This window comes from Leeia oryzae DSM 17879 (assembly GCF_000376945.1).
GTDB classification, from domain to species: domain Bacteria; phylum Pseudomonadota; class Gammaproteobacteria; order Burkholderiales; family Leeiaceae; genus Leeia; species Leeia oryzae.
Map to the genome: position 1 here is coordinate 1 of NZ_AQXU01000018.1, position 115343 is coordinate 115343.

Genomic DNA, 115343 nt, shown 5'->3' on the forward strand with positions numbered 1-115343 from the left:
ATCTGGTACGCCGATTCCGGTAGCAGGAAGCCGAACATGTCCTGCAGGTCTTCCAGCGTCGAGACGGTATGAAAGGTATAAATCCGCTGAAAGCCGCCATCGTCGCGCGGGATGTCGGCAATGATGGTCAGTTCGCCAAACCCTTGCAGGCGGGTTTCCATGGCTTTCAGGTCAAAGGTGTCGATCAGCTCAGGCGTCAGGCTGATGGCCATCTGGAAACGGTGTTCCGTCACCGCCGGGTCGTTGTGACGGGGGGCGGTGCGAGCCGGTGCAACGGGGACCGCGGCATGGCTGCCAGCCAGGGCATGCAGCCGGTCGCAAATCAGCCGCGCCGGTTCTTCATCGGCCAGCCGGCCGCTCTGGTGGGCATCGAGCAGGTCTTTGAGGATATCGCCCGCCTGCAGGAATACGTCCACCATCTCGCTGGTCAAGCCCAGCTCATGTTTGCGAATGCGGTCGAGCAGGTTTTCCAGAATGTGCGTGACTTCGGTCAGGTCGGTAAAGCCGAAGGTACCCGCCCCGCCCTTGATCGAGTGCGCAGCACGGAAAATCGCGTTCAGCGATTCGGCGTCCGGCTGCTGGATGTCGATCTTCAGCAGCAACGCTTCCATTTCCGCCAGATGTTCCGCCGCCTCCTCAAAGAAGACCTGGTGGAACTGGGACATATCAATACTCATCGCCTACTCCGTCACCCATCCATATCACCGCCAGGCACTAGCGGGCGTTGTCTGTCACCAGCGCCAAGTGCCTGACCAGTTGCCGTTTGCTATTTGTCTCTTGTCTCTGAAACCGGTATCAGCCCAAGACTTTTTTCACGACTTCCAGCAGTTTTTGCGGGTCAAACGGTTTCACCAGCCAGCCGGTGGCACCGGCAGCCCGTCCCTGCTGTTTCATGGCATCACCCGCTTCGGTGGTCAGCATCAGGATAGGGGTAGAGCGGTATTGCGGCAGGGCGCGCAGGGCTTTAATGAGCGTCAGGCCATCCATGCCCGGCATGTTCTGGTCGGTCAGGATCAGGTCAATGCTGCTGCTCTTGGCCGTACTAAGACCTGCATTGCCGTCTGCCGCTTCCAGCACGGCATAGCCGGCAGACTTCAGGGTAAATGCCACCATTTGACGAATAGAAGCAGAGTCGTCAACGGTGAGAATGGTTTTGGCCATGTGTTACTTCCTCCAGAAAAAGCGCCGGATTAAAACAGCTCGATGTCACCAGTATCCATGGTGTGCTGTGTGACCGGGTTAAATTCGACATCTGCGTGCAGTGCCGCAATACGGGTATTGATTTCTTCAATCAGGACAGGCAGCTTCTGCTGCAGGAATTCGGGGTTACTCAGCTGGGCCGGGTCTTTTTCCAGCATCTGCTGCAGACGGGAGATATCGGCACACACATCGTGCATGCGCTCCATCCGCCGTGTGGTATGGCCAATACACTGGCTGACCAGATCCTGGAACTGCAGCGCAGACACCGCCTGGTTGGTATTGGTTTCGACCACCGCAGCAATGCCCGCCAGCTCGTTCAAGGTGTGTGCCATTTCGTCATTGAGCGTGCGAATCGCTGACATGGTCCGTTCAACACGGGATTTGGACTGCAAGGCAAAGTTCATGTCTTGTGCCGCCAGTTCCGCAATGCGGCTTTCCGCGTCCATGACGGATTTGTGCACCAGATCAATATTGTTACGAATCTGCTGGCTGAATTCGTTGGTTCTGAGCGACAGGTTGCGTACCTCGTCGGCCACCACGGCAAAACCGCGGCCCGCTTCGCCCGCCCGTGCGGCCTCAATGGCGGCGTTCAGGGCCAGCAGGTTGGTTTGCTTGGAAATGGCTTCAATATCCCCCAGGAACCCGAGCACCTTGGCGACCTGATGGGCAACATCATCCATTTTTTCCACCAGCGCCATGCCGATGGTACTGTTGCGGACCGTGCTGTCCACAAAAGTCGCCAGCGTACTGGAGGTATCCGAGGCAAAATCTTCAAAGGTGATGGACTCGCCCGAGTCAGACATGGTCGCACCATGCGTCAGTCGGTAGGCCAGCTCTTGCTGGTACTTGGCCTGGTCTGTAATGCTGGTAAAGCTTTTGATCAAGCCGTCAGCTGCGCCATTCAGGATGGAGAGTACCCGCTGTAGTTCCGAGCGGGACAAATCAAACTGGTGCATGAATTCATGATCGGCCTGGCGCAAATGCTGGAACACCTGCTGTCCGCCCGAATCAGGCACGGGCCTGTCTGCCTTTGGCGATGCCTTGTCACGCAGCATCAGCACGACAGCCCCCCACAGCACCAGCATCACGACCGACTGGATGGCAACATCGATTAACGGCATCAGACCGGACACTACGAAGCCAGCCTCAACCAGCAGAACCACTATCAAGAGCACGAACGCACGGAAAATGGTTTTGTTATTGGCCACAGCAGCCCCTTTTGCTATTTCTGATTGCATCACGCCTCTTCATGCCATCTGGAGGCTTGTTAAATTGTTATGGACATACACATTGCCAAATAAATGACTACAGTGTCAATTAATATATCCAAACATGGGTAAATACAGTCGCCAAGGCAATAAATGAATGGAAAAACAGCATGACTGGATTGACAATTTCATTACCTGAAGAATGCCCCTGACATGACGACCCACCAAACTGCGTCAGTCATCACAAAAACGGCGAAGCGACCCAGGCTTGCACAGCTTTCTTGATAGACAATGGCAGGGAGATCGTCAAGTTTTATATGCCAATTAAATCTGTTTTCACTGCCAAGGCGCATCTCTGAAATGGCCTTTAGCAAAGCCGATAATTATCCCTCTGCGGGCAATGAAAAGTCTTGTGCTAAATCAGTTTCCAGCAAGTTCAAATTACAATTTGCAAAAAGTAACCGAAAGCAGTTCTCTCATCCGTCACCAACATAGCGACAATGCATCAGCCAGGTCACACGCAGGGAGCCGACAGGCTTAGCCCGGGCAGGCATTTGGGCTATACTGCACGGATTATTTCCCTGATCTGCCCACATGCCGACGATTGCCCTGTTGCCCGACCACCTGATCAACCAGATTGCTGCTGGCGAGGTGGTAGAACGCCCCGCCTCCGCACTGAAAGAAATCCTGGAAAACAGTCTGGATGCCGGTGCCACTGAGATCAACATCCAGCTGGAAGAAGGCGGCATTGCGCTGATTCGGGTCAGCGACAATGGCTGTGGCATCGACAAAAACCAATTGCCGCTGGCGCTGGCCCGGCATGCCACCAGCAAGATCACCTCGCTGCACGACCTGGAACAGGTCGGTACGCTAGGCTTCCGTGGCGAAGGGCTGGCCAGTATCGCCGCCGTCTCCCGGCTAACCCTGATCAGCCGCTTTGAAGGTGCCGACCATGCCTGGCAGGTCGAGGTGCAGGAAGGCGAGATTTCTGCGCCAGAGCCCGCCGCCCTGCACAAGGGAACAGTCATCGAGGTGCGGGACGTGTATTACAACACCCCGGCACGGCGCAAGTTCCTGAAAACCGCCACCACCGAGTTTGGCCACTGCGATGAAACCTGCAAACGCTTGGCGCTGGCCTGGCCGGACGTGGCATTCTCGCTCACCCACAACGGCCGCGTCTGCTGGAAGTTCCCGGCCCAGCGCCGTCAGGCCCGCATTGCCGCGATTCTGGGTGAGTCGTTCATGGAAGAAGGCTTACCGGTGGAGGCCGCCAACGGCCAGCTGGGCCTCTTTGGCATGATCGGCAGCCCGACCCAGTCCCGTACCAGCCGGGACGCCCAGTATTTCTTTGTCAACGGCCGCTTTGTCCGCGACAAGCTGGTCAGCCATGCACTGCGGGAGGCGTACCGGGACGTGCTGCACCATGAGCGGCATCCGGTCTACGCGCTGTTCTTCAACCTGCCGCCGGATCTGGTGGATGTGAACGTCCACCCGCAGAAGAGCGAGGTCAAGTTCCGGGACAGCGGCGCCGTCTACCGGCTGCTGAAAGGTGCCATCCAGCAGGTACTGGCGGGCACCATGGCCGGCAGTCAGTCCGCAGTGACAACCGCCATGCCGCCAGACAACAGTGCGTTTGCGACGGGTAATACGCCAACATACGCCGCTGATAACAGCAGCTACCAGCCTCCTGCGACCGGCACCCCCCAGCCGGCGTGGCCGCGCTTCCAGCAAACCAGCATGCCGCTGGCCGTGGGGGAACATACTCCGGCGTATTTCGAGCAATTGCGGCCGGCATCGGACTTGCCGTACCAGAGTGGTACCTCGCCGATATCTTCATTCGCCACACTAACCGGCAACGGCTTCCAGCAACCCTTGCCGGTAACGGACGACAGCCAGTCTCCGCCACTGGGGTTTGCCGTGGCGCAGATTCATGGGGTGTACGTGCTCTCCCAAAACCAGCACGGGCTGGTGGTGGTCGACATGCATGCCGCCCATGAACGTATCCTGTACGAAAAACTGAAACAGGCACTGGACCAGCACAGCATTGTCAGCCAGCCGCTGCTGATTCCGGCCAGTTTTCACGCCACCAGCCTGGAAATGGCAACCGCCCAGCAACAGGAAGACGCACTGCGTGACCTGGGGTTTGAAGTGGCCCCCGTGTCACCCACACACCTGGCCTTGCGTGCCGTGCCCATCGCCTTGCAAAAGGCCGACCCGGTAGCGCTGGTGCGTGACATCCTGAAAGACCTGGCAGAAGTTGGCAGCAGCAATGTACTGGTGGCGCGCCGCAATGAAATTCTGGCCACCATGGCCTGCCACGGTGCCGTGCGCGCCAACCGCCACCTGACCCTGCCGGAAATGAACGCCCTGCTGCGCGAAATGGAGATTACCGAGCGTTCTGACCAGTGCAATCATGGCCGGCCTACCTGGTTCCAGCTCAGCATGAATGACCTGGACAAACTCTTCATGCGGGGCCAGTAAACATGCCGGCCACCGTACAACCCAAAGCCATCCTGCTGGCCGGCCCGACGGCCAGCGGCAAGACCGCCAGCACCCTGCACCTGTGCCGGACCCTGCCGGTCGAAATCATCAGTGTGGATTCGGCACTGGTGTACCGGGACATGAACATCGGCACTGCCAAGCCGGACGCCGGGTTTCTGGCCGAAGCACCGCATTTTCTGCTGGACATCATCGACCCGACCGACAGCTATTCGGCCGCCCAGTTCCGTACCGATGCGCTGCAATTGATGGATGACATCACCCGCCGCGGGCACATCCCGTTACTGGTGGGTGGCACCATGCTGTACTACAAGGCCTTGCTGGAAGGTTTGTCCGACCTGCCGGAAGCCGACCCGGAGATTCGCGCCACCCTGGAAGCCGAAGCGGCACAGATCGGCTGGCCGGCCATGCATCAGAAACTGGCGACGCTAGACCCGGTGACGGCAGCGCGACTGGAACCCGGTGATAGCCAGCGCGTGCAGCGGGCGCTGGAAATCTGCCTAGTCAGCGGCGAACCCATGTCGGCACTGCTGGCCCGGCAAACCAGCGAGCCGCTGGCCTACCAGACGCTGAACCTGGCCTTGGTTCCGTCTGACCGCGCCGTCCTGCACCAGCGCATCGCCGAGCGCTTTGACCAGATGCTGGCGATGGGCTTCATTGACGAGGTCCGCGCCCTGCTAAACAAATACCCGACACTGACGCCTGAACTCCCCAGCATGCGCTGCGTGGGCTACCGGCAAGCGCTGGCTTATCTGGCGGGGGAGGATGACCTGCCCGCCTTCCGCGAAAAAGGCATCGCCGCAACCCGGCAACTGGCCAAACGCCAGCTCACCTGGTTGCGCGGCATGACGGGCTGGGAGACGGTAGACAGCTTGCAGCCCGGGTTGCCGGAAGCCATTGGCGACAGGGTGCGCCAGTGGATCAAACAGAAAGACTAGCCACGGAGCCGGTGGGATTTGGCGGTACGATCCCACAAGCAACCGGTTTCATGTTCACCCATGAACCAGATGCGCGTGAAGGGATGGGAATATTGATCGAACAAGGGGCGGATGGTCGGAATGATGATCTCGTCCGGGGTGCTGATATGACCGTCGGTGTAGATCAGCAGCTCGATATGCCTGGCCGGCGTGCTATAGCCCCGCTTGAGTTTCTTGCGGACAATTTCTTCTGACGGGTCATGAATGTCAACATCGCCGCGGGTCACATCCGCCCCGACGGCATGACGCTCGGCAATCTGGTGGTCGGTCAGGCTCACCAGCTCAAACGCGATCGGCCCATCCGTGGCGTGCACACACAGCAAGTCGGGCTCCGGCGGCTGGCGGCTACTCACCTCCAGCCACGCAGGGGCCATCCCCAGGCGCTGACTGAACCTGGCAAAGGTCAGTTGTTCATTGAGCTGTTTTTTCTCCACACTATTCACATCGACCTCACTCCGTCGCCCGTACCGACGTTACCGCTGCAAACATAGCGGTAACGATCACATACTTTGCGTCCGAGTGCAACGCCGGCAACACAGTCTGGCTAGTTGCGGGTCAATTGATGGCCTGCGTCTGCCGGCAAACGGCGACTGACAAGCATGGATGCGGCAGAGCAGAGGCCAATCACCAGAAAGGCCGGCAAAAAGTCATTCTGCGCCAGTTGATGATGCCCGCGCACATACATGGACGCATGCAGCGCCATACCCGCCACGGTCACCCCCATCCCCAGCGATAACTGCTGGACCACACTGGCAAAGCTGGTTGCCCGACCGGCATCATGGTCTTCAATATCGGCATACACCATGGTGTTAAGGCTGGTGAACTGCAAAGACGGAAAAAAGCCGCCCAGCGCCACCACCAGCACCAGCCAGATCAATGGGGTTTGCGCGCTAAAGAAGCCATAGGCCGCCACGCCCAGTCCGGCCAACAGCGCGTTCCAGATCAGCACGCGCCGGAACCCGAAGCGCTTGAGAATGCGCGTCCCCAGCCCTTTCATGAAAATCGCCGTAAAGGCCGACACACAGGTAATCAGTCCGGAAACAAAGGGGCTGAATTTCAGCCCTTCCTGCAACATCAGCGGCAGCAGAAACGGCACTGCCCCCAGCGCGATCCGGAACAGCGAGCCGCCCAGCACGCTGACGCTAAACGTCGGAATACGCAAGAAGCGGAAATCAATCAGCGGCTTGGGATGCACCCTAGCGTGCTGCCAGTAACCCAGCAACGCGATCACTCCCACCAGCAACAGAAGGCCTGCCTTCCAGAAGGCGACCAGGCCGCTGCCCATCAGCGCCATGCCCAGCATGAACGCCGAACCACCGACGGCAGACAGCAGGAAGCCTTTGACGTCCAGCGGGTCTGAGGTGGGCAGGCGGGTATTGTCGATAAAACGGTGCGCCAGATACAAACCCACCAGGCTTATCGGAATGTTGACCAGAAAAATCCAGCGCCAATGGAAGTAGGTAGTGATAAACCCGCCCAGCGGCGGCCCGATCACCGGCCCCATCAGCGCCGGAATGGTAAGGTAGCTGATGGCACGAATCAGATCAGATTTGTCCACCGCCCGGAAAATGATGATGCGCCCGACCGGCACCATCATGGCCCCGCCGATACCCTGCAGAAAGCGCGCCGCCACAAACGCCGGCAGGCTGGACGACGCGGCACACAACAGCGACCCAATCATGAAAATCACGATGGCGCTGCTGAACACGGTACGCGAACCAAAACGGTCTGCCACCCAGCCGCAAACGGGGATAAACACACCCAGTCCGACCACGTATGCCGTCAACGCCAGTTTCAGCGAGATCGGATCCTCCCCCAAATCACGCGCCAGCGAGGGCAGCGAGGTCGCGATGACCGTCGCATCCATGTGCTCCATAAACAGCGCACAGGCCACAATCAGCGGGAGAATGACAACACGGGACATGGATACAACCGTTATCAAGACTTAAGCGTGGATACCATCAGAAGCGGGCGAAGCATGCGACATCGACAGCGGACAAACCGGCATTCCCGACGGGCGGGAATGCCTTCATGCCAGAAATCAGGCTTTTCGTGCACCCAGATGCCCGCGCAGCAACGCGGCCGAGTCCCGAATCATCTGCTCAGTGGTTGCCCAATCCACACAGGCATCCGTCACCGAGCAACCGTATTTCAGCTGACTCAGGTCTTCCGGAATCGACTGGTTGCCGGCTTCGATATTGCTTTCGATCATCAGGCCGACAATCGACTGGTTGCCATCACGGATCTGGTTGATGCAATCGGTCATCACCAGCGGTTGCAGTTCGTATTTCTTGTACGAGTTGCCATGCGAGCAATCCACCACGATGTTTTGCGGTAGCTTGGCTTTTTTCAGCGCGCCTTCGGCAATCGCCACGCTCACGGAATCATAGTTAGGACGGCCGCCACCGCCACGCAGCACCACGTGGCCGTAGGCATTACCGCGGGTCCGGATGATGGCCGAGCGGCCCTGGCCGTTAATACCCAGGAAGCTGTGCGGGTTGCTGGCCGAGACAATCGCGTTCAAAGCGACATCCAGCGAGCCATCGGTGCCGTTCTTGAACCCGACCGGGGTCGACAGGCCGGACGACATCTCGCGGTGCGTCTGAGACTCTGACGTACGTGCACCAATCGCCGTCCAGGCGATCAGGTCGCCCAGATATTGCGGGGAAATCGGGTCCAGCGCTTCGGTCGCTGCCGGCAAACCGATCTCGTTCACGTCCAGCAGGAAGCGGCGTGCTTTTTCCATGCCCTGTTCAATATGGAAAGAATCGTCCATGTACGGGTCGTTGATATACCCTTTCCAGCCAGTGGTGGTACGCGGCTTCTCGAAATACACCCGCATCACCAGCACCATCACGTCGCTGACTTCCTCTGCCAGCACTTTCAGGCGGCGGGCATAATCCAGGCCGGCCACCGGATCATGGATGGAGCATGGACCCAGCACCACAAACAGGCGCGGGTCTTGACGATCCAGGATGTTTTTCAGGGTAGCGCGGCCGGCTTCGACGGTCGCGGCGGCCAGATCGGACAGCGGGGCACGGGCTTTGATCTCGTCCGGGGACGGCATGTCATCCAGACTGATCACGTTCAGGTTTTCCAGATTGGCGTGGGTCATTTCGTGGCTCTTCTTAGAACAGAGATAGGGTAATGTCGTGTGACATCATACCTTGATTTTGCTGCATTGCGACAGCTGCAGCGGCTGCCAACCGGCACAAACAGCAAGGGGCCGTCATGCGACAGCCCCCGGCGTTTCAGACAGGATGGAGTCCAGTTGGCTGGCGGGCGGATTAACCGCTGTTTCTCAAGCCGGCCGACACCCCGTTAATGGTTTGAAGAATCGCGGTCTTGATGGCAGGGTCTTCGTCCCCGCCACGCAGGCGTTTGAGCAACTCCACCTGGATATGCGACAAGGCGTCCAGATACGGCAGGCGGGTGTTCAGACTACGTGCCAGTGTCGGGTTGCCGGACAGCAGCGCCTCGTTACCGGTAATCTGCAAGATGGCGTCCACGGTGCGCTGCAACTCAGAAACGATGGTACCGAACACCGACCCGGACAAGGTCTTGTCTTCGACCAGCTCGGCGTAACGGGCGGCGATGGTCAGGTTGGTTTTGGCCAGCACCTGCTCCATGTTCGACAGCACGGTCTTGAAGAACGGCCATTCCGCATACATGCGGGATAACAGCTCCCAGCCAGCATCGCCATGCGTCTCTACAAACCGGGCCACTGCGGTACCAAAGCCGTACCAGCCCGGAATCATCAGACGGGATTGTGACCAGCTGAATACCCAGGGAATGGCGCGCAAAGAGCTGATGCCCTTGAAGCCGCCACGCGCCACCGGACGGCTACCGATGTTCAGCGCGGCAATCTCGCTGATCGGGGTAGCCTGGGCAAAATAGGTCTCGAAACCGGCTGTTTCATACACCAGACCGCGGTAAGCGCGGAACGACGCATTGGACAGCTCGCTCATGGCGGTCAGCCAGGCCGGGTCGGTCAGGTCAGTCGGCGGATGGATCAGACTGGCTTCCAGTGTCGCGGCCACCAGGGTTTCCAGGTTACGGTAACCGATCTCGGCGTTGGCGTACTTGGAGGCAATCACCTCGCCCTGTTCGGTAATGCGGATCTGACCACGCACGGTACCGGCCGGCTGCGCCAGAATCGCTTCATAGCTTGGGCCACCACCGCGACCTACCGAGCCGCCACGACCATGGAACAGGCGCAGCTTGACGTTAGCCGCGTCGCAAACCTTCACCAGGGCCACTTCGGCCTGATACAGCTCCCAGTTGGAGGTCAGATAACCGCCATCCTTGTTACTGTCCGAATAGCCCAGCATGATTTCCTGGGTGCCGCGCTTGGCATCGATCAGCGAACGGTAGAACGGCAGCTCGAACAGCGACTGCATGATGCTGGCGCTGCGCTGCAGGTCATCAATGGTTTCAAACAGCGGCACCACCATCAGGTCGGCCTTGACCTGCGGCGCCAGGCGCAACATGCCGCACTCTTTCTGGATCAGGGCCACTTCCAGCACATCCGACGCGCTATTGGCGTTGGAAATGATGGCATGCACGATGGCATCCTTGCCAAACGCCTGACGAATGTCGCGGATGGCATCAAAAATGGCCAGTTCCTTGGCGGTTTCTTCGCTGTAGCTGAAATACGGTGAACGCAACGGCCTTGGCGAAGTCAGCTCGCGCAACAGCACGCGGATGCGCGCCTGCTCGTCCAGTGCCGGATAATGCTCCAGCCCGGCTGATGCCAGTAGTTCAGTCACGATGCGTTCGTGTACACCGGAATGCTGACGCACATCGATGGTTGCCAGATGGAAACCGAATACCTGCACGGCACGGCGCAGACGGGCAATGGTGCCGTCGTTCAGCCAGCCACTGTTGTGTGAATCCAGCGATGCGCTGACAAGGGCCAGGTCAGCCAGAAACGCTGCAGGTGTATCGTAAGGCTCGGCGCCTTCAAACTGGGTCACCACACCGTCCAGCCCCAGGGCACTGGCCTTGGCAGCCAGTTTCTGGCGAATGGCCATGAACGCCAGCCGGTAAGGCTCGTCCTTGCGGCTTTCCGGTTGCACCACCGAGCTGGCCGCCAGGGCAGCCAGCGCAGGCGATACATTCACCTCGCGGGTCGACAGCATCAGGCGGGATTCCAGCCGTGCCAGCAGTTCGAAATAATGCTTGAAGGCGACTTCGGCCTGGGTCTTGAAGGCGTAGCGCAGGACTTCGGCGTTCACAAACGGGTTGCCGTCGCGGTCACCACCAATCCAGCTGCCCATGCGGAAGAACGCAGGTAGCTCAACACTGGCGCCCAGCTGTTCGGACAGCGCATCTTCCAGATGCATGTACAGGGCCGGCAACTGTTGCAGGAAGGTATAGTCGTAGTAGGCCAGCCCGTTACGGATTTCGTCAAACACGGTCAGCTTGAAGCTGCGGATTTCGGACGACTGCCACAGGGTCAGCACCAGACGGCGCAGGGCTTCGGTATTGGCTTCTTTTTCTTCCGGCACCAGCCACGGGTTGCTGCGCACCGTCAGCAAGCGGGCAATTTCACGCTCGCAGTCCAGAATGCTCTTGCGCTGCACTTCGGTCGGGTGTGCGGTCAGTACCGGGCTCAGCCAGCCGTTCTGCAACAGTTCGATCACGGAACCCGGCTTGATGTCGTTCTCTACCAGGCGCTGCAACACATGCTGCAGGCTGCCCAGTTGTGGCGCTGAACCTTCGATGCGGTGAATGCGGCGACGGCGGTTGTGGTGCAGGTCTTCTGCAATATTCGCCAGATGCGAGAAATAGCCAAAGGCACGCACCAGCGCTACGGTATTGCTGTGCGACAGCTGCGACAGCTCGGCCTCCAGCGCGGCGCGTTCTGCCGGCTGTGCCTCTGCCAAGGCATGGGCGGTATCCCGGATGCGGGTAATGGTCGCGCCGGTTTCTTCGCCTTCCACACAGGCCAGTACCTCTTGCAGCAAGCGGTCCAGCAACGCAATGTCTTCTTGCAATGGCGCGTCTTTGTCACGCCGTAATACTAATGCACCTTCTTCCACGAACTTTCCCCTGTACGTACTAAGCGACATTCGATACATATCATCCGGATACGCATCGCTGAGACATCTCTTGTTCGGCCTGGTCAACGGGCCGATGGATGCTGATTTTTTTGCATTGATGTTGTTAGGGCCTGTTCACACTATTTTCTCGAGATGCGTTGCAGAACAAAAAGGTCATACGCAAGGCGCGAAACGCCGTCGGGGTAGGCCCCCGGCAAGGCTTCGCAACGCGGCGCATGACCTTTTTGGCCGCAACCCGAAGGGAACCGGGTGAAAACAACGTCACTCGTTGTTGCGCTCCTCGCCCAGACGTCCAGTCTGGGCGTCGTCACGCGTCTAGATTGACGTTGTTTTCACCCGGTTCGCACTCGAGAAAATAGTGTGAACAGGCCCTCGTTATCTGTCCGGTTGTTGCGGGCAGCTTTCTGCAGGGCACATCAAAGTCTATCAAAGACCCGGCCGGTTTGCCCATGCGCAATTACACGGGGAAAGCCGACACGGATTCACTTGTCCTTACAATAGTCTTACTACTGTTTTTTGTTTATTTTTTAAGTAGTAATACTACTTTTCCTATCTTGCACGATTTGCTACCGCGCTGCAAAACATTTTTATGCATGGGTGGCATTCATGCAAATCCACGCAATGCTGATACGGATCAGGAAAACACCATCTCGCTCGCCCTGCAATCGCCCAACCCCATGCTACAATTCTTTCTGTAAACAGGGGCTGCCAGCACTCGCCAAGACTGCACCGGCACCCCGAACGGAAAACTGGCAAGGAACTCTATGTCTACCCCTAAACGTCTGGTCATTGCAACCCGAGAAAGTCCACTGGCCTTGTGGCAAGCCGAGCATGTCCGCGATCTGCTCAAGGCAGCCTACCCGTCACTTGAAGTCACCCTGCTGGGCATGACCACACAGGGCGACCGCATACTGGACGTCACGCTGTCCAAAATCGGCGGCAAGGGCCTGTTCGTCAAGGAGCTGGAAGCCGCCATGATGGCCGGACGTGCCGATATCGCCGTGCATTCGATGAAAGACGTGCCGATGCACCTGCCGGAAGGATTCACGCTGGCCGCCATTCTGGAGCGCGAAGACCCGCGCGATGCTTTTGTATCGAACCAGTACAACAGCCTGGACGAACTACCTGCCGGCAGCGTGGTGGGGACTTCCAGCCTGCGCCGTGAAAGCCAGTTGCGCGCCAAATATCCGCACCTGAACATTCAGCCGCTGCGCGGCAATCTGGGCACCCGCTTGCGCAAGCTGGACGAAGGCCAGTATGCCGCGATTATTCTGGCAGTGGCCGGCCTCAAGCGCCTGAACCTGCCGGAACGCATCAAAGGCATCCTGAGCCCGGAACAAAGCCTGCCAGCCGTCGGCCAGGGCGCCGTCGGCATTGAATGCCGAGACGACCAGCCAGAACTGATCGAGCTGATCGCCAGCCTTGGGCATCGCGAGACCACCATCCGTGTAACCGCAGAGCGGGCCATGAGCCGCACACTGGGCGGCAGCTGCCAGGTCCCGCTGGGTGGCTTTGCCGAACTGGAAGGCAATGCGCTACGGATGCGCGGCTTTGTGGCCGAGCCCGATGGCAGCCGAATCCTGACGGCCGAGCAGTTTGTTACGCTTAGCGACGACGCAGTGGCAGAAGCCAACCAGCTGGGGGGATCCGTGGCCGAGGCGCTGGTCAAGCAGGGCGCCGACAAGATCATGGCATCGCTGGCCTGACCCGGACGCACCCACCCACTCAAAAGGATCTCTCCATGCCACTTCCCTTGTCCGGAAAACGCATCTTGATCACCCGGCCGGTAGACCAGGCCGAAGAACAGATGCAGCTCGTCAGGGAACTGGGTGGAGAACCGCTATTGCTGCCGCTGCTGGACATCCAGCCACCAGACAATACCCAGGCACTGTCGTCTGCTGCAGTGGCCCTGGCCAACCACGCCTTTGCCGTGTTTGTCAGCCCGAATGCCGTACAGTTTGCGGTGCCGACCCTGCTGGCGCAGGCCCCATGGCCGGCTACCACCACTGCCGTTGCCGTGGGTAAAACCACCGCCCAGGCACTTCGGGCGGCTGGCATTCACCAGATCATTTGCCCCGCCACGCGCTTTGATTCCGAAGGCGTGCTGGCACTGCCCGAGTTGCAGCAGGTGTCCGGCAAGCGCATTTATATCTTCCGAGGCCAGGATGGCCGCCCGACGCTAGGCGATACCCTCTCCGCCCGGGGAGCCGACGTTACCTACATTACCTGTTACAAACGTACACCACCGTTTGATCTGGCCGCCAGGCTGGCCAGCCTGATGGCGGTCAACCCGCCCGACGCCATTCTGGTCACCAGCAGCGAGGCGGCACGGTACCTGATGACTGCCGGTGGAGATACGCTGAAGAAGCAGCTACAATCCGTCCCCGTCGCTACCGGCCAGCCCAGAATCGCCGACACGCTGAACGAATTGGGGGCATTTGTCGTGGTTTCTGCCGCAACAGACGACAAGTCCCTACTCCTGACGCTTGCGGACGTGTTAAAGTCTCCACCATCCATTCGCCATATTACCGAAACAGCCATGTCTGACTATCAAAGCCAACCGCCAACCACCCCGCCCGCCCAGACATCCTCCCGCCTGGGGGACAGACTGGTGGACAAACTCAACCCGACCCTGATTGTGGCCCTGGTGGCGCTGGGCGTGATTGCATGGCAATGGGCCGACAACCGCAAACAGCTGACCCAAGCCCAACTGGAAGTCGGCAAGAAACTGGCCCAGACCGAAGCCTTCCTGCGCGAAAGCCGCATCGAACTCGACAAGCTGGACCGCGACCGCCAGAACGAACGCGTCCGCCTGGCCGTGGTGGAATCCCGTCTGGCAGAGGCCCAAAGCCAGCAGAACACCCTAAACACGCTGTATCAGGATTTGTCCCAGCACCGGGACAACCTGCTACTGGCCGAAATCGAGCAACTGTTGATGGCCGCCAGCCAGCAGATCCAGATTGCCAGCAACCCGCGTGCCGCCCTGGTGGCACTGGAAGGCGCGCAATCCCGCCTGACCGGTTTTGACAGCCTGCGTTTCATCCCCTTGCGCCAAGCACTGACCAAGGATATCGAAGCGCTCAAGGCCTTGCCGGACATTGACAGCGAAGGCATGACGCTCAAACTGGACAACCTGCTGGCCAACGTCGACAGCCTGCCGTTCGTGATTGATGCCAAACCGCAAACCAAGCCGGTCGCCACGCCGGATGTACCGGCCGGCGAAAGCCCATGGTATAAAAACATGGGCGGTGAAATCTGGAGCGAACTGAAACAGCTGATCCGCATCCGTCGCATCGACAAGCCGGACGCCCCGCTGCTGCCGGCCGAGCAGACGTACTTCATCCGCGAGAACATCAAGCTGCGCCTGATTGCCGCCCGCACCGCCCTGCTGCAGCGGGATCAGAACAGTTTCCGTACCGATCTGGGTGCGGCACGCCTGATCATGTCCAATTACTTTGACCGCCAGGCAGGTGAAGTCACCAACGCCATTCAGACCCTCAACCGTCTGAGCGCCACCGACATCCACGTGACGCTGCCCGACCTGGCCCAGAGTCTGACAGCGCTCTCTAACCTGAAAGCCGCCCAGAACGACGTTGCCACCACGCCGGTTGCAGGAGGCAAGGCGCAATGAGAGCTTTATTCTGGACCCTCGCCCTGTTTGCACTGGCGGTTGCGCTGACCCTGGTCACCAAGGTCAACACCGGCTATGCCATCCTGATCATCCCGCCATACCGGATAGACGTCAGCTTTAATGCGCTGGTGTTCTTTACCGTGCTGGCGTTTGTAGTGGTGTACTTTATCGTACGTGCCATCGCCACCACCATTGCCCTGCCCCACAAGGTACGGGCGTTTCACGAACGCCGCAAGAAGGCAGAATCGCTGCAGCACATGCAAGACGCCCTGGTCGCCTTTTTTGAAGGACGCTACGCCCGGGCAGAACGTATTGCCGCCAAAGCACTGGATCTGGAAATCGACGCCAAACCACGTGCCATCAGCGCACTGGTTGCTGCGGCTTCTTCCGATGCCATCAAGAACATCGACAAGCGGGACGCTTACCTGGCTCGCAGCGAACTGGCGCTGGAAGACACCCAGCTGGCCCGCCTGATGACCACCGCCAACATGCAGATCAAGGAACACAAGTTCGAAGACGCACTGGACACGCTGGCCAACGCACAGAGCATTGCCCCCAAGCTGACGACAGCCCTGCGTCTGGAGTTGACTGCGCGTCAGCAACTGGGCCAGCACGCCCTGATTCCGCCCCTGATCGAGCAACTGGAAAAAAGCGAAGCCATCAACCCGGCACAGGCCATCCGCATGCGTCGGCACGCACTGGCCCAGCAACTGCAGGACGAAATCCGCGACGCCAGCCAGTTCAAGCGTTTCTGGCACAAACTGGACGACAGCCTGCAGAAAGATCCGAAACTGGTGCTGGCCGCCAGCAAAAAGCTCAACAGCTGGCAGCAATATGACCAGGCTGGCGAACTGATTGCCGATGCACTGAAAAACCAGTGGGAACCAGGCTTGGCACTGGCCTTTGCCCAGCCGGCCGAAGGCTTGTCCGGCAAGGAACTGCTGGCCCGCATCCAGCAAGCGGAAGACTGGCTCAAGCAGCACCCGAACGACGCCAGCCTGCTACTGACGCTGGGCCGCCTGTGCAAACAGCAACAGCTCTGGGGCAAATCCCGCAGCTATCTGGAAGCCAGCCTGGCCGTGGCCAGCTCGGCCGTGACCCATATCGAACTGGCTCGCCTGCTGACCCAGCTGGAAGAACACGACGCCGCACGCCTGCATTTTGAAGCCGCCGCCAGCGAAGTCGAAGATGCCCTGGCCGAGGACGAAGGCTAGACCATCCGTTTGAGATACCCGACACGGGGAGGTGTCTTGTCAGATGGCACGAAACTGCCGACAAGCAACACCCCTCCTGTCAGACAAACGAAACATCACCAGTAACTGGGTAGTACTACAAGGGCCATATGGAACACGTTCTGATTATCCACGCGGTAAAAGACTACCCGGCCTGGAAAGCCATTTTCGACCAGGCGGCCGGCATCCGCAAAGCGGCAGGCGAAATCAGTTATCAGGTACTGCGTGACGAGCACGATGCCAACAAGATCGTGCATTTTTCCCGCTGGCAATCTCTGACCCAGGCCAGAAATTTCTTTGAATCCCCCGAACTGGTAGCGATTCGCCAGCAAGCCGGCGTCGAAGCACCCGAATTCATCTACCTGCAACAACTGGCCGCAGGCACCTTGTAAACCCATCAAAACAGAACATCCGTTCTACTAGAAATACGGGTACAATACGCACATTCCACCTTTTACACCGTTGGTAAACGATGCGTACCGAATATCTGACCGGCCTGAACCCCGAACAACTTGCAGCCGTCACCCTGCCGCACGCCTCTGCCCTGATTCTGGCAGGTGCCGGAAGCGGCAAGACACGCGTACTGACCACGCGCATTGCCTGGCTGATCGATAACGGCCATGTCAGCCCGTTTGGGATCATGGGGGTCACGTTTACCAACAAAGCCGCCAAGGAAATGCTCACGAGGCTGTCGGCCATGCTGCCCATCAATGTGCGCGGCATGTGGATCGGTACGTTTCACGGGTTGTGTAACCGCCTGCTGCGTGCCCATCATCGCGAGTGCGGCCTGCCGCAGACCTTCCAGATTCTGGACATGCAAGACCAGCTCTCCTTGCTGAAACGGGTAATGCGTGCGCTCAATATTGATGAAGAGCGTACCCCGCCAAAACAGGTACAGCATTTCATCAATGGCAAGAAAGAAGCCGGGCTGCGGGCTCACGAGTGCGACAGCTTTGACCCGGCCAGCCGGCGGATGGTGGAAATCTATGCCGAGTACGATGCCCAGTGCAACCGGGAAGGCGTGGTCGATTTTGCCGAATTGCTGCTGCGTGCCTATGAACTGCTATCCCGCAATGCGGTGCTGCGGGAACACTACCAGCACCGCTTCCAGCACATCCTGGTGGACGAGTTCCAGGATACCAACCGCTTGCAATACCAGTGGCTGAAACTGCTGGCCGGCAGCGGCAGTGCCATGTTTGCCGTCGGGGATGACGACCAGTCTATCTATGCCTTCCGTGGTGCCAACGTAGGCAACATGCGCGACTTCGAGCGCGAATTCAAGATCGAGCATTTTATCCGTCTGGAACAAAATTACCGTTCGTTCGGCAATATTCTGGACGCCGCCAACGCCTTGATCGAAAACAACGATGGCCGGCTGGGCAAAAACCTGTGGACCGCAGCCGGGCCGGGTGAACCGATCCGCGCTTTCGAGGCGCTGACCGATGCCGAAGAAGCACAATTCATTGTCGAAGAAGTGCGGCAATTGCATCGCGAAGGCCACGCGCTGAACAACATGGCCATTCTGTACCGTTCCAACGCGCAATCCCGCCTGCTGGAACACCAGCTGTTTGCCGCCAACGTACCTTACCGCGTGTATGGCGGCTTGCGCTTCTTTGAACGGCAAGAGATCAAGCACGCACTGGCCTACCTGCGGCTGACCGCCAACCGGGACGATGACGGGGCCTGGTTGCGGGTGGTGAACTTTCCGGCGCGCGGCATTGGCGCACGGACACTGGAAACCGTGCAAGTGGCCTCGCGCGAGGGCGGGCTGTCGCTTTGGAACGCCTGCTGCAGCCGTCCCCCCAGCGGAGCGGCGGGTGCCAAGATTGCCGTGTTTGTGAACCTGATTGAAGCACTATCGAACGAGATAGCGGCACTACCGCTGCCGGAAAAAATCGACGTCCTGCTGGATCGTTCCGGCCTGCGCGACTACTACCGTGCCGAGAAAGACAGCGAAGACCGGCTGGAAAACCTGGAGGAACTGATCAACGCAGCGCAGAACTTCCAGCACGAAGTCCCTGAAGGCAGCGTAGAAGACTTTCTGGCCCATGCCTCACTGGAAGCCGGCGAACATCAGGCCGAAGTCGCGGCCGATGCCCTGCAGCTGATGACGGTACACGCCGCCAAAGGGCTAGAATTTGACGCGGTGTTTGTCTGTGGACTGGAAGAAGGATTGTTCCCGCACGAAAACAGCATCATGGCGGAAGATGGCGTGGGTGAAGAACGCCGTCTGATGTATGTGGCCATTACCCGGGCCCGCCAGCGCCTGTACCTGACGCTGGCTTCGCAACGGCAACTGTTCGGCCAGACCCGTTATAACCTGCCCAGCCGCTTCATGCGGGAAATACCCGAAGCCCTGGTGCAATGGATCAATCGCAAGGCACCCACACTGAATCACAGCCAGCCATCGGCCGGTTACGGTAGCAGCAATGGTACGAGCAACCGAGATCTGCAAGGTTTCCGGGTCGGCCAGAGTGTGCAGCACCAGAAATTCGGCCCCGGCGTCATCATTGCGGCCGAAGGCAGCGGAGAAGATGCCCGGGTGCAGGTCAATTTTGCCAGCGCCGGCGTCAAGTGGCTGATGCTGACCTACGCCAGACTGGAAGCCCGCTAATCCATCCACACCGGGCAGGCGCCAAGTCTGCCCGTGTGCTTGTCTTGATCATGGATCAGTGCCTGATGGCATCCGGGTCCAGTACATCGGTCGGCAGGGCGCCCTGTTCGGCCATTTCCCGGATGATGCTGATGGTGTCCATGTCGTTCTGCTGATAGGCGTTACGCACGTAGCTGGCCAGATTCACCCCGTTGCTGGTGGCGGTTTCTGACAGGCTGGTGGTGTAAATAAACCGGACAAACAGCTGTTCCGGCTCGGGCATTTCAATCTGCATGATCAATGAGCCGCCATCATGCTGGTCATTGGCTGCCGTCTGGTATTCGATCCGCACCATGGGTTCGAACAGGATGCGGTCACGCACCACCAGTTGCCCGAAGTGCAGCTCGCGCTCCAGCCAGTTTTCTCCCCGGTCCAGCAGGTTGACCTGATCAATTTGCGGCTGGAACAGCTGCGGAGATTCCGCCCGCAATACCAGCCCCTGCCAGAGTTGCGCCAGCGTCAGCGGCGTAAGCAAAGGGTTCATGAAGTCGTTGATTTCTATCAGGTGCTCAAACCGCATGTAAAGATGTCTTCCCAAAAATGTCTGTGTAATGTTTACAACAAAAAGCTGACCATTTGATCAATTATTTTGATGCAGCGCAATATTCCTGTAATATGAAGGCGTTACATTAGTAACCAAGCATGCCGTCATCCGGATGGCATGGGCCGGAACGGAGCGTTTTAGCTGCTGTGCAATCCGTGGCCGGTGGTTGTCATGTCTAGTGGCAAGGGTTGCAACCGCCCACGTACAGCGTCCCCCATGGCAAAACGCATGAACTGCCATTTGCATTGGGGTGAGTATCGCTCACAAAGCGATACAACGCCAGAAGTTGAAAGGAGCAAATCATGGCTTGGGCTTTGTTTATTTTCAGAAAATAAGTCTCACCTGTCGTCAAACCCGCAAGTTCAAATTGCGGGTTTTTGCTTTTCTGGGCCCCAGCAGTCCGTCTGACCGAACGTTACCCCTCCCCTGCCCGTGAATCCACCGGGCCGGCATGCTAAAATAAATACATGAATACTGTTACCCGCTTTTGCCTGATCCGCCACGGTGAAACCGACTGGAACGTCGCCCGACGCCTGCAGGGACACACCGATATTCCGCTTAACGAGCACGGGCTGAAACAGGCCGAGCTGGTCGCCAGGCATCTGCCGGAGCATCCCTTCTCGGCCCTGTACGTCAGTGACCTGACCCGTACCCGCCAGACGGCGGCTCCTTTGGCCAGACGTACCGGCCTGTTACCGATGGCCACCCCGGCATTACGAGAACGTCATTACGGCGTGCTGCAAGGGTTAAACCCGGAAGAAATGGCACGTGACTACCCGCAGGAAACCCGGCAATATCATCAGCGGGATACCGGATTCACCGGTGGCACCGGGGAATCCTTGCAAGCCCTGCACGACCGCATCACCCGCCTGATGCAGAAAATCGCCAACCAGCACCGCGGGGAGTTTGTCCTGATCGTCACCCACGGGGGCGTGCTGGACATTGTGCATCGCTGGATATCCGAACAACCGCTGCATGCGCCAAGAACCTTCCCGATCCCGAATGCGGCGCTGAACTGGCTGAGCCATAGCCCGGCCCGGGGCTGGCAGATCGACAGCTGGGCTGAGCAGCTGCATCTGGATACGGCACTGGACGAACTATGAGCACGCACAGCCCGCTGGACAACCAGCCACCGCTACCACCCGAGCCACCCGCAGAGGGCGAATGCTGCGACAGCGGTTGTGACAATTGTGTGTTGGACCTCTACGCAGAAGCCCTGCGCACCTATCAGCGCGAACTGGCTTTATGGCAATCTTTGCAAGCCCCGACGGAAACGGACGACACCCCATGACCCCGACACCCCGCATGAACTGGAACAGCCTGCTGTCCAGCACCCGCTTCCGGCTGATGGATGGCAAGGTCAGCGCCACCGTCTCGCCAGCCACGGCAGAAGGGGCGGCTGGGCTACGGTCCGACTTCCATATCGACCATGACCGGGTTGTGTTTTCCAGTGCCTTCCGGCGACTGGGGCGCAAAACCCAGGTTCATCCGCTGGCCACCCATGACCATACCCACAACCGCTTGACCCACAGCGTAGAAGTCGCTTCCGTAGGCCGCTCGCTGGGTAACCGCGTCGGCGCGGCGATGAGCGAACACGGCTTGCTGCCTGAGGGGTTCACCCCGTTTGATATCGGGGCGATTGTGCAAGTCGCCTGCCTGGCGCACGACATCGGCAACCCGCCGTTTGGCCACACCGGTGAGGATGCCCTGCGCGTCTGGTTCCGGGACCCGACCAACGCCCGGTTTCTGCAAGGACTATCCCCCACCGAAACCCTGGACGTGCAGACCTATGAAGGCAATGCGCATGGCTTTCGCATGGTGGCGGCGCTGGAGATGTACGAACGCGACGGCGGCATGCGCCTGACGGCCGCAGCACTGGGCGCCCTGATGAAATACCCGTGGACGGTAGATGTCTCGCCCAAGCCAGGCAAGTTCAACCTGTACCAGTCCGAACTGCCGTACTTCCGCGCGGTGGCCGAATCCCTCGGCCTGCCGGAATTGTCCCCCAACCGCTGGGCCCGCCACCCGCTCTCGTACCTGATGGAAGCCGCAGACGATGTCTGCTACGCGATTCTGGATCTCGAGGACGCGGTGGAAATCGGCATTCTGGATGTGCAGGAATTCGAACGCCTACTCTCCCCGCTGGCCGGGCTGGATGACCGCGTCTGGCGTACTACAGACCCGCGCCAGAAATGTGCCCTGTTGCGCGGCACGGTGGTAGGCAAATGCGTGACCGCTCTGGCTGACAAGTTCATGGCGCACCATGAATCGCTGCTGGAAGGACGGTTCCAGGGTAAAGACCTGCTGGCCGTGTGTCCGGAAGAAATCAACCGACCGCTGCTGGACGCCAAAGACCTGGCCAGCCGCAAGGTGTACCGGCACCGTAGCAAGGTGGTGACGGAAGTCGCCGCCTACCCCTGCATGGCCACCATCCTGAATGTACTGATCCCCGGCGTGCACACGCTGGTCACGCAAGGCGAAGCGGCCATGTCGACCCGCGAGAAAATCCAGCTGTCGCTGCTGGACCGTCACCTGCCGGTGGAAGACGGGTTGTATGCCTGCTATATGACGGTACTGGATTTTGTCGGCAGCATGACCGACAACGCGGCGGCCAATCTGGCCCGGGAAGTGTCCGGCGTGGGTATCTTGTAATTTAGACCCCGCCGGTAGTTTGTATCGAGACTGCTTGCCGCTACACCGGCAGGCATTGCCAATTCGGTCAAAGACTGCGGGCATGACCGACTGGCGACCATGCCCGCCTCCCGCCTTACAAGACGATCTGTGACCCCAGCTCGACCACCCGGTTTGGTGGCAGGCCAAAATAGCTGGCTGCACTGCCGGCATTCTTGAACATGGTCATGAACATCTTGGCACGCCAGCCGCTCCAGCCCATCCCCACCTGCTTGACCAGTGTTTCCCGCCCGAGGAAGAATGAGGTATCCATCTCATCCAGTTCCAGACCATGTTTGGTCGTTTCCTGCAGGGTATCCGGCAACAGGGGTTGATCCATAAAGCCAAAGTGCACTGTTACTTGCCAGAAATGGTCGTTCAGCTGTTTCACACTCACCCGATCCTGCATCGGCACATACGGGTTATCCAGCGTATCCACGGTCAGAATCACCACCCGCTCGTGAATACTCTTGTAGTGTTTCAGGCTATGCAGCAGCGCATGCGGGGTACGGTCCGGGTTGCTGGTCAGGAACACCGCGGTACCGGGTACGGTCGGTGCGGCGCCGCCAATGCTTTCGACAAACACATCCAGCGGCATGGTGTCGTTTTCACGATGGTAGTTCAGCAAGGCCCGACCCTTGAACCAGGTGGTCATCATGATGAACAGCAAGGTCGCCAGCGCCAGCGGGAACCAGCCGCCCAGGAACAGTTTGGTCAGGTTGGCACTGAAATACGCCAGGTCGACCAGCAAAAAACTGCCCGCCACCAGAATGGCCAGCCAACGAGGCCATCCCCACAGCTTGCGCACGACAATCGCGGCGAGAATGGTCGTAATCGCCATGGTACCGGTTACGGCAATGCCGTAGGCGGCTGCCAGACTGGAAGAAGACCCGAAACCGATCACCAGCACGGCAACCGCCACCAGCAATGACCAGTTGATCCCTGCCACATATACCTGGCCTTTTTCATGGTGCGAGGTATGCTGAATGTTCATGCGAGGCAAATAACCGAGCTGGATGGCCTGCTGGGTAACCGAGTACGCCCCGGAAATCACTGCCTGGGAAGCAATCACGGTGGCCAGGGTAGCCAACACCACCATCGGGATCAACGCCCAGTCAGGAGCCATCAGGTAGAACGGGTTACGAATGGCAGCGGGTGTCTGCATCAGTAACGCACCCTGGCCAAAGTAATTCAGGACCAGCCCCGGGAGTACGATGCCGAACCAGCCGATCTGCACCGGCTTGCGTCCGAAGTGCCCCATGTCGGCATATAACGCTTCACCGCCCGTCAGCGCCAGCACGGCGGCAGCCAGAGAAAAGAACCCCAACAGCGGCTGTTTGACGAAAAACATCGCCGCATGCATCGGGTTCAGGGCCGAAAGCACGGCAGGCGTGGCGAGGATATGCTGGATACCCAACCCACCCAGCACCACAAACCAGATAACGATGACAGGTCCGAACAGGGTTCCCACCTTGGCGGTACCGTATTTCTGCATGACAAACAGCCCCAGCAGAATGGTCAAGGCAATCGGTATTACATACGTCTGCAACCCTGGGGCGGCGATCTCCAGTCCTTCGACTGCAGACAACACTGAAATGGCTGGCGTCAGTACGCTATCCCCATAGAACAGGGCCGCGCCGAAAAGCCCTAGAAACATCAGAGGGCCGGTGATGCGCGCCTCCGGCAGGGCATGCCGCACCTGGGCCATCAGCGCCATGATGCCGCCTTCGCCGTGGTTGTCTGCCCGCATGATGAACAGTACATATTTCAGGCTGACCACAATCATCAGTGACCAGAAAATCAGCGACAGCATACCCAATATATTGTCAGGCGTAATGGGTACCGGATGATGCCCGCCATCAAAGATCTCCTTCATGGTATACAGCGGACTAGTACCAATATCCCCGTAAACCACGCCCAGTGCAGCCAGCGTTAAGGTCGCGGTCCGGCCTTGATTGTGTGACATGAGAAACTCCACTACGGTAAACGTATCAACAACATCAATAACAACGCAGGCAACCCGGTTTAGTTGCCCGTTTCAAAACGGTATCCAACGCCGGTTTCGGTCAGGAAATGCTGTGGTCGCGCAGGGTCGACTTCCAGCTTCTGCCGCAAACGGCTGACATAAATCCGCAGGTAATGCCCGCTCTCGGTATGGTTGGGTCCCCATACGCTTTGCATCAGGCTGCGATGGGTGAGCACCTTGCCCGCATTGCCGATCATGGCCAGCAATAGACGGTATTCAATCGGCGTCAGATGCACTTCTTCGGCGTTGCGCATCACCTTGCGGTGTGCCAAATCCACGCACACTTCACCAAACTCCAGTAGCGGCGGCTCGTCTTGCAGCTGGGTACGCCGGCGCAACAGGGCACGCACACGTGCCAGCAACTCGCCCACCCCGAAAGGCTTGGTCAGGTAGTCATCCCCGCCGGCGTCCAGTGCTTCAATCTTGTCGGATTCATCCACCCGCGCAGATAAAATCAGCACCGGCTGCTGAGACCAGCTGCGAAAATCCCGGATCAGGCTCACGCCATCCAGGTCCGGTAAACCCAGGTCCACAATCAGCAAGTCCGGCTTGCGCGTCCCAGCCTCGATCAGGCCACGGGCTGCGGTATCGGCCTCGTGTACCTTGTAGCCCTCGCCTTCCAGCGCGCTGCGTACAAAGCGGCGGATTTGCGCGTCATCTTCAATCAATACAATGTGCTGGTGTTCCATGCTGTCTCGCGGCTTATTCCGATTCGATGTCGGGTGGCGTGCCGAGCGGCAAATGACATATCACCCGGCTACCCACCACCTTGCCGGTGGCATCTTGCCTGTTTTCAGCCACAATACGGCCTTCGTGCGCATCGACAATGGCCTTGGCAATCGCCAGGCCCAACCCGACCCCCGGGGTGGCGGACTCGATTTGCCCACGCACAAACATGTCAAACACGCTGTCCAGCATGTCCGGCGGGAACCCGATTCCTTCGTCCTCTACCGAGATAAACGCACCAGCGGCATCCACGCCGACCGATACCGTGATCACACTCCCGGCTGGGGCGTATTTGGCGCTGTTTTCCAGCAGGTTGCCGATCACGCGCTCCATCAGGACGGCATCAAAGGCTACCAGCGGCATATCGGGGTCGATCCGGATACGGACCTCGTGGGCAGACAATACGCCGGACAACAGATGCAAGGCGCCGCCAATGGCCTCTTCCAGCAATTGCCAGTCTTTGTTCAACCGCACCTTGCCGGCATGCAGACGTGCCATTTCCAGCAGATTGGTCACCAGATGACTAATGGCATGCGCCTGGGTCTGCAAGGCCAGCATCAGGTTCTGCTGGTCATCGTTGGCCCCTTCTTTGTGCAGCACCAGCGTATCGGCCAGCCCGACCAGCGAGGTCAGCGGGGTACGCAAATCATGTGATAGCGCAGACAACACCGAACTGCGCAGCCGTTCCGACATCATGTCCAGCTGGGTCTGGCGCGCCAGAGACTCGAAGTGCAAGCGCTCCAGCGCAATCGCCGTCAGCGAGGCAATGGTCTGCAGCAGTGACCGGTGCACATTCAGCCAGCTGGGGTGCTGCTTGTTGGCTGCCACTACCATGGCACCGGTACACCCCTGCTGCGCACACAGCGGCAGGATCATGGCAGTCCCCGCGGCCGAATGCAGCCCGCCGGTTTCCACCACCGCCCCGTGCTGAATGGTGGCCTGCAGGATCGAGGCATCCACGCCATCACGGATGTCGCTCTTGTCCAGTAGCGGCAAATGGAACAGCACCCGTAATCCGATTTCCTCGGCAAAACCGCGCACCACCTTCATGACCTCATCGGTGGTGGTGACCCCGGCCAGTGCTTCGGCCAGCACGTACAAACGGCGCGACTGCACCGCCCCTTCGGCATTCAGCCCCACCTGGCGCTTCAGGTTGGCAGTGAGCCCGGCAATCAGTCCGCCAGTCACCATCATCACCCCAAAGGTGATCAGGTACTGGGCATCCGATACGGCAAAGGAAAAATGTGGGGGGACAAAGAAGAAGTCGAACATGCCCACAGAGAGCATCACGGTCAGGTAGACCGACAGCCGATTCAGGGTGCAGGCCACCAGTACCACCGTCAGCAAATACAGCATCACCGTATTGGCCTGATCCACCCAGGGGTGAAGCAGTGCGCCAATCAGGGTCGTCAGTGCAATGGCCAGCAGCGCCCACAGCGGGTCTGGTAATTGTCTGAAACGGGAGAAAAATCGGTTAAACGTGTCCATGTGCTAACGATAGCGTCTTTAAGGCAAAAAAGATGCTTAGATTCAGACGCATCATATAAATAAAGTGTAAATATGCGGCGTGCAAAATATCTTTATATAAAGTATCTTTATGTTAAGATAAAACACATTATTGCTTGCAAAGAATCCCATGTCCGACACTCGCCACCCCATACTGGATACCCTGATCACGGCCATCGGCCCCTGCATCTGGGGGACCACCTATATCGTGACCACACAGCTGCTCCCGGCAAACCACCCGCTCACGGCAGCAGCCGTCAGGGCGTTGCCGATGGGGTTGCTGATGCTGATCACCCTCAAGTCGCAACCACCACGCGCCATGTGGGGCAAACTGCTGCTACTGGGGATGCTCAACATCGGTATTTTCCAGGCCTTGTTGTTCATTTCGGCCTACCGCTTGCCGGGCGGAGTCGCCGCCACGCTGGGGGCCATCCAGCCGCTGGTGGTCGGTGTACTGTCCTGGCTGGTCCTGCACCAGCAACCCACCCGGCGCAGCTGGCTGGCGGCCATTGCTGGCCTGAGCGGTGTCGCCCTGATGGTACTGACCCCGTCTGCCCGGCTCGACAGCATCGGCATCATCGCCGCCCTGGTGGGGGCAGCCTGCACGGCAACCGGTACCATTTTTACCCGTAAATGGTGCGGCAACCTGGATTTACGTACCATCACCGCCTGGCAACTCTCCATGGGCGGGCTGTTCCTGCTGCCGCTGGCCTGTGTCTTTGAACCCCCTGTTGCCAATCTCACGTGGCACCACCTGGCCGGCTTTGCCTATCTGGCCATTGCCGGCTCCGGCATTGCCTATACCCTGTGGTTTCGCGGCATCCAGAAGTTATCGGTCACTTCTGTCACCATGCTCAGCCTGTTAAGTCCGGTCGTCGCCACCCTGATCGGCTTTCTGGTACTGGACCAGCAGATGAGCCACTTGCAGCTGATCGGTGCCTTGCTGGTACTGGGCAGCGTATATGCAGGGCAAATTCCGCGGAAACCGCTAAAATGACGGCACACATCCCGACCCAGACCTTTGGCCAGACATCATGACTCTTGATACCTCATTGACCGATCGTGCCAGCCATGCAGCGGCGCAGTGGCGCAAGGAAAGGCCCGACCTCGATCCTTTTCCGATGGAGCTGCTGGGCCGCCTGCAGGCACTGACGCTTCTCATCACCCAGCAGCACCTGAGCCCGCTGTTTGCCCGGTTTGGCTTGCAGCCCGGCGAATTTGACGTTCTTGCCACCTTGCGACGCGCCGGCGCCCCTTACAGGCTGACCCCGACCGAGCTCTACGAAACCGCCATGATCAGTTCAGGCGGCATGACCAACCGCATCGACCGTCTGGAAACCGCGGGTCTGGTGACCCGGGAGAAACACCCTACCGACCGGCGCGGGACACTGGTCGGCATCACCGATGCCGGACTCGCATTGATCAATGAACTCGTAGAACTGCATTTGCGCAATGAAGAACAGATTCTGGCCGGTCTGACACCGGCCGAGCAGGTCACCCTGAACCAGTTGCTGCTGAAATGGATGCATACCCTGCAGCATCGCCAGCCCACCCCGTAAGGTTGATACCATGACAGACCCCATCCCGCACACCACCGGACAACTCATCGACCTGCTCGACCAGGCCAGGGTCCGCTATCAGCGCTTTTTTCACCCGCCGGTGTTTACCTGCGAAGAGGCGCGCGCCCTGTGCCCGGATTTACCGGGGGCAGAGACCAAAAACCTGTTTCTGAGAGACGGCAAAGGCAAACGGCACTTTCTGGTCACCATACCGGATCATGCCAGTGTGAACCTGAAACAACTGGGAGAACTGCTGGGGGTCAAAGGACTGACCTTTGCATCACCGGAACGGCTGATGCGGTATCTGGGGATTACGCCAGGCGCCGTGTCATTGCTGGCCCTGGTCAACGATGTCGACTGCGGTGTTGAGGTCATTCTGGATACCGCCCTGGCCGATGCGGTCAGCATCCTGAGTCACCCGCTGGTGAATACAGAAACCCTGTCCGTCGACACCCGTGACCTGTTGTGCTTCCTCAGTGACACCACCCGCCATGCTGTGCAGATCATGACGCTGACGGCGCAGCCCCAGCCGGATGCGTTGCTAGCCGACTGACAACCTCAAACACCTGACACCGTGCCTGCACAAAATCCGGTGAGGCCAGCAGCGCCTCATCGGTGCCCCGATAACCGAGCATCGGAAACACCACACTTGCTTCAGTCATCAGGCGTGCATTCATGACCGCCAGTGTCTCGCGTAGCGCCGCATCTGCATGCTGCGCCCGCGGGGACGCATTTAGCACCAGCACCGGCTTGTTGACCATTACCTCGCTACTCACCGCCCAGTCGAGCGCATTCTTGATGACGCCGGTAACCCCGTGCGCATACTCGGGGCTGGCAATCAGCACGATATCGGCCCTTTGCAAAGCCGTCATCCAGTGCACCACGGCAGCAGGCGGCGGAAACTCTACATCCGGGTTAAACAACGGCAGCTCGCCCAGCTGCGCGTAAAGAGACATGCCCATTCCGTCAGGCATTTGACCGGCCAGCAACTGTAACAAACGGCGATTGACCGACGCTGCACGCAAGCTGCCCGGCACACCCAGAATACGCAAGGAACATGACATAAGAAAATCACACAGGGGTCAATGATGTAGCTGGCTTGCCGCTATCGGGCAAGCCATCAGATTCAGGTCAGCGGCCGGCTGTGCCACTGGCCCTTGAGAAAATTGCTGGCAGCAACATCAAAGCCGGCCAGTTGGTCTTCCGGCAAACGCAGCGTGACCAGCACCTGCTCGGCATACGCCACCGAGAGCACCTCGGCCTGGAATTGCTGACACAGGCGACGAAACCCGGCTTCACTGGCAAACGGCACCTGCCCGGACAACACCACAAACGTCACTACCGGGACCAGCTCCGCCAGTTTCAAGGCATCGCTGACTACCTGGCCATAGGCACGGGTCAGGCCGCCAGCCCCCAGTTTGACGCCGCCCCAGTAACGGACAACCACGCCCAGCACATTGGATAACTGCTTGTGGGTCAGTACGTTGTAGATGGGTTTGGCGGCAGTGCCTGCCGGTTCGCCATCGTCATCCATGCCGGAGTCCTGCGTGGTGATCAGCGCCCAGCACACATGACCCGCATCCGGGTGCTGCAACCGCAAATTCTGCACAATCTGCCTGGCTTCTTGCCGGTCAGCCGCCGGCCCGACCCAGGCAATAAAGCGGCTTTTCTTGATTTCAATGCCGGCGGTTACCGGGCTTGCCAGCTGGAACATGCAGCTCAGATCAGATCGTCGTCATGACCCAGCAGGCCCGTCAGGCGATTCCCCAGCTGATGACGCAAGCGTTTGCGTGCCAGCAGTTTCTGCTGGGCTTCAGTCGGCAGGTCCGTAATGCGGAGCACATTCTTGGTGATCAGGGTGTCTATCAAGTCTTCCAGCACCCGCACCAGCTCGTTATCCAGGCCGGAGAACAGTGAAGCATCTTCTTCTTGCCCCAGAAAGCGGGCTATTTCCGGGCTGTGCTGTGGCAAAAATTCGCTGACACCCTCTTCTGCTGCCTGATAGATGGCAACAATGTCGCCGACGTCATTCCGCTTTACATATGGCATAAAGTCTTACCCTTGTTTACCAGGCCACCAGACCAACGCAGGCGTGCCGTTCATATGACAACAGTCTGGCGGAAGCACCGCCGTTTGCCAAGCCCTACAGCCGCCGGCCATGACAAAAAGCTTCCCATCAGACACATTTGATGCTAGAAAAAGACATTATCAGCCAGAGTCTACCATCATGACGAACCCCGTTCATAAAAGCGATGCAGAATGGCGCAGTCAGCTCACCGACGAGCAATACCGGGTGACACGCCAGGCCGGGACAGAACGTCCATTCTCCGGTGAGTATGAACAGCACTGGGAGAAAGGCCGCTACCATTGCGTCTGCTGCGGCAATCTGCTGTTTCACTCCAGCACCAAGTTCGATGCCGGTTGCGGCTGGCCCAGCTTCTGGCAAGAAGCCATTCCAGAGAACATCAAACGCCTGCGCGACAACAGCCACGGCATGAGCCGGGTCGAAATCCGCTGTGCCCGCTGCGATGCCCATCTGGGGCATGTATTTGAAGATGGTCCGCCGCCCACTGGCGAACGCCACTGTCTGAACTCGGTGGCGCTTCGCTTTGAACCTGATACCATCAGCTAGCCCTCGACGGATTCCGCTGTTTTGACAGTAACAGGTACCAGACAGCGTCATCTGTGATTAGACTTTGGTCTGGTGCAGCATTTCTACTTACGTTTTTGTTGCTTAGGGGTCTCTATGCGTCTTCCGTACCTGCAGCCTGTGTTGGGTTTCACCCTGCTGAATCTGGCACTCATCAGTTCCTTGCAAGCCCAGACCACCATCCGTTTTGGTACCGAAGCCGGTTACCCGCCGTACAATTTCACCACCAAAGATGGCAAGATCGGCGGGTTTGAAGTCGACCTGACCAACGCCATCTGCAAGCAGATCAATGCCACCTGCGTCTATATCAAGAACGACTGGGATTCTGCGTTTGATCAGCTGGACAAGAAAAAATACGATGTCCTGATGGACTCGGTCACCATCAACGATACCCGCAAACAAAAATGGCTGTTCTCTGACCCTTACCTCAAGGTACCGGCCTCCTTTGTCGCCAAGCGCAAAAAATTTCCCTATACCTACATCAGCGCCATGGAACTGAAAGGCATGAAGCTGGGGGTACAAAAAGGCGCCACCTTTGAACGTTATGCACAAAACCTGCTGAAAAACAGCAAGGAAACCACGCTGGTCGGTTTTGACGATACCACCACCATGTACAAGGCACTCAAGGCCGGAGAACTGGATATTGTGCTGGATGACATGGCTACCAGCGAAGAATCGTTCCTGAAAGAAAACCGCAGCAACGGCTATGAATTTGTCGGCTCACCCAGCCGGGACAAGGTCCTGGTCGGCGAAGGAGTGGGCTATGTGATGCGCAAATCCGACACCCAGATCCAGAGCATGCTCAACAAGGGGCTGCAAGCCGTCAAAAAAGACGGCACCTTCCAGCTGATTGCGCAGAAATACTTCATTTTCAATGTCGCCCCATAACCTGCGCATGCGCTACAGCTAAGATCTTCAACGCAATAAAAAAAAGCCCGCGCAATCCATTGCACGGGCTTTCATCAAGACATGAAAATACGACGTCACGCGGTGCCGCATCCGGCCTAGGCCGGGGGGAAAGATGCTACAACTCAGCGGTGACGTCGTGGAATGAACTTTAGCTGGGTTTCTTCAAAAAGCCCAATTCTGATTCATCATCAAACCATGCAAAAAATGCATAGTTTTATTTTGGACTGACTTTTAGCGTCAGACCCGGCACCACTTCGCGTGCTTGCTGACCGGCGTAACGGGCATCAGCTTCTTCGGCCAATCCATTAAGCGCCACCTCAAACACCCGTCCCCCTGGCTGATGACGTTGCACCAGGCTCGCGGCAAACCCGGCCTCATCCAGCTTACGCACCAGGCTATCGGCCATCGGCCGGTGCTTGTAAGCAGCCAGAATCGCGCGCCATTTGCCACCAATCGAAGCCAGCCCGTGGCCGGCACTCACTTCTGTCTGCGGCGCCCATTTATTCATGACCTCGTCTTCGGTCTCAAAACCAGGCATGGCCGTCCCATCTCGCTTGGCCACAAAGTATTGCAGCGGCTTGTCCATATCCAGATGCTGGTCCGCGTGCGCCACACTGATTTTTCCCTCCAGCAGGCACACCAGATCTTTCTGCTCGTCGGACTTGCCCCACAGGTCCGTACCGCGAATCCCCGCCGTAACGGACGAAATCTTGATATCAATCGCCCGAGGCACCGACTTCTGGGAAGAGCCGGTGGTAAAACGGAAAGCCCCCTTGATGACATCCAGCGCAGATGCAAACACCCCCTTGTTGTCTTCCGGGGCAATCAGGCTGGTCACGCGAAACGTCGCCAAGGCCCCCAGCTTGATGATGCTACCTTCCGACAAGGCCAACTCCACCCGTGCCCCCTGCCCGGTCTGTAACGTATCACCAACTTTGAGCGACATATTGGGCGCCAGCGCCTGACGCACGCCATTGGCGTGCACCACCCATGCCGGCATCTGCAGCCGGTTGACCACAATCTCTGCTGCCTGGGCACAGGTCACCCCCAAGACACACATGATCCCTGCCAGTTTTTGCCAGTTCATTTCACAACCCCTTCGTGATGGCCCGATGTATTTCCATAGGTTTAATGATATACACTTTCCGCCATAAATCAGCTGCTTTTCGGTGCACGGAACTTGCGACCAGCCACTCTGCTGCCTGACGCGCTTGCCTGGCGCCATCGGCGCAAACCCGAACCGGCCATCCGCCATGCAACATTCCTGAAGTACGTCTATAGATACGCCCCTGCGCAACGGGTATAATCGCCCTTTTGCTATACGACCCAAGATCAAGGATTTTTGCATCATGCAAGACCAGTATCGTCCATCCGAAGTGGAAGCCGCCGCCCAACAGCACTGGGCCGCACAAAATGCTTATCGCGTGACAGAAGACAAGAACAAGCCCAAATACTACGCTTGCTCCATGCTGCCTTACCCATCCGGCAAACTGCACATGGGTCATGTCCGCAACTACACCATTAACGACATGCTGGCTCGCCACCTGCGGATGAAGGGCTACAACGTCCTGATGCCAATGGGTTGGGATGCGTTTGGCCTGCCGGCGGAAAACGCCGCCATCGCCTACAAGAAATCTCCGGCCGAATGGACCTACGCCAACATCGCGGACATGAAAGCGCAGATGCAGCCGCTGGGTCTGGCATTTGACTGGTCGCGTGAAGTGGCCACCTGTGATCCTTCTTACTACAAATGGAACCAGTGGCTGTTCCTGAAAATGCTGGAAAAAGGCGTCGCCTACAAGAAAACCCAGGTGGTGAACTGGGACCCGGTCGACCAGACCGTACTGGCCAACGAACAGGTCATCGACGGCCGCGGCTGGCGCTCCGGTGCAATTGTTGAAAAACGCGAGATCCCGGGTTACTACTTCGGCATCACCCAATACGCAGAAGAACTGCTGTCCAGCATCGAGCAGCTGGATGGCTGGCCAGACCAGGTGCGCACCATGCAGCGCAACTGGATCGGCAAGAGCGAAGGCGTACGCTTCGCCTTTGGCCACGACATCCGTGACGCACAAGGCTCCCTGATCCAGGACGGCAAGCTGTACGTGTTCACCACGCGTGCCGATACCATCATGGGCGTGACCTTCTGCGCTGTGGCCGCCGAGCACCCGCTGGCAACCCGCGCCGCCGAACTGAATCCGTCACTTGGCGCTTTCATCGATGAATGCAAGCACGGCGGCACCACAGAAGCCGAGCTGGCCACCCAAGACAAGAAAGGCCAGCCAACCGGCCTCTTCGTGACCCACCCGCTGACTGGCGAGCAAGTCGAAGTCTGGATTGGCAATTATGTGCTGATGACCTACGGCGACGGCGCCGTGATGGGCGTACCTGCACACGACGAGCGCGATTTCGCTTTTGCCAAGAAATATAACCTGCCGATCAAACAGGTTGTACAGGTTGAAGGCGAAACCTTCAGCACCGACGCCTGGGCAGACTGGTATGGCGACAAGCAGCGTTGTGTGACAGTCAATTCCGGCAAATACGACGGTCTAGGTTACAAAGCCGCCGTTGATGCTATCGCGGCCGACCTGATCGGCAAAGACATTGGAGAGAAGAAAACCACCTGGCGCCTGCGCGACTGGGGTATCTCCCGCCAGCGCTACTGGGGCACCCCGATCCCAATCATCCATTGCCCGCATTGTGGCGATGTCCCTGTCCCGTATGAAGACCTGCCGGTGGTCTTGCCGACAGACTGCATTCCGGACGGTTCCGGCAACCCGCTAAAACACCGCGAAGACTTCCTGAACGTGCCGTGTCCAAAATGCAGTGCCCCTGCACAGCGTGAGACCGACACCATGGACACCTTTGTGGATTCCAGCTGGTACTTCATGCGCTATACCTGCCCGGATGCAAGCAGCATGGTCGACGAGCGCAATGATTACTGGATGGCCATGGACCAGTACATTGGCGGCATCGAACACGCCGTCTTGCACTTGCTGTATGCCCGCTTCTGGACCAAGGTCATGCGCGATATGGGACTGGTCAAGATTGATGAACCGTTCACCCGCCTGTTCACGCAAGGCATGCTGCTGAACGAAAGCTTCTACCGCGAAGAAGCAGACGGCAAGAAACGCTGGTTCTACCCGAACGAAGTCGAGGTACAGTTCGACGAAAAAGGCCGTCCGCTGTCTGCCACCGCCAAGGAAGACGGTCAGCCTGTGGTCATGGGCGGCATCGAGAAGATGTCCAAATCCAAAAACAACGTGGTCGAACCCAAAGACATCATCTCCCGCTTTGGTGCAGATACCGCACGTCTGTTTACCATGTTTGCCGGGCCTCCCGAGCAGAGCGCTGCATGGTCCAACAGTGGTGTCGAGGGTGCTTCGCGCTACCTGAAACGCCTGTGGACATTTGCCCACAAGCACGTGGACGATGTCCGCAGCGCTGGCAGCCTGACCGAGCTGGCAGACGATGCCAAAGCGGTGCGTCGCGAGATTCACCTGACGCTCAAACAGATCAACGACGATTACACCCGCCTGCAATACAACACGGTCGTATCGGGCGCCATGAAATTGCTGAACGCACTGGAAGGCTTCAAAGGTCATTCCCCTGCAGTATTGCGCGAAGGTCTGGGCATTCTGCTGCGAACACTGTACCCGGTCAGCCCGCACATCACCGATGTACTATGGCGCGAACTGGGCTTTGACAAGCAGATCGGCGAACTCTTGGATGCCCCATGGCCAGAGCCACTGGCAGACGCACTGGAACAAGCCAATATTGATCTGGTCGTACAGGTCAACGGCAAATTGCGTGGTCAGATCAGCGTCCCGAAAGCGGCAGACAAAGCTGCTATCGAAGCCGCTGCGCTTGCTGACCCGACCATCCAGAAATATCTGGACGGGCAGCCTGCCAAGAAAGTCGTGGTGGTACCCGGTCGTCTGGTCAACATTGTTGTTTAACCTTAGCTAACAGGAACCTTATGCCAATCCGCCGTCATCTTGCCAGCCTGCTCATTACCAGCGCCCTGCTTACCGGGTGTGGTTTCCACCTGCGTGGCCTGCAAGATGTGGCGGAGTTGCCGTTCCAGAACCTGTATGTCAAACCTACCGGTGATTTTGAACTGGATCAGGGCATTCGCCGGGTACTGGAATCCCGCTCCGGCGTTACCCTGAGTACCGATGCCAAAACAGCCCCTTACCAGTTAAGCGGCATTACCGAACAGCATGGCAAAACCCTGCGTTCCATCGACATTAACGGCAAGGCCAAAGAATACCTGCTGAATTACGCCTTCAGTTATCAGGTACAAGATGCCAGCGGCCAAGTCATTCAGGACAATACCCTGACACTCTCCCGTACCATGAGTTACAGCGACAATGCCTTGCTGGCGAAAGAACAGGAAGAGGCACAACTGTACAAAGACATGCGTCAGGATGCCATCTTCCAGATGCTGCGCCAACTGGGCAAATTGCCTGTTGTGCCGCAAGCCCGGTAATCCGTTGCCGTGTTGATCCGTCCGGAACAGCTGTTACAGCACCTGCGCGGACCGCTTGCCGGTCTGTATATCCTGCATGGCGACGAGCCACTGCTGTTGCTGGAGGCGCAGGATGCTATCCGCCAAGCCGCTCGCAACCAGGGCTTCCAGATCCGCGAAACCTACACCGCAGAAACCCACTTTCAGTGGCAGACACTGCAGTTTGCCAACGATGCCATGTCGCTGTTTGCCGACAAAAAGCTGATCGAGCTAAACATCCCCAGTGGCAAGCCTGGTGCGCAAGGCGGAGAAGCCTTGCAGCAGCTCAGCAAAAACCTCAGCAGCGACAATCTGATCCTGATCAGCCTGCCCGTCCGTTTGGATAAAACCGCACAGGGCAGCAAATGGTTTCAGGCGCTGGCCGATGCCGGCGTTGTGGTGCATGTCACCCCGATTGAACGCCATCAATTGCCCGCCTGGCTGAAAGAGCGGCTGGCAAAGCAGGGGCAGTTTGTCGATGATGCCACTGTCGCTTTTCTGGCGGACCGTGTCGAAGGCAACCTGCTCGCCGCGCATCAAGAACTGCAGAAGCTGGCCCTGCTGCACCCTCAAGGCGAACTGAGCCCGGAGCAGGTCCGAGACGCCGTTCTGAACGTGGCCCGCTACGATGTCTTCCAGTTATCCGAAGCGGTACTGGGCGGCGATGCCGCACGCTTCATGCGCATGTTAGATGGCCTGAAAGCCGAAGGCGAAGCCCCCACGCTGGTGGCATGGACGCTCACTGAAGAAGCTCATATCCTCTACCGCGTCTATCAAGGCCAAAAACAGAACCAACCCCTGAACCAGCTATACCGTGACAATCGCGTCTGGGGCAACAAACAGGGCCTGGTCAGTCAGGCGCTGCGCCGGCTGTCACTCCCCACCCTTCGTGAGGCCGTTACCCTGACCAGTCAGGTAGACCGCGCCTGCAAAGGCATGAGCGACCAGGACCCATGGCACCTGCTCAGCAGGTTAGGCTTGCTCTTGTGCGGCGTCAATATTCCTTCGGCCAACCTGCCAGTCTAAACCACGCAAGCTATCCGCATATTGTTGTTTATGCATCTTTTATGCCATGGTAATATACATCATTCTTTACGATAGGAATGATCATGAAAAAATACCTTGTCCTGCTGCTCGCCGCACTTTCCCTGAATGCATTTGCCGACTGTGATCACGTCCGCAATGACTTTGACGACCTCTATTGCCTGAACAAGGTATACATCCAGACCGATAAAGACCTGAACGAAAGCTACGGCAAACTGGCCAAACTGCTGGATGCCGATGGTAAAAGCAAATTGAAAAGCGGTCAGCTGGCCTGGATCAAAGACCGTAATGACCAGTGCAGCTACAAAAACGAACGCGGCTTTTTTGTGAACCTGGACTGCGCCACCAACACCACCCGCGAGCGGTTACAGTTCCTGCAAGAACGAACCCGCGAATGCCAGAGCGCAGGGTGCATGAAAAGCAAACTCTGATCCTGCCGTCCACAAAAAACCTCAGGCCAGCAATGCTGGCCTGAGGTTTTTTGTGGAAAGCCACACCGTTAATGCTGACCCAACTCTTTGGCAAACAACGCCTCCAGCGTCAGCGCCTGCTGCACATCCACAAGCTTGCCACCCGCATTACGAATCTGCTCCAGCGATGCCCACACGGCATCTGCCGGTACTGTCCAGCGCATCCGTCCACCCGTCTCCTCCAGAATACCTTCTTCCAGCTTCGTGCCAAAATAGCGGATATGCACTTCCGTCGAACGCTTGGCGATATCTGACGGCGTCTGCACCATCGCCAAACGGCCATTCAGGATCAGGCCAAACCGGTCCGCCACCCGCTCCACATCAAACAGCACATGCGAAGAGAAAAATAGCGTCCCGCCCTGCGCCTTGTAATCGGCCAGCAAATCCACCACCAGCTTCCGCCCCAGCGGGTCCAGTCCGGACAACGGTTCATCCAGCACCAACAGCTTAGGCTGCACCGCCAGCGCCTGTGCCAGCGCAGTCCGTTGCGCCATGCCCTTGGAAAACTTGTATACCGGTTTGTGGGCAGCTTCAGCTAGTCCCATACGATCTAGCCATTGCATGATGTACTGTTTGGGTTGATCGACCTTTACACCATGAAACGACAGCATGCCAGACAGGCTCTCATAAGGTGTCAAGCGATCATAAATGGTCGGGGTTTCAGACACATAGGCAACCTGCTGGCGCGCTGTTACCTTTTTCGGATCGCGCCCAAACAGTTTTGCTTGACCCGCACTCGGCGTCAATAACCCCATCATGACCTTGATGGTTGTGCTTTTACCAGCGCCATTGGGGCCGACAAAACCGAACACTTCCCCTCGAGGTATCTGTAAATTGACATCATGCAAGATTCGCCGCTTTTTAAATCCCAACCTGACATCTTTACAGATACCAGATAGTTCAATAGCCAATTGCTCCACAATCACCCTTCACTTCATGCCTGTATTTACTTGACCGGCCTGGCATTACCCTGATTATCCACCATCAATGCGGCACCCAAGGGGTCTTTAGGTTCTTCTGTTAACAAGCCCGCCTCAATCATGTCCTGCCATGAACTTGGCAAACGATGCATCTGCATCCTAAACATTGCCACTTTCTTGTTCAGTGACAAAAGCAACTCATGTCGTGCCTTCTGCTTCTGCAAAAACTGCTTGAATGCAGGTTCTCTGGCCTGAGCAATCAGTAGATCCAAAGCTTGCCCAGACAAACCAGGTGTCGGGGTTCTGGCATACCATTTAGCAGCAATTACCTGCAAAGCTACCTTGAACTGTGGTGCAGCCAGTGCAGCACGCTCCACCATCTGGGCTCCATGGTAATAATCCCCAAAAAAATATTGCAGGTTAAATCCCTCAAAAAAGAACGGGTATGGATCATGCGGGCGAGCCTCACCTGCCCGGTGCAAAATTAGATTCGCTTCCTTAACTTTGCCAAACCAAGGTAAAGTAGCTGCAGCCACATAATAATTATCTTCATGTGCAGGTAATAGCACGGAAACCTGCTGCTGTAAGTTGGCTAGATTCTGCTGCATGCCTTCGTCAAGCTGCTGCAAAGAAGCAACAAGCACCCGAAAAAATAACAGATTCCCAGCGAGATGCTTGTCACCCCCTGCAAGCACGATGCTGATAGGAGCAGGCAAAACTACCTCAGGCTGGCTAAGGGATGGCTTATAACCTGATGCAGACCAAGATTGCCGGCTAACCCCATACAAGTACAACCCTAATGCAGCCAGCATTGCAATCACAAACATCACCCTGGATTTTAGATTTTCGCTCATTGCCCCTTATCCACCAATTCTTTCAAAGCAACGGCAACTCTTTGCAAGACATCACGCCATGGCTCCCAAGCCCCCTGTTGTCGGAACATCCGCATGGTTGGGTAATAGATACTGGTATCGCCTTCCGTCAACCAGCGAAAATCCGTATGTACAGCGTAGTTCAGCATCCAAACAGGCTTGCCCAGGGCTCCTGTCAAATGCGCCAGCCCGGTATCCGGTGTAATCACCAGATCGAGATTCATAATCATCGCTGCGGTTTCCAGCAAATTGTCACACAAGCCTCCTCCATTAATCAGAGGAATTTCGGGTACCTCATAAGCCTGGTCTGATGGTGTATCTTTTTGCAAGGAAATCAGGTGTACACCGTCAATTGATGCCAAAGGCAACCAGTCACGTAAGCGGGTAGAACGGAAATGATCATTGAACAAACCGGCGTTTCCAGCCCAGACCACCCCCACCTTTAATCCAGGCAGCTCCTCTAAAACTTTTCGGTACTGTTCAGACAAGTCTTTTGGAACAGTCAGGTAGGCTCCATCTGTCCAGACAATCCCATTTCGCCTCGACTCCCAGTCTGCATAAACACCCATGATGGGCTGAACCGTTTTGAAATTTTGCTGGGCTTCATCAAACAGTGACGCGTCAGATTCTCTCAAACAAATTGGCAGCTGTTGCACAGCAAGTAACGGAAAAATGTCTTTGCCCACGAAAACATGACAATTGGCAGGCAATACGCCTGCTGTGACCAAACGCCACGCCTGGATAAGATCACCTAGTCCTTGATCCTGAAATACAAGAATATCTTCTCCAGAAACATTATCCATATCTCCACGCGGAGGGATAAATGATTGCATGTACTGACGATATAATCTCCAACCCTTGGTATAGTATCCATACTTCAGCAAGGTCCAGCCAAGCGTCCAGCCCAGTTCACGCTCCTCTTCCGAGATACCACCTGCATCGAGTGCCTTTTCAATTTCAGCAATACCATCATCAAAAGGCATTCCAAGTTGCATTCGTGCTTTACACCAAGCCGTTAACTGCTCATGAGTATTTTCAGGCACTTCTTGAACAAGAGTTTCCTCTATTAAAACCTGCTGATAACGGAGTGCCTCATGGGTCTTACCAATTTCACCCATGGCTTTACATATATTCAAACGGTTAATGTAACCAGCCCCCAGCTGGTCCGCCTTTTGACCCGCCATAAGTGACAACATTGGCGCTCCAGCCTTTAGGGAAAGGCGAGCCAATAACTCCCATGCGATTCTGATATCAGGACGATATCTCACGGTTCTCTCAAGGGCATTAATCGCTTCGTCTATTTTAGCCCGGTTCTCATAATCGTATGCCAAGTAATAACCAGCACGCGCATCTCGCTGTAAAATACTCTTTAAGCGCGTCCAAATATCCCAGTCTTTGGCTTGACGCCAGTTTCTTATGCCATACAATCCGCGTGCAAGAATAACCTCACAATCTTCTGGAAAGGTATTTAGTGCAGCACGAGTGATGTTTTCCCATGGCCATGAAGGATTCTTGCCATCCCGAAAACGGAGCAGTAGCGCATAATAAAACTCATAAGGTGCTCCATCTGACTGGACCCTTTCTACGAGGTGATGTGCAGAAGGTTCATCCATCAAGGCCATCAGTGCTCTTGACACAACATCATTTTTTAATGCTAGCGTCGGAAGCATAAGTTGCCTAAAGTCATCTTCCTGCCATCGAGAAAATCCTATCCAGAAGAGCCACTCAGGCCACGTTTCCAGATGGAGGGGGATCGTTTCACGATAGTCACATGTCAAGGCAGTTGAGGCCAAGAAGCGACACCATGGCACAAATGCATCATCTAATTGTAACGGCTGATTAAGTCGCCAAGTAGCAAGCCTAGGCAGGACCTCAGACTCAACAAATGCACTCCATGGCTGCTTTGCAGGTCTTCGCAACAGCAGCATAGAGTCATACCAGCCCGTTTTTTCACCCTCAACTCCCCATCGCCAATCCAGACCTTCCTGAGATAACATAGTCCACACAGGTGTTCCAATTGCACCAGCCAAGTGAGCAACAGACGTATCTACTGTGATAATTAAGTCCAGTTGGCTAATTGCTGCTGCAGTGTCTGCGAAAGACTCAAATTCCTGCCCAATATTTTCCAAGCAAGTCCAGCCTTGGTATAAAGTCGGCAAAGAGACTTTGTATTGACAGACATACCAGTCAATATCGGGAACCTCAAGTAGTTTGGAGATGCTTCTCCAGTCAGTTGATCGCAACCAATCCAGTCCATGTATCGGATTCCCCTCCCATATAAGACCTACTCTTGGACGTTTTTTAACCCCCAACCTTTTGCCCCATTTAGTCTGCAATACTTCAGGGATCTCAATATAAGGTGCTCCTGATACTGGGCCATCAGTCGACAAATACGCAGGTAAATCCATCATTCGAACCTGGGCATCAATGGTTGTCAAATCAATCTCAGGAGTATCAGCATCTTGAGCAGCAGTACTCCCCTCTGCAAATAAGGAAAGTTGCTGGGGGGGGAGGTTAAATACAAGCTTCATTCCTGCTGACTGAAGCTCTGAAACATAGCGGACACACATAATGACATCGCCGGCCCCTTGCTCACCATGCACCAGGAGAGTTTTGCCTGAGGTGCAAACACCGTCCCAAATAGGTAGTGGGTGTATCGCATTCACTCTGGCAATTGCGCCTAAGTCATCATTCCGTTTCTTGTAGAGGGGCCAACCTTTTTTAAATTGCCCCACCATCAAATAGACAATGCCTGTTCCCATTTTCTGAGGTGCCGCCAGAAGGTCTGGATCAGGATATTGCTCATAAAAGGAGATAATTTCCTGCCAGTTACCTTCCATGAATGCAATAACACTGCGGCTCAAAAACCATTGTGCCTGTCCATCAGGGTGCTCTGGCATAGGAATATTTATTAACTCTTCGGGCAAGAACTCCCCAAAACCCAAAGTTTGCAAGGCCAGTTGCTGTCCAATTCTCTTTGTCAGATTATCAGGCTCTCGCCAGAACCAGCGCTCGTACTGGACCAGCCCTGATAACAACTGACGATCTTCAACAAGTATTTTGCAATAATTTTCTCTCCATAACTGGTTTGCTGGTTCAAGTTCTAGCGCATGCTTTATCGCTGCTAATGCACCCGTCTTATCAGACATTGACACTAGGCATACGGACAGCATATACCACAGCTGCCCTGCTAACGGCTGTACTTGCAGCACTTGCTCAAAAAATGCCGCCGCCTCTGGATATCGCTGTAACCCAGCTAGCAAAATGGCTAGATTCTGCATGGCAGGTATAGACTGAGGGTTGAGTACAAGCACTTGCCGAAATGAAGTCTCGGCCAGATCAGTATTTCCGATTTGCTGGGCAGACACACCCAAATAAAACCAGATTTCTGCCGTTCTTTCTGACACTGGAATTCTATCCAGTAGCATCAAGGCACTATGAAAATCTTGTGTTTGCAAATACTGCTGAACTTGATTCAACATACCGATAACCTAATTTTTAGGAGCCATAGCGGGCTCAATATCACACTCAGTCAAACTCGCGTCGTTGAAACAACCACACAGCTCCGATGATCAACAATGCGCTATAACCGGTGGCCATTAAAATGCTTGGGAAAATAGCCATCTTCTCCCATGGCTGCGCATATAAAGCTGCATCGCGCCAGTCTAGCAGGGACAAATCCGGTACTAGCCAGCGAATAAAATCCAATGCGGGTAATAGACGCACTTTTACCTTGGCCGATGCATCTGGATCATGCATCAGATAATTTAATGCCGCATGTAAACTGCGACTCGCTACCGCAAATCCAAGGGTCAGAATAGCGGAGAGATAAGGTGTTTTTGCCAATGTCGTAAAGAAAATCATTGCTGACAAAATCACCACAAGCTCGATCCATACCCCACCCAAGACCGCCGGGATCTTCAACCACTCGGGTTGTGATAGACCGGCAAACACAGGCATCATATAGTGCGCTTCCAAAAACACTCCTAAACCAGACGCAACTACAAAAACCAATAGCAAGCTTGAGATCGCCAGAAAACGTCCAACAAGATAACTATGACGTTTCACGGGCAGGGCGATGACCCCTAAAATAACACGACGCTCAATGTCCACCACTATTAATTGCTGAGCCAATATTAGCAATAACAAAAGACCACCGATGCGCAAACAGCTTAGCGCCACATCCAGTGCCACAACATCGGCCTGACGAGGTGAAAAACTATGGGCCAATCCCATAGCTGACAAAACAAAAAAGACCAGCATGCCAGTGAGAGCAAGTAGCCTAGTACGGTAAGCAATTAAGATGGCTTGGATTAAAAACGTTATGCTATCTATCATCGATTTATCACAATCATTAACATGATCGGGCCTATAGAAAAACAAAACCTCGCTAACACATTAACGAGGTTTTGTTTAAAATCTTGCAATCACAACCATGCAACTACTCACACTCTATGATACAAACAAATTAACATCCGTTCGCAACATCTGACGTCATAACATCCCCTGACGACCAAGTACCTTGGGACACGATTGAATGACCATTAGTTACACCGCCATACTTTGCACCACCTTTGTTTGAAGCAGCGCAAACAGCAACCTGATGCAAGTTTTCTGAATAGTCCATCACTACATTTGGTGAGCAGCGCATTGTAAATGCTTGCGTAATATATAATGCAGAATCAGTCACGCTCACGCTTTGAGATGTGGTTAATCCGGTACATAGCGGAGTTGCCGTAACAGTTGAAGCGCTACTCAACAGCAAGAACGAGGCACCTCCGACAAACAAAGAAGATGTTACAATTTTCTGTTTCATCACAGTCGCTTTTTTACGGTGCAAATACTAGAAGCTTCATTGGCACGGACATGACGCCGTGCCAACTACTTAAACACTACTTAAAATAACCACTCAGCAGCCTGTTACACTTGTTGTAACACTGCCAGCAGATAAAGTGGCGAAGCTACCAGCAGAGGCCACAGAACCGCCACCAGTTGATCCACCATAAGTAGTATTGCCTTTCAGGGAGCCCGCACAAACACCAATCTGTGTACTATTTTCTGTATATTTCAGAACCACATTCGCAGAGCAGTTCATATTGAACCCTTGAGTAATGAACGCTCCAGTTGATACACCAATAACTGTCGCAGCACTATTGCCATTACAGACATCAGTAGCCTGCGCACTGCCAGCAGCCAGACTCAATACCGCAGCACCGGCCAGCAGACCCAGTTTCATTGTTTTTTGCTTATCCATGCTTTTAATCTCCAGATTCATTAACGTAATAGGGCACTAACTAAACTGATTCCAGAAAATCAGGAGTTAGAATTTGCAGTTGCGTTGGTCAGGAAGTTGCGAGCATCAGATTGGGCTGCTTTATTCTCGCCTTTTTTGGTGTACTCAGTAAACTGAGGAATCGCAATTGCAGCCAAAATACCAATAATAGCAACCACGATCATCAGTTCGATCAGCGTGAAACCTTTTTGCAGTTTTTTCATGTTAAGACCCCTTGGGAAATATACTTCACTTAAACGTGCCGTCGGCATCAACATGATATAAGCAAGTAGCATGCCAATCAAGGAATAATGCCAATGTGGCTACTGTTAGCGATCAGACACAGGCCAGCCGTATGAAACACCAAGCAAGGCCCAATATAGCACCATGTTAAAGCCCCGCATTCCGTCATCAGGTAAATTCCGGAAAAGTAACATTAATAGCATCAGCACCTGAAAGAGCGCCACACTTTTGGTCAGTAACAATTGTGATTTTGTATGCTCAACTACCTGCTTAGCAACCAGAACCAGCCAACCGGCAAACGCAATCACTCCCAATATACCTGACTGCAAATAACGGTTCATGAATACATTGTGGCCATGCGAGACAAAAATCGGTAGTAAATCATCCGGCTTGAAACGACCGTACATGCGAGCAGGCACATCCCAACCCATACCTACCCCCACCCAAGGCGACTTGGCGCCTTGCTCCAGCCAAAAAGACCAAATTCTGTAGCGCTCTGTCTTGAAAAACACCTGCCACCAACTCCCTGTATGGTCAATCGCTGCATAGTTGGTCCAGTTGGCGGGTTTATAGATGGATGCATATTTATAGAGCAACAAAGAGCCAATCAACACCCCCCACCACAGCAAGCGACGTGCAGGCTTGATTTGCTGCTGATGGCAGAACCACAACATTACCGCAATCTGTAGCGGAATCACCAGCCAGATGATCCGGATTTGCAGGGCAAGAATCAGGGAACAGAAAAACAGGAAAATCCATAGTGGCACATTATCCCCGGTAGCCTTTCCCAGCATTCCCATCAGGCAGGCCGGCATCAAAATGGCCGCTAATGTAGAAAACATCACCGGGTCCAGCACCTCTGCCAGATTATCTGTGTGCCGCATCGCCAAATAGAACACAGCACCGCCAAAGCAGGCAAACAGCAGGTAGACAGATTTTTTGTCGAGTCCACCTGCGCGTACCATGGCGGCGCTAAACCACATGAATGCACCAGGCATCACGGCATCCAGCGCCCAGGTTTTCCAGGATATTTTTGGGAACACTGCCCACTGATTGGTAAATGCCAACACAGCACAATAGATCAGCCAACCAGCCAGCACTGACCTGGGGACGGCATCCAGGCCTTTTACCCTGATGACGAAGTACAGCATGAGCAGGGATGCAGTCAGATACTCCAGCGTATCTACCAACTGCCATTCCCCATCAAAAATGATCCAGAAAAAAGGATCGATATAGGAGAAGAAGTTCCAGAGTGTACTGACCAGCAGTACGCCGAAGGCGCCCAACAGGATGGCCTGGATGGATTCAGTTTTCATGGCGTATCCAAAAAGAAAAAGGGGCGCGAAGCCCCTTATCTTATCTGCTGTGGCATATTTATGCCATCGGTTTTATCCCAGCAGGGTTTGCAGCTCGCCGTTCTGGAACATTTCTTTCATGATGTCTGAGCCGCCAACAAACTCGCCGTTAACGTACAGTTGCGGAATGGTCGGCCAGCTGGCGTATTCCTTGATGCCCTGGCGAATGTCTGCATCTTCCAGTACATTCACGGCCACAAAGTCGTTTACGCCACAGGCTTTCAGGATTTGAACCGCCATGGATGAAAAACCGCATTGCGGGAAGGTTGGTGTACCTTTCATGTACAGCACAACCTTGTTGCCGGTAACGGTTTGATGGATTTGATCTTGCACGCTCATGATGGCTCCGTATGCATTCGATGAAAACATGCTCTTTTTCAAGCGCATATTAGTTGACTAATTTAGTCGAGATTCTATTCGGGGTGACGCTGAGCGTCAACTTTTACTGCAAATTGTCAGTTCTGTATGCCAATGAAATGACAAATCCCGGCTTTTCAAGGCAATCTTTCAGATTGGATACCGGATTATCTCGCATAGTTCCACACGGCCGACATAAGCAAGATCAAGAAAAACGCGTCTTGCTCCACCTGCCGCGACGGACACATGGCTATGGCCATTGCCAGTATCGGCGCCAGGCGCCCAGCACCATGTTGGGATACTCAGGCTTGCCAAGGCTGCCGTTATAACGACCCAGCGCCCGGTATAAATCGCCTCTTTCAATGTCCAGATAATGCCTGAGGATGGTGCAGCCAAAGCGCAGGCTGGTCGCCTCGTCAAACAGATTGTGCTTGTCGTTACCAATCTGGGTGACCCAGAACGGCATCACCTGCATCAAGCCCTTGGCACCGACAGGGGAAATCGCGTATTTTTTGAAACCGCTCTCTACCTGAATCAACCCCAGCACCATTTGCGGGTCCAGACCGGCACGCGTGGCTTCATATTGAACCATGGTCAGCAAGCGCCGCCGCATGAACTCGTCCGGAATGCGTTTTTCCAGCCGACGCATCATTTCGGTGATCCAGGCATTTGCTTCTGCCTGGGTCGGGAAAATCAGCCGCGGGTCTCTTGCATCATTGATAGCCTGCTGCATGGCCGTCTGCACTGATGGCGCCAGCAGCTCTTTCTCTTGCTTGCCGGCCCATGCAGTCCCGGCCAGCAGGCAGACCAGCAAACCAGCTGCAACCACTGCCGACTTACCGAGTCCGGAAGTGACGCAAAGCGTCACACCCGGCCTGACACCAAACCTTTGCATGCTTATTTGGCGATCAACGCGGCAACCTGTGACACCGCATCTGCCACCGCCAGCTCTTGCATCTCGCCGGTTGCACGGGCAACAAATTCCACCACGCCTTTTTCCAGCCCCTTGCCACCGATGGTGACACGATAAGGAATGCCGATCAGTTCCATGTCGGCAAATTTCACGCCTGGACGTTCTTCACGGTCATCGAGGAACACGTCAATGCCGGCCGCCAACAGGTCGGCATAGAGTCGCTCGGCAGTTTCTGCAACTTGCGGGTTACGATCTGCGCCCACGGGCACAATGGCTAATGCAAACGGTGCCATGGCAGGCGGGAAGACAATCCCTTTATCGTCGTAGTTTTGTTCGATACACGCCGCCACCACACGAGAAATACCAATCCCGTAACAACCCATTTCCATCGGGATCGACTGGCCTTCGGCATCCAGATAGGTACACTGCAGTGCTTCCGAATACTTGGTACGTAACTGGAAGATATGCCCGACTTCGATACCACGACAAATCTCCAGCACACCCTTGCCATCCGGCGACGCATCCCCTTCTACCACATTGCGGATGTCTGCCACGATCGGCTCAGGGAAATCGCGGCCGATATTGGCACCCGTGTAATGCTGATCGTCCTCATTGGAGCCGATCACAAAATCCGCCATGCGATCAACGGTGCGATCCATGATCACGATGCCAGGGAAGTTGACGGGACCCAGTGAGCCAGGGGCAGCGCCAAAGGCAGCCACAATCGACTCGGGCGTCGAGAAGGTCAGTGGCGCTTTCACTTGCGGCAATTTTTCGGCCTTGATTTCGTTCAGCGAATGATCGCCACGCACCATCAGCAAGACGGGTTTGCCGTCTTCGCCATCCACCACCACCGCCTTGACGGTTTTCTCGACTGGTATCTTCAGGAATTCTGCCAGCTGAGCGATGGTCTTGACGCCTGGCGTATGTACTTTGGTCATGGTTTCAGCTGCGGCAGGGCGTGCATGCGCTGGGGCAACGGCTTCTGCCAGTTCGATATTGGCTGCGTAATCTGACGTCGGGCACCAGACAATCGCATCTTCGCCAGAATCTGCCAGCACCTGGAACTCATGCGACCCGGTACCGCCGATCGAGCCGGTATCTGCAGCCACCGGACGGAATTTCAGGCCCAGACGGTTAAATACGTTGCAGTAGGCGTTGTAATAGTCCCAGTAGGTTTTTTCCAGGCTGGCAAAGTCCGTATGAAATGAGTAACCATCCTTCATCACAAACTCACGCGCACGCATCACGCCGAACCGTGGACGAATCTCGTCACGGAATTTGGTCTGGATCTGGTACAGATTAACCGGCAATTGGCGATAACTCTTGATGTCGCGACGCACGACGTCGGTCACCACTTCTTCGTGTGTCGGGCCAATCACGAAATCACGATCGTGACGGTCTTTCAGACGCAGCAATTCTTTACCGTAAAACTCCCAGCGTCCGGACTCTTGCCACAGCTCGGCCGGCTGCACGGCAGGCATCAGGATTTCCAGTGCCTTGGCCGTTTTGGCCATTTCATCCCGCACCACGGCTTCGACCTTGCGCAGTACCTTCAGGCCCAGCGGCATCCAGGTATACAAGCCGCTGCCCAGGCGCTTGATCAGACCGGCACGAAGCATCAGGCGATGGGAAATCAGTTCGGCCTCGGCAGGGGCTTCTTTCAATGTAGTAAGCAGGTATTGGCTGGCGCGCATGGGTAAACTCTTCGTCAGTAAAAACAGTAACTTGCTATTTTACGAGCTGGCAGCATTTTTGTCAGCGAAACAGTCGTCGAGGGCCTGAAATTCTTTTCCACGAGGCAATCGGGCGCCTGTGGTTACCTTGGCGGCAGAACTTTACAACAAACCGGCATGACATTGTCGTTATCAAGAATAATTCACATCTGATTCATGGATTTGCAATCATTTTTTCTGTAGGATTATATGGTTTTGCACCATTTTAAAAGGTTGACCAATGCTGTATCCCGAACTGTTTGCCTCCCTGGAAAAAGCCCGCTGGCACATGGAATCCGATATTCCATGGGCAGATTTTGAGGCGGACAAGCTTACTGACGAGCAGGCATTGACCATTAAAATGAATGCGATCACCGAATGGTCTGCACTGCCGGCAACCGAAATGTTCCTGCGCGACTACCGGGATGACAGTGATTTCTCGGCCTTTATGTCCATCTGGTTCTATGAAGAACAAAAACACGCGCTGGTCCTGATGGAATATCTGCGCCGTTTCCGCCCTGATCTTTGCCCGACAGAAGAAGAACTGCACAAGGTACGCTTTGAATTTGATCCAGCCCCCAAGCTGGAAACCCTGATGCTGCACTTCTGTGGCGAGGTACGCCTGACCCAATGGTATCGCCGCGCCAGCGAATGGCACACCGAACCGGTGATCAAGTTCATCTATGAGACCATCAGTCGTGATGAAGCACGCCATGGCGGCGCGTATCTGAAATACATGAAGAAAGCCATCGAGCATGATGGCAATGAAGCCCGTCGCGCCTTTACCAAAATCGGCGTTCTGATGGCATCCAGCGCACGCTCTGGCAAGCCGCTGCACCCGACCAACCTGCACGTGAACGAGCAGCTGTTCCCGAACGACACGGTGCAGAGCCGCCTGCCAGACCCTGACTGGCTGGAACACTGGCTGGACAACCAGATCGTATTCGACAAGGAATGCGAAGCCCGCGTGATTGGCGGCATTTTGCGCAACCTGTCCAGCCTGTTTGACCAGAACTTTGAAACCGTGCAACAGCTGAACCTGTATCGCAAGTCTTTGGCCAACGCCAGTTAAGCAGCCTTCCGTCATGACTTATGCAAGCCCTGCCTTTGAGCAGAAAATCATCGCGCCGGAAGCACTGGAAGCCGCAGTCCAACGACTGGCACGCCCACTCGTGTTTACCAACGGTTGCTTTGACATTTTGCACCGCGGTCATGTGACCTATCTGGCACAAGCTCGCGCACTCGGCGCCAGTCTGGTGGTGGCCCTCAACAGCGATGCCTCGGTCAAGCGTCTTGGCAAAGGGGAAGATCGACCGATCAATCCGCTTGCCAATCGCCTGGCTGTCATGGCCTCACTGGAAAGCGTATCGCTGGTGACCTGGTTTGACGAAGACACGCCGATCGAGCGGATATTGCAGGTGAAGCCGGACATGCTGGTCAAAGGGGGCGACTGGACGCCGGATAATATCGTCGGTGCGCCCGAGGTTCGTGGCTGGGGTGGTACGGTTCATAGCATTCCGTTTTTGTTTGACACCTCCACGACCGCGACACTCGCAAAAATCCGGCAACTGGGGTAGCGCCACCCAGCCTGGGTAGTCCACCATACAAAAAGCGCAACATGATCAGGTATCGTGTTGCGCTTTTTTATATCGGCAAATGGGTTAGTTCGTATTATGGCTGTGCCGGCGCAGGTGTACCGGCTTTGGGCAGATACAGCGGGCCTTTTGCACCACAGGCGCTGAGGCAAAGTAAAATTGTGATAATTAGCAGCAATTGACGCAACATGATCTTGACTTTGCAGGATGGGTAGACAATAGTCATTCATCTTAGCATAGCAAGTTGCAATCACCGAAGGTTTGCGCACAAACCTTGGACTGGCTTGGCCTTGCGCCCGAAACAACGTTGACTTTACGCATAGAGAGCCCTATCTTGGAAGAATCTGCATTTCTGACCATCACCGACCGGATTTTCAACCAGTTGATCATGCAGCTGGATGATGCAGATGCGGATCTGGAATGCCTTCTTTCAGGCAATGTACTCGAGATCGAATGCGACGATGGCAGCAAGATCATTGTGAACCGGCACACGCCGAACCAGGAACTTTGGATTGCAGCCAAAAGCGGAGGGTTTCACTTTCGGCTGGCAAACGAGCAATGGGTAGACACCCGGAGCGGAGAAAATTTTTATGCGGCATTGTCACGGGTCCTGAGCGAACAGACCGGCATGCCTTGCAGCGTACATGCCTGAGTTGAGTCATGCGCCCATGAAGTCAGTCACACTGGAATGCGCTGGATAAGTCATGTTTTCTTTTTTCAAAAAAAAGACCGATACAGCTGAGCCCAAAATCGCCGAGGCCCAAGTTCATGTTGCCCGGCCCGCCGGCTATACACCGCCCCCGGAACCTGTACTGGAAGAGGTCATCACCGAATCCGAACTGGTCGCCGATACGGCCATGTCCTTATCCGAATCCATTGCACCAGCAGACGTCTCTGCCCTGGAAGAAGCTGCCATCCTGTTTGCCAATGAGCAGGATGACGCGGCAGCTGCCCTGCTGGAATCTCAGTTACAGCAAGACCCGCAATCCGATATCGAATTATGGTTAATGCTGTTTGAGCTGTACCAGCTGCATCAAAACAAAGCCGCTTTTGAAGAGCTGGCTTTGCGGTTTGTCGTCCGGTTTGAACGCACGGGCCCGACATGGCGCTCCAACCACAAGAAAGTCAAGGCCGCACCTGATGTCGAAGGACAGCTGGCCTTGCCACCGCAGCTGGACCTTGCCCACACCACCATTGCCATACGCCAGCTCGAACAGTACCTGCAAAAATTTAGCAAGGTAGAGGTTGGCTGTGCCGCAGTCGCCACCCTGGAAGCTGACGGTGCCAATCTGCTCTGCAAAGCGCTTCGGGATTTCCGCCTGCAGCACAAGCACCTGACCTTCAAGCAGGCAGAAAATCTGGACCAGCTCTTGGCAAGCCATATTGAAACCGGCCGGGCCAATGCAGATGACGCACCATTCTGGTTATTGCGGCTGGAATTTCTGCAGTGGCTAAACGATGAAACCTGCTTTGACAATGCAGCCGTCGATTATGCGGTGACGTTCGAGGTTTCGCCGCCTTCGTGGGAGCCGCCCAAGCCCGCTGCAGCCAAAACGCCAGCCGCCCTCCCGGCGGTGACACCGGCATCGGTCGTCACCGATGAAGACTTCTTCCCGCTCGAAGGCGCCTATACGGGTGCCCGTACAGACGAACTGGACCAGCTGCTTGCCTATGCAGAAGACAAAAGCAAGATCACGATCGCCTGCCTGAAGCTCGACCGGATGGATTTTGTGGCGGGCGGGCACTTGCTGAATCTGCTCATCCAGTTGCAGCAGCGAGGCAAAGAGGTGCATCTGCGCCACGTATCGCACCTGGTTGGCGGCCTGTTCCGCGTACTGGATATCCAGGCTTTCTGCAAAGTGCACTACCGCAAGTAAACAGACACGCCTGCCTCCCACGCTGGCAGCATCGAATTACCATTGACCTCTTGAGTTCTTGAAAACTGCCCGCATCTAGCTTGGTATCACTACCGGGAAAGCACATATGCAGCAATTTGACGGCACAACGATCCTTTCTGTCCGCCGCGGCAAGCAGGTCGCCTTGGGTGGCGACGGCCAGGTCACCCTGGGCAACATCGTTATCAAATCTACCGCACGTAAAATCCGCCGCCTGTACCATGATGAAATTCTGGCTGGTTTTGCTGGCGGTACCGCAGATGCCTTTACCTTGTTCGAGCGTTTTGAAGGCAAACTGGAAAAGCATCAGGGCCATTTGCTGCGCGCAGCCGTAGAACTGGCCAAAGACTGGCGTACCGACCGCATGCTACGCCGCCTGGAAGCCATGCTGGCGGTTGCCAACCGGGACCATACCCTGATCATCACCGGTAATGGCGACGTGCTGGAACCGGAACAAGGCATTGCCGCCATTGGTTCTGGCGGCGCATTTGCCCAGTCCGCCGCCCGTGCCCTGTGGGAAAACACCGAGCTGAGCCCGGCCGAGATTGTCAAAAAGTCACTGACCATTGCCGGTGACATCTGCATTTACACCAATCAGAACCACCTGATCGAAACCCTGGATTAACGGCAAGGTACTTTGCCATTGCCACGACCACTGACTGAATACGGAATATGCCCATGAGCATGACCCCCCAAGAAATTGTCCACGAACTGGATAAACACATCATCGGCCAGAATGCCGCCAAGAAAGCCGTGGCGATTGCCCTGAGAAACCGCTGGCGCAGGCAGCAGGTAGCGGACCCGTTGCGCCAGGAAATCACCCCAAAGAATATCCTGATGATCGGCCCGACCGGGGTGGGTAAAACAGAAATCGCCCGTCGCCTGGCCAAACTGGCCGATGCGCCGTTCATCAAGATCGAAGCCACCAAGTTTACGGAAGTGGGCTATGTCGGTCGTGACGTGGACAGTATCATCCGCGATCTGGCAGAAATGGCCATCAAGCAGACACGCGAACAGGAAGCGCACAAACAGCGTCATCATGCCGAAGACCGGGCTGAAGACCGGATTCTGGATGCCTTGTTGCCACCACGGCAAGTCGGCTTTGGCCTGGAAGAAGACAAACCGGAAGATAGCACCACCCGGCAGAAATTCCGCAAAATGTTCCGTGAAGGCGCTCTGGACGACAAAGAGATCGAGATCGAGCTGGAAGCGCCGAAAATGACCGCGGAGATTTTTGCCCCACCCGGCATGGAAGACCTGACCAGCCAGATTCAGGGCATGTTCCAGAGCATGGGTACCGGCAAAAAGAAAAGCCAGAAGCTGTCCGTCAAGGAGGCTTTCAAGCTGCTGATTGACGAAGAAGCCGCCAAACTGGTCAACGATGACGAGGTCAAGGCCAAGGCTCTGAAGAACGTCGAGCAGAACGGGATTGTGTTTCTGGACGAGATCGACAAGATTACCAGTCGCTCGGACGGACAGAACAGTGGCGAGGTCTCTCGTCAGGGGGTACAGCGCGACCTGCTGCCGCTGGTGGAAGGCACGACCATTTCCACCAAATACGGCATGATCAAGACCGACCATATCCTGTTCATTGCCAGCGGCGCGTTCCATCTGGCCAAACCGTCAGACCTGATCCCCGAATTGCAGGGGCGGTTCCCGATTCGTGTGGAGCTGGAGTCCTTGTCGGTCAAAGACTTTGAAAGCATCCTGACCAGCACCGATGCTTGCCTGACCAAACAATACCAGGCCCTGCTGGCCACGGAAGGCGTCACACTGGACTTCACACCGGACGCCATCCATCGCCTGGCCGAAATTGCCTGGTCGGTGAACGAAAAGACCGAGAATATTGGCGCACGCCGTTTGCATACCGTGCTGGAACGGTTGCTGGAAGAAATCAGTTTCCAGTGCGCCAATGAGACCAATAAAGTGATCACCCTGGATGCGGCCGCTGTAGATGCGCAACTGGGCGAACTGGCCGAGAACGAAGACCTCGCCAGATACGTGTTATAAACCGTGATCTGCTGACCGTATCGGGCCCGCCAAGTGCGGGCCCGATACATTTGCAGACGCATAACCATACCCTGCACAGGGTTAATAATGCATCTCATTCAGCATTGGCTGAAGAAAATGCCATCACAAGGAGTGATACATGATTGCCATTGGACAAACCCTGCCTGCAGGTCAAGTAACGGAATATGTCGAGGTTGAAGGTAACGGTTGCAGCATCGGGCCGAACACGTTTGAGGTTGCGGACCTGGTCAAGGACAAGACCATTGTGATTTTTGGTCTGCCGGGTGCGTTTACGCCAACTTGCTCGGCCAAGCATTTGCCGGGTTATGTGGCCCAGATTGATGCATTCCGTGCCAAGGGTGTGGATGAAGTCTGGTGCTTTGCCGCCAATGATGCCTTCGTGATGCATGCCTGGGGTGTTCAGCAAGGGGCCAGTGGCAAAGTGCGCATGATCGCCGATGGCAGCGCTACCTACACCAAGGCACTGGGTCTGGAACTGGATCTGGTAGCACGTGGCATGGGCATGCGTTGCCAGCGCTTTGCCATGGTTGTGAAAAACGGCGTCGTGACAGCGCTGAATGTGGAAGCTGCTGGCAAATTCGAAGTCAGTAGCGCAGAAGCTGTGTTGGCCGCACTGTAAGCTGCCGGCTTGGTAGCGCATCACAACAAAAAACCCGCCGAAGCGGGTTTTTTGTTGTCTCTTATTGTCTTTACATGCCGGTTCAGGCATCCAGCTTCTGCTTGAGCAAGGCGTTGACCTGTGCCGGGTTGGCTTTGCCTTTGGAGGCTTTCATGCACTGACCGACAAGCGCATTAAAGGCCTTTTCCTTGCCGGCCTTGTATTCCGCTACCATGGCAGCATTATTGGCCAGCACGTCTTCAATCACCGCCTCGATGGCACCCGTATCCGTGATCTGCTTCAGCCCCTTGGCATCAATAATGGCATCCGCCTCACCTTCGCCCGCCCACATCGCCGCAAATACATCTTTGGCAATCTTGCTGGAAATGGTGTTATCACTGATGCGCTTGAGCAGGCCGGCCAGTTGCTGCGGTGTGACCGGGCTGGCGTCGATACTCTTTTCTTCACGGTTCAGCTGAGCCATCACCTCGCCCAGTACCCAGTTGGCCACCAGCTTGCCTTCGCCGCCCAGTGTCTTGACCGCGGTTTCAAAGAAGGATGCCACAGCCTTGTTGCCGGATAACTGGCTGGCGTCTGCCAACGGCAAGGCATAGTCTGCCATGAAGCGGGTTTTCAGCGCCTGCGGCAATTCTGGCAATCCCGCCTGAACGCGTTCGATCCAGGCCTCGCTCACTTGCAGCGGCAACAGGTCCGGGTCCGGGAAATACCGGTAATCGTGTGCGTCTTCCTTGCTGCGCATGGAGCGGGTTTCGTCCCGATCCGGGTCGTACAGACGGGTTTCCTGCACCACCTTACCCCCATCCTCGATCAGTTCGATCTGGCGGCGGACTTCAAAATCAATGGCTTTTTCCAGAAACTTGAACGAGTTGACGTTTTTGACTTCGCAACGCGTCCCCAGTTTGGTTTCGCCTTTCGGGCGCACAGACACGTTGGCATCCATGCGGAAACTGCCTTCCTGCATATTGCCGTCACACATGTCGAGCCAAGTCACCAGCGAATGCAATGCCTTGCCATAGGCCGATGCTTCTGCACTGGAGCGCATAACCGGCTCGGACACAATCTCCAGCAATGGCGTGCCAGCACGGTTCAAGTCGATACCAGACATGCCATGGAAGTCTTCATGCAGCGACTTGCCGGCATCCTCTTCCAGATGGGCACGGGTCAGTTCAACAACCTTTTCCTGATCACCAACCTGAATGGCTAGCGTCCCGCCTTCCACAATCGGCAGTTCAAACTGGCTGATCTGGTAACCTTTGGGCAGATCCGGATAGAAGTAGTTTTTGCGGGCAAAGATGGAGGTGCGATTCACCTTGGCCCCAATGGCCAGACCAAAGCGGATGGCTTTTTCGACCGCCTCACGGTTCAGTACCGGCAGCACGCCCGGCAAGGCAATATCAAACGCATTGGCCTGCGCGTTGGGCGCGGCGCCAAACGCCGTTGAACTACCGCTGAAAATCTTGGATTTGGTATTGAGCTGCACGTGGACTTCAAGCCCGATCACAACTTCCCATTGCATGGTAAAACCCTTCTCATACCGGATGCCTGCGGGCATCCATCAATTCATCTCATTGCTGCCATCACGCCCGGTCCCTTGCATATCCTTGACCCGGTAGTGGTAGCCATACACTTTTTCAAATCCGGACTTGTGATACAAGCCGATTGCTGCCGCATTTTTGTCGAACACCTGCAACCAGGCCCGCTGACAACCCTGCCGCACGCCATATTGCATCAGTGCCTGCACGATCTGCTCACCCAGCCCCTGACGGCGATGCTCCGGATGCGTCACGATATCGCACAATCCGAGCCAGTTGCCTTGCACGATACCCAGCCCCAGCGCAACCACCTGATCTTGCCGGGTGATCATGGCGCCGATATGCGGTGGCATGGCTTGCAGCAACCGGGCGAAAGGCCCGTAATGTGCCTCAGGCATGCCAGATAGCACCCTGTAAGCACGCTGCCAGATATCATCCGCAGTCATCAACCGGACACCTCCCGGCAGAGCAGACCCCAGATCTGTCAGCGCTGCCGTCATGACCCAGCTCGGGTCCAGCAGACGATAGCCCCGGCGCATAAGCACTTGCGTGAATCCCGGAGGCACGTCATCGGTCAGTTTCAGCTGTGCCGGTAGGGCAATCGCGGCGTACTGGTGTTCAACCCAGTCCAGTAACGGCGCCACCGGCAAGCCGGTGTATTGCGTAACCCATGTCGAATTGGCGCGCTTGGTATAGCCCCCGTTGCTGCGCCATACCCAGCCCGACTTGTTCACCTGCTGCGCGGCAGGCCAGGCCTGCAAGGCCAGCTGTTCCAGTTCATCCTGCAAACTGGTCACACCGGCCCCCTGTTACAGTACTGGCGCTTGCTGATGCCAGTTGGTGACTTGCTGGTACTGGTGGGCCAGACCCAGCATTTTGGCTTCGCTAAAATAATTGCCAACCACTTGCAAACCGATCGGACGTCCCGTACGAGTGAAGCCAGCCGGTACGCTCATGGCGGGCAAGCCGGCCAGGTTGGGCGACAAGGTATACACGTCTTCCAGATACATCTGCAGCGGGTCGCTGGCACGGCTACCCAGGTCAAACGCGGCCGTTGGTGCGGCGGGCCCCATGATCACGTCACAGACCTCGAATGCACGCTGAAAGTCTTCTGCAATCAGGCGGCGGACTTTCTGTGCTTTCAGGTAGTAGGCATCATAGTAACCGTGTGACAGCACATACGCTCCAGTCAGAATCCGGCGTTTGACTTCTTCGCCAAACCCTTCGCTGCGGCTCTTCTCGTACATGTCGTTCAGGTCGGTATATTCTGCAGCACGATGCCCGTAACGTACGCCATCAAAGCGGCTCAGGTTACTGGAGGCTTCCGCTGGTGCCAGAATGTAATAGGTCGGGATCGCCATGCGGGTACGTGGCAGTGAGACATCCACGACTGTTGCGCCCAGCTTTTTGTATTCCTCGACCGCGGCCAGCACAGCAGCGGCCACTTCGCCATCCAGCCCCTCGGCGAAATATTCTTTCGGCAGGCCGATGCGCAACCCGGCCAGTGGCGTGTCCAGCTCGCGGGTATAGTCTTCCGGCGCACGCTCCAGACTGGTGGAGTCCAGCTCGTCAAAACCGGCCATCACGTTCAGTAGCAAGGCACAGTCTTCGGCCGTCTGGGCCATCGGGCCACCCTGATCAAAACTGGAGGCATAAGCCACCATGCCGTAGCGTGACACGATGCCATAGGTTGGCTTGATACCGGTAATGCCGCAGAAACTGGCCGGCTGACGAATGGAACCACCCGTATCCGTGCCGGTTGCGGCCGGCACCATGCGTGCAGCCACTGCGGCGGCAGAGCCACCCGATGAACCACCCGGCACAGCCAGGCGATCCCATGGATTTTTCACCACCCCATAGGCGCTGTTCTCGTTAGACGAGCCCATGGCGAACTCGTCGCAATTGAGCTTGCCCAGGTTGACGAGGCCGGCCGTCTTGCATCGGGCCACCACGGTAGCATCGTAAGGCGATACAAAGTTGCTGAGGATTTTGGAACCACAGGTCGAGCGCCAGCCTTCGGCCACAAAGATGTCTTTGTGCGCCAGCGGAACGCCTGTGAGCAATCCGGCCTGCCCCTGGGCACGACGCGCATCTGCCGCACGTGCCTCGTTCAGTGACTTGTCTGCATCAATGGTAATAAATGCGTTCAAATCCGGATTCAGGGCGTTAATGCGAGTAAGATAGTCTTGTGCCAGTTCTTCACTACTGGCCGCTTTGCTGGCAAGTGCTTCCGCCAGCTGTTTTAGAGTTGCGTTTTGCATATCACTGCTCAAACCGGTTGGGAGTTATTCAATGACCTTGGGCACCAGATACAGGCCTTTTTCAACCTGAGGTGCAACGGCTTGCAATGCATCACGACGATCCGTCTCGGTGACTTTGTCTTCCCGCAGGCGTAGCGCAATGTCCTGAGCGTGCGACATTGGCAAAACGCCTTCCGTATCAATCGCTTGCAGTTCGTCCACCAGTGCAAACAGTCCGCTGAAATGGCTTTGCAGCTGGGTTGCTTCTTCTGGCGTCACACGCAACCGTGCCAGCCGCGCGATTTTTTGAATTTCATCTAGTGTTAATGACATAAAAATGTCCGCTTATCATGCTTAATTTGGGAACCTGAATAGGGTATCATACTCTATTTGCTGTGCACTGCCGAAACGAAGGCGTGGTTTTGTTGTGAAAAATCACTCCGCGCCGCAGTGCCGAACCGTATTTTACAAGACAGCGATGACTTGCTGTCCCTGTTTTTTTAAAGAATATTTAGCGGAATTACAAGGACTTATCCATGTTTGGTGCACTATCCAACTATTTTTCGAATGATCTGGCCATTGACCTTGGTACCGCTAACACCCTGATCTGGGTAACGGGCAAAGGAATTGTACTGGATGAGCCATCCGTTGTTGCCATCCAGCAGGAAGGCGGTTCAGGCGGGAAGAAAACCATTCTGGCCGTTGGTCTGGAAGCCAAAAAAATGCTGGGCCGGACGCCTGGCAGCATTCGCGCCATTCGCCCGATGAAAGATGGCGTGATCGCCGACTTTACCGTTACCGAACAGATGCTGAAACAGTTCATCAAGAAAGTGAATCCGTCACGCCTGTTTTCCCGCAGCCCGCGCATCGTGATCTGTGTACCTTGCGGCTCGACACAGGTAGAACGCCGTGCGATCAAGGAATCTGCCCTGAATGCTGGCGCCTCCAAAGTGGAACTGATCGAAGAACCGATGGCTGCCGCGATTGGTGCCGGCCTGCCGGTTGAAGAGCCTACCGGCTCCATGGTGGTGGATATTGGCGGTGGCACGACCGAAGTGGGCGTGATCTCCCTGGGCGGTATCGTGTACTCCAGTAGCGTCCGTGTGGGTGGTGACAAGTTTGACGAAGCCATCATCAATTACATCCGCCGCAACTACGGCATGCTGATCGGTGAAACCACTGCGGAAGAAATCAAGAAGCGCATCGGCTCTGCCTTCCCGGGTGCCGAAGTGCGCGAGATGGAAGTCAAGGGTCGCAATCTGGCGGAAGGGATTCCACGCTCTTTCACCATTACCTCGAACGAAATTCTGGAAGCACTGACCGAGCCGCTGAACCAGATCGTATCCGCCGTGAAGTCTGCGCTGGAACAAACCCCGCCAGAGCTGGGCGCCGACATTGCCGAAAAAGGCATGGTCTTGACCGGTGGCGGTGCGCTGCTACGTGAACTGGACCGCCTGCTGATCGAAGAAACCGGTCTGCCGGTTATCGTGGCAGAAGACCCGCTGACCTGTGTGGCGCGCGGATCAGGTCGGGCCCTGGAAAAACTGGATAAAGTCGTTTCCGGCAGCATCTTCACGAACGACTGAGACATGCAAAAAGATTGACTGGCCGGGCGTTAAAACGCCCTGAACAAGCCAGTCTCAAGGGCGAGCCTGCGGGTTCGCCCTGTGTGTTTCAGTGTTTGCCAATTCATACTACCCGTTGCGCTGGACCGTGGATAAAGAAACCCAACCCGCCTTTTTTGGTCGTCGCCAAAGCCCGCTCAGCAAATTGCTGTGGTTCGGTGCGACCTCGCTGATCCTGTTGTTTACGGATAGCCGGTTCCGCTATCTGGAAACCATCCGTGACAATGTCTCCGTTGCACTGTACCCGCTGCAGCAGGCTGCCATGCTGCCCGGCAAATGGATGGGCTCTACCCAGGAGTTTCTGACCGAACAGGCAACCCTGAAGCAGGAGAACCAGCAACTGCGGCTGGACCGCCTGCGAGTCACCGCCCGACTGCAGGAGGCTGATGAACTGGCCGCCGAAAATACCGCCTTGCGCAAAATGCTGACGCTGTCACTCAGCTATCCGGAACGCGGTCAGGTCAGCGAAATGCTCTACGCCGGCCGGGACCCGTTTACCCGCAAGATCATCATCGACAAGGGCAAGTCCAACAATCTGACGGAAGGCTCGCCCGTACTGGATGCAGCCGGGCTGGTTGGCCAGGTGACACGGGTGCATCAGCTGATGGCAGAAGTCACGCTGATTACCGACAAAGGGTTTCCGGTGCCGGTGGAAATCACCCGCACCCACCAACGGACCGTCGTGTACGGCACCGGCCAGGACGGCTGGCTGGAAGTACGCTATCTGGCCCTGAATTCGGACATCAAACCCGGGGATACACTGGCCACGTCTGGCATTGACGGCACGTATCCTGCCGGGTTGATCGTAGCCCGTGTGGAACGGGTGGAACGTGCCGGCGGCCAGCCATTTGCCAGAATCTGGTGCAAGCCTATTGGTGGCGTGGATCGCAGCCGCCACTATCTGGTATTGGGCAAACCGGCCGAACTGCCTGAGTACCCAGCCTCCGCATTACCGGCAGAAAAACCCAAGAAAAGCGTAAAGGCTAAGAAACATGCGCCGTAGTCACCAGACCCTGTTATTACCCGTCAAGCCCTGGTTTGTCTGGTTTTCGTTGTTGCTAGGGCTGCTGGTCAACCTGCTGCCATGGCGCAATAACGGCTGGATGCTACAACCCGACTTTGTGGCGGTGCTGTTGCTCTACTGGAATCTGTACGAACCCGACCGGGTGTCGATCGGCTGGGGGTTTGCCTTCGGGCTGTTGATGGATATCGCCGATACCAGCCTGTTCGGGCAGCATGCGCTGGCTTATGTGATCATGCTGTACCTGAATATCCTGCTATCCCGCCGCATGCGCTTGTTTGGCTTCTGGAATCAGGCCATTCATGTACTACCCCTGCTGCTGCTGGGTTCGCTGGTAATGTCCGGCATCCGCCTGCTGGCAGATGGCCGTCTGCCAAGCCTTACCTATTTTACCGCTCCGGCTGTCGGCGCATTGATGTGGCCCCTGATGGTGCATCTGCTGCAACTGCCACAGCGTCGGGCAAGAGAGTCCGAACTCTGATGTGTATCGTTGCTCCATCCCATTTTAACGTCTGGTCATTTTCATGAATCGTCCTACCTTGAAAGGCTCCGGGCAGGATGGCGTTCAGTTCCAGATCCGGGTCATTTTACTTGCCTTCCTGATTCTGCTTGGCTTTGGCGGCCTGATTGCCCGCTTCACCCTGCTACAGGTCAGCCGGCATGACTATTACCACACCCAGGCAGAAAGCAACCGTATCGGCATTGCACCGGTGGTGCCCAATCGCGGGCTGATTGTCGACCGCAACGGCATTGTGCTGGCCCACAACTATACGGCCTACACGCTGGAACTGCGTCCGGACAAGATCGAGGACCTAGAAGCCACCATTGCCGAGCTGGGGAAAATCATCCCCATCCTGCCCAAGGAAAAGCGTCAGTTCTACAAACTGAAAGCCGAGAGCAAGAACTTTGAAACCCTGCCGCTCAAGATCCGTCTGACCGACGAGGAAATTGCCAAGGTGGCGGCACAGAACTACCGTTTCCCCGGTGTCGAAATCAAGGCCCGGCTATTCCGGGAGTATCCGTACAAAGAACTGACCTCGCATGTAATCGGCTACATCGGCCGCATCAGCCAGACCGACGAAGACCAGCTGGCCGCCGAGAACAAGGTGGCCAATTACCGCGGCACTTCCCACATCGGGAAAAACGGCCTGGAGCAGTTTTATGAAAACGAGCTGCATGGCACCACCGGTGTGGAAGAGGTCGAAACGGACTCTAGCGGCAGGGCCATTCGCGTCCTTCACCGCACGCCGTCCATTTCCGGCAATACCCTGCACCTCTCGCTGGATATCCGGGTGCAGCAGCTGGCCGATGAACTGTTTGGCGACCGTCGTGGGGCGCTGGTCGCCATCGACCCGGCCACGGGGGGTGTGCTGGCCTTCCTGAGCAAACCCGGTTTTGATCCCAACCTGTTTATCGATGGAATTGACTCGCAAAGCTGGCAAGAGCTGAATGATTCACCTTTCCGGCCACTAAATAACCGTGCCCTGCGCGGCATGTATCCGCCAGGTTCAACCTTCAAGCCTTTCATGGCTCTGGCCGCACTGGAAATGGGCTATCGCCGGCCGGGTGACGCCATTGCCGACCCGGGCTTCTTTGCCTTGCCGGGCAGCAGCCATCGCTTCCGGGATGACAAACCCGGCGGCCACGGGTTGGTGGACATGTACAAATCGATTGCGGCCTCGTGCGATACCTATTACTACCGGTTGGCGTTTGACATGGGCATTGATGCCATTGACCGCTTCATGCCCAAGTTTGGCTTCGGCAGCCAGACCGGCATTGACCTGCCCGGCGAAGCCACCGGCATTCTGCCGTCTCCGGCCTGGAAACGAAATCGTTTTTCGTCACCGAGATTCAAGGAAGAGCAGCGCAAATGGTATCTGGGCGACGTGGTCAGCATCGGGATCGGTCAGGGTTATAATGCTTACACTCCACTGCAACTGGCCAATGCCACAGCCATCATGGCCAACAACGGCGTGGCTTTTCAGCCGCACGTGGTAGACCGTATTGAAGACGTCAGCACGCACACGTTCCGCAAGATTGACCCGGCACCGGCGGCGCGCAATAACTTCAAGCCGGAAAACCTGGAAGTCGTCAAACATGCCATGCAAGGCGTGGTAGGCCCAGGTGGTACGGCTTTCGGTATCAGTGGCGGCCTGGAATATACCATGGCCGGTAAAACCGGGACGGCACAGGTGGTGGGGATCAAGCAGGGCGCCAAATACAACGCCGCCACCACCAAGGAAATGCATCGCGACCATTCTTGGTTCATTGCCTTTGCGCCGGTCGAGCAGCCGAAAATTGCCCTGGCCGTGCTGGTCGAAAACGGGGGCTTTGGTGCCGCGACGGCCGCCCCGATTGCGCGTAAGATCATCGATTATTATCTGCTTGGCAAACGTCCGGAAATCATCCCGTCCGGCAAAGGCGACGCAACAGCATCCGAAGCCAAGGCCAGTGTAGAGGAAAACGAGCATGATTAAGCACTTATGGCTGCGATTGATCAGACCGCTGGACCCCTGGCTGCTGATCATTCTGCTGGCCCTCATATGCGTCGGCCAGATCACGCTGTATTCGGCTGGCGAACGCAGCTTTGACCGGGTCGAATCGCAAATGATCAACTTCGCGGTGGCCTTTGCCTGCATGTGGTTTGTCGCCAGCCAGCCGCCACAGCGGTTGATGAGTGTGGCGCTGCCACTCTATCTGCTGGGGGTGGCGCTGCTGGTCGGGGTATTCCTGTTTGGCGATGTCAGCAAAGGCGCTCGCCGCTGGCTGAACATTGGCGTGACCCGGATTCAGCCGTCGGAAATGATGAAAATTGCCCTGCCGATGATGCTGGCCTGGTACATGCACAAACACGAGGCGATGCTGCGGGTGCGGGATTTTCTGGTGGCGGCCATCCTGCTGGCCATCCCGGTAGCCTTTGTACTGAAGCAACCCGATCTTGGCACGGCTATCCTGATCGCCGGTTCCGGTTTCTTTGTCCTGTATCTGGCCGGGTTGTCATGGAAACTGATCGTGCCGATGATTCTGGTCGGGATTGTCAGCATCTGGTTTGTGATGGATCTGGGGCGTTGCAGCCAGGTGTTCCATGATTATCAATGCCAGCGGGTACAGACACTGCTGGACCCGAGTACCGACCCATTGGGCAAGGGTTACCATACCATTCAGGGGACCATCGCCATCGGCTCTGGCGGCGTGACCGGCAAAGGCTGGCTGCAGGGAACCCAGACCCATCTGGATTATATTCCCGAGAAAACCACGGACTTTGTGTTTGCCGTTTATTCGGAAGAATTCGGCCTGGTTGGCAACCTGGTGCTGCTAACCCTGTATGTACTGGCCCTGATGCGCGGCCTGTCGATCACCATGCACGCCAATACCCTGTTTGGCAAATTGCTGGCGGGGGCCATTACCATGACCTTCTTTACCTATGCGTTTGTGAACATGGGCATGGTGTCGGGCATTCTGCCTGTGGTGGGGGTGCCGTTACCGCTGATCAGCTATGGCGGAACGTCGCTGGTGACCCTGCTTATCGGGTTCGGCTTGCTGATGAGCATCCGCCGCCACCGTGCCATGATCAAGTTTGGTTGAAGGAATGCGTATGACCATCAACAGACTGACACTCGCTGGCGCATGCGCCGTCACCCTGCTGCTGGCCGCATGCGGCACCAGCCAGATGCCACAAAATGGCCAGCGCACACCCGACACCGGCCCACCCAAACCGGCCGCCAAAACCAGTAAAACCGACAACACCTATGTCCCCGGTGCCAAACCTAGCCGAGACCCCAAGCTGCCACCACCGTCCAAAGAGGGCGGCTACTATCTGGATGACGGCCCGGCCGAGGTCATTCCACCCGGACTGGAAAACACACCAGATGCCGAACCCAAGGCCGAGCCGTTAAACCGCTTTGCCAACAAACCCTATAATGTACTGGGAGATACCTGGGTACCGGATACCACCGGCAAACCGTATGTGGCCGAGGGCAGAGCGTCCTGGTACGGCAAGAAGTTTCATGGCAAACGCACCAGTAGCGGAGATTTGTACGACATGTTTGGCATGTCCGCCGCCCACCGCACCTTGCCCATCCCCAGCTATGCCCGCATCACCAATCTGGAAAACGGTAAGTCCGTGATCGTTCGCATCAATGACCGTGGCCCCTTCCATAGCGAACGGCTGATCGATTTGTCTTTTGCCGCGGCCTTCAAGTTGGGCTACTCCAGCAAGGGCAGTACCCGGGTTCGTGTCGAGCGGGTCTTCCCGATTGGCCAGTCTCCGTCGGCCACGCAGCTGGCAGCGCAAGACAAGGACAATAGTCTGTTCCCTGCAGCCTCCCCGTCAACGGATACTCCGGCGGGCAGTGATACCCCGACAATGATCAGTGGAGCGCTCTATCTGCAACTGGGATCGTTCAGCCTGAAAGCCAATGCCGAGGCCCTGAAAGAAAAACTGGCCGGTCCGCTGGCTGCGCTAGGCAAAGATATTCAGGTGATTTTTTACAAGAATCTGCACAAGGTAGTGCTTGGTACATTTGACAATGAACAACTGGCGCGAGCCAGCATCACTGAGGTCAAACGCTTGTCCGGTCTGCAAGCCATGCTGTTGCGCCCCTGAGACCAGCCCATCCCGTCCGCCGTGGTCATGCCCCTTTCAGGGCTGGCCATGGCACCCGTGACAACCAGTGCGTTTCCCACTGCCGCTGGGCCACTTCCAGCAGACTGGCTTCGTCCGTCCGGTGCAAACCGTACAGGCCAGGATGCCGGATATCCATGGCGAAGCACTGCGGATAATCCTTCACCCTCAGCACCGGATCGATACTGACAAACACGGCGACCGTGGGGACATCGAACCCGGCCGCCACATGCAAGGTTGCGCTGTCTGTCGAGAACACAAACCGGGCTGACCTGACCCAGGCCAGATAGTCCCGGGTGGGCACTGGCGCCAAGTGGTGGTAGGCCGGATGCGTTAAGGCCTCAAACCCGTAAACCGGCAAGCGGTATTGCTGCCACAAGGCATCCAGCACCAGGTACTGCACGTGCTCTGGCATGGTACGCAAACGGGTACTGGCCCGCGGGCTAAAGAACACATAGGGTTCCGCCGGCGCTACGGATGGCAGCGACAAGTCTTGCAACCAGTGATGCTGGCGGTTAATGCGGGGAATCAGCGCGGCAGGTACACCGAGTGACTGGATAAAGAAATCCAGCATGTGCAGGCGTCCAAACGAGGGCCTGGCCACCACATCGGCCAGATCAATTACCCAGTGCCGCGGGCCGAGTGCGGGCAATCTGGCCGGCAGCTCCACCACCTCAAACCAGTGTGATACCAGTCGCAGCAGGGATTTCACGGCGTCTGGCGCATATCGCCCGTAATACACCACAATCTTCAAGGCAGGATACAGGCGTTTGAGGCCAATCAGCGCCGTCAGCCCCATGATGGCATCCCCCAGGGCAACCCCGGTGGCATTGATGACATGAAGCGATGTCAGATGCGGCGGCAACTCAAACGGGGTCTTGTCCGCATGACGGACGTAAGGCGAATGCGGTAGCGGTTGCAGCCCGGGAATCAGCTCCGGATGCAAGGCGACGTCAAAGGGTAGCCAGATGCGGTGCTCCGCATCAACCAGCGATGCCCCCAGCCAGTGATGTGCGAGTGTATTCATTTGATGAGCATCCAGCCCATGATGATGCCGGCACAGGCGGCACTCCCCACCAGGACAGCGTGCCACCAGGCCGGCCGTAACGTGGCCGGCAACACAAACTGCCAGTAGGCCATACCGAGCAGGACGGGCCACGCAATCCACCAGGACCAGCCAACCGCCAGTACCTGCATGCTGCATATCAGCGCATACAAGACGATGGTCGCGCTCCACTCCCGCCATGGCCAGGCCTCATTGGGCCGGTACACGCTCAGAATGGGCAGACGCTCCAGAGACAGCCAGTAAGCGGGCTGGCGGGAAATCTCAAGCTGCAGATGAGAGACGGTAGCGGCCGGGAAAAAATGCTTTAACCCGTCTTCCAGTGATTCGACTTCTTCCCACGGGTTGTGTTCCAGCTCTGCCAGTTGCGTGATCTGCTGCTGTTGTTGCAACTGCTGGTGTGCACTCAGGAGCCGGGCCAGGCGGAAACCCAGCCATAACATGGCCAGAAAAGAGAACAGAACAAACAGCTGACGCCGGAAATCCGGCGTGGCGTCTCCTGTCAGAAGCAGGCTCCCCAGCAGGGTACCTGCCAGAATAGGCGCTTCCAGTGCCGGCAGGCAGATTGACCAGTCCCGTCTGGAATAACGGATCAGCGGGAGAATGTCCGGCAGCAACTTGCGCAGGTAAAAAGTCAGGATGCCCTGACCCAGCCAGCGGGAAAGCCAGCGCCAGACGCGGTCGCCTCTGCCGGGCACATAGGGTTGCACCCCCTGAAAGTGCGACTGGACATAGCCCAGCAACACCCATTGCCTGGGGGTGCCGTCATAACTGTCGGCCAGCTGAAGGCACCACCAGCGGGCTTTGGCTGCTTGATCTGTCGGATTGGATGGCATGGGCATAGTCTCTCACATTTCTGGATGAATGCAAGTCACCCGGCATGCGACGATGCCCCGATCCGGTCTATGTGACTGGCTTACTGCGCCCCTTCGTCATGCCCGTGATCCAGCCCCAGCTCCTGTACCTTGCGGGTCAGGGTATTGCGCCCCAGCCCCAGTAACTGTGCAGCTTCTATCCGGCGGCCATGGGTAAATTTCAGGGCTTCGGTAATCAGCGTGCCTTCAAAGCGATGGGTTAACGCTTCCATGATGCCGCTATCGCCACGATGAAACGCAGCCAACGCCTCTGTCGCCAGTGCCTGTTCCCAGGAAGCATCAGCACTAGCAGCCGGGGATTGCGATGCATCTCCGTCGCGGAATTCGGGCGGCAGGTCTCCCACATCCACCCGCTGGCCTGGCGCCATCACGGTCAGCCAGTGACACAGGTTTTCCAGCTGGCGGACGTTACCCGGTAATGGGTGATGCTCCAGCACCTCCAGCGCGGCATCGGTCATCTGTTTGGGTTCGCCGCCCAGCTCCGCGGCGCTTTTTTGCAAAAAGTGGCGTGCCAGCAAGGGGATATCCTGTGAGCGCTCTCGCAATGCCGGCAAGCGCAGGCGAATCACGTTCAGACGATGGAACAGATCCTCGCGGAAACCGCCCTCTTTCACCCGGGTTTCCAGGTCCTGGTGGGTAGCCGCAATCACCCGGACATTGGCCTTGACGGGCTGGTGCCCGCCGACCCGGTAAAAGTAGCCGTCCGACAGCACCCGCAACAGGCGGGTTTGCAGCTCGGCGGGCATGTCACCGATTTCATCCAGGAACAGGGTACCGTTCTCGGCCTGCTCGAAGCGCCCTTGCCGCTGTGCTTGTGCGCCGGTAAACGCACCGCGCTCATGGCCGAACAGCTCGGACTCCAGCAAGTCACGCGGAATGGCGGCCGTGTTAATGGCAATAAACGGCTTATTGCTGCGCGGACTGTGACGGTGCAAGGCACGGGCGACCAGCTCTTTGCCCGAACCGGATTCACCGGTAATCAGGACCGTGGCGCTGGAATTGGACAACCGCCCGATGGCGCGGAACACGTCCTGCATGGCGGGCGCCTGCCCGAGGATGTCAGCCTGGCTCAAGGTTGGCTCGGGCTGGACAGACACCGGGTTGGTCGACAGCGCACGCTCAATCAGGGAAATGGCCTGATCCACATCAAACGGTTTGGGCAGGTATTCAAATGCCCCGTTCTGGAACGCCGACACGGCGCTGTCGAGATCCGAATAGGCGGTCATGATGATGACCGGAATGTTCGGGTGCAGATCACGCAGCTCGCGCAGAAAATCCAGGCCGCTTTCGCCCGGCATGCGAATGTCGCTGACTACTACCTGCGGCAGATTGCCCGACAGGGCAGCGCGGGCACTGGCGATATCCGGAAAGCTCTCGAACTGGATATGCGCGCGGGCCAGGGCCTTTTCGAACACCCAGCGGATGGAGCGGTCATCATCAATAATCCAGACTTGTGGCATAACAGTTTCCTGATCAAAACTTGGTGACGGTCGCAACCGTTAGCAGTTGTTGCCCAAGGGCAGCAACATCGTAAATTCCGTGTGACCCGGCCGGCTGGTAAAGTCCAGCGTGCCGCCATGCTGGTGAACAATGCTCTGCGCCAGTGACAGCCCAAGCCCCGTCCCTTCGGCCCGGCCGGTCACAAGCGGGTAAAACACATGCGGCTGCAACGATTCCGGAATGCCGGGGCCGTTATCGATGATGGAGATCTGGATCGCCAGCGGATAGCGCTTGCGGTGCAAGGTCACCTGTCGGGCAATGCGGGTGCGGAAGGTGACGTCCCCTGCCCCGCCCAGCGCCTGCACGGCATTCTTGACGATATTGAGCACCACCTGGATCAGCTGCCCGCGGTCTCCATGGATATCGGGCAAACTGGCATCGTAATCACAATGAAACGTCACCCGGCGCTGGGTTTCGGCGCTTACCAGCTGGCGTACCCGCTCCAGCACTTCGTGAATGTTCAGTACCACCAGTTGCGGTTTCGGGTTTGGCGTCAGCAGGCGGTCCAGCAGCCCTTGCAGACGGTCAGCCTCGGCACGGATGACCTGGGTATATTCCTGCAAGGCCGGGTCGGCAAGTTCATGCTCCAGCAGCTGTGCCGCACCGCGAATCCCGCCCAGCGGGTTCTTGATCTCGTGCGCCAGGTTGCGCATCTGCTCGCGGTTGGCGTCTTGCTGTCGCGCCATCTGTTCTTCCTGCGCCGCCCGCCATTGCGGGTCGATCGGCGTCAGCTCCAGCAAGACATCCGCCTGGGCGCGCAGGCGATCATCCAGCGGGATGGTTTGCATGTTCAGATGCACTTCGCGGCCGGCGTGCAGCAGCATCAGGTGCATGTCGTATTCCCGGCAGGCCGTTTGCTGCCGGCGGGTCTGTCTGGCGGCTTGCAACAGCGCATTGACCCCCTCGCCAAAAAAGTGTGCCAGAGGCCGTCCGATCAGGTGCCGGTTGCTGACTTCCAGCATTTGTTCTACCGCCGGATTGGCAAACACGATGCTGTCTTGTGCATCCAGGGCAAAGACCGGGTGTTCAAGCCAGTCCAGACCGGCAAACGGTGCGGTAGTTACTGCGGGCTCTAGCGAAGAAGTCACCAGCTTGTCTCTCTGTAGTAAGCGTCGTGTTGATGAACAATGACCCAGCCTCGCGGCGGCTGTCATGCGGTATAACTAGCAAAAACCAAGCCAGCATGAATTGCACCAAAAACCGCCGGTTTCGCGCATTCTGGCACCAGTTTATACAGCGCCCTGACCATCATGCACCATTATAGTGCATACCAATAAAAACGCCGGTGGGACTCACCGGCGTTTTTATTGGTATGCGAGAAATTGGCTCAGTATTCTTTGACGCCCGCCAGTTCTTTTTGCAGGGCTTCGATATTTTTCTGGTGAATGGTCACGCTTTCCTGAATACGGCTCTGCTTGTCGATGGGCAGCTTCTTGGTCGCAGGGTCCATCAGGGCCTTGCGGGAATCGTCCAGCATTTTCTGTTCATCCGCCAGCTCCTGGTTCAGCACCTGATAACGCATGGCATCGCGTTTTTTCTGGGTGTCGGTATCCACTTTGGGGAAACTGGCCGGAGAGGCTGTGGCGGTACTTTTGGGCTTGGCAGGTGCATCTGCGCCAACCGTGGCGTCTTCCAGATAAATGCGTTTGCCACCCTTGGTCGGGATATTGGTATAGGTGATGTTGCCGTTAGCATCGACAACCTTGAAGATGGCATCCGCCAGCACCAGATTAGGTAGCAGCAATGAGAGCAGCAGATACTTTTTCATGGTGGTACCCTGACGTTTTTGATGACTGGTCTTAGAGTCTATGCCAACAGCACGGCCACCGCAAGGAAAGCGCGCACGGCAAGGCGCATGAGCCGATAACCGGCCGGGATAACCGCCACATGCCCATAAAAAAACCCGCACCTGGGTGCGGGTTTTTCAGGAAGCGTCTTCCAACGCGTACAACCAGCCCTTATTACAGGCTGTAGTACATCTGGAATTCGACCGGATGCGTTGTCATGCGGGTCTTGTTCACTTCTTCCATCTTCAGGTCGATGTAAGCATCGATGAAGTCATTGCTGAACACGCCGCCACGGGTCAGGAACTCGCGGTCTGCATCCAGCGCTGCCAGTGCTTCTTCCAGGCTTGCACAAACGGTAGGAATCAGTTTGTCTTCTTCTGGTGGCAGGTCGTACAGGTTCTTGTCAGCTGGATCGCCTGGGTGGATCTTGTTCTGGATACCATCCAGACCGGCCATCATCAGTGCAGAGAAGCACAGGTACGGGTTGGCCAGCGGATCAGGGAAGCGGGTCTCGATACGGCGAGCCTTGTCCGATGCCACGTGTGGAATACGGATAGAGGCTGAACGGTTCTTGGCAGAGTAAGCCAGTTTCACCGGAGCTTCGTAGTGAGGAACCAGGCGCTTGTAAGAGTTGGTACCCGGGTTGGTGATGGCGTTCAGGGCTTTAGCGTGCTTGATGATACCGCCGATGTAGTACAGGGCCATATCAGACAAGCCGGCGTAGCCGTTGCCTGCGAACAGGTTTTTGCCATCTTTCCAGATAGACTGGTGCACGTGCATGCCAGAGCCGTTGTCGCCAACGATTGGTTTTGGCATGAAAGTCGCGGTTTTGCCGTACTGGTGCGCCACGTTGTGAACCACGTACTTCAGGGTCTGGGTCCAGTCGGCACGCTCTACCAGGGTAGAGAACTTGGTACCGATTTCACACTGGCCAGCGGTGGCCACTTCGTGGTGGAACACTTCAACCGGGATGCCCAGCTCTTCCAGGATCAGCACCATTTGTGCACGGATGTCGTGCAGGCTGTCGACTGGAGGCACAGGGAAGTAACCGCCTTTAACGCCTGGACGGTGACCGGTGTTGCCGCCTTCGTATTTCTTGTTGGAAGACCATGCAGCTTCTTCGGATTCGATTTCTACGAAGCAGCCGGACATGTCGATGTTAAAACGCACGCCGTCAAAAATGAAGAATTCTGGCTCTGGACCGAAGAAAGCGGTGTCACCAATACCAGAGGCTTTCAGGTAGGCTTCTGCGCGCTTGGCGATAGAGCGTGGGTCACGGTCATAACCTTTGCCATCGGCAGGTTCGATCACGTCACATGTCAGGTAAACGGTTGGCTCGTCGAAGAACGGGTCCAGACGGGCTGTGTTTGCATCTGGAGACAACAGCATGTCAGAAGCCTGAATGCCTTTCCAGCCGCCAATGGAAGAACCGTCAAATGCGTGACCATGTTCAAACCACTCTTCGTCTACCACGTGGGCAGGGATCGTTACGTGCTGCTCTTTGCCGCGTGTATCGGTAAAGCGCAAGTCAACAAATTTAACATCATTTTCTTTGATGAGTTTCAGTACGTCGGCGACAGCCATTACGTTCTCCTAATAATTGATAACCCGTTACATACAGCACAGCAAAAATTTAGCACAAGATTTGCTCACGAAATACCAAAGCATGATCTGTGCCAGCTTAAAAATGTCGCCCCAAAGCCAAAGTGCGGCGGCGGTTCAACAAATCCGCCGAATACACGCACCAATTTGGTGCCTTTAAAAAAGTAACGCACCAAAAAAGTGCGCTGCATGCATAAACAGATGTCTAGTGTACGTCACACACGCAGAGCGTGCGATAATAGATTGAATACTGACATCTGATCATGACACATTCTTGACGAGGTTTATCATGAGTGAAGCAAACAATATCCTGCTGATTGCGCGGTCCAGAGGAGAGCAGCTGGGTCTGCCCTATGCCGGCGCGCTGGAGCCTGCCGAGGCACATACGCTGCTGCTGGCCCATCCGGAAGTCAAACTGATCGACGTACGTTCGGCAGCGGAATGGGCGCTGGTAGGCCGCATTCCCGGCGCCATCGAAATCGAGCTCAAGTCGTTCCCGGGCATGGTACCCAACCCGCATTTTGCGGACCAGTTAAAGCAACGGGTGAGCCCTGAGCACACCGTACTGTTTATCTGCCGTTCCGGCGCTCGTTCGCACGATGCAGCCATGCTGGCACATACGCTGGGCTACGCCGCCGCCTATAACGTGCTGCAGGGTTTCGAGGGCGACAAGGATGCCAACGGACACCGTGGCAACGTCAATGGCTGGAAAGCCCATCGGCTACCATGGATACAGAGCTGAGACGATGACCGACACATACGCAGTGGTGGGCAACCCGATCGCCCACAGCAAGTCCCCGCTGATTCACGCCCGTTTTGCGGCGGACAGTGGCGAGGATCTGGTGTACGAGCGTTTGCTGGCGCCGCTGGACGGTTTTGCAGCTACCCTGCGCCAGTTTGTGGCTGACGGCGGCAAAGGACTCAACGTCACCGTCCCGTTCAAGCTGGAAGCGTTTGACTATGCCCGCACCCGCGGGCAACTGACCGAACGTGCGCAACTTGCCGGCGCCGTCAATACGCTCAAATTTGAGCAAGACACCGTACTGGGCGACAACACCGACGGTGCAGGTCTGGTCCGGGATATCACACTCAACCTGTCGACCCCGCTTCAAGGCAAGCGTGTCTTGCTGCTGGGGGCTGGCGGTGCGGCGCGTGGCGCGCTGGGTCCGCTTGTCGATGCCGGTCCGGCCGCCATTACCATTGCCAACCGCACCCCGGCCAAAGCCAGCGAGCTTGCCGCGATGGTGAGCCCCGAACACACTCACGTGACTGCCAGCAGTTTTGATGCTTTGAGCGGACCGTTCGATGTCATCATCAATGCCTCTGCCAGTAGCCTGCAGGCAGCCGAACTGCCCCTGCCGGCGCAAATTTTCCGTGACTGTGCACTGGCGTACGACATGATGTACGCCGCGGAGCCAACCCCCTTTATGCAGCAGGCCGAACGCAACGGTGCCCGGCGCACCGCAGACGGTATCGGCATGCTGATCGAACAGGCGGCAGAGGCGTTTTATGTCTGGCGGCAGGTACGCCCGGATACGGCACCGGTGTTCCAGCTGCTGCGGCCAGCCTGATCCCGGCCATACACCGTGGACCGTTTAACCTTTTTACCTACTTTGATGACTTCTGACCCCACATGAGTGCAACCCTAACTGCAGGAAATTACAGCCAGAAGAAGCGCGGCTTCTGGTTCTGGACCAAACGGATTATCGGCTGGAGCATTTTGCTGTTTTTGCTCTATAACCTGTGGATCTTCATCCAGGTCTGGTGGATGATCGACCACAACCCGGACAACACCGCGTTCATGAAAAGCCAGCTGGCCGAGATTCGTCAGGATCATCCGGATGCAGTGTTGCAACATCAGTGGGTGTCATATGACAAGATTTCCCGCAACCTGAAAGCAGCACTGGTGGCGTCGGAAGATGCGAAGTTCGTGGACCACAAAGGGTTTGACGTGGAAGGGCTGAAAGTCGCTTTCCAGAAAAACCTGAAACAAGGCCGCATCGTCGCAGGCGGATCTACCATCAGCCAGCAGCTGGCCAAAAACCTGTTCCTGTCCGCCAGCCGCAATCCGTTGCGCAAAGGGGAAGAAGCCATCATCACCGTGATGCTGGAACAGATGATGACCAAAGAGCGGATTTTCGAGATTTATCTCAACAGTATCGAATGGGGCGTTGGCGTGTTTGGTGCCGAGGCGGCTGCGCGTCATTATTACAATACCAGTGCCAGCAAGCTATCGGCTCGTCAGGCGGCCAAACTGGCGGCCATGGTGCCAAACCCGAGATATTACGACGACCACCGCCAGGATGGTCGCCTGCGCCGCAAGACCGGGATTATCTTGCGCCGGATGGGCTCTTCCGATATTCCGGACTAAGCCGCTTACCTGACCGCTCCCTCAGGTGCGGATGTCCCCAGCCGACTCCGGTACGGGGACAAGGGGTGGCGGGTCTGGTAGTTTCTTGCGCATGAGCGGTGACCGCATCGGGGCATCCGGCGGTGGCGCATGATGCCGCTCCTTGCGGTCTTCCCAGCGTTTGCGCCGTTGTGCCAGCGCCCGCTCCAGCTCGGTTTTCTCCTGCGGGGTCAGGGTACCGTTCTTCCATTTTTCCAGCAGGGCGGCCTGCTTCTGCCAGCGCAACCGTATCTTGGCGGCGTCTTCCGCCGAAATATCCCCATTATCGATTGCCTGCTTTAACCGGCGTTCCCGCCATTGCTGCTGCCGCTGGATCTGTGCTGGCGAGGGCATGTCGTCCTGACTGGCCTGCCAGCTGGGCACGGCGTCTCCGCCCGGCGCCGCCAACGCGGACACCGGAATCAGGCCGGGACCGGCCATCAGGAGGCCGATCAGATAATGAACGGATTTCATGCGTATGTTTTACCTTAAAACGGCGCCGTACACGGTCGGGCAGGTGACTGCCGGCGCATGCCCCCATTGTAGCAACAGCGATGCAATAGCGTCACGATGAGCACCAGCCCTAGCGGCTGGCCACCTGGTCATCATGCTTCTGCCGATAAATGTCCCGCGATGCATGACGCTTGTCGCGTAACAGTTTGCGCCGCTCCTGGGGACTCAGCTCGCCATCTTTCATGTCTTGTTTGCGCTCCCGGTGAATGGCGCGCTGCTCGGCATTCAGGCGAATGCGTTCATGACGGGTCAGCTCGCCGCTTTCGACCCCCTGGTGGATGCGTTTGTGCATGTGCAAAGGACCGGAGGTTTGCTGATTTTCAGCCGTTCCTTCCGCCCATGCCGATTGTCCCATGAAACCGGCGGCCAGCATGACCATCAGGCCAGATAACGAAATGCGCATACAGAACTCTCCTTGGGTTAATGCGTTTCGGACAAGCTCTATCGTGCCGGCGGCGTGTAAAGGAGATGTGAAGGGCCAGGCCTGCTTTGTAAAAAGTCGTAACCATTCGCGCATCTTGCAGTGATTTGATACAACTTTCATGGCGGCGAGGCTTTCGGTCACGGCTTTTTTTGCTAAAGTGAGGCCATGGAAAAAAATCAGAAACGACTGCTGCTTATTGACGATGACGCACGCATCCGCGAGCTCTTGACCCGCTACCTGACCGAACAGGGGTTCGAGGTGGACGTCTATGCCGACGCCTCCATGCTGGACAAGCGCTTGCAGCAAAAACGCCCGCACCTGCTGATTCTGGATCTGATGCTGCCCGGCGAGGATGGTTTGTCGGTGTGCCGGCGCATCCGCGCCCAGGGCGATACCTTGCCGATCATCATGCTGACCGCCAGAGGCGACGACATCGACCGCATCATCGGGCTGGAAATGGGGGCAGACGATTATCTGCCCAAGCCGTTCAACCCGCGCGAGTTGCTGGCCAGAATCCAGGCCGTTTTGCGCCGCCACGCAACCCCGGCCGCACTGGCGGCCACCTTTGAGCCCGGCGAGGTGTACGAGTTTGCCCAGTTTGTGCTGGATGCCGGCCAGCGCAAACTGTTCAAGAACGGTGAGGACATCCCGCTCAGTCAGGCCGAGTTTTCTTTGCTGAAGGTACTGGCCATGCACCCGCGTCACCCGTTGTCCAGGGAGCGTTTGCTGGAGCTGTCGCGCGGCCGCGAATTTGAAGTATTCGATCGCAGTGTCGACGTGCAGATTTCCCGCCTGAGAAAACTGATTGAAGACGATCAGGCCAATCCGCGCTATATCCAGACGGTATGGGGGTTTGGCTATGTGTTTGTGCCGGATGGTGGTACCCGTTGAAAGCCGTCTGGCAGCGCTGGATTCCGGACTCGCTGTTTGCACGGCTAACCGTGCTGCTGCTGGTCACGCTGGTGATCACCCAGCTGTTTGCCATCAGCCTGTTCCGCTACAACCGCGACCAGTTGCTGGCCCGCCAGGTCAGCGAGCAGATCGTGGACGCCATGGCCGAACTGGAAATGACCATGGAAGGCATGGACGCCAGCGACCAGCAGGATTTTCTGGAGGTATTCAACCGGCCGTATGGCATCAACCTGCATCCGGCCAGCCAGCTGCAGCCACCCGCCGATATTGACACCGATACCCGGCTGACCCGGCAGATTGTCAAACGCCTGCAGAGTGACCATATCCCCTTCAGCCAGCTGGGCTTGCAAATGCACCCGCGCTGGCGCTTGTGGCTGCACGTGAATGTCCTGGGAAAACCCTACTGGCTGACCCTGCCGCTGGGCCGATTGCAGCACGAAAACCAGACACCGATGATCTGGATGGGGATTGGCATCACCATATTTGCCCTGCTGGCGGCCTCGTGGTTTGCCTGGCGCATGAACCGGCCACTGCGGCGGCTAAGCGATGCCAGCCAGGCGCTGGCCCGGGGAGAGCAACCCACCCCGCTGGAAGAAAGCGGCCCGCGCGAGCTGCGACTGCTGGCCAGACAGTTCAACCACATGATGCAGTCCCTGCAGGCCGCCGACCAGGAGCGGCGGCTGATGCTGGCCGGCATCAGTCACGATGTCCGCACCCCGCTGACCCGGCTGCGGCTGGGTATTGAAATGATGCAGGACGACTCCCTGCGCGATGGCATGTGTACCGACGTGGCCGACATCGAGCGCATCGTGCAGCAATTTACGGCGTTTATTGGCGGGGAACCCGACGAAGCGTGGGTCGACACGGATCTGGCCTTGCTGTTGCAGGCGTTGGCACAGCGGTTTGATCGCGCCGGCCAACCGGTGACGCTGCATCTGGACCCCTTGCCGCGCATTCTCGTCAAACCCCTGGCCATCGAACGCCTGCTGGCGAATCTGCTCGATAACGCCAGGCGTTACGGGGCGCCATCCTTTGACCTGAGTGCCAGACCGGAGGGCGAATGCATCCGGATCGAGGTGCGGGACCATGGACCGGGCATTGCCGACGCCGATATCGCCCGGCTGATGACGCCCTTTGTGCGCGGCAATGCCGCCCGTGGGGGTGACGGCGGCAGCGGACTGGGCCTGGCCATTGCTGAACGCATCGTCAAAGCCCATGGCGGGCGTATTGCACTGGAAAATGCACCGGGGGGTGGCTTGCAGGTCAACCTGCTGCTGCCACTCAGACCACCGGCCTGAGGACGGCATGCATCAGCCGTCAAAGGTACGGCAGCCGACTTCGGTCTGATCATCCGTCTTGCCGGCCCGAATGAACATCAGCGGCGGATAGGGGTTCTTGCGGGAGCGTTTCTGCATCCAGACACCGGCGACATACCGGTCTTCTTTGCGCATGCGCTGTGGTAGCGATTGTGCGCCCAGTTGCCGGATCAGCTGCTGCGGGCTGGCCGCCAGCACCACATAGAATTCACTGCCGCTATCGGCCCAGTAGCGGATGACCCGGGTGTGGTACCCCAGCACCGACACGGGCCGGTTTAACAGCCAGACATCTTCTGGCGGGCCATCCGGCACCGCGCTTGCGACCGGCACCCCCAGCCGCCTGAGCGACGCCAGGAACACCGGGTCTTGTACCGGCGCCACAAAATCCTGCTGGCAACGAACATTGCTCCCCACCCAGGACTCGAACTGTCCCCACCCTTGCAGGTGAGGTTGCGCCACGGCAGATACGCCGGTCAGTGCACAAACCATCAGCCACGGCCAACTGCGCCATGCGTGCCAAGAACGATAAAAAGGAGCCAGCATGAACCATCCGACATCAAAAACAGGCTTCCATGCTAGCAAAACCACGGCAAACTGCACCGGTACAGTCAGGGACAAAACCGCAGACACTTGCATCCTGTACTGATGCGCACACACAGTCAGCAATCGCACACCGGCAGCTGGCTACCATGGCCAAAATATTGCACAAAAGCCGCAAACCGCACAGCCAAGCGCGGCATTCAATGTTACAATCGCTCCTGTTGCGGCCCAAGCGCCGCTTACGGATTTCCCGACATGGACTTACCTAGTTATCACTTGATGACAAAGCAGCAGAACCACTACCACCGTTGATCCCCAGCAGCGCCAATGCCTGCCTGTCGGGGCGGAGTTTGGCGTATGACCACAGAATTCAAACAAGAAACACCCGAGAACCTGCAAGAATACCTGAAGCAGGTCGTTGCCTTGCTGCACAAGCAGGCACAGCTGAAAGAATCTTTCCAGAAGCAGGAACAAGACATCGATAGCGCCGAGCTAGCGGCCCTGCTGCACGCGCACCAGACCGAGCTGCAGCAGCATCTGGATGACCTGCACCCGGCCGATATCGCCCACATTCTGGAAGCCCTGCCGCTGGCAGACCGGCTGGCCGTCTGGCATCTGGTACAAGCCGACCGTGACGGCGACATCCTGCTGGAAGTCTCGGATGCGGTACGTGAAACCCTGATCGCCGACATGGATGACGAGGAGCTGCTGGCCGCGGCCGAAAGCCTCGACACCGATGAACTGGCCGATCTGGCGCCAGACTTGCCGGAAGACGTGGTCGCCGATTTGATGACCACGCTGGATGCCCAGGAGCGTGAACGGCTGCAATCGGCCCTGTCGTACGAAGACGACCAGGTCGGGGCGCTGATGGACTTCGAGATGGTCAGCATCCGTGACGACGTCACGCTGGAAGTCGTACTGCGCTACCTGCGCCGCTTTGAAGAACTGCCCAGCCATACCGACAAGCTGTTTGTGGTCGACCATGTCGGTATCCTGAAAGGCATTCTGCCCATCAAGCGGCTGTTGCTGAATGACCCGGACAAAACCGTGGCCGACGTGATGTCGGACGACCCGGTGACCTTCGCCCCCGAAGACGATGCCAGCGATGCAGCCCAGGCTTTCGAGCGCTATGACCTGGTGTCAGCCCCGGTGGTGGATGCCGAAGGCAAGCTGTGCGGCCGCCTGACCATCGACGAAATGGTGGACGTGATCCGTGAGGAATCCGACAGCGAAGCGCTGAACCGTGCCGGTCTGCGCGAAGAAGAAGACATGTTTGCCACACCGCTCAAGTCGGCCAAGAACCGCTGGCTGTGGGTAGCGGTCAACCTGCTGACCGCCTTTATTGCCTCCCGCGTGATCGGCGCCTTTGAAGGTACCATCTCCCATATCGTGGAACTGGCCGGTCTGGCCACCATCATTTCCGGCATTTGCGGTAACACCGGCACCCAGACTACCACCCTGATGATCCGTGGCCTGGCGCTCAAGCAGATTACCGTGCGCAACGTCGGCAAGATTTTTGCCAAAGAAATCATCATCGCCATCATGACCGGCGTGCTATGGGGCGGCATTACCGGCTTCCTGGCTTACCTGATCTACGGCAAGCCGGCCCTCGGGCTGGTCATGGCCACCGCCATGCTACTCAATCTGGTGGTGGCGGCACTGGTCGGGATGATCATTCCGATCACCATGCAGAAACTCGGGCGTGACCCGGCCTTCGGTTCCAGCGTGCTGCTGACCTTCATGACCGACAGCATCGGCTTCTTCATCCTGCTGGGGCTGGCAACCGTGTTCTTGCTGCATTAAGACAACGATGCAGACCACCGTCTCGTCCCTGATCCGCAGCTCCGGGCTGGATCGCACCGATGCCCGGGTACTGCTGCAATACGTACTGGGCGTCAACCGCGCCTGGCTGGTGGCGCACGGGGACGACGTACCGGACGAAGCGAGTTGCAACCGCTTTCATACCCTGGCGGCACGCCGCCTGGCTGGCGAACCGGTGGCCTATCTGGTCGGCGAGCGCGAGTTCTGGGGGCGCCCGTTTCAGGTAACGCCGGATGTGCTGATTCCGCGGCCGGAAACCGAACTGCTGATCGAGACCGCGCTGGCCACGCTGGATGTGACCGCGCCGTTGCGCGTACTGGATGTCGGCACAGGGTCTGGCTGCATCGCCATCACCCTGGCACTGGAAGCCCCCGCCTGGCAGGTCAGTGCGCTGGATATCTCGCCTGCCGCACTGCAGATTGCAGCCCGCAATGCCCGCGAGCTGGGCGCAAACGTCACCCTGCTGGAAAGCGACATGCTGGACGCCTTACGCCTGCAAACCCCGCTACCGCAGTTTAACCTGATCGTGTCCAACCCGCCGTATATCCCTGCCGGAGACCCGCACCTCGATCAGGGGGATCTGCGTTTTGAACCGGCGAATGCGCTAACCGACCAGCAAGACGGTTTGTCGTGCTATCGCCATCTGGCCACTTACGCAGGTGCCCTGCTGGCGCCCAACGGCTATCTGCTGCTGGAACACGGCTATGACCAGGGCGATTCGGTGCCGGCCCTGCTGCAACAAGCGGGCTGGCAAAGCGTCGAATGCCTGCCGGATCTGGCCGGACAACCACGCCTGACCCGCGCCCGGCGCCCGCTCGATTAACGCATCGCCGCGCTACCGTTTGTGGTGTAGACTCCTTTTGTCCATTCATTGATGTTTGCCTGCATGTCCCATGTCTAGCCAAGCCAGTATCCGGTCTTATGCCCACCTGCACCACCGGCACGCGCACGAGCATTTCCAGCTGCTGTATTGCATTCACGGGCAATTGCAACTGGAAACCGGCGACCGCCAGCATCTGCTGACCCCGGGCCAGGGCGTGCTGATTCCGGCAGGCAAAGACCATGATTTTGCCGGGCAGGATACTCCCCGCTGTCTGGTACTCGATATCCCGCCCGATCAACCGCTGGCACGCCTCACCCGCCAAGTCTTGCTGGACCACAAGGCACTGCTGGACTTACAGGCACTGGATACGGCCCTGCAAACCCGTGCAGAAGACCCGCTGCTGCAGCGGATTGCCCAAGAGCAAGGCATCCACTGGCTGGCCGCGGCCCATGAACAGACGAGCAAACGCTATCTGCCACTGGCGCAGCTGGATGCCTGGATCACCCGTCATCTGACGGAACCCATCCGTACCCGTCATCTGGCAGACCTGTGCCATTTGTCCGAAGCCCATTTCCGGGAACGCTTTGAAGCCGCCACCGGGCTCAGTCCGTCTCGCTATATCCAGTGGCGCCGGCTCGACGAGGCCAATCGCTGCGTTCGAGCCGGCGTACCGGTAGCCATTGCCGCCAGCCGCTGCGGCTATCAGAGCCCGTCTGCGCTCACCGCCGCCCTCAAGAAGACCCGCGGCCAGACCCCCAGGCAGCTGCGCCAGCATTAGGCCACCCAGTCTCACCACGCATAACCCGCAAATCCCGACGATTCACCCCTGCATTTTCTGGCATGCTCTCCTTTTGAAGAAACAGACATACAGGACATACCAGACCATGGGACCCATTGCTGCTTTGATCGCCATCGTGATGTGGGGTGCGCTCGCCGTACTGGGCGTCTCGCTCGCGCATGTGCCGCCTTTTTTGCTGACCGGTGCCAGCCTGGCCATTGGCGGCCTGCTGACGCTGCCCAAATGGCGCAGCTGGGCCTTGCCGCTAAAAACCATCCTGCTGGGGGTGTATGGCCTGTTCGGCTTTCACTTCTTGCTGTTCATGGCCTTGCGCCATGCGCCGCCAATTGAAGCCAATCTGATCAACTACCTGTGGCCCTTGCTGATCGTGCTGCTGACGCCGCTGTTTTTCCCGGGCATGCATCTGCAGCCTGTGCACTGGCTGGCCGCCCTGGCCGGGGGGGCGGGTGCGGTACTGGCCATCATGGGCGGCAAGCAGATCGGCTGGAGCGGCAGTGTGGTCGGCTACCTGTGCGCCGCCTGCTCTGCCGTGGTGTGGGCTACCTACTCGCTCGGCATCCGCAAAGTCCGGCCATTCCCGACCGCAGCGGTGGGGGGCATCTGCCTGATCTCGGCAGCGCTGTCCTTGCTGTGCCATCTGCTGTTTGAACCGGCAGTCACGCTATCCACGGTCGACATGGGTCATATCGTGCTACTGGGCATCGGACCAATGGGGACCGCGTTCTATCTGTGGGACTGGGCCATGAAGCAGAGCGACCCGCGCAAAATCGGGGTACTGGCCAATCTGACCCCCGTTTTTTCCACCGTGATGCTGCATCTGTATACCGGACGGACGCTGTCGATGAACATGGCCATTGCTGCCTTGCTGATTTCCGGCGCGGCGCTGATGGTGTGGTGGTTCGGGCAATCCCGGTCGACCCCTGCCAAGGCAGCCTGATACCGGACAAGAAAGTCTCCTCGCCAGCGCGGAATCTGGCGAGTTTCCACCCACTGGGCATGGTTTTTTGTTAGTATCGACGCTTCTACGACCGATCGATAGCAGCGACCTTTATGCTCCATATTCAGCGTATCGCCACCGAAGTGGTGACCCGGGTGTTAACCGGACGCAATCTGACCGATACCCTGGCTGACGCCCTGAGAAACCACCCTCAGCTCACCCCGCAACAACGGGGTGCGATACGCGATTTATCCTACGGCACACTTCGCCATTACAACCAGCTGGACGCCCTGGTCAAACGCATGGTACAGCACGCCCCGGCCGACGGCAGAATCAGCATGCTGTTGATGGTGGCCATCTACCAGCTGCGGTTTACCGATGCGGCACCTTACGCCATTGTCGACCATGCGGTGAAACTGGTGACCCGCTGGTTCGAACCCGGCAAGGGGCTAGTCAATGCCGTGTTGCGCCGCGTGCAGCGCGAAGGCGATGCCCTGTGGGCTGAAGTGTGCGCCAAACCGGCCATCCGCTATGCCCTGCCGGACTGGTGGCTCAGCAAATGGCAGGCGGATTATCCGGACCAGTGGCAACAGATTGCCGAAGCCAGCCTGCTGCATCCGCCCATGACCTTGCGCGTCAACCAGCGCAAAACCACTGTTGCAGATTATCTGGCCCAATTGACCGAGGCCGGACTGGCCGCCCGCGAAAGCGGCCCCAGCGGCATTCGTCTGGCACAGCCGGTACCGGTCGACAAACTGCCCCATTTCCACGATGGCTGGGTTTCGGTACAGGATGAAGGCGCGCAAGCGTCCGCCCGTCTGCTGCAAGTCGAGGCCGGCATGCGGGTCCTGGATGCCTGCGCAGCCCCCGGCGGCAAGACCGGCCACCTGCTGGAAACCGCTGACATCGGCCTTGTCGCCATCGATCAGGATGCCAAGCGGCTGGAACGCGTGCAAGAAAACCTGCAGCGCCTCGGACTGAGTGCCGAACTGAAAACCGGTGACGCCAGCCAGCCGCAGGGCTGGTGGAACGGGGTGCCGTTCGACCGCATCCTGCTGGATGTCCCATGCAGCGCCTCCGGCGTGGTACGCCGCAACCCGGACATCAAATGGCACCGTCTGGCCAAAGACATTGCCCAGTTTTCGAAAGAACAAGCCGATATTCTGCGGGCCATCTGGCCCTGCCTGAAACCCGGTGGCAAACTGCTATATGCGACCTGCTCGGTGTTTCCGGAAGAAAACCAGCAGCAGATCGAAGCCTTTTTGAAAGCAACCCCGGACGCACGTCTGGACCCGATTGCAGCAGACCAGCCTTACCAGCAATGGCTGCCCTCCCCTGACCATGATGGCTTTTTCTATGCAAGGCTCGAAAAACTTGGCTAAGCGCCTGACGGGCATCCTCCTCGCCCTGCTGTGTCTGCTGTCAGTATCGACACTGGCGTGGGGAGACATCATCCTGAAAAGCACCCGGGTGCAGCAAAACGACGAAGGCTATCAGCTCAATGCCCACTTCAGCTGCAGCCTGACCCCCAGCCTGGAAGATGCCTTGCGTCAGGGCGTGTCGCTCGGGTTCGTCATCGACCTGGAAATCAACAAGGCGCGCCGCTTCTGGTTTGATACCAATCTGGTCTCGATGCAGCGCCGCTACAAGCTCAACTACTATGCCCTCACCCGCCAGTACCGCCTCTACTACGGGGGTCTGGTACAAAACTTCAGCCGGCTAGACAGTGCCCTGGGCGTGATGTGCAGCCCGTCCGCCTGGCAGGTGCTGGACAAATCCCGCGAAGAACCCGGCCTGACCGCCCGCATCCGCATGCAGCTGGATACCGACCAGCTACCCAAGCCGTTCCAGATCAACGCCATTACCTCCAAAGACTGGACGCTGGATTCGGACTGGTACAGCTTCAACTTTGCCACGGATGCCGCCCCATGAAGAAGCTGCTGATCATCAGCATCTGCATGGCCCTGCTGGTGCTGTACCTGCTGGCCATGGCATCGTCTAACACCGCCCGCTTTACCGGCCATTACAACCAGTTGCTGCTGATCAATGCCACGGTGCTGACCGGCATGTCGATTCTGGTGGGTTACCAGCTGTGGAAACTGCGCAAAAAGCTCAAGGCCGGCGTATTCGGCTCCAAGCTGACCTTGCGTCTGGTGCTAATGTTTGCTCTGGTGGCGGTCCTGCCGGGGGCGCTGGTGTATCTGGTGTCGTTCCAGTTCCTGACCAAGAGTATCGACACCTGGTTTGACGTGCGCGTGGACTCTGCGCTGGACCGGGGGCTTAGCCTGGGTCAGGTGGCACTGGACCACGTACGTCAGGAGCAGGAAAAAAACACCCTCTCGATCGCCCGGCAACTGTTGGAGCGCAAAGGCGATTTGCTGACCAATATCTACCCGCTGCGCGATGAAACCGGGGCCAGCCAGCTGGCAGTATTTACCGCGCGCGGCACCTTGCTGGCCTTTGCCGGCAGCGCCGCACCGGATAACCCGAGCGTGCTGGAACTCAACCAGGTACGCAGCGGACCGGTCTCGTCGATCGAAGGCGGGACGGATCAGGACCATGGGCTGTATATCCGGGTGCTGGTGCCGCTGAAAAACAACCTGCTCGGCAATGACTCGCGCATCCTGCTGTTGCAGCAACCCGTACCCAAGCAGCTGGCCGAGGACGCCGACGTACTGGAGAACATCCGGCGGGATTACAAAACCCTGACGCTCTCGCGCGGTAACCTGCAACTGCTGTACACCGTCACCCTGACGCTCACGCTGCTGATGGCCCTGCTGAGCGTCCTGGCCCTGGCGTTTTTCCTCTCGGACCGCCTGTCTGCCCCGCTCACGGTACTGGCAGCGGGGACACGTGCAGTGGCGCAGGGTGACTTCAGCCAGCGGCATACGGTGCAGACCCGGGACGAACTGGGGATGCTGACCATGCAGTTCAACCGCATGACCCGGCAACTGGCCGAGGCGCGCGACAATGTCGAGCATCAGCAGCTGGCACTGACCGCCACCAACGAATACCTGGAAAGCCTGCTGGCCAACCTGACCACCGGGGTACTGGCGTTTGATGTCGAGATGCACTTGCGCTCGGCCAATGCCGGCGCCGGTCACATTCTCGGTGTCGACATCCATACCCTGCAAGGCGTGATTCTCAAGCACTGGCCGCAGAAGCACAGCCTGCTGCGTGCATTTGCAGAACGGGTCATGCTAGGCTTTGCCGAGGCGGGGCTTGAGCACTGGCAAACCGAGTTCGAGCACAGTGGCCCCAAAGGTACCCAGGTCCTGCTGTTGCGCGGGAGCCGCCTGCCGTCTGCCGAACACGGTTTTGTGGTGGTCTTCGATGACATCACCGACATGATGCAAGCCCAGCGACAGGCCGCCTGGGGTGAGGTCGCCCGCCGGCTGGCGCACGAGATCAAGAACCCGCTGACACCGATTCAATTGTCGGCAGAGCGACTGCAACTGAAATTGAGTGATAAGCTATCATCACAGGATGCAGACATGCTCAACCGCAGCACCCAGACCATCGTCAACCAGGTCGCGGCGCTGAAAAACATGGTAGAAGACTTCAAGGAATACGCGCGCGCGCCCAAACAGCGCTTGCAGCCATTAGAGTTACATGATTTGATCAAAGAAGTCCTTACCCTGTACGAATCCAGTAATATGGTGTCTGTGACGCTTGATCCACGTGTTGCCCTGGTCAACGGCGACCCGACCCGCTTGCGGCAGGTTCTGCACAACCTGCTGCAAAATGCGCAGGACGCGGTCAGTAATGTGCCAGACCCGCAGATCTCGGTCACCACGGAAGTCACCGAATCCGATATCCGGCTGGTGATTGCCGATAATGGCTGCGGTTTTCCGGCAGACATGCTGGCCAGGGTGTTTGAACCCTACGTCACCACCAAGGCCAAGGGTACAGGCCTTGGCCTGGCGATCGTGAAAAAAATATGTGAAGAACACCAGGGAAGCGTGCAGATCATGAACCGTGACCCGCAAGGTGCTGCTGTAACACTGATCTTGCCAAGACTGCACGAGCAGCCGGAGGAAGTTATATGAGTGGTAATGAGATCCTGATCGTCGATGACGAAATGGGCATTCGGGAATTATTGTCAGAAATCCTGCAAGATGAAGGCTATACCGTCCGGCTGGCCGAAAATGCCGCGCAAGCGCGCAGCTATCGTAACCAGCAGCGTCCGGACCTGGTATTGCTGGATATCTGGATGCCGGATTGTGACGGCATCACGCTCCTGAAAGAATGGGCCCGCGCCGGTCAGCTCACCATGCCTGTGGTGATGATGTCTGGCCACGCCACCATCGATACCGCCGTAGAAGCCACCCGCATTGGCGCGCTGGATTTCATGGAAAAACCGATTGCGCTGCAAAAGCTGCTGTCTACCGTGCAGCGTGCCCTCAAGCGCAGTGGTGTTCAACACCAGCCGGAACAGTCACTGGCCAGCCTCGGCAAGGGTGAGGCCATCATGGACCTGAAAGCCCGTCTGGACCAGATCCTGCCGCAAAAGCAGCCTGTGCTGCTGACCGGCGAATACGGCGTGGCGTTCGAACCGTGCGCCCGCTACCTGTTTACGCCCAACACCCCGTGGGTGACCTTGACCACCCCGCAAACGCTGATCGATGCGCCCTTGACCCTGCTGGAACAGGCACGCGACGGCCTGCTGTTTGTCCCGGAGGTTTCCGAACTGCCGCGCCGCGCCCAATCAGGCCTGCTATTGCTGATCAACAAGCTGGACAAGTTCCATGTGCGACTGGTCGCCACCTCCAGCCGTCCTTTGCTGCCATTGGTAACCGACCGCCATTTTGACCACAGCCTGTATCAGGCGCTCAGTACCCTGACCGTGGTTGTACCGCCATTGCGCCAGCATGCCGAGGATGTGCCGGATCTGGCCAACCAGCAGCTGACCCAATTGATCGAGAGCCGCAAAGTACCCCAGCGAAAACTGTCTACCGCAGCACTCAACACGCTGCGGCTGCATACCTGGCCCGGCAATCATCAAGAACTGCTGCAGGTGGTACAGTCCGCGGCGCTGACGGTCTCCGGTGACGAAATTACCGAAACCGATATCCAGCCCTTGCTGCAGCAAAGTGCCGGTATCGAACCGCATCCGGTCGATACCCCGGTGGCCCCTGCCTGCCCGGTGTCCTTCGACCAGCCGCTACGGGAAGCGCGGGATGAATTCGAACGTCTGTATCTGGAATACCATCTGCGGGAAACCGGCGGCAACATGAGTCAGGTGGCCGAACGGGTAGGACTGGAACGTACCCACCTGTACCGCAAGCTGAAACAGCTGGGGGTCAGTATCGGTCGTCGTGGCAGTCACGACGACGAGTAACGCACTTTTTCAACACGAGAACGAACCACGCATCATGAGCATGACTTTTCAGGAACATCTGGCCACCCTGCCCACCATCGACAGTATTGCCGCGCTGGAACTGACCAATGGTGCCGGTGAAACCGTTGCCCGCATCGAGAACCGCCCGGGCACGGCAGCGTCTGCCCGCCTGTACCACGCGCTGGCGCAGGAGTTTGGCAGCATCAATGCCGCTGCTGCTGCCAAGGGTATTGTCCTGTATGCCGAGCATACAGCGGACGCCCGCATCAACCCTGGCAAGCACCCTAACATTGACCGCCTGTTCGCCATTGCAGAACAGGGCGCACCAGCGCTGGGTGTCAACACCATTCTGGCCTGACAAGCGAAACAGCCCTTGTTCTGGCAAGGGCTGTCACATCTGCTGGCCGGTGCTACCGGCAACCTGCCAGCAGTTTATTCGCGATACGCATCCTGTCCGTAACCGGCCATCCCCATCAGTGCCCGGACCATCTGGTAAGCCAGCCACGGCAGCACGCGGTAACCCCACCAGCGCTTGCGCAACATATCCACACTGACCTCCACCCCGCTTTCGCGGATTTCCTTCAGCAGGTCCTGCCGCAATGTTTTGGCAAAGCCGACATGACGGATGACCAGATTGGCTTCCCGCGCCACCAGAATCGAAAACGGATCAATATTGCTTGAGCCGACGGTAGACCACTGATGGTCGATGACAGCCACCTTGGCGTGCATCAGGCCGCGCCGGTACTCCACGATGCGTACGCCCGCCTTGACCAGCTGGTGAAAATACCCGCGACAGGCAAATTGCAGCAAGGCATGGTCGAGCCGTCCCTGCAATAACAGCGTCACCGACACGCCTCGTTCGGCCGCCGCCACCAGCGCCCGGCGAAACCGGACCCCCGGCAGGAAATAGGCATTGGCAATGATGATTTCCCGCTGGGCATTTTCCATGGCTGTCAGATACGCATTCTCGATATCCCGCCGGTGGCGGCCATTGTTGCGGACCACCAGTGCGGCCGCCTGCTCGCCAGTTTCCGGCTGCCTGGGCAGGCGAACAGGCGGCATTATCCAGTCGTGCTTCCACTGGATCCGGCTGGTCCTGCGCCATTGCTGCGACATGGTCTTGGCAATGTCCATGCAGACCGGGCCGGTAACCTGGACGGCATAGTCAAAACGCGGCGGGGTAGCCGGACTGCTTTTGTCATTGATGATATTGATGCCGCCCACAAAACCGATACGGCCGTCTATCAGGGCCAGCTTGCGGTGCAGCCGGCGCAGACGCTGACGCTGAAACGGCCACAGCCCGATTTCCGGCCGGAAGAACAGCAGGCGGACGCCCGCCTCCAGCAGCGATCGCTGGAAAGCATCGGACAAACCGCCAGAACCAAAACCGTCCAGCAGCAGATTGACCTGAACACCGCGCGCGGCAGCCGCCTGCAAGGCATTGGCAACCGTCTGCCCGGTCTCATCCTGCGTAAAGATATAGGTTTCCAGCCAGACAGAATGCCGGGCCGAGGCAATCGCGGTTAACAGCGCGGGGAAGAATGCCGCCCCGTCACGGAGCAGCACGACATGATTGCGGGGGAGTAATTGCATGCATCGACCGGTTTCATGGCGAGGACAACCGCAAGGATATGCTGTATGACCAATCTTCGCCAGCGCTTTTGCGCCGGGAGATGCCCGGAAACCGGTTTTTGCCGCGTTTAAAGTGACAGATTGTCGATCAGACGGGTGTTGCCGGAGAACGCGGCGATCAGCAAGCGGGACGCGACGTCCGGCAGCTGCTCGCACGGCTGCAGGTTATCATCCCGGCGCCATTCCAGATATTGCGGCACCCAGCCATTGGCTTGCAGCTCGGCCTGCGTTGCGGCTTGAACGTCGGCCCAGGTGTCACCGGCTTTCAGGCGTGCCGTCGCGGTTTGCAGCAACCGATACAAACGGGTGGCTTCTGCGCGTTGCGCGGGGTCCAGATACTGGTTGCGCGAACTCATGGCCAGGCCATCGGCTTCACGGACAATCTCGCCACCGATAATCTCGATCGGGTGGTTCATCTGCCGGGTCATTTCCCGCAAGATCAGAAACTGCTGGAAGTCCTTCAGACCAAACACCGCCACATCCGGCCGGCTCAGGTTAAACAGTTTGCTGACCACGGTACAGACACCCCGGAAATGCCCGGGCCGGAACGCACCGCACAAGGTGTCGGACAGCGCTTCTGGCGGTTCCACAAAATACTGCTGGGGTTGCGGGTAGAGGGTGCTTTCTTCTGGATGCAGCACCGCCGTACAGCCTTCGGCTTCCAGCAAGGCACAGTCACGCTCGAACGTACGCGGATAGCGGTCGAAGTCTTCGTTGGGACCGAACTGCAAGCGGTTGACAAAGATGCTGACCAGCACTTCGTCTGCGTGCTGCTTGGCCAGCCGCACCAGCGACAGGTGCCCGGCATGCAGGTTGCCCATGGTAGGCACCAGGGCCAGCTTCTTGCCCGTTTGTCGAAACCGCGCAACGTCTTCAGGTGTGCTCAAGATCAGCATGTTGTTCTCCAACCGGTCATCTCATCCGGTTTTGTCGCAAGGGCCAGGAGGTCATTTGTCCCTTCCAGTCAGGGAGATAACCATCGCAATGCCAGTCATTTTTTGTGCATTGCCGCACACGCGGCAGGAAACGCAGTTTACACGGAAATTGCACCGGATGGCGCAGGAATTTCTAACTATTGCCATGCGGATGCGCCCTGCAAAATTGCATGTGCAAACAGGGGCTTACCCGGCGGGTTGCCATCATCGTCATGGCAAGGGAGAGGTGTTGGCCACCATCCGGGGCACCGGACCCGGGAGGGCAGCCAATCACGGGGATCGCGCTCAGAAAGTGTGTTCGGCAGCCGGGAAACTACCGTTGCGCACGGCCTCGACATAAGCGGCAACGGCGGCCTGGATACTGGTCTGGTTGAGCATGAAATTGCGAACGAAGCGGGCTTTCTTGCCCGGGTAGATATTGAGCATGTCCTGCAGGACCAGCACCTGCCCATGGCAATTCACCCCGGCACCAATGCCGATGGTGGCCGCAGTGGTCAGACTGGCAGTAATTTCGGCCGCCAGGACGGCCGGCAGCGCCTCCAGCACAATCATGCTGACCCCGGCAGATTCCAGCGCCAGTGCCTCGGCTTTCAGGCGTTCTGCGGCTTCGTTGGTTTTTCCCTGCACCTTATAGCCACCCAGGGCATTGACTGCTTGCGGGGTCAGGCCAATATGCCCGCACACAGGGATGCCTCGCTCAACCAGAAAACGGACCGTCTCCAGCATGTGGTGCCCGCCTTCGAGCTTGACCATGTGCGCACCGGCCGACATCAGCTTGACGCTACTTGCCAGCGCCTGTTGCGGGCTTTCCAGATAGGCTTCAAACGGCAGGTCGGTCAACACCAGGCTACGGCTGGCTTTGCTGACCACACAGCGGGTGTGGTACACCATGTCGTCGAGTGTCACCGGTAGCGTGGAGCCATGCCCCTGCATGACCATGCCCAGCGAATCACCCACCAGCAAGACATCCACGCCCGCCTCGTCCAGCACGCTGGCAAAGGTCGCATCGTAACAGGTCAGCATGACGATTTTCTGCCCCTGTCGCGCCATGGAATTCAATGTACTGGTGGTAATCTGCATGTTGTTCTCGCTGTTATGATTCTCGTTATAAGGTGACGCATGTTCCGGGGGTAGCCAGCATGGAGAACCTGCGCCAGGTCGTCCGTGCCGGATCTGCGGCACGGGCTTGGACCCGTCATCATAAAACCCGTCAGTCGCCTTTGTTGAAGAACTCTCGGGTACCACGCATGGTGTTGACGCGACGCAACAATAACGCAAAATCCTCTTCGGATTCAAGGTCTAAATGCTCGACATTCACCATCAGCACCGGTGCAGCTGCATACCGGTAAAAGAAACTGCTGTAGCGCTGGGCCAGACGCTTGATCAGGCCATCCGGGATTTGCGGCAGATGGGGATAAGCGTGCTTTCTGACATGCTCGACCAGCCAGTTGGGCGAGGCCTGCAGCGAAATCACCAGATCCGGACGGGGAATATTGGGGGCCAGCTTCTGGAACAGGGTGTGGTAGAGCTCGTACTCTTCGTTGCTCAGCAGCAGCTCAGCATACAAGGCGTCTTTGTCCAGCATGAAGTCCGTGACCAGTCCAGTATCGAACAGGTCCGGCTGGGCCAGCGGCTCCAGATGCCGGATGCGCTGGAACAGAAACGCCATCTGGGTCGGCAGGGCGTAGCGGGTGGTATCGGCATAAAACCGGGGCAGGAACGGATTTTCAGCCGTCTGGTCCAGCAGCAGACGGCTGCCGGTATGCTCGGCCAGGCGTTTGGCCAGTGCTGTCTTGCCGACACCGCAAGGTCCTTCGACCACAATGTAACGATACTGGCGCAACATGCGTCACCCCTATCTGCAACACGTTATGGAAACCACAGGATACAGTTACGACATCAGCAGCAGCGTTAATCTGCCAAGCGTTCAATACGCTGATCTTGACAGGCCCGCAGCAAAGGATCAAGTGGGCCATGACCGGGCAAGACCATTTCCGGCGCAATTTCGGCCAGGGGCTGCAAGACAAAGGCGCGTTCGTGCATGCGCGGGTGCGGCAGGATCATGACCGGATCAGTGGAGACGAGCTCATCGTACAGCAGCAGGTCCAGATCCAGCGTGCGCGGCGCATTGGCAAAACTGCGCTCGCGGCCACCTTCAAACTCCAGCGCAAACAGCAGTTGCAGCAAGTCCATGGCCGGCAGACTGGTTTGCACACGCGCCACGGCATTGATGAAGTCGGGCTGGTTATCGTAACCCACCGGGGCCGTGCGATAAAAACCGGAACAGGTCACCGAACTGACATCAGGATGCTGTGCCAGCGCGGCCAGGGCGCGCTGCATCTGCGCGACCGGGTCCCCCAGATTCCCCCCCAGCGCGACATACGCGGTAGGCACGGTTATTCGTCCCCGCCATCATCCATATTGTCAGCCGCGCTATCCGGCCCGCCCTCTTCACCGGCCGGTTTGCGACGGCGACGGCGACGTTTCTTCTTGGCCGGGTCTGTGCGTTCCGGCTGCAGCATTTTCGTCTGTTCAGCGGCGTCTGCTTCCTGGAACTTCGTCCACCAGTCAGCCAGCTCGGCCAATGACTCGTCTTCCGTGGCACGAAGCAGCAGGAAGTCATAAGAGGCACGGAACCGCGGGTGCTCCAGCAGGCGGAATGGCTTGCGTCCAACCCTGCCCTCGAAGCGGGGTTGCAGCGACCAGATTTCGCGCATGGTGCCCGACAAGCGGGCGGGTGCCAGGCCACGGTTCTGGTCCAGCACGTCTTCGATGGCATTCATGATGGCCTGGATACTGCTCTGGCCGCTGCCTTGCAGCTGCTCCCAGCGGCGTTGTACCTGCGGCCACAACAAGGCGGCCAGCTGGAACGCCGGGTTCACCGGCTTGCCAGCGGTAATGCGGTCATCCGTTGCCTGCATGGCGGTTTTCAGGAAGGCACGGTCCGCCGGAGAGGCCATGACCCGACCCAGTTGCGGCATCACCGCCTTGTACAGACCGGATTCGTACAACGCCTCCAGACAGGCACTGGCCGCGCCGGATACCAGCATCTTGGTCAGCTCGTCAAACAGGCGCGCTTGCGGTACGTCGTCCAGCAGCGGGATCAGTGTGGCAATCGGGGCATCGGTCCCCTTTTCGATCTTCAGGCCAAGCTTGGCAGACAAACGCACGGCGCGCAGCATGCGTACCGGGTCTTCCCGGTAGCGACGCTCCGGGTCGCCAATCATGACCAGCTGACGTTTTTCCAGATCCTGCAAGCCGTGGTGGTAGTCATACACCACCTGTTTGCTCGGATCGTAATACAGGGCATTGGCGGTAAAGTCACGGCGGCGGGCATCCTGCTCCTGGTCGCCCCAGACGTTATCCCGCAGGATACGGCCGGTTTCCTCATCGGTATGCGAGTCGTGCGTGTCCCCGCGGAACGTGGTGACCTCGATGATTTCCGGGCCAAACGGCACGTGCACAATGCGAAAACGCCGGCCAATGATGCGGGCCCTGCGGCCAAACACACGCTGCACTTCTTCAGGGGTAGCATTGGTGGCGACATCGTAATCTTTGGGGTCACGGCCCAGCAGCAGATCCCGTACGGCACCGCCCACGACCAGCGCGGTATAGCCGGCGGCCTGCAACTTGTCGGTCACTTTCAAGGCAGCCGGACTGATCTGCTCCCGTGTCACGCCATGCTTTTTCAGCGGTAATGCCTGCGCCCCGCCATGCGGCAAGGTTGGTAGCCGGAGAACCCGTCGTATCAGTTTTCGAATCATCGATCTATTCTGTATTCTTGTTTGGTATTGTTATTGATTAATATAGACGGTTCGTTTGCCACTGCGCCAGTCTTGTACCTCTTTCGCTGTCGCGGTGGCAAACGGGCATGAAACCTGCCCGTGCGGCAGACTGCATGCCCGGTATCACATCTTAGCCTTAAATGCGCTTGGCCAGTTCCGCGGCCTTGCCCGTGTAAGTCCCCGGAGTCAGGGCCAGCAGGCGTACTTTTTCGTCCGCAGGAATCGCCAGGCCGTCAATGAAGGCAGCCAGGGTGGTTTTGGTAATGCCATCCTGACCACGGGTCAGGGCCTTGAGCTGTTCGTACGGGTTTTCAATGCCGTAGCGACGCATCACGGTCTGGATCGGCTCGGCCAGCACTTCCCATGCAGCATCCAGATCAGCCGCCAGTTTGCCAGGGTTGGCTTCCAGCTTGTTCAGGCCACGCATCAGCGCAGACAGGCCCAGTACCGTATAACCCAGCGCCACACCCATGTTCCGCAATACGGTCGAATCCGTCAGGTCACGCTGCCAGCGGGACACCGGCAGCTTTTGTGCCATATGGGTCAGCAAGGCATTGGCCACGCCCAGGTTACCTTCGGAGTTTTCAAAGTCGATCGGGTTGACCTTGTGCGGCATGGTCGAACTGCCGACTTCGCCAGCGACCACTTTCTGCTTGAAGTAACCAAGAGAAATATAGCCCCACACATCGCGGTCCAGGTCGATCAGGATGGTGTTGGCACGGACCATGGCATCATACAACTCAGCCATGTAGTCATGCGGCTCGATCTGGATGGTGTACGGGTTAAATGCCAGCCCCAGTGATTCGATGAACTGCTGGGCAAATGCCTCCCAATCCACATCCGGATAAGCCGACAGGTGCGCATTGTAGTTACCGACGGCCCCGTTGATCTTGCCCAGCATCGGTACCGCTGCGATCTGTTCGCGCTGGCGTTGTAAGCGATACACCACGTTGGCGACTTCCTTGCCCAGTGTGGTCGGGCTGGCGGTCTGGCCGTGGGTACGCGACAGCATCGGCAAATCGGCCAGCTGGTGCGCCAGTTCCTTCAGGCGGTTGATGATCCCGTCCAGTGCCGGTAATACCACTTGCTCGCGCCCGGCTTTCAGCATCAGGGCATGGGACAGGTTATTGATGTCTTCCGAGGTACAGGCAAAATGGATGAATTCGCTCGCCGCCTGGATTTCAGGGTTGTCCTTGAAGGTTTCCTTCAGGAAGTATTCGATGGCCTTGACGTCATGGTTGGTCACCGATTCGATCGCCTTCACGCGTTCTGCCTGGGCGATGGAGAAGCCGGCGGTCAGCTGGTCCAGTTGGGTAATGGTGGCCGCAGAAAACGGCTTTACTTCGCCGATGGCCGGGTGTGCTGCCAGCGCTTTCAGCCACTCGACTTCCACCTGCACGCGGCGGTGCATCAGGCCAAACTCGGAAAAAAGCGGGGCCAGTTTTTCTACCTGTTTGCGGTAGCGGCCATCCAGCGGGGAAAGGGCGGTCAAGTGCGTCAAGTCCATGTTTTATCAGCCAGAATCACAAAATGAAACATTTTATCACGATGACGGCATTTCTACCCAGCGTCATGCCATTGAAGACCAACTTTTTCCATTTCCAACGACATCAGCATGTATTTGAAAATAAATAGCATTTTGTTTGCCGGAAGGTCGTGATTCTCTTTCATTTTTCTGTCACAATTCGTCCCGATCGACCGCAGATCCGACATGCCTGTGCCGCAGGCGCCCCGGCTGCGGTGTGAATACCCCCCGACAAACCGTCGGGGCATGGTTTATTTTGCTTGACCCCCTGCCACACAAGGCAGCGAGGCCATTTGATGGAAGCGGGCTGCTGATGACAGGGATGGCCCGCATGTTTTTTGTATAAGGGAGAACAACCCATGTCCAATTTTCTGACCACGCTGATCGCGAAGGTCTCTCCAAATGAAGAGAAATTTTTCACCTGGTTTGATCAACACGCAGCCCTGGTTGTTGAAGCCGCCAAGCATCTGGCAGCCATGAGCGCAGAACCTGCCGCGAGTTTCAAAGGACATTTTGAAGCAATCGAAACACTGGAACGCAAGGCAGATGACGTGTCTCGTGACATCCTGCTGGCCTTGCACCGTACCTTCGTCACTCCGTTTGACCGTGGCGAGATCAAGGATCTGGCTACTGCGCTGGATGACGTGGTCGACATCATTGAACAGATTCCGGTCAAGGCATCCATCTACGGCGTGCAGAATTTCACGCCGGAAATGGCCGCATTGGGCCAGATCGTACTGCGCGCCTGTGAAAAGCTGCAAGACGCTGTGTCCAAACTGAACGACATGACCCACGCCGACGGCATCATCAAGGCTTGCCATGACGTGAAGATCATCGAAGACGACGCCGACCGCGTTCGCCGTAACGGTATCGCCCGCCTGTTCGCCGAAGAAAGCGATGCACGCGCACTGCTGGCCACCAAAGAATTGTACGAACTGTACGAAGCAGCGGTTGACCGCTGTGAAGATGCAGCCGACATGATCCACAGCATTGTGCTGGAACGCATTTAATCCGGACGGGCGAATCCCACGATTATGGATACTCATCTGTTACTGATTATTACGCTGCTGGTTGCACTGGCGCTGGCCTTCGACTTCATGAACGGGTTTCATGATGCGGCCAACTCGATTGCCACCATCGTGTCCACCCAGGTACTGAGCCCGCAAATGGCGGTGATCTGGGCGGCCTTCTTCAACTTCGTTGCGTTTCTGGTGTTCGACCACAAAGTGGCCGCCACCATCGGCAAAGGCACCATTCACCCGGACATTGTCGACAATGCGGTGGTGTTCGGCGCCCTGGCGGGTGCATTGACCTGGAACATCATTACCTGGTGGTTCGGCATTCCGTCCAGTTCTTCCCACGCACTGGTGGGCGGTCTGGCAGGTGCAGCCGTGGCCAAGACGGGCTCGTTCTCGGCCCTGATCGGCAGCGGTTTCATCAAGACCGCTGGCGCCATCGTCCTGTCACCGCTGCTGGGCATGGTGCTGGCTATCATCCTGTCGGTGATCGTGACCTGGTTCTGCGTGCGCTCGACCCCGGTCAGCGTGGACATGCGCTTCCGCAAGCTGCAATTTGTGTCTGCGGCCCTGTACAGTCTGGGTCACGGCGGTAACGACGCGCAGAAAACCATGGGTATTATCTTGCTGCTGCTGGTCTCCAACCATGTGGTACCTGCCGATGCAGGCCTGCCGCTATGGGTGGTGCTGTCGTGCCAGGTGGCCATGGGTCTGGGTACGCTGTTTGGTGGCTGGCGCATCGTAAAAACCATGGGCATGGGCATTACCAAGCTCAAGCCCATGGGTGGCTTCTGTGCCGAAACCTCCGGTGCGATCACGCTCTTCCTGGCGACTTCGCTAGGGATTCCGGTCTCTACCACCCACACCATTACCGGTGCGATTGTCGGCGTTGGCGCATCCCGCCGCATGTCGGCCGTGCGCTGGGGTCTGGCTGGCCGCATCGTCTGGGCCTGGGTACTGACCATTCCGTGTTCGGCGCTGGTCTCGGCCCTGTGCTGGAAACTGGGGACGGTGATTTTGCCATAGGCAACCGCACTCCCCCATGTCAAAACGGCCTGTCTGCCTGTGCAGCAGGCCGTTTTGTTTTATAAATGTCCGTTAAACAGGTAAACTGCTATGAAGTTTATCTGGAGAAGACCATGTCCCGCGTTACCCTGAGCCGTTATCTGATCGAACAAACCCGTGACCACAACACGCCTGCTGACCTGCGTTTTCTGGTCGAAGTGGTGGCGCGCGCCTGCAAAGCCATCAGCCATGCAGTTTCCAAAGGGGCGCTGGGCGGGGTACTGGGCAATGCCGGGACGGACAACGTACAGGGCGAGGCGCAGAAAAAGCTGGATGTGATCTCCAACGAAATCCTGCTGGAAGCCAACGAATGGGGCGGCCACCTGGCGGCCATGGCATCCGAAGAAATGGAAGAAGCCTACCAGATCCCGGGGCACTACCCGAAAGGCGCGTATCTGCTGCTGTTTGATCCGCTGGATGGGTCCAGCAACATTGACGTCAACGTGTCAGTCGGTACCATTTTCTCGGTGTTGCGCTGCCCGGAAGGCACCACCACCCCGAACGAGCAATCATTCCTGCAGCCGGGTACCGAACAGGTAGCTGCCGGTTATGCCATCTATGGCCCGCAGACCATGCTGGTCCTGACCATGGGCAACGGCGTAAAAGGCTTTACCCTGGACCGCGAAATGGGCTCTTTCGTATTGACCCACGACAACATGCAGGTGCCGGAGCAAACCAAAGAATTTGCCATCAACATGTCTAATCAGCGCCATTGGGAAATCCCGGTGGCCCGCTATGTGTCTGAGCTGCTGGCTGGCACCACCGGCAGCCTGGGCAAAGATTACAACATGCGCTGGATCGCCTCCATGGTGGCCGATGTGCACCGCATCCTGACCCGTGGCGGCATTTTCATGTACCCGCGTGATGCGCGTGAACCGGAAAAAGCCGGCAAGCTGCGCCTGATGTATGAAGCCAACCCGATGAGTTTCATCATTGAACAGGCGGGTGGTGCGGCCACCAACGGCCGCCAGCGCATTCTGGATATCCAGCCGGAGAGCCTGCATCAGCGTGTAGCCGTGTTTCTGGGGTCCAAAGAAGAAGTAGACCGCATCACCGGTTATCACCACAACGCCTGATGCCTCTAGCGGCTTGTGCATAAATAAAAAATGGCAGCGTGATGTACGCTGCCATTTTTTTATGTCAGGTCATCCGCCCACCGACGAATGCCCTGTCACGTACGCCTGCGGTCGATCAGGCACCCAGTGCCGCAAACACGGCATCACGAATGCTTTCAACCTGGCCAACACCCGCCACCTTCACATACTTCGGTGCACTAGCGTCGCCACTCTTGGCCATCTCAGAATAATAGCCGACCAGCACTTCCGTCTGGGCGTGGTACACATCCAGGCGTTTCTTCACGGTTTCTTCCTGGTCGTCGTCACGCTGGATCAGGTCTTCGCCGGTCTGGTCGTCTTTGCCAGCCACTTTTGGCGGATTGAACTTGACGTGGTAAGTACGGCCAGATGCCGGATGTACGCGGCGGCCGGACATGCGCTCGACAATTTCACTGTCCGGCACATCGATTTCTACGACATAGTCAATAGCAACACCGGCGGCTTTCAAGGCATCGGCCTGTGGCACGGTGCGCGGGAACCCGTCAAACAGGAAACCGTTGGCACAATCGGCTTCCTTGATGCGCTCTTTGACCAACCCGATAATGATGTCATCCGACACCAATTGACCGGCATCCATCACGGCCTTGGCCTGCAAACCCAGCGGTGTGCCGGCCTTGACCGCTGCACGCAGCATGTCACCAGTGGAAATTTGCGGAATGCCGAATTTTTCTTTCAGGTAGTTTGCCTGAGTCCCTTTACCTGCGCCCGGCGCACCTAACAAAATCAATTTCATGAACGGATCCTCTGTTTTCTCTGTGTAGGTAATAAATTGACGGGCAACCGGCCGGGCACGGGTGTATCCCCTGCACCGGACCAATGCCGCATGTAGCTCGTATTGTTATTATGCTGATGCAGGCGGGTTATCGGCCAGCCAGGCACGGACACGCTCAAGATCTTCTGGCGTATCCACACCGGCGGGCGGTGGCGTCTCTACCACTGCAACAGTAATACCATAGCCATGCCACATTGCCCGCAATTGCTCTAGCGCTTCGAACTGCTCGATGGCAGCCGGCGCGAGGCTCCGGTATGCACGCAAAAAACTGACACGGTATGCATATATGCCAATATGCCGGTAAGCAGGTAAGCCTTCCGGCAAAGTGTCCTTGCGATGTGCAAAGGCATCTCTGGCATACGGGATGGGCGCACGACTGAAGGTCATGGCCCGGCCATTGTGGTCAAAGATCACTTTCACCACATTTGGATTAAAAAATTCTTCAGCGTCATGAATCGGGTGGCACAAGGTTGCAATGGCGGCCGTTTCATGGCGGGCCAGGGTCTCTGCCACCTGGTCGATCAATGCCGGTGGCAGCAGCGGCTCATCCCCCTGAACATTAACCACAATTGCGTCGTCCGGCAAGCCCAGCAAATCGGCCGCTTCGGCCAGACGGTCCGTCCCGCTCGGATGGCTGACATCCGTCAGCACCACCGGCACGCCAGCCTGGCGGGCAGCCGCCGCAATCTCGTCATGGTCTGCTGCAATCACCACCTGGGTGGCAGCGCTTTGCTGCGCACGTCTGGCGACCCGCACCACCATCGGCACGCCGGCCAGATCGGCCAGCATTTTGCCTGGCAAACGGGTAGACGCGTGCCGGGCCGGAATCACCACCGTGAAGGCAATTGCCACCGCTTATTCCTCTTCAGCGGCCAGGCTGCGGGCTTCGTCTTCCAGCATCACCGGAATACCGTCCCGAACCGGGAACGCCAGGCGGTCTGCCTTGCAAATCAGCTCTTGCGCAGCTTTATCAAAAACAAGTGGGCCTTTGCACACCGGGCACACCAGAATTTCCAGCAGTTTAGCATCCATTTTTCAAGCGTCTTTCTACAAAAGCGACCAGATCAGGCGATACTGTCGCCTCTACACGTAAGGCCCATAGTTTATCATTATTCAGCGAAGAACATTTCACTGCATCTTTTTCGGTCATTAAAACCGCATCTGCCGCCGGAAACACCAAGTCTTCTGCACGGTAGGCGTAATGGTCCGGAAAGGCTTGCACCGGTACGTGAACCCCGAGTGACGCCAGTGTGGCTTCAAAGCGGGCCGGATTGCCCATGCCCGCTACCGCCACCAGACGCTTGCCTTGCCAGTGACGGGCGTCCACCCCTTCGCCGTGCCCGGTCACCGGATAAAAGCCCTGAGGCTGCAACTGCATCAGAAAAGCCGCCGGCGTGCGTGGCAAACCGGCCGATGGCATCGCGCCATTGCAGACAATGGCGTCGACCTGTTGCAAGCGGCGCCAGCTTTCGCGCAGCGGCCCCAGGGGCAACATGCGGCGTACTTGCTGGCGCGTACCGTCCATGACGCACAGCTCGACCTGACGCGCCAGGCGGTAATGCTGCAATCCGTCGTCACAGAGAATCACATTGATGTCCGGCCGGGCAGCAAGCAAGGCCTGGCCAGCCGCCACACGATCCCGCCCCACCCAGACAGGGATACCGGGCAGTCTTTTCGCCATCAGCAAAGGTTCATCGCCGCTAACCGCTGGCAAATCGTCTGGCGTGACCTGCCGCACGTCATCCGTCTGGCGACCATAGCCGCGACTGACGATGCCGACCTGCCAGCCGCGAGCTTGCAAGGCTTGCGCCAGATACAGGGTCAGCGGGGTTTTACCGGTACCGCCCACATGAATATTACCGATGACCACCACCGGCACAGGCAGGCGCCGGGACTTGAGCACACCCAGCCGGTAAAGCCCGCGACGTACTGCGACCAGCGCGGCATACAGTAACGCCGGCACCCACAAGAAAAAACGCCGCCATGTGGGGCGGCGCCATTCGTTTTCCAGCCAGTGGGTCTGCACCGGTTTACTCTTTGGGTGTCTGGGTTGCGAACGTCACCTGGCCATAGCCGGCTTCACTGGCGGCTTCCATGATGTCGATCACCTGCTGGTGCTTGGCGTTGGCGTCGGCATTGATGACGATGATCGGGTCTTTGTTATCGCCAGCGGCCTTTTTCAGCTCGGTCGCCAGTTCGTCCGGCGAGCCAAAGGTCAGCGGGTGGTTATCCAGCATGAAACGACCCTGGGCATCCACGGCCACATTGATGGTTTTTTCCTGCTGGGCAGGTTGCGTCGCATCCTTGGCCGTTGGCAGGGTAATCTGCAGTTCGGCAAAGCGGGAATAGGTCGTGGTCACCATCAGGAAAATCAGGATGACCAGCAACAGGTCGATCAGCGGGATAAAGTTGATCTCGGGCTCTTCGCGATGCCGTCCGCGGTGAAAGTTCATGTCCGTTCCCTGTTAATTTCGACGGTCGCCGTGCACGATTTCTACCAGCTTGATGGCTTGCTGTTCCATCTCGACCAGCAGCTGGTCGACACGGGCACGGAAGTGGCGATAGAAACCCATGCTCGGTACCGCCACGATAATCCCGAAAGCAGTGTTGTACAGTGCCACCGAAATACCGTGCGCCAGCTGGGCCGGGTTGTTGCCGGTAGCCGGGCTTTGCGCACCGAAGATTTCGATCATGCCGACCACGGTGCCGAACAGGCCCAGCAGCGGGGACAAGGCAGCAATGGTGCCCAGCAGGGTCAGGAAGCGTTCCAGCTCCAGAGAAGCAGCACGGCCGGCTTCTTCGATGGATTCTTTCATCACTTCGCGCGAGCTGCCCACGTTTTTCAGGCCGGATGCCAGCACACGCGCCATCAGGGGCGCTCGCGGGTCCAGCAGTTTTTTCAGCAAGGCTTCATTGACGCCGGCCTGGCGGTAATCCTGCACCACCTCTTTGAGCAAGCCGTGCGGTACGACCACGCTGGCCCGCAATGACCAGAAACGCTCGAAGATGATGGAAAGCGCGATGATGGACGCGATGATCAACAACCAGATTGGCCAGCCTGCAGCATCAATAATCGGTAACACAAATAAGTCCTTTTCGAAACGACACCCAAGCCTGACGGGCTTTCCAGACCATCAGCAAGGGCATGCGCAAATGCGCAGATCCGTCACATGACATTGACCTGCGAGCATACCATAGCGGGGAGATTTTCTCTCGCCCCGGTATTATCGCACAATGACTGTTTTTTGGTGGGGTCTGTGCATGAAGCTGACCTGTAGTTCAGTGACCCGGTTTCCCGGGCTGGACATAGCAGATAAAAAAATATTCGCAACGATGGTTTTCATGCTAGATTTTAAAGGTTGAGACTTTAAGAAAAGCCGATAAGCCTATCATCTACATAGGGTTTTGCGGTTTACTCACAGAAGCTGTGGATAACTTTGTGAATAAACCGTGAAAAACAGCGCTAACCCCCAGCTGCATAAGGGGATTTTATAAACTGCCAGCAAAATGACCAGTTTATAAAAACATTTACAATCAAACACTTAGGTTTGTCAAGCCTCTCCAGAACATCTGCAAACTTCGTGAAATTCGAGGCTTGACAAGATGTGGATGACCTGATCAAAAACACATGCAAAATGAATATATCAGCAAGGTGATCCCGGTTTCCTTGCTCAATCAACAGGTTGGCGACCTGCTCAACCAGACCTTCCCGCCACTATGGGTCAGCGGCGAGATATCCAACCTGACACGCGCAGCGTCTGGCCACTGGTATTTTGTGCTGAAAGATGCGGCCGCCCAGGTCCGCTGCGTGATGTTCCGCCACAAGGCGCAGTATGTAGACTGGCAGGTAGCCAACGGCGAACAGGTCGAGTTGTTTGCGAGCGTCGGTTTTTATGTGCCGCGCGGCGAGTTCCAGCTGACCATCGAGACCATGCGCCGGGCAGGACGCGGCAGCCTGTTTGAGGCGTTTGAGCAGTTGAAAGCCAAACTGGCAGCAGAAGGCCTGTTTGCGAGCACGCGCAAGCGCCCGTTACCCACCCATCCGGCCGCCATTGGGGTGATCTCCTCGCCGCAGGCCGCGGCACTGCGCGACATCCTGATCGCCCTGCGTCGGCGTGCCCCGCATATTCCCGTCATCATCTACCCGGCGCCGGTGCAAGGCGACGGCGCAGCGGCCAAACTGACACAAGCGGTACGGACGGCCAATGCACGCGCTGAAGTGGATGTCCTGATTGTGGCACGGGGAGGCGGGTCGATTGAGGACCTGTGGTCTTTCAATGATGAGGCGCTGGCCCGTGCCATTGCCGGGTCAGATATTCCGGTGGTGAGCGGCGTTGGCCATGAAACCGACTTTACCATAGCGGACTTTGCCGCCGATGTACGGGCGGCCACGCCCACTGCGGCGGCTGAACTGGTATCGCCCGACGGCGCGGTATTACGGCACCGCTTGCTGCAGGCCCGCGAGCGTTTGCAGCGCGGCCAGCAGCGGATGATGGAACAACGCATGCAGCAACTGGACTGGCTGGCGCGCCGGCTGATCCACCCCGGTGAACGGCTGGCACGCCAGTCAGAACAGCTGAGCCAGCTGGAACGCCGGTTGCAGCAGGCGCTGGAACGCCGCGTGAACCTGGCCAGCCACCGGGTACAGCAAGCCCGGCTGCGCCTGAAAGGAACTCGTCCGGACCTGCAGCCGCTGCAATGGCGTCTGGCCCAGACCGAAGCCCGTTTGAAGCAAGGCCTGCAGACCCGCATGCAAACCCGGCAGCACCAGCTGGACCGGCTGGCCAACCGCTTGCAAGGGCTGGACCCGACAGCGGTACTGGCGCGCGGTTACAGCCTGGTGACCAACCTGCAAGGCGAGATCATTCGCAGCCCGGCACAGGTAGCACCAGGTGAAGCGCTGGCCGTGCAATTGCAGGGCGGCAAGCTGGAGGTGAATGCCAAACGTGCAGCCCCCGTTCAGACCGAGCTGCCGTTATAATCTGGCCTATCATCCGATGAAATTGACTGCACCGGCCTGCCAGATCGAATTTATGTCAGGCATGGTCGCTTGAAGGCGGTTGCTTTGGCCCCATTTAGTCAGGATACAGATCATCACTGCCATGCACAGACATGACCCCGCCGGGCCGGTCGCCAGACGCACCCGCCCGCCGGGCAGCGTCATTGCAGGGCAGTACATGCCATCATCCATCAATACCGAATGCCTGCCGGCAGATCACTCCACGTACTGCGGCAAGCACCCTGAATGTTAGAGGACACCATGCAAAAAGCGGCACCTATTCCAGTTACCATCGTCACCGGCTTTCTTGGTGCAGGCAAAACCACCCTGCTGAACCGGGTTCTGAAAGAAAATCATGGCCAGAAAATTGCCGTGATCGAAAACGAGTTTGGCGAAGTCGGGATTGATAACGAACTGCTGGTGCAAGACAGCGAACAGATCGTAGAAATGAATAACGGCTGTATCTGCTGTACCGTACGCGGGGACTTGCAACGCAACCTGCTGGAACTGGCAGGCAAGCGGGCCATGGGCCAGCTGAACTTTGACCGGGTGCTGATCGAGACCACCGGTCTGGCCGACCCGGGGCCGGTAGCTCAGACCTTCTTCTTCGACGAAGAAGTACAGCGTCTGTATACCCTGGATGCCGTGCTGACCGTCGTGGATGCCAAGCATGGCGATGTGCAGCTAGACCGTGAAGAAACCGCCCAGAAACAGGTGGCATTTGCCGACCGCATCTTGCTGTCCAAGACCGATCTGGTAGATGCGGCAACCCGCGAGGCACTGGAAACCCGCCTGCTGCGCATGAACCCGCGCGCGCGCATCCAGGCCGTACATTTTGGCGAAACCCCGCTGGACCAGATTCTGGACATTCAAGGCTTTGACCTGAAAGCCAAGCTGGAAATCAACCCGAAGTTTCTGGAAATCGAAGCGCATGACCATGCGCACGATCACGACCACGAATGCGATGACCATTGTGACCATGATCACCACCATCATGATCATGACCACGACCATGCCTGTGACGAACATTGCGACCATGACCATGATCACGGTCATGCGCACGGCCATCTGGACGCAGTGCAGTCGTTTGTGTTCCGCAGCGAGCGCGCCTTTGAAATGGGCAAGCTGGAAGCGTGTCTGGGCAAGCTGCTGGATATCTATGGCAATGACCTGTATCGCTACAAGGGCTTGCTGTACATTGCCAAGGAGCCGCGCCAGGTGATTTTCCAGGGCGTACACATGATGATGAGCAGCGATTTTGGCCGGCGCTGGAACGATGGCGAAAAGAAAACCAACACCATGGTGTTTATCGGCCGTGACCTGCCGAAGGACATCTTCGAGCAGGAGCTGACCCGCTGCTTGCTGGCGCCCAAGTCGTAAACACGGATGGATGTCGCCCGGCTGTTCCGCCACCCGCTGCTCCCGGAAACCGAGCTGCTATCGGCGCATTACGAGGAACACACCTTCAGCCCGCACTGGCATGACTGTTATGTCGTGCCGGTGATTCAGGCCGGGGCACAGGTGTACCAGTATGCCCGAGAGCAGCACTTGGCCATTTCGGGCTGTATTGGGGTGATTAACCCCGGTGAAATCCATACCGGGATGCGGGCAGGAGATGAAGGCTGGACCTACCGGGCGTTTTATCCGCCAGTCAGCTATCTGCAAAAAATTGCCTGTGACCTGGCGGGCAAAGACGTTTCCCCGCCCTGGTTTCCGCTTCGGGTGATTCAGGATATTCCGCTGGCCAGACAATTATTGGCCGCGCACCAGCTGCTGGAGCAGCAATTTCCTGACTGGCTGGAAATCGAAACCCGACTGTATCAGGCCATGAGCACCCTGATTACCCGTTATGCCGGTATTGCACCAGAAAATGATGCAGGCCAACTGCCACGACAAGTAACCCTGATGAAAGAAGTATTGTCTTGCCGGTTGGAAGACAGCCTGACGCTGGAACAATTGGCGGCTGAGACCGGGTTGTCGGCCTTTCATGCGGCCCGTACATTCTCGCGCACGGTCGGCATGCCGCCGCATGCGTGGCGTAACCAGCTGCGGCTGAACCGGTCACTTGATTTGCTGCGACAGGGTAAATCGGTCACGGAAACCGCCGTGGCACTGGGCTTTACCGACCAGAGCCACTTTACCCGCCATTTCAAGCGCGCCTTCGGCGTGCCGCCCGGCAGCTGGAAAGCCGCCTGACATGCCTGTGTACAGACTGTTTCCATCCCATAGCTGGACCATCCAGAGCCCGTTAACCGTCGAGCAATTGACGGATGGCCTGCATCGGGAAATCGACACCCGCCTGTTTGACGATGCGCTGCCAAGGCACTGGCATGGCCGCATTGATAAAACCGGATTTGAATGCCAACCCGTGCGGCCCGGCAACCCGGCCTTTCTGCCGCAGTTGAGCGGTACCTTTGACCAGAGCCAGCCACCCGGTACGCGGGTAGCGCTACACATCAGCCAACCGCTCTTGAGCGGTGCGCTGGTCATCCTGTGGTGCATTTTCCTGCTGCTGCTCGGCAGCGTGCATGTGTACGGACAACTGCAGCAGCACCTGCCGCTGACGTTGAAAGCGGGGGTGCCTTTTCTGCTAGCCGTGATCAGCTATGGCTGGCTGAACCACCATTTCTGGCAGTCTGCCTTGCCGGAGATACAGCGTTTCAACCGGTGGCATGATGCCATGGCCGGCCAACCTGGCCATTCGCCTGCGCAAGACGCCTGACCCGCCGTCGGCGTGCCGCACAAGGCCCGCCCCGGTGTCCACCGCAAGAATGTACAAGCCCGTTCGGTCTTTTCGCGGTAAGGTAAAACCTTCCTTCGCTGACCGGACCTTCGCATGACCGACGCCCATACCCCCAAAACCCTGTTCTGGCTAGGTGCCAGAGACATCCTGCCCATGCTGGTAGGTGCCGCGCCGTTCGGGATCATTTTTGGCGCCCTGGCCGCCACCAGCGGCATGTCGCTCTGGCATGGTCCGTTGATGTCGTCGATTGTCTTTGCAGGCTCCAGCCAGTTTATCGCCGTCGGGCTGGTAACCGGCCACGCCAGCATGGTACTGATCTGGCTGACCACCTTTATCGTCAACCTGCGCCATGGCCTGTACGGCGCCACCCTGCTGCCGCATGTCAGCCATCTGCCGTTGCGCTGGCGCCTGGGACTGAGCGCCATTCTGACCGACGAAGCCTTTGCCGTGATGGTGGGCCACTACCGGACCCACCCGGACAACCCGCATTCGCACTGGTATTTTCTGGGGTGCAGTCTGGCCATGTACGTCAACTGGCAGTGCTGTACCCTGATCGGGGTGTTGTTCGGGCAGGCCTTTCCCGGGCTGGAACACATGGGGCTGGACTTTGCCATGGCCGTCACATTCATCAGTATTGTGGTGCCGCAACTGGTAACCCGCCCCAAACTGATTGCCGCGCTGATCTCTGCCGTGGTGGCGGTGGCTACACTGGGCTGGCCTTACAAGCTGGGCCTGATGACCGCCATCCTGGCCGGTGTGGCTGCCGGCATGCTGCTGCACAAACACAAGGAAGCTGCCAAATGAACTACACCCTGATGATTGTCGGCATGATGGTCGCCACCTTTGCCACCCGGGCGATTTTCTTTGTGCTCGGGGACCGCATCCGTTTTTCAGAGACCCTGAAAACTGCACTCGGGTTTGTGCCGGTGACGGTACTGACAGCCATTACTGTACCCATGCTGCTGGTGCCCAACGGCTCGCTGGATCTCAGTTACCGTAACCCCTGGCTGGTGGGCGGCGTGGTCACCGTCTTCACTGCCCTGTTGCAGAAGAACCCGCTGGTGACCATCGTGATCGGACTGGCGGCTTTTTTCGCCTACAAGCACTGGCTGCTCTGAACCAGGCGGCGTGAACATTCCTTATGCTCCCTGCCCTACCGGGCGCACATACACGGCGCAGGGCGCGCCGCGGCGGTCTGGCAGGTCCTGGTGATGCTCGAACCCCATCTGCTGATACAATCTGACCGCGGTTTTGAAGATCGGACTGGTATGCAACCCCAGCGTCGAGACGCCGTCCCGCTGCGCCCGCTGGATGCACGCCTCTACCAGCTGACGGCCAACCCCGAGTCCCCGGGCATCCGGATGAACGGACAGCATGCGGATCACGCCCCAATCCGGCTGAAATACTGGCTCGCGCAGCCGACCGGGGGCCACATAGCCGACCGACCCGATCACGACGCCATTTTTCTCGGCGACCAGCAGTTCTGCATCGTCGGCCAGCTTGGCCGTTGAGGCGAGGACATCGACAAAACCCTGCCAGTGATCCAGGTCTTTCCGGAACTGATAGAACGCATCCAGGGCAACTTGGTTCACCGCGGCATAATCGGTCGCCTGATAGCGACGGATGGTGATCTGCTCACGGGGAACGTGCCGGTGCCGACGCCGCCACAACCCTTCTGGCCGGTAACGCATCATCAGGATCAGGGCCAGCCCGAAGATCAGCATGCGCAGCGTCCCGGCATCCAGCAGGTGCGTCCAGACAGCAGGGTTCACCAGCGACACATGCTTGACCAGCAGGGGGTGCACCCATTCAATGACATCGCGCAGCACTTCCGGCAGCACCGTCAGCAGCACGGCCCCAATGATCACCCCGGGAATGGACCCCATGCCCCCCAGCACCACCATCACCAGCAGCATGGTGGATTCGCCCAGAGTAAAGGATTCCGGGCTGACAAACTGCTGGAAACTGGCAAACAGCGCCCCGGAAATGCCGCCAAACGCCGCCCCCATCGAAAAAGCCAGCAGCTTGATGTTGCGCTTGTTAAGGCCGGTGGCTTCTGCGGCCACTTCGTCTTCGCGCAAGGCCATCCAGGCACGGCCGATGCGGGAGTTTTCCAAGCGATGCGACACCTGCACCAGCAGCAGTATCAGTGCGAGGAACACAAAGTAGTAGTTGATGACCGGGGTTAGCGTAACCGGCCCGATGGACCAGGTGGTGAGGACCGACAGCTCGCCGGCATGCAGGGGCTGTATGCCCATGATGCCTTGCGAACCGCTGGTGATGTCGAACGGGCGGTCCAGATTCACCACAAAGATGCGGATGATTTCACCAAAGCCGAGCGTCACGATGGCCAGATAATCGCCGCGCAGCTTGAGGGTGGGTGCGCCCAGAAGCGCCCCCGCAACCCCCGCCAGCACGGCGGCCAGCATCAGGATCAGCCAGACCGGCCAGTCGGTGGGTGTCGTCGCCAGCCCGGCGCTGAACAGGTGCGGTGACGCCAGCAAGGCGTACAGATAAGCGCCCAGCGCATAAAAGCCGATGTAACCCAGATCCAGCAAGCCGGCATAGCCCACCACGATGTTAAGCCCGAGCGCCAGCATGGCATACAGCATGGAAAAGCAGGCCACCCGTACCCAGGCATCTCCCAGAAACGGGGCACCGTGCAATACAAACGGCAACACCACCAGCAACAAGGCCAGGGCAATGGTTTTTTTAGGATGGAAACGCATGAATGCTGTCCCCTCTGTTGGTGGTTTGTACAAGACCGGCCCACACGTGATGCGAACCTGATTCATGAAAAAACAAGCGACCTGTCTGATGCAGACTTGATTAAGCTCATGTTCTGCCTGATTATTATTAACTTGACACCGTATGACAAACGGAAAATACTTGCTGTACCCATGAATCAGATTCATACAGATGACCACCAAAAGCCCGCTGGAAATCCGGCACCTCTACACGCTACTGACACTGGCCCGCACTGGCAGCTTTACCGAAACCGGACGCCTGCTGCACCTGACCCAGTCCGCCATCTCCTATCAGATCAAGGCACTCGAAGAACACTACCGGGTGAAGATTTTCGAACGGAAAACGCTGCCGCCGCGCTTTACCATGGCCGGGCAAAGCCTGCTGGAACTGGCAAGGGTGGTGCAGGATCAGGTCAGTTCTACCGAGCACGATCTGGAGCGGATTGCGCGGGCCGAAGCCGGACAGCTGCGGATCACCGTCAGTTGTCACTCCTCGTTTGACTGGCTGCTGCCGGCCAATGAACGCTTTCATGAACGCTACCCGGGGGTGCTGCTGGATTTTGTGATGGGCTGGCCGACCGACCCGGTGACGATGCTGAAACAGGGCATTGCCGACGTCATCATTGCCGAGGAAGTCGATGAACCGGCCGTGGTGCAGCAACCGATGTTTTCATTTGAGGTGATGGCGGTACTGCCCAAAGGACACGCCTTGCTGGCCAAACCGTTTCTGACGGCTGCCGACTTTGCGAACGACACCCTGATTACCTACCCGCTGCCCGATAACCGCCTGGATGTGGTGCACAAGGTGTTGCAGCCGGCGGGCATTACCCCGCCACGCCGGACCAACGAGTTTACCGCCGCGATTGTGCAACTGGTGGCACTGGGACACGGGCTGGCCACCCTGCCGGCATTCGGGGTGGCTGATTATGCAAAGCGCGGTTACGTGGAAGTCCGGCCAATTACCGAACACGGTTTGTATTGCGACCTGTTTGCCATCATCCGGCCGGAATCTGCCCGCATTGGCTATGTGGCAGCGTATCTGGATGAAATCCGCACGGCGGGCACCCGGCATGTCGCCCAGATCTGGCAACCGGCAGGGGCCGCCTGAATCCGGCATGCGTTACGCGTCGCACACGTCCCGCATCAGACGCACGCTGTCGGTGATGTCTTCTGTTGCCACCGCACCATAACCCAGCACCAGCCCGTTGCCGTCCTGCGCCTGCTGCCGGTAGTACGACAACAAGCGCAGTGACAGCCCCTGTGCTGCCGCTCGCACCGCCCAGCCATCGGCATCCAGTGGATGTTGCCATTGCAGGGTGAGGTGCAGGCCGGCATGGCCGCCAGACAACACAAACTCGGGGCCAAAGTGCTGCTGGAGCGCTTGCCGGAGCACCTGCTGGCGTTCGGCATAAATGCCGCGCATGCGGCGGATGTGGGTAGCAAAGTAGCCGGCATCGATAAAATCGGCCAGCGCCGCCTGCAACACCAGCTGACCCGGCCGATACAGCTGGGTCAGCGCCACCCGGAAGGCCGGTGCCAGCGATGACGGCACCACCAGATAACTCAGCCGCAGCCCCGGATACATCACCTTGCTGAACGTCCCCAGATAAATGACCCGCTCATGGTCATCCAGCCCCTGTAATGCGGGCAGCGGCTTGCTGTCGTAACGGAATTCGCTGTCGTAATCGTCCTCGACGATCCAGACACCTTGCGCGCGCGCGTATGCCAGCAGCTGATGGCGCCTGGGCAGACTCATCGGAATACCCAGCGGGTACTGATGCGCAGGGGTGGTCAGCACCAGCTTGGGTGCGGGGTGGCCGGACACGGCCATCTGATCACAGCAGATGCCTTCCTGATCCACCGGCACGCCATCCACCACGAGCCCCGCGGCCTGCCAGACCAGACGGGAGCTGGTATTGCAGGGCTCCTCCACCAGTGCACGGTCCCCTGCATCAGCCAGCATGCGCGCGCACAGGTCCAGCGACTGGCGCGTGCCCGTGGTAATCAGGATCTGGTCCGGATGGCAGCGCACCGCCCGGGAAACCTGCAGATAATCGGCCAGCACCCGCCTGAGCGGCGCGTACCCCCCGCTGGTGTCGTAACCGGAGAGCAAGGCAGCGTCCTGCTTGCCGCGGCGGTTTTGCAGCCGCTGCCAGATGGCAAACGGGAAATGACGGGTATCGGCCACCCCGGGCACAAAAGCACCCGCCGGGGCCAGCATGGTTTTGGGCCGTGCCAGCAATTGCCCTGCGCGTTGCGACAGCATCGTCTGGGGCGGGACACTGGCCGTGGCTGGCGGCGGCACCTGCCGGGAGGACGGCAAGCTATGGCCGACAAAGGTGCCGCTGCCGTGGCGCGCCTGCAGGTAGCCTTCGGCCTGCAACTGGTCAAAGGCCAGCGTGACGGTGATTCTGGACAATTGCAGTTCACTGGCCAGCGCCCGCGTGGAAGGCAAACGCTGGCCGGCCACCAGCACGCCATCCAGGATGGCCTGTCGGATGGCGGCATAGAGCTGGCGCTGCAAGGGTTGCGCCGCATCGCGCGACAATCGGGCCAGCAGCAAATCGGCCAACGGGGTGGACACCAAAGTGGACATATCAGATCAACAAAACTGGCTATAGGGAATAAAGCCATTCTGGCCTATGATGAACTGCAATCGCAAGTGACTTTTACCGTACATGGATGCGCCGATGACCACACCCGCCAGTAACCAGCTCTTTTCCACCATGGCTGCCCGCACCTCCCTGGAAGATGCCGCCGCCTGTCTGTGGCAACACTACGGTCTGCGTGGGGTGGCCAGTCCGCTCAACAGCGAACGGGACGAGAACTTTCACATCCGGGCCGACAATGGTCAGGAGTACGTGCTGAAATTCACGCACCCAGCCGAAGACCCGGGGGTGACCGACTTCCAGACCCGGGCCTTGATGCATGCCGCCCAGCGAGATCCTGAGTTACCCATCGCCCGGATCATGCCGCGGCTGGATGGCGAGCCGTACGGACGGGTGCAGATTGATCATGGACCCGCACGCATCTTGCGCCTGTACAGTTACCTTCAAGGAACACCCCTGCACCAGATCAGCCGCACCCCGGCCCAGCGCCGGCATCTGGGCATGACCCTGGCCCGGCTGAACATCGCCTTGCAGGACTTTAGCCATCCGTCGGCAGGCCACGAACTGCTCTGGGACATTCAGCACTCCGAACGCCTGAAACCGCTGATGGACGGCATGCCCGTCGGCCCGCGCCGTGACCTGTCCGAACGCTTCATGCACAACTTCGAGACCGTGGTGCAGCCGCGTCTGGCCAGCCTGCGCAAGCAGGTCATCCACAACGACCTGAACCCGTATAACGTGCTGGTAGACCCGCACGACCATACCACCACCGCCGGCCTGATCGACTTTGGCGACATGGTGCACGCCCCGCTGGCCAACGAGCTGGGCGTTGCCTGCTCCTACCAGCTAT

General features: G+C 57.6%; 112 protein-coding genes (1 of these 112 running past the window's edge). 57 read left to right on the plus strand and 55 right to left on the minus strand.

Going from position 1 to position 115343, the window contains the following annotated elements; genetic code table 11:
- The 3 genes from F552_RS20690 to F552_RS20910 form a co-directional block, all read right to left on the minus strand.
- On the minus strand, positions 1 to 677 hold a 677-nt coding region (locus F552_RS20690; protein ID WP_033374785.1), incomplete at its 3' end, for an Hpt domain-containing protein.
- A 118-nt stretch (positions 678 to 795) separates the two neighbouring features.
- Positions 796 to 1161 (minus strand): response regulator, encoded by a 366-nt coding sequence (locus F552_RS0104910; protein WP_018150610.1) that lies wholly within the window; start codon positions 1159 to 1161, stop codon positions 796 to 798.
- 29 nt (positions 1162 to 1190) lie between these two features.
- The gene (locus F552_RS20910; RefSeq protein WP_018150611.1) at positions 1191 to 2438 is read right to left on the minus strand and encodes a methyl-accepting chemotaxis protein; all 1248 of its coding nucleotides are present in this window, start codon (positions 2436 to 2438) and stop codon (positions 1191 to 1193) included.
- Positions 2439 to 3002: 564 nt separating this feature from the next.
- Here F552_RS20910 and mutL point away from each other — a divergent pair.
- Positions 3003 to 4889 (plus strand): DNA mismatch repair endonuclease MutL, encoded by a 1887-nt coding sequence (gene mutL, locus F552_RS0104920; protein WP_018150613.1) that lies wholly within the window; start codon positions 3003 to 3005, stop codon positions 4887 to 4889.
- 2 nt (positions 4890 to 4891) lie between these two features.
- The gene (gene miaA / locus F552_RS0104925; protein ID WP_018150614.1) at positions 4892 to 5845 is read left to right on the plus strand and encodes a tRNA (adenosine(37)-N6)-dimethylallyltransferase MiaA; all 954 of its coding nucleotides are present in this window, start codon (positions 4892 to 4894) and stop codon (positions 5843 to 5845) included.
- Here the strand turns inward: miaA and F552_RS0104930 are convergent.
- The 4 genes from F552_RS0104930 to ppc form a co-directional block, all read right to left on the minus strand.
- Positions 5842 to 6327: a hypothetical protein gene (locus tag F552_RS0104930; RefSeq protein ID WP_018150615.1), complete on the minus strand. Its 486-nt coding sequence runs from the start codon at positions 6325 to 6327 to the stop codon at positions 5842 to 5844. The genes miaA and F552_RS0104930 overlap by 4 nt on opposite strands.
- Before the next feature lie 101 nt (positions 6328 to 6428).
- Positions 6429 to 7808, minus strand: coding sequence for an MFS transporter (locus F552_RS0104935; protein ID WP_018150616.1), 1380 nt, complete (start codon positions 7806 to 7808; stop codon positions 6429 to 6431).
- A 117-nt stretch (positions 7809 to 7925) separates the two neighbouring features.
- A complete protein-coding gene (locus F552_RS0104940) occupies positions 7926 to 8999 on the minus strand; it encodes a 3-deoxy-7-phosphoheptulonate synthase (protein ID WP_018150617.1) in 1074 nt (357 codons plus the stop codon).
- A gap of 172 nt (positions 9000 to 9171) precedes the next feature.
- Positions 9172 to 11928: a phosphoenolpyruvate carboxylase gene (gene ppc, locus F552_RS0104945; RefSeq protein ID WP_018150618.1), complete on the minus strand. Its 2757-nt coding sequence runs from the start codon at positions 11926 to 11928 to the stop codon at positions 9172 to 9174.
- Between the two features lie 785 nt (positions 11929 to 12713).
- Between ppc and hemC the strand changes: the two genes are divergently transcribed.
- The 5 genes from hemC to F552_RS0104975 all read left to right on the plus strand — a co-directional run bounded on the left by hemC (position 12714) and on the right by F552_RS0104975 (position 19426).
- Positions 12714 to 13655 (plus strand): hydroxymethylbilane synthase, encoded by a 942-nt coding sequence (gene hemC / locus F552_RS0104955; protein ID WP_018150620.1) that lies wholly within the window; start codon positions 12714 to 12716, stop codon positions 13653 to 13655.
- A 35-nt stretch (positions 13656 to 13690) separates the two neighbouring features.
- On the plus strand, positions 13691 to 15580 hold the full coding sequence (locus F552_RS0104960) for a uroporphyrinogen-III C-methyltransferase (protein WP_018150621.1): 1890 nt from the start codon (positions 13691 to 13693) through the stop codon (positions 15578 to 15580).
- Positions 15577 to 16794 carry a heme biosynthesis HemY N-terminal domain-containing protein gene (locus tag F552_RS0104965; protein WP_018150622.1) on the plus strand — a complete coding sequence of 406 codons (1218 nt, stop codon included), beginning with the start codon at positions 15577 to 15579 and terminating at the stop codon, positions 16792 to 16794. The genes F552_RS0104960 and F552_RS0104965 overlap by 4 nt, the downstream gene beginning before the upstream one ends.
- Positions 16795 to 16922: 128 nt before the next feature.
- A complete protein-coding gene (locus F552_RS0104970; protein ID WP_018150623.1) occupies positions 16923 to 17204 on the plus strand; it encodes an antibiotic biosynthesis monooxygenase in 282 nt (93 codons plus the stop codon).
- 80 nt (positions 17205 to 17284) lie between these two features.
- Positions 17285 to 19426 carry a UvrD-helicase domain-containing protein gene (locus F552_RS0104975; RefSeq protein ID WP_018150624.1) on the plus strand — a complete coding sequence of 714 codons (2142 nt, stop codon included), beginning with the start codon at positions 17285 to 17287 and terminating at the stop codon, positions 19424 to 19426.
- A 55-nt stretch (positions 19427 to 19481) separates the two neighbouring features.
- Here F552_RS0104975 and F552_RS0104980 read toward each other — a convergent pair whose 3' ends face one another.
- A complete protein-coding gene (locus F552_RS0104980) occupies positions 19482 to 19985 on the minus strand; it encodes an SRPBCC family protein (RefSeq protein ID WP_018150625.1) in 504 nt (167 codons plus the stop codon).
- Between the two features lie 491 nt (positions 19986 to 20476).
- On the opposite strand from F552_RS0104980, the gene F552_RS0104985 reads away from it, so the two are divergent.
- The 3 genes from F552_RS0104985 to F552_RS0104995 are packed head-to-tail and all read left to right on the plus strand — an operon-like array spanning position 20477 to position 22661.
- Positions 20477 to 21112, plus strand: coding sequence for a histidine phosphatase family protein (locus F552_RS0104985; RefSeq protein ID WP_018150626.1), 636 nt, complete (start codon positions 20477 to 20479; stop codon positions 21110 to 21112).
- Positions 21109 to 21300: an oxidoreductase-like domain-containing protein gene (locus F552_RS0104990; protein ID WP_018150627.1), complete on the plus strand. Its 192-nt coding sequence runs from the start codon at positions 21109 to 21111 to the stop codon at positions 21298 to 21300. The genes F552_RS0104985 and F552_RS0104990 overlap by 4 nt, the downstream gene beginning before the upstream one ends.
- Positions 21297 to 22661 (plus strand): deoxyguanosinetriphosphate triphosphohydrolase, encoded by a 1365-nt coding sequence (locus F552_RS0104995; protein ID WP_018150628.1) that lies wholly within the window; start codon positions 21297 to 21299, stop codon positions 22659 to 22661. Before F552_RS0104990 ends, F552_RS0104995 begins: the two co-directional genes overlap by 4 nt.
- Before the next feature lie 115 nt (positions 22662 to 22776).
- Here the strand turns inward: F552_RS0104995 and F552_RS0105000 are convergent, their stop codons facing one another.
- Genes F552_RS0105000 through F552_RS0105010 form a run of 3 tightly spaced genes read right to left on the minus strand, consistent with a single transcriptional unit; the run spans position 22777 to position 26919 of the window.
- Entirely contained in the window at positions 22777 to 24645 is a 1869-nt protein-coding gene (locus F552_RS0105000) for a potassium transporter Kup (RefSeq protein WP_018150629.1), read from the minus strand.
- A 59-nt stretch (positions 24646 to 24704) separates the two neighbouring features.
- Positions 24705 to 25394 carry a two-component system response regulator KdpE gene (gene kdpE / locus F552_RS0105005; protein WP_018150630.1) on the minus strand — a complete coding sequence of 230 codons (690 nt, stop codon included), beginning with the start codon at positions 25392 to 25394 and terminating at the stop codon, positions 24705 to 24707.
- 13 nt (positions 25395 to 25407) lie between these two features.
- Entirely contained in the window at positions 25408 to 26919 is a 1512-nt protein-coding gene (locus F552_RS0105010) for a DUF4118 domain-containing protein (protein WP_018150631.1), read from the minus strand.
- A gap of 148 nt (positions 26920 to 27067) precedes the next feature.
- Here F552_RS0105010 and F552_RS0105015 point away from each other — a divergent pair, with 148 nt between their 5' ends.
- The 3 genes from F552_RS0105015 to F552_RS0105025 are packed head-to-tail and all read left to right on the plus strand — an operon-like array spanning position 27068 to position 29049.
- The gene (locus F552_RS0105015; RefSeq protein ID WP_018150632.1) at positions 27068 to 27934 is read left to right on the plus strand and encodes an EamA family transporter; all 867 of its coding nucleotides are present in this window, start codon (positions 27068 to 27070) and stop codon (positions 27932 to 27934) included.
- 37 nt (positions 27935 to 27971) lie between these two features.
- Positions 27972 to 28496 carry a MarR family winged helix-turn-helix transcriptional regulator gene (locus F552_RS0105020; RefSeq protein WP_018150633.1) on the plus strand — a complete coding sequence of 175 codons (525 nt, stop codon included), beginning with the start codon at positions 27972 to 27974 and terminating at the stop codon, positions 28494 to 28496.
- A 10-nt stretch (positions 28497 to 28506) separates the two neighbouring features.
- Complete coding sequence (locus F552_RS0105025; protein WP_018150634.1) at positions 28507 to 29049, plus strand: prolyl-tRNA synthetase associated domain-containing protein; 543 nt, start codon at positions 28507 to 28509, stop codon at positions 29047 to 29049.
- On the opposite strand, the gene F552_RS18535 is transcribed toward F552_RS0105025, so the two are convergent.
- From F552_RS18535 to F552_RS0105040, 3 genes are all read right to left on the minus strand, one after another.
- Positions 29000 to 29560 (minus strand): NADPH-dependent FMN reductase, encoded by a 561-nt coding sequence (locus tag F552_RS18535; RefSeq protein ID WP_018150635.1) that lies wholly within the window; start codon positions 29558 to 29560, stop codon positions 29000 to 29002. The genes F552_RS0105025 and F552_RS18535 overlap by 50 nt on opposite strands.
- A 62-nt stretch (positions 29561 to 29622) precedes the next feature.
- Positions 29623 to 30210, minus strand: a complete 588-nt coding sequence (locus F552_RS0105035; RefSeq protein ID WP_018150636.1) for an IMPACT family protein — start codon at positions 30208 to 30210, stop codon at positions 29623 to 29625.
- A gap of 5 nt (positions 30211 to 30215) precedes the next feature.
- On the minus strand, positions 30216 to 30545 hold the full coding sequence (locus tag F552_RS0105040) for a hypothetical protein (protein ID WP_018150637.1): 330 nt from the start codon (positions 30543 to 30545) through the stop codon (positions 30216 to 30218).
- 178 nt (positions 30546 to 30723) lie between these two features.
- On the opposite strand from F552_RS0105040, the gene msrB reads away from it, so the two are divergent.
- Together msrB and F552_RS0105050 are read left to right on the plus strand one after the other, a co-directional pair.
- A complete protein-coding gene (gene msrB, locus F552_RS0105045) occupies positions 30724 to 31128 on the plus strand; it encodes a peptide-methionine (R)-S-oxide reductase MsrB (RefSeq protein ID WP_018150638.1) in 405 nt (134 codons plus the stop codon).
- A gap of 114 nt (positions 31129 to 31242) precedes the next feature.
- Entirely contained in the window at positions 31243 to 32034 is a 792-nt protein-coding gene (locus F552_RS0105050; RefSeq protein ID WP_018150639.1) for a transporter substrate-binding domain-containing protein, read from the plus strand.
- 235 nt (positions 32035 to 32269) lie between these two features.
- Here the strand turns inward: F552_RS0105050 and F552_RS0105055 are convergent, their stop codons facing one another.
- Positions 32270 to 33142, minus strand: coding sequence for a FecR family protein (locus tag F552_RS0105055; protein WP_018150640.1), 873 nt, complete (start codon positions 33140 to 33142; stop codon positions 32270 to 32272).
- 262 nt (positions 33143 to 33404) lie between these two features.
- On the opposite strand from F552_RS0105055, the gene leuS reads away from it, so the two are divergent.
- The 4 genes from leuS to F552_RS0105075 all read left to right on the plus strand — a co-directional run bounded on the left by leuS (position 33405) and on the right by F552_RS0105075 (position 38040).
- A complete protein-coding gene (gene leuS / locus F552_RS0105060) occupies positions 33405 to 36014 on the plus strand; it encodes a leucine--tRNA ligase (protein WP_018150641.1) in 2610 nt (869 codons plus the stop codon).
- Positions 36015 to 36034: 20 nt separating this feature from the next.
- Complete coding sequence (locus F552_RS0105065) at positions 36035 to 36547, plus strand: LPS-assembly lipoprotein LptE (protein WP_018150642.1); 513 nt, start codon at positions 36035 to 36037, stop codon at positions 36545 to 36547.
- 9 nt (positions 36548 to 36556) lie between these two features.
- Positions 36557 to 37591, plus strand: a complete 1035-nt coding sequence (gene holA, locus F552_RS0105070; RefSeq protein ID WP_018150643.1) for a DNA polymerase III subunit delta — start codon at positions 36557 to 36559, stop codon at positions 37589 to 37591.
- Between the two features lie 83 nt (positions 37592 to 37674).
- Positions 37675 to 38040 (plus strand): lysozyme inhibitor LprI family protein, encoded by a 366-nt coding sequence (locus F552_RS0105075; protein ID WP_026182404.1) that lies wholly within the window; start codon positions 37675 to 37677, stop codon positions 38038 to 38040.
- Between the two features lie 68 nt (positions 38041 to 38108).
- Here F552_RS0105075 and F552_RS0105080 read toward each other — a convergent pair whose 3' ends face one another.
- The 11 genes from F552_RS0105080 to F552_RS0105125 all read right to left on the minus strand — a co-directional run bounded on the left by F552_RS0105080 (position 38109) and on the right by F552_RS0105125 (position 49708).
- Positions 38109 to 38927: an ABC transporter ATP-binding protein gene (locus F552_RS0105080; RefSeq protein WP_169333570.1), complete on the minus strand. Its 819-nt coding sequence runs from the start codon at positions 38925 to 38927 to the stop codon at positions 38109 to 38111.
- A gap of 98 nt (positions 38928 to 39025) precedes the next feature.
- Positions 39026 to 39853: a hypothetical protein gene (locus F552_RS19960; protein ID WP_018150646.1), complete on the minus strand. Its 828-nt coding sequence runs from the start codon at positions 39851 to 39853 to the stop codon at positions 39026 to 39028.
- Positions 39850 to 43353 (minus strand): tetratricopeptide repeat protein, encoded by a 3504-nt coding sequence (locus tag F552_RS0105090; RefSeq protein WP_018150647.1) that lies wholly within the window; start codon positions 43351 to 43353, stop codon positions 39850 to 39852. Before F552_RS0105090 ends, F552_RS19960 begins: the two co-directional genes overlap by 4 nt.
- Positions 43354 to 43399: 46 nt before the next feature.
- A complete protein-coding gene (locus F552_RS0105095; protein WP_018150648.1) occupies positions 43400 to 44209 on the minus strand; it encodes an ABC transporter permease in 810 nt (269 codons plus the stop codon).
- A gap of 130 nt (positions 44210 to 44339) precedes the next feature.
- A complete protein-coding gene (locus F552_RS20480) occupies positions 44340 to 44687 on the minus strand; it encodes a hypothetical protein (RefSeq protein ID WP_156802223.1) in 348 nt (115 codons plus the stop codon).
- 93 nt (positions 44688 to 44780) lie between these two features.
- Positions 44781 to 45125: a hypothetical protein gene (locus tag F552_RS0105100; protein ID WP_156802224.1), complete on the minus strand. Its 345-nt coding sequence runs from the start codon at positions 45123 to 45125 to the stop codon at positions 44781 to 44783.
- A 59-nt stretch (positions 45126 to 45184) separates the two neighbouring features.
- Complete coding sequence (locus F552_RS21065; protein ID WP_018150650.1) at positions 45185 to 45367, minus strand: prepilin-type N-terminal cleavage/methylation domain-containing protein; 183 nt, start codon at positions 45365 to 45367, stop codon at positions 45185 to 45187.
- A gap of 105 nt (positions 45368 to 45472) precedes the next feature.
- Positions 45473 to 46702, minus strand: a complete 1230-nt coding sequence (locus tag F552_RS0105110; protein WP_018150651.1) for an O-antigen ligase family protein — start codon at positions 46700 to 46702, stop codon at positions 45473 to 45475.
- A 72-nt stretch (positions 46703 to 46774) separates the two neighbouring features.
- Positions 46775 to 47083, minus strand: a complete 309-nt coding sequence (grxD, locus tag F552_RS0105115) for a Grx4 family monothiol glutaredoxin (protein WP_211208223.1) — start codon at positions 47081 to 47083, stop codon at positions 46775 to 46777.
- 265 nt (positions 47084 to 47348) lie between these two features.
- A complete protein-coding gene (locus tag F552_RS0105120) occupies positions 47349 to 47993 on the minus strand; it encodes a lytic transglycosylase domain-containing protein (protein ID WP_083917431.1) in 645 nt (214 codons plus the stop codon).
- A gap of 2 nt (positions 47994 to 47995) precedes the next feature.
- Positions 47996 to 49708, minus strand: coding sequence for a proline--tRNA ligase (locus tag F552_RS0105125; RefSeq protein ID WP_018150654.1), 1713 nt, complete (start codon positions 49706 to 49708; stop codon positions 47996 to 47998).
- Positions 49709 to 49967: 259 nt separating this feature from the next.
- Between F552_RS0105125 and F552_RS0105130 the strand changes: the two genes are divergently transcribed.
- Positions 49968 to 50798: a ferritin family protein gene (locus F552_RS0105130; RefSeq protein WP_018150655.1), complete on the plus strand. Its 831-nt coding sequence runs from the start codon at positions 49968 to 49970 to the stop codon at positions 50796 to 50798.
- 13 nt (positions 50799 to 50811) lie between these two features.
- Positions 50812 to 51303, plus strand: coding sequence for a D-glycero-beta-D-manno-heptose 1-phosphate adenylyltransferase (gene rfaE2, locus F552_RS0105135; protein WP_018150656.1), 492 nt, complete (start codon positions 50812 to 50814; stop codon positions 51301 to 51303).
- Positions 51304 to 51397: 94 nt separating this feature from the next.
- Here the strand turns inward: rfaE2 and lptM are convergent, their stop codons facing one another.
- Positions 51398 to 51547 carry an LPS translocon maturation chaperone LptM gene (lptM, locus tag F552_RS21070; protein WP_373280216.1) on the minus strand — a complete coding sequence of 50 codons (150 nt, stop codon included), beginning with the start codon at positions 51545 to 51547 and terminating at the stop codon, positions 51398 to 51400.
- A 108-nt stretch (positions 51548 to 51655) separates the two neighbouring features.
- On the opposite strand from lptM, the gene cyaY reads away from it, so the two are divergent.
- The 5 genes from cyaY (at position 51656) to F552_RS0105165 (ending at position 55866) form a co-directional block, all read left to right on the plus strand.
- A complete protein-coding gene (cyaY, locus tag F552_RS0105145) occupies positions 51656 to 51973 on the plus strand; it encodes an iron donor protein CyaY (RefSeq protein ID WP_018150657.1) in 318 nt (105 codons plus the stop codon).
- Positions 51974 to 52025: 52 nt separating this feature from the next.
- A complete protein-coding gene (locus tag F552_RS0105150; RefSeq protein WP_018150658.1) occupies positions 52026 to 53198 on the plus strand; it encodes a type IV pilus assembly protein FimV in 1173 nt (390 codons plus the stop codon).
- Between the two features lie 106 nt (positions 53199 to 53304).
- A complete protein-coding gene (gene hslV, locus F552_RS0105155; protein ID WP_018150659.1) occupies positions 53305 to 53841 on the plus strand; it encodes an ATP-dependent protease subunit HslV in 537 nt (178 codons plus the stop codon).
- A 53-nt stretch (positions 53842 to 53894) separates the two neighbouring features.
- Positions 53895 to 55226: an ATP-dependent protease ATPase subunit HslU gene (hslU, locus tag F552_RS0105160; RefSeq protein WP_018150660.1), complete on the plus strand. Its 1332-nt coding sequence runs from the start codon at positions 53895 to 53897 to the stop codon at positions 55224 to 55226.
- A gap of 139 nt (positions 55227 to 55365) precedes the next feature.
- Positions 55366 to 55866, plus strand: coding sequence for a peroxiredoxin (locus F552_RS0105165; protein ID WP_018150661.1), 501 nt, complete (start codon positions 55366 to 55368; stop codon positions 55864 to 55866).
- 82 nt (positions 55867 to 55948) lie between these two features.
- Here the strand turns inward: F552_RS0105165 and gatB are convergent, their stop codons facing one another.
- Genes gatB through gatC form a run of 4 tightly spaced genes read right to left on the minus strand, consistent with a single transcriptional unit; the run spans position 55949 to position 59971 of the window.
- Positions 55949 to 57382, minus strand: coding sequence for an Asp-tRNA(Asn)/Glu-tRNA(Gln) amidotransferase subunit GatB (gatB, locus tag F552_RS0105170; protein WP_026182409.1), 1434 nt, complete (start codon positions 57380 to 57382; stop codon positions 55949 to 55951).
- A gap of 39 nt (positions 57383 to 57421) precedes the next feature.
- Complete coding sequence (locus tag F552_RS0105175; protein WP_018150663.1) at positions 57422 to 58195, minus strand: GNAT family N-acetyltransferase; 774 nt, start codon at positions 58193 to 58195, stop codon at positions 57422 to 57424.
- A 12-nt stretch (positions 58196 to 58207) separates the two neighbouring features.
- Positions 58208 to 59659, minus strand: coding sequence for an Asp-tRNA(Asn)/Glu-tRNA(Gln) amidotransferase subunit GatA (gatA, locus tag F552_RS0105180; protein WP_018150664.1), 1452 nt, complete (start codon positions 59657 to 59659; stop codon positions 58208 to 58210).
- Between the two features lie 24 nt (positions 59660 to 59683).
- Positions 59684 to 59971 carry an Asp-tRNA(Asn)/Glu-tRNA(Gln) amidotransferase subunit GatC gene (gatC, locus tag F552_RS0105185; RefSeq protein WP_018150665.1) on the minus strand — a complete coding sequence of 96 codons (288 nt, stop codon included), beginning with the start codon at positions 59969 to 59971 and terminating at the stop codon, positions 59684 to 59686.
- A gap of 203 nt (positions 59972 to 60174) precedes the next feature.
- On the opposite strand from gatC, the gene F552_RS0105190 reads away from it, so the two are divergent.
- The 6 genes from F552_RS0105190 to F552_RS0105215 all read left to right on the plus strand — a co-directional run bounded on the left by F552_RS0105190 (position 60175) and on the right by F552_RS0105215 (position 66890).
- Positions 60175 to 61224: a rod shape-determining protein gene (locus F552_RS0105190; RefSeq protein ID WP_018150666.1), complete on the plus strand. Its 1050-nt coding sequence runs from the start codon at positions 60175 to 60177 to the stop codon at positions 61222 to 61224.
- A gap of 91 nt (positions 61225 to 61315) precedes the next feature.
- Positions 61316 to 62266 (plus strand): rod shape-determining protein MreC, encoded by a 951-nt coding sequence (gene mreC / locus F552_RS0105195; RefSeq protein WP_018150667.1) that lies wholly within the window; start codon positions 61316 to 61318, stop codon positions 62264 to 62266.
- Positions 62256 to 62765 carry a rod shape-determining protein MreD gene (gene mreD / locus F552_RS0105200; protein ID WP_018150668.1) on the plus strand — a complete coding sequence of 170 codons (510 nt, stop codon included), beginning with the start codon at positions 62256 to 62258 and terminating at the stop codon, positions 62763 to 62765. The genes mreC and mreD overlap by 11 nt, the downstream gene beginning before the upstream one ends.
- 43 nt (positions 62766 to 62808) lie before the next feature.
- Positions 62809 to 64761, plus strand: a complete 1953-nt coding sequence (gene mrdA, locus F552_RS0105205) for a penicillin-binding protein 2 (protein WP_018150669.1) — start codon at positions 62809 to 62811, stop codon at positions 64759 to 64761.
- Entirely contained in the window at positions 64754 to 65869 is a 1116-nt protein-coding gene (gene rodA, locus F552_RS0105210; protein ID WP_018150670.1) for a rod shape-determining protein RodA, read from the plus strand. The genes mrdA and rodA overlap by 8 nt, the downstream gene beginning before the upstream one ends.
- A gap of 10 nt (positions 65870 to 65879) precedes the next feature.
- Positions 65880 to 66890, plus strand: coding sequence for a septal ring lytic transglycosylase RlpA family protein (locus F552_RS0105215; protein WP_018150671.1), 1011 nt, complete (start codon positions 65880 to 65882; stop codon positions 66888 to 66890).
- Between the two features lie 25 nt (positions 66891 to 66915).
- Here the strand turns inward: F552_RS0105215 and F552_RS18545 are convergent, their stop codons facing one another.
- The 6 genes from F552_RS18545 to glnA all read right to left on the minus strand — a co-directional run bounded on the left by F552_RS18545 (position 66916) and on the right by glnA (position 73717).
- Complete coding sequence (locus F552_RS18545) at positions 66916 to 67935, minus strand: glycosyltransferase family protein (RefSeq protein WP_018150672.1); 1020 nt, start codon at positions 67933 to 67935, stop codon at positions 66916 to 66918.
- Positions 67932 to 68807: a hypothetical protein gene (locus tag F552_RS0105225; protein ID WP_156802225.1), complete on the minus strand. Its 876-nt coding sequence runs from the start codon at positions 68805 to 68807 to the stop codon at positions 67932 to 67934. The genes F552_RS18545 and F552_RS0105225 overlap by 4 nt, the downstream gene beginning before the upstream one ends.
- 80 nt (positions 68808 to 68887) lie before the next feature.
- Entirely contained in the window at positions 68888 to 70306 is a 1419-nt protein-coding gene (gene ntrC / locus F552_RS0105230; protein WP_018150674.1) for a nitrogen regulation protein NR(I), read from the minus strand.
- 39 nt (positions 70307 to 70345) lie between these two features.
- Positions 70346 to 71434 (minus strand): nitrogen regulation protein NR(II), encoded by a 1089-nt coding sequence (gene glnL / locus F552_RS0105235; RefSeq protein ID WP_018150675.1) that lies wholly within the window; start codon positions 71432 to 71434, stop codon positions 70346 to 70348.
- A gap of 239 nt (positions 71435 to 71673) precedes the next feature.
- Entirely contained in the window at positions 71674 to 72114 is a 441-nt protein-coding gene (locus tag F552_RS0105240; protein ID WP_018150677.1) for a DUF4124 domain-containing protein, read from the minus strand.
- Between the two features lie 193 nt (positions 72115 to 72307).
- Positions 72308 to 73717 (minus strand): glutamate--ammonia ligase, encoded by a 1410-nt coding sequence (gene glnA, locus F552_RS0105245; RefSeq protein ID WP_018150678.1) that lies wholly within the window; start codon positions 73715 to 73717, stop codon positions 72308 to 72310.
- Between the two features lie 307 nt (positions 73718 to 74024).
- Here glnA and F552_RS0105255 point away from each other — a divergent pair, with 307 nt between their 5' ends.
- From F552_RS0105255 to mtgA, 3 genes are all read left to right on the plus strand, one after another.
- Positions 74025 to 74477 carry a rhodanese-like domain-containing protein gene (locus F552_RS0105255; RefSeq protein WP_018150680.1) on the plus strand — a complete coding sequence of 151 codons (453 nt, stop codon included), beginning with the start codon at positions 74025 to 74027 and terminating at the stop codon, positions 74475 to 74477.
- A 4-nt stretch (positions 74478 to 74481) separates the two neighbouring features.
- Positions 74482 to 75306, plus strand: coding sequence for a shikimate dehydrogenase (gene aroE / locus F552_RS0105260; protein WP_018150681.1), 825 nt, complete (start codon positions 74482 to 74484; stop codon positions 75304 to 75306).
- Between the two features lie 62 nt (positions 75307 to 75368).
- A complete protein-coding gene (gene mtgA, locus F552_RS0105265) occupies positions 75369 to 76106 on the plus strand; it encodes a monofunctional biosynthetic peptidoglycan transglycosylase (protein ID WP_018150682.1) in 738 nt (245 codons plus the stop codon).
- Between the two features lie 21 nt (positions 76107 to 76127).
- Here mtgA and F552_RS0105270 read toward each other — a convergent pair whose 3' ends face one another.
- Entirely contained in the window at positions 76128 to 76598 is a 471-nt protein-coding gene (locus tag F552_RS0105270) for a hypothetical protein (RefSeq protein ID WP_018150683.1), read from the minus strand.
- Between the two features lie 109 nt (positions 76599 to 76707).
- Entirely contained in the window at positions 76708 to 77040 is a 333-nt protein-coding gene (locus tag F552_RS18550; RefSeq protein WP_018150684.1) for a hypothetical protein, read from the minus strand.
- A gap of 186 nt (positions 77041 to 77226) precedes the next feature.
- Here F552_RS18550 and ompR point away from each other — a divergent pair, with 186 nt between their 5' ends.
- Positions 77227 to 77952, plus strand: coding sequence for an osmolarity response regulator transcription factor OmpR (ompR, locus tag F552_RS0105280; RefSeq protein WP_018150685.1), 726 nt, complete (start codon positions 77227 to 77229; stop codon positions 77950 to 77952).
- Complete coding sequence (locus tag F552_RS0105285; protein ID WP_018150686.1) at positions 77949 to 79271, plus strand: ATP-binding protein; 1323 nt, start codon at positions 77949 to 77951, stop codon at positions 79269 to 79271. The genes ompR and F552_RS0105285 overlap by 4 nt, the downstream gene beginning before the upstream one ends.
- A gap of 12 nt (positions 79272 to 79283) precedes the next feature.
- On the opposite strand, the gene F552_RS0105290 is transcribed toward F552_RS0105285, so the two are convergent.
- Positions 79284 to 79832: a hypothetical protein gene (locus F552_RS0105290; RefSeq protein ID WP_156802226.1), complete on the minus strand. Its 549-nt coding sequence runs from the start codon at positions 79830 to 79832 to the stop codon at positions 79284 to 79286.
- Between the two features lie 354 nt (positions 79833 to 80186).
- Here F552_RS0105290 and mgtE point away from each other — a divergent pair, with 354 nt between their 5' ends.
- From mgtE to F552_RS0105335, 9 genes are all read left to right on the plus strand, one after another.
- The gene (gene mgtE / locus F552_RS0105295) at positions 80187 to 81632 is read left to right on the plus strand and encodes a magnesium transporter (RefSeq protein WP_018150688.1); all 1446 of its coding nucleotides are present in this window, start codon (positions 80187 to 80189) and stop codon (positions 81630 to 81632) included.
- Between the two features lie 7 nt (positions 81633 to 81639).
- Positions 81640 to 82473: a peptide chain release factor N(5)-glutamine methyltransferase gene (prmC, locus tag F552_RS0105300; protein ID WP_018150689.1), complete on the plus strand. Its 834-nt coding sequence runs from the start codon at positions 81640 to 81642 to the stop codon at positions 82471 to 82473.
- A 70-nt stretch (positions 82474 to 82543) separates the two neighbouring features.
- Positions 82544 to 83251 carry an AraC family transcriptional regulator gene (locus tag F552_RS19965; RefSeq protein WP_018150690.1) on the plus strand — a complete coding sequence of 236 codons (708 nt, stop codon included), beginning with the start codon at positions 82544 to 82546 and terminating at the stop codon, positions 83249 to 83251.
- 106 nt (positions 83252 to 83357) lie between these two features.
- Positions 83358 to 84209, plus strand: coding sequence for a DMT family transporter (locus F552_RS18560; RefSeq protein WP_018150691.1), 852 nt, complete (start codon positions 83358 to 83360; stop codon positions 84207 to 84209).
- 113 nt (positions 84210 to 84322) lie between these two features.
- The gene (gene rsmB, locus F552_RS0105315; RefSeq protein ID WP_018150692.1) at positions 84323 to 85591 is read left to right on the plus strand and encodes a 16S rRNA (cytosine(967)-C(5))-methyltransferase RsmB; all 1269 of its coding nucleotides are present in this window, start codon (positions 84323 to 84325) and stop codon (positions 85589 to 85591) included.
- Positions 85566 to 86141, plus strand: coding sequence for a DUF4390 domain-containing protein (locus F552_RS0105320; RefSeq protein WP_018150693.1), 576 nt, complete (start codon positions 85566 to 85568; stop codon positions 86139 to 86141). Before rsmB ends, F552_RS0105320 begins: the two co-directional genes overlap by 26 nt.
- Positions 86138 to 88258, plus strand: a complete 2121-nt coding sequence (locus tag F552_RS0105325) for a sensor histidine kinase (protein WP_018150694.1) — start codon at positions 86138 to 86140, stop codon at positions 88256 to 88258. Before F552_RS0105320 ends, F552_RS0105325 begins: the two co-directional genes overlap by 4 nt.
- Entirely contained in the window at positions 88255 to 89550 is a 1296-nt protein-coding gene (locus F552_RS0105330) for a sigma-54-dependent transcriptional regulator (protein WP_018150695.1), read from the plus strand. The genes F552_RS0105325 and F552_RS0105330 overlap by 4 nt, the downstream gene beginning before the upstream one ends.
- A 40-nt stretch (positions 89551 to 89590) precedes the next feature.
- The gene (locus F552_RS0105335) at positions 89591 to 89908 is read left to right on the plus strand and encodes a DUF2322 family protein (protein ID WP_018150696.1); all 318 of its coding nucleotides are present in this window, start codon (positions 89591 to 89593) and stop codon (positions 89906 to 89908) included.
- A 74-nt stretch (positions 89909 to 89982) separates the two neighbouring features.
- Here the strand turns inward: F552_RS0105335 and clsB are convergent, their stop codons facing one another.
- The 7 genes from clsB to purB form a co-directional block, all read right to left on the minus strand.
- A complete protein-coding gene (clsB, locus tag F552_RS0105340; RefSeq protein WP_018150697.1) occupies positions 89983 to 91143 on the minus strand; it encodes a cardiolipin synthase ClsB in 1161 nt (386 codons plus the stop codon).
- 107 nt (positions 91144 to 91250) lie between these two features.
- Positions 91251 to 92078, minus strand: coding sequence for a pantoate--beta-alanine ligase (panC, locus tag F552_RS0105345; protein ID WP_018150698.1), 828 nt, complete (start codon positions 92076 to 92078; stop codon positions 91251 to 91253).
- A gap of 324 nt (positions 92079 to 92402) precedes the next feature.
- On the minus strand, positions 92403 to 93197 hold the full coding sequence (gene panB, locus F552_RS0105350) for a 3-methyl-2-oxobutanoate hydroxymethyltransferase (protein ID WP_018150699.1): 795 nt from the start codon (positions 93195 to 93197) through the stop codon (positions 92403 to 92405).
- 130 nt (positions 93198 to 93327) lie between these two features.
- Positions 93328 to 93963, minus strand: coding sequence for a deoxynucleoside kinase (locus F552_RS0105355; protein WP_018150700.1), 636 nt, complete (start codon positions 93961 to 93963; stop codon positions 93328 to 93330).
- A 65-nt stretch (positions 93964 to 94028) separates the two neighbouring features.
- Complete coding sequence (gene folK / locus F552_RS0105360; RefSeq protein ID WP_018150701.1) at positions 94029 to 94511, minus strand: 2-amino-4-hydroxy-6-hydroxymethyldihydropteridine diphosphokinase; 483 nt, start codon at positions 94509 to 94511, stop codon at positions 94029 to 94031.
- A gap of 2 nt (positions 94512 to 94513) precedes the next feature.
- Positions 94514 to 95881, minus strand: coding sequence for a polynucleotide adenylyltransferase PcnB (pcnB, locus tag F552_RS0105365; RefSeq protein WP_033374796.1), 1368 nt, complete (start codon positions 95879 to 95881; stop codon positions 94514 to 94516).
- Between the two features lie 157 nt (positions 95882 to 96038).
- Positions 96039 to 97409: an adenylosuccinate lyase gene (gene purB / locus F552_RS0105370; protein ID WP_018150703.1), complete on the minus strand. Its 1371-nt coding sequence runs from the start codon at positions 97407 to 97409 to the stop codon at positions 96039 to 96041.
- 377 nt (positions 97410 to 97786) lie between these two features.
- Between purB and F552_RS0105380 the strand changes: the two genes are divergently transcribed.
- The 3 genes from F552_RS0105380 (at position 97787) to F552_RS0105390 (ending at position 100584) form a co-directional block, all read left to right on the plus strand.
- Entirely contained in the window at positions 97787 to 98437 is a 651-nt protein-coding gene (locus F552_RS0105380) for a DUF47 domain-containing protein (RefSeq protein WP_018150705.1), read from the plus strand.
- A gap of 24 nt (positions 98438 to 98461) precedes the next feature.
- Positions 98462 to 99469 carry an inorganic phosphate transporter gene (locus tag F552_RS0105385; RefSeq protein ID WP_018150706.1) on the plus strand — a complete coding sequence of 336 codons (1008 nt, stop codon included), beginning with the start codon at positions 98462 to 98464 and terminating at the stop codon, positions 99467 to 99469.
- A 113-nt stretch (positions 99470 to 99582) separates the two neighbouring features.
- Complete coding sequence (locus F552_RS0105390) at positions 99583 to 100584, plus strand: class 1 fructose-bisphosphatase (RefSeq protein ID WP_026182415.1); 1002 nt, start codon at positions 99583 to 99585, stop codon at positions 100582 to 100584.
- 115 nt (positions 100585 to 100699) lie between these two features.
- Here F552_RS0105390 and adk read toward each other — a convergent pair whose 3' ends face one another.
- The 6 genes from adk to F552_RS0105420 all read right to left on the minus strand — a co-directional run bounded on the left by adk (position 100700) and on the right by F552_RS0105420 (position 104478).
- Positions 100700 to 101356, minus strand: coding sequence for an adenylate kinase (gene adk, locus F552_RS0105395; RefSeq protein WP_018150708.1), 657 nt, complete (start codon positions 101354 to 101356; stop codon positions 100700 to 100702).
- Positions 101357 to 101464: 108 nt separating this feature from the next.
- On the minus strand, positions 101465 to 102247 hold the full coding sequence (gene kdsB / locus F552_RS0105400) for a 3-deoxy-manno-octulosonate cytidylyltransferase (RefSeq protein ID WP_018150709.1): 783 nt from the start codon (positions 102245 to 102247) through the stop codon (positions 101465 to 101467).
- A gap of 3 nt (positions 102248 to 102250) precedes the next feature.
- On the minus strand, positions 102251 to 102427 hold the full coding sequence (locus F552_RS0105405) for a Trm112 family protein (protein WP_018150710.1): 177 nt from the start codon (positions 102425 to 102427) through the stop codon (positions 102251 to 102253).
- Positions 102417 to 103421 (minus strand): tetraacyldisaccharide 4'-kinase, encoded by a 1005-nt coding sequence (gene lpxK / locus F552_RS0105410; protein WP_018150711.1) that lies wholly within the window; start codon positions 103419 to 103421, stop codon positions 102417 to 102419. The genes F552_RS0105405 and lpxK overlap by 11 nt, the downstream gene beginning before the upstream one ends.
- A 4-nt stretch (positions 103422 to 103425) precedes the next feature.
- A complete protein-coding gene (locus F552_RS0105415) occupies positions 103426 to 103848 on the minus strand; it encodes an ExbD/TolR family protein (protein ID WP_018150712.1) in 423 nt (140 codons plus the stop codon).
- Between the two features lie 12 nt (positions 103849 to 103860).
- The gene (locus F552_RS0105420; protein WP_018150713.1) at positions 103861 to 104478 is read right to left on the minus strand and encodes a MotA/TolQ/ExbB proton channel family protein; all 618 of its coding nucleotides are present in this window, start codon (positions 104476 to 104478) and stop codon (positions 103861 to 103863) included.
- Between the two features lie 545 nt (positions 104479 to 105023).
- Here F552_RS0105420 and xseA point away from each other — a divergent pair.
- The 6 genes from xseA to F552_RS0105455 all read left to right on the plus strand — a co-directional run bounded on the left by xseA (position 105024) and on the right by F552_RS0105455 (position 110255).
- Positions 105024 to 106376: an exodeoxyribonuclease VII large subunit gene (gene xseA / locus F552_RS0105425; protein WP_018150714.1), complete on the plus strand. Its 1353-nt coding sequence runs from the start codon at positions 105024 to 105026 to the stop codon at positions 106374 to 106376.
- A 279-nt stretch (positions 106377 to 106655) separates the two neighbouring features.
- Positions 106656 to 107774, plus strand: coding sequence for a CobW family GTP-binding protein (locus F552_RS0105435; protein ID WP_026182416.1), 1119 nt, complete (start codon positions 106656 to 106658; stop codon positions 107772 to 107774).
- A 6-nt stretch (positions 107775 to 107780) separates the two neighbouring features.
- Positions 107781 to 108590 (plus strand): AraC family transcriptional regulator, encoded by an 810-nt coding sequence (locus tag F552_RS0105440; protein ID WP_018150717.1) that lies wholly within the window; start codon positions 107781 to 107783, stop codon positions 108588 to 108590.
- A 1-nt stretch (position 108591) separates the two neighbouring features.
- Positions 108592 to 109116, plus strand: a complete 525-nt coding sequence (locus F552_RS0105445; protein WP_018150718.1) for a hypothetical protein — start codon at positions 108592 to 108594, stop codon at positions 109114 to 109116.
- A gap of 114 nt (positions 109117 to 109230) precedes the next feature.
- Positions 109231 to 109941, plus strand: coding sequence for an AzlC family ABC transporter permease (locus tag F552_RS0105450; protein ID WP_018150719.1), 711 nt, complete (start codon positions 109231 to 109233; stop codon positions 109939 to 109941).
- Positions 109938 to 110255 (plus strand): AzlD domain-containing protein, encoded by a 318-nt coding sequence (locus tag F552_RS0105455; RefSeq protein ID WP_018150720.1) that lies wholly within the window; start codon positions 109938 to 109940, stop codon positions 110253 to 110255. The genes F552_RS0105450 and F552_RS0105455 overlap by 4 nt, the downstream gene beginning before the upstream one ends.
- 21 nt (positions 110256 to 110276) lie before the next feature.
- On the opposite strand, the gene F552_RS18565 is transcribed toward F552_RS0105455, so the two are convergent.
- Complete coding sequence (locus F552_RS18565; protein ID WP_018150721.1) at positions 110277 to 111866, minus strand: GNAT family N-acetyltransferase; 1590 nt, start codon at positions 111864 to 111866, stop codon at positions 110277 to 110279.
- 190 nt (positions 111867 to 112056) lie between these two features.
- Here F552_RS18565 and F552_RS0105465 point away from each other — a divergent pair, with 190 nt between their 5' ends.
- Positions 112057 to 112992 carry a LysR family transcriptional regulator gene (locus tag F552_RS0105465; RefSeq protein ID WP_018150722.1) on the plus strand — a complete coding sequence of 312 codons (936 nt, stop codon included), beginning with the start codon at positions 112057 to 112059 and terminating at the stop codon, positions 112990 to 112992.
- A gap of 12 nt (positions 112993 to 113004) precedes the next feature.
- Here F552_RS0105465 and pdxR read toward each other — a convergent pair whose 3' ends face one another.
- Positions 113005 to 114480: a MocR-like pyridoxine biosynthesis transcription factor PdxR gene (pdxR, locus tag F552_RS0105470; RefSeq protein WP_018150723.1), complete on the minus strand. Its 1476-nt coding sequence runs from the start codon at positions 114478 to 114480 to the stop codon at positions 113005 to 113007.
- Positions 114481 to 114574: 94 nt separating this feature from the next.
- Between pdxR and F552_RS0105475 the strand changes: the two genes are divergently transcribed.
- Positions 114575 to 115343, plus strand: partial view of a phosphotransferase gene (locus F552_RS0105475; protein WP_018150724.1) — the 5' portion only. It continues 284 nt past the right edge of the window; 769 of the gene's 1053 nt are visible here — the first part of the coding sequence; its start codon is at positions 114575 to 114577; the stop codon falls past the right edge of the window.

What these genes read in the sequence shown, in the direction of transcription:
- F552_RS0105445 (WP_018150718.1), top strand. Translation starts at nt 108,592, where the DNA reads ATGCCTGTGTACAGACTGTTTCCATCCCATAGCTGGACCATCCAGAGC.
- F552_RS0105020 (WP_018150633.1), top strand. Translation starts at nt 27,972, where the DNA reads ATGACTCTTGATACCTCATTGACCGATCGTGCCAGCCATGCAGCGGCG.
- miaA (WP_018150614.1), top strand. Translation starts at nt 4,892, where the DNA reads ATGCCGGCCACCGTACAACCCAAAGCCATCCTGCTGGCCGGCCCGACG.
- hslV (WP_018150659.1), top strand. Translation starts at nt 53,305, where the DNA reads ATGCAGCAATTTGACGGCACAACGATCCTTTCTGTCCGCCGCGGCAAG.
- pdxR (WP_018150723.1), bottom strand. Translation starts at nt 114,480, where the DNA reads ATGTCCACTTTGGTGTCCACCCCGTTGGCCGATTTGCTGCTGGCCCGA.
- leuS (WP_018150641.1), top strand. Translation starts at nt 33,405, where the DNA reads ATGCAAGACCAGTATCGTCCATCCGAAGTGGAAGCCGCCGCCCAACAG.
- F552_RS0104910 (WP_018150610.1), bottom strand. Translation starts at nt 1,161, where the DNA reads ATGGCCAAAACCATTCTCACCGTTGACGACTCTGCTTCTATTCGTCAA.
- F552_RS0105335 (WP_018150696.1), top strand. Translation starts at nt 89,591, where the DNA reads ATGACTTTTCAGGAACATCTGGCCACCCTGCCCACCATCGACAGTATT.
- F552_RS0104990 (WP_018150627.1), top strand. Translation starts at nt 21,109, where the DNA reads ATGAGCACGCACAGCCCGCTGGACAACCAGCCACCGCTACCACCCGAG.
- F552_RS0105290 (WP_156802226.1), bottom strand. Translation starts at nt 79,832, where the DNA reads ATGCTGGCTCCTTTTTATCGTTCTTGGCACGCATGGCGCAGTTGGCCG.
- F552_RS0105100 (WP_156802224.1), bottom strand. Translation starts at nt 45,125, where the DNA reads ATGGATAAGCAAAAAACAATGAAACTGGGTCTGCTGGCCGGTGCTGCG.
- F552_RS0105390 (WP_026182415.1), top strand. Translation starts at nt 99,583, where the DNA reads ATGTCCCGCGTTACCCTGAGCCGTTATCTGATCGAACAAACCCGTGAC.
- F552_RS0105055 (WP_018150640.1), bottom strand. Translation starts at nt 33,142, where the DNA reads ATGAACTGGCAAAAACTGGCAGGGATCATGTGTGTCTTGGGGGTGACC.
- mrdA (WP_018150669.1), top strand. Translation starts at nt 62,809, where the DNA reads ATGAATCGTCCTACCTTGAAAGGCTCCGGGCAGGATGGCGTTCAGTTC.
- panB (WP_018150699.1), bottom strand. Translation starts at nt 93,197, where the DNA reads ATGCAGATTACCACCAGTACATTGAATTCCATGGCGCGACAGGGGCAG.
- xseA (WP_018150714.1), top strand. Translation starts at nt 105,024, where the DNA reads ATGCAAAATGAATATATCAGCAAGGTGATCCCGGTTTCCTTGCTCAAT.
- F552_RS0105225 (WP_156802225.1), bottom strand. Translation starts at nt 68,807, where the DNA reads ATGCCATCCAATCCGACAGATCAAGCAGCCAAAGCCCGCTGGTGGTGC.
- F552_RS0105440 (WP_018150717.1), top strand. Translation starts at nt 107,781, where the DNA reads ATGGATGTCGCCCGGCTGTTCCGCCACCCGCTGCTCCCGGAAACCGAG.
- F552_RS0105330 (WP_018150695.1), top strand. Translation starts at nt 88,255, where the DNA reads ATGAGTGGTAATGAGATCCTGATCGTCGATGACGAAATGGGCATTCGG.
- rfaE2 (WP_018150656.1), top strand. Translation starts at nt 50,812, where the DNA reads ATGACTTATGCAAGCCCTGCCTTTGAGCAGAAAATCATCGCGCCGGAA.
- gatC (WP_018150665.1), bottom strand. Translation starts at nt 59,971, where the DNA reads ATGTCATTAACACTAGATGAAATTCAAAAAATCGCGCGGCTGGCACGG.
- prmC (WP_018150689.1), top strand. Translation starts at nt 81,640, where the DNA reads ATGCAGACCACCGTCTCGTCCCTGATCCGCAGCTCCGGGCTGGATCGC.
- purB (WP_018150703.1), bottom strand. Translation starts at nt 97,409, where the DNA reads ATGGACTTGACGCACTTGACCGCCCTTTCCCCGCTGGATGGCCGCTAC.
- F552_RS0105125 (WP_018150654.1), bottom strand. Translation starts at nt 49,708, where the DNA reads ATGCGCGCCAGCCAATACCTGCTTACTACATTGAAAGAAGCCCCTGCC.
- F552_RS0105450 (WP_018150719.1), top strand. Translation starts at nt 109,231, where the DNA reads ATGACCGACGCCCATACCCCCAAAACCCTGTTCTGGCTAGGTGCCAGA.
- F552_RS0105110 (WP_018150651.1), bottom strand. Translation starts at nt 46,702, where the DNA reads ATGAAAACTGAATCCATCCAGGCCATCCTGTTGGGCGCCTTCGGCGTA.
- F552_RS0105405 (WP_018150710.1), bottom strand. Translation starts at nt 102,427, where the DNA reads ATGGATGCTAAACTGCTGGAAATTCTGGTGTGCCCGGTGTGCAAAGGC.
- F552_RS0104935 (WP_018150616.1), bottom strand. Translation starts at nt 7,808, where the DNA reads ATGTCCCGTGTTGTCATTCTCCCGCTGATTGTGGCCTGTGCGCTGTTT.
- F552_RS0105455 (WP_018150720.1), top strand. Translation starts at nt 109,938, where the DNA reads ATGAACTACACCCTGATGATTGTCGGCATGATGGTCGCCACCTTTGCC.
- lptM (WP_373280216.1), bottom strand. Translation starts at nt 51,547, where the DNA reads ATGACTATTGTCTACCCATCCTGCAAAGTCAAGATCATGTTGCGTCAA.
- F552_RS0104975 (WP_018150624.1), top strand. Translation starts at nt 17,285, where the DNA reads ATGCGTACCGAATATCTGACCGGCCTGAACCCCGAACAACTTGCAGCC.
- F552_RS0105190 (WP_018150666.1), top strand. Translation starts at nt 60,175, where the DNA reads ATGTTTGGTGCACTATCCAACTATTTTTCGAATGATCTGGCCATTGAC.
- F552_RS18560 (WP_018150691.1), top strand. Translation starts at nt 83,358, where the DNA reads ATGGGACCCATTGCTGCTTTGATCGCCATCGTGATGTGGGGTGCGCTC.
- F552_RS0105255 (WP_018150680.1), top strand. Translation starts at nt 74,025, where the DNA reads ATGAGTGAAGCAAACAATATCCTGCTGATTGCGCGGTCCAGAGGAGAG.
- F552_RS0105065 (WP_018150642.1), top strand. Translation starts at nt 36,035, where the DNA reads ATGCCAATCCGCCGTCATCTTGCCAGCCTGCTCATTACCAGCGCCCTG.
- F552_RS0105465 (WP_018150722.1), top strand. Translation starts at nt 112,057, where the DNA reads ATGACCACCAAAAGCCCGCTGGAAATCCGGCACCTCTACACGCTACTG.
- F552_RS0105435 (WP_026182416.1), top strand. Translation starts at nt 106,656, where the DNA reads ATGCAAAAAGCGGCACCTATTCCAGTTACCATCGTCACCGGCTTTCTT.
- gatA (WP_018150664.1), bottom strand. Translation starts at nt 59,659, where the DNA reads ATGCAAAACGCAACTCTAAAACAGCTGGCGGAAGCACTTGCCAGCAAA.
- hemC (WP_018150620.1), top strand. Translation starts at nt 12,714, where the DNA reads ATGTCTACCCCTAAACGTCTGGTCATTGCAACCCGAGAAAGTCCACTG.
- F552_RS0105165 (WP_018150661.1), top strand. Translation starts at nt 55,366, where the DNA reads ATGATTGCCATTGGACAAACCCTGCCTGCAGGTCAAGTAACGGAATAT.
- F552_RS0105380 (WP_018150705.1), top strand. Translation starts at nt 97,787, where the DNA reads ATGTCCAATTTTCTGACCACGCTGATCGCGAAGGTCTCTCCAAATGAA.
- F552_RS0104965 (WP_018150622.1), top strand. Translation starts at nt 15,577, where the DNA reads ATGAGAGCTTTATTCTGGACCCTCGCCCTGTTTGCACTGGCGGTTGCG.
- rsmB (WP_018150692.1), top strand. Translation starts at nt 84,323, where the DNA reads ATGCTCCATATTCAGCGTATCGCCACCGAAGTGGTGACCCGGGTGTTA.
- F552_RS0105015 (WP_018150632.1), top strand. Translation starts at nt 27,068, where the DNA reads ATGTCCGACACTCGCCACCCCATACTGGATACCCTGATCACGGCCATC.
- F552_RS18535 (WP_018150635.1), bottom strand. Translation starts at nt 29,560, where the DNA reads ATGTCATGTTCCTTGCGTATTCTGGGTGTGCCGGGCAGCTTGCGTGCA.
- F552_RS0105150 (WP_018150658.1), top strand. Translation starts at nt 52,026, where the DNA reads ATGTTTTCTTTTTTCAAAAAAAAGACCGATACAGCTGAGCCCAAAATC.
- F552_RS0105095 (WP_018150648.1), bottom strand. Translation starts at nt 44,209, where the DNA reads ATGATAGATAGCATAACGTTTTTAATCCAAGCCATCTTAATTGCTTAC.
- clsB (WP_018150697.1), bottom strand. Translation starts at nt 91,143, where the DNA reads ATGCAATTACTCCCCCGCAATCATGTCGTGCTGCTCCGTGACGGGGCG.
- F552_RS0105320 (WP_018150693.1), top strand. Translation starts at nt 85,566, where the DNA reads ATGCAAGGCTCGAAAAACTTGGCTAAGCGCCTGACGGGCATCCTCCTC.
- F552_RS0105090 (WP_018150647.1), bottom strand. Translation starts at nt 43,353, where the DNA reads ATGTTGAATCAAGTTCAGCAGTATTTGCAAACACAAGATTTTCATAGT.
- F552_RS19960 (WP_018150646.1), bottom strand. Translation starts at nt 39,853, where the DNA reads ATGAGCGAAAATCTAAAATCCAGGGTGATGTTTGTGATTGCAATGCTG.
- F552_RS0104985 (WP_018150626.1), top strand. Translation starts at nt 20,477, where the DNA reads ATGAATACTGTTACCCGCTTTTGCCTGATCCGCCACGGTGAAACCGAC.
- rodA (WP_018150670.1), top strand. Translation starts at nt 64,754, where the DNA reads ATGATTAAGCACTTATGGCTGCGATTGATCAGACCGCTGGACCCCTGG.
- panC (WP_018150698.1), bottom strand. Translation starts at nt 92,078, where the DNA reads ATGCTGATCTTGAGCACACCTGAAGACGTTGCGCGGTTTCGACAAACG.
- F552_RS0105130 (WP_018150655.1), top strand. Translation starts at nt 49,968, where the DNA reads ATGCTGTATCCCGAACTGTTTGCCTCCCTGGAAAAAGCCCGCTGGCAC.
- F552_RS0105025 (WP_018150634.1), top strand. Translation starts at nt 28,507, where the DNA reads ATGACAGACCCCATCCCGCACACCACCGGACAACTCATCGACCTGCTC.
- F552_RS0105035 (WP_018150636.1), bottom strand. Translation starts at nt 30,210, where the DNA reads ATGTTCCAGCTGGCAAGCCCGGTAACCGCCGGCATTGAAATCAAGAAA.
- mtgA (WP_018150682.1), top strand. Translation starts at nt 75,369, where the DNA reads ATGAGTGCAACCCTAACTGCAGGAAATTACAGCCAGAAGAAGCGCGGC.
- mgtE (WP_018150688.1), top strand. Translation starts at nt 80,187, where the DNA reads ATGACCACAGAATTCAAACAAGAAACACCCGAGAACCTGCAAGAATAC.
- F552_RS0105240 (WP_018150677.1), bottom strand. Translation starts at nt 72,114, where the DNA reads ATGAAAAAGTATCTGCTGCTCTCATTGCTGCTACCTAATCTGGTGCTG.
- mreD (WP_018150668.1), top strand. Translation starts at nt 62,256, where the DNA reads ATGCGCCGTAGTCACCAGACCCTGTTATTACCCGTCAAGCCCTGGTTT.
- glnA (WP_018150678.1), bottom strand. Translation starts at nt 73,717, where the DNA reads ATGGCTGTCGCCGACGTACTGAAACTCATCAAAGAAAATGATGTTAAA.
- F552_RS18565 (WP_018150721.1), bottom strand. Translation starts at nt 111,866, where the DNA reads ATGCGTTTCCATCCTAAAAAAACCATTGCCCTGGCCTTGTTGCTGGTG.
- F552_RS0104960 (WP_018150621.1), top strand. Translation starts at nt 13,691, where the DNA reads ATGCCACTTCCCTTGTCCGGAAAACGCATCTTGATCACCCGGCCGGTA.
- F552_RS18550 (WP_018150684.1), bottom strand. Translation starts at nt 77,040, where the DNA reads ATGCGCATTTCGTTATCTGGCCTGATGGTCATGCTGGCCGCCGGTTTC.
- hslU (WP_018150660.1), top strand. Translation starts at nt 53,895, where the DNA reads ATGAGCATGACCCCCCAAGAAATTGTCCACGAACTGGATAAACACATC.
- F552_RS0105000 (WP_018150629.1), bottom strand. Translation starts at nt 24,645, where the DNA reads ATGTCACACAATCAAGGCCGGACCGCGACCTTAACGCTGGCTGCACTG.
- F552_RS0105270 (WP_018150683.1), bottom strand. Translation starts at nt 76,598, where the DNA reads ATGAAATCCGTTCATTATCTGATCGGCCTCCTGATGGCCGGTCCCGGC.
- mutL (WP_018150613.1), top strand. Translation starts at nt 3,003, where the DNA reads ATGCCGACGATTGCCCTGTTGCCCGACCACCTGATCAACCAGATTGCT.
- F552_RS0105075 (WP_026182404.1), top strand. Translation starts at nt 37,675, where the DNA reads ATGAAAAAATACCTTGTCCTGCTGCTCGCCGCACTTTCCCTGAATGCA.
- ompR (WP_018150685.1), top strand. Translation starts at nt 77,227, where the DNA reads ATGGAAAAAAATCAGAAACGACTGCTGCTTATTGACGATGACGCACGC.
- F552_RS0105050 (WP_018150639.1), top strand. Translation starts at nt 31,243, where the DNA reads ATGCGTCTTCCGTACCTGCAGCCTGTGTTGGGTTTCACCCTGCTGAAT.
- F552_RS18545 (WP_018150672.1), bottom strand. Translation starts at nt 67,935, where the DNA reads ATGAATACACTCGCACATCACTGGCTGGGGGCATCGCTGGTTGATGCG.
- F552_RS20910 (WP_018150611.1), bottom strand. Translation starts at nt 2,438, where the DNA reads ATGCAATCAGAAATAGCAAAAGGGGCTGCTGTGGCCAATAACAAAACC.
- F552_RS0104980 (WP_018150625.1), bottom strand. Translation starts at nt 19,985, where the DNA reads ATGCGGTTTGAGCACCTGATAGAAATCAACGACTTCATGAACCCTTTG.
- ntrC (WP_018150674.1), bottom strand. Translation starts at nt 70,306, where the DNA reads ATGCCACAAGTCTGGATTATTGATGATGACCGCTCCATCCGCTGGGTG.
- pcnB (WP_033374796.1), bottom strand. Translation starts at nt 95,881, where the DNA reads ATGATTCGAAAACTGATACGACGGGTTCTCCGGCTACCAACCTTGCCG.
- F552_RS19965 (WP_018150690.1), top strand. Translation starts at nt 82,544, where the DNA reads ATGTCTAGCCAAGCCAGTATCCGGTCTTATGCCCACCTGCACCACCGG.
- F552_RS0105215 (WP_018150671.1), top strand. Translation starts at nt 65,880, where the DNA reads ATGACCATCAACAGACTGACACTCGCTGGCGCATGCGCCGTCACCCTG.
- kdpE (WP_018150630.1), bottom strand. Translation starts at nt 25,394, where the DNA reads ATGGAACACCAGCACATTGTATTGATTGAAGATGACGCGCAAATCCGC.
- F552_RS0105415 (WP_018150712.1), bottom strand. Translation starts at nt 103,848, where the DNA reads ATGAACTTTCACCGCGGACGGCATCGCGAAGAGCCCGAGATCAACTTT.
- F552_RS0105355 (WP_018150700.1), bottom strand. Translation starts at nt 93,963, where the DNA reads ATGTTGCGCCAGTATCGTTACATTGTGGTCGAAGGACCTTGCGGTGTC.
- F552_RS0105010 (WP_018150631.1), bottom strand. Translation starts at nt 26,919, where the DNA reads ATGGACACGTTTAACCGATTTTTCTCCCGTTTCAGACAATTACCAGAC.
- gatB (WP_026182409.1), bottom strand. Translation starts at nt 57,382, where the DNA reads ATGCAATGGGAAGTTGTGATCGGGCTTGAAGTCCACGTGCAGCTCAAT.
- F552_RS0104995 (WP_018150628.1), top strand. Translation starts at nt 21,297, where the DNA reads ATGACCCCGACACCCCGCATGAACTGGAACAGCCTGCTGTCCAGCACC.
- F552_RS0105120 (WP_083917431.1), bottom strand. Translation starts at nt 47,993, where the DNA reads ATGCAAAGGTTTGGTGTCAGGCCGGGTGTGACGCTTTGCGTCACTTCC.
- F552_RS0105385 (WP_018150706.1), top strand. Translation starts at nt 98,462, where the DNA reads ATGGATACTCATCTGTTACTGATTATTACGCTGCTGGTTGCACTGGCG.
- F552_RS0105325 (WP_018150694.1), top strand. Translation starts at nt 86,138, where the DNA reads ATGAAGAAGCTGCTGATCATCAGCATCTGCATGGCCCTGCTGGTGCTG.
- msrB (WP_018150638.1), top strand. Translation starts at nt 30,724, where the DNA reads ATGACGAACCCCGTTCATAAAAGCGATGCAGAATGGCGCAGTCAGCTC.
- F552_RS0105040 (WP_018150637.1), bottom strand. Translation starts at nt 30,545, where the DNA reads ATGCCATATGTAAAGCGGAATGACGTCGGCGACATTGTTGCCATCTAT.
- F552_RS0104970 (WP_018150623.1), top strand. Translation starts at nt 16,923, where the DNA reads ATGGAACACGTTCTGATTATCCACGCGGTAAAAGACTACCCGGCCTGG.
- F552_RS0104940 (WP_018150617.1), bottom strand. Translation starts at nt 8,999, where the DNA reads ATGACCCACGCCAATCTGGAAAACCTGAACGTGATCAGTCTGGATGAC.
- adk (WP_018150708.1), bottom strand. Translation starts at nt 101,356, where the DNA reads ATGAAATTGATTTTGTTAGGTGCGCCGGGCGCAGGTAAAGGGACTCAG.
- F552_RS20480 (WP_156802223.1), bottom strand. Translation starts at nt 44,687, where the DNA reads ATGAAACAGAAAATTGTAACATCTTCTTTGTTTGTCGGAGGTGCCTCG.
- aroE (WP_018150681.1), top strand. Translation starts at nt 74,482, where the DNA reads ATGACCGACACATACGCAGTGGTGGGCAACCCGATCGCCCACAGCAAG.
- F552_RS21065 (WP_018150650.1), bottom strand. Translation starts at nt 45,367, where the DNA reads ATGAAAAAACTGCAAAAAGGTTTCACGCTGATCGAACTGATGATCGTG.